The sequence below is a fragment of the Blautia sp. AM28-27 genome (genome assembly GCF_003480905.1).
Taxonomy (GTDB): domain Bacteria; phylum Bacillota; class Clostridia; order Lachnospirales; family Lachnospiraceae; genus Fusicatenibacter; species Fusicatenibacter saccharivorans.
This window is the reverse complement of sequence record NZ_QUJK01000008.1, coordinates 1-115,343: the sequence shown is the minus strand read 5'-3', so window position 1 is coordinate 115,343 and position 115,343 is coordinate 1. Positions and strand designations below refer to the sequence as shown.

Sequence of the window (115,343 nt, the reverse complement as noted above, 5' to 3'; positions counted from 1 at the left end):
CCTGACGGGTGCATTCGGTGGAAATTCCCTCGGTCAGCTGGGAGAAGAACGGTGTGTCGGCAGCGACTTTTCCATGCTTTTTATAATTGACCAGCTGGATAATGCGGGAAGATGCGCCGGAAGATTCGTTCTTTTTGGGCTCATAGCCATACTCGGCTGCAGTCTTTAAAACCAGTTCCCTGGTGGCATCGCTGATGCCGGGTTTATTATTGAAAACCATCGAAACGGTGGCAGGCGATACGTTAATCAACTTTGCCAGTTCTTTTGCAGAAATATTCATAAGATTTTACTCCTGTTCCATAAATTCGGGATGCCAGAAATCTGTAAAACAGCGGCCAGATTTCTGAAAAAGTATTAAACTCATGGTCTGATTTTAATATGAATTAAAAAGGAAGTCAACTTCTGAGCGGAAAAATTTAAAAATATGAAGGAATGCATAAAAAACGGGTGCTGTTTTTGTGTAAATTACTAAAAGATATTTAATATAACTAAAACAAGATTGACAAATTCAATTATATTTAGTAATATAAGGGCTATAGAAAAGAAGATGATTCAATCGTGAATTTAACAAAATTCAACGAAAAATTAAATGGAGGAAATGAATATGAAATCAGTCAAAATCGGATTTGCCCCTACGAGAAGAAGCATTTTCAGTGCGCCGGATGCCGTAAAATACGCCAACTTGACGAGAGAGCGTTTGAAAGAGCTTGGCGTTGAATTTGTGGACATCACCGATATCAACGAGGAAGGCCTGTTTTACGATGAAGCGGACCGTGAAAAGATCCAGGAAAAATTCAAAAGAGAAAATGTAAAAGGAATTTTCTTCCCGCACGGCAACTTCGGTACCGAGTATGTCTGTGCAAGACTGGCAAAAGAGATGGGACTGCCGGTACTCCTTTGGGGACCGCGCGATGAGCGCCCGGATGAAAATGGTGTTCGTCTCCGCGACAGCCAGTGTGGACTTTTCGCAACCGGAAAAGTGCTCAGAAGATTCCAGGTCCCCTTTACCTATATGACGAACTGCCGCCTGACCGATCCGGAATTTGAACGCGGCATCAAAGATTTCCTTGCCGTCTGCAACGTCGTCGATACGTTCCGCCATACCAGAATCCTGCAGATCGGACCGCGTCCGTTCGATTTCTGGTCCACGATGTGCAACGAAGGCGAACTGCTGGAGAAGTTTAATATTCAGCTTTCTCCGATTCCGTTGCCGGAACTGACCGAAGAGATGAAAAAAGTAAAAGCAGAAGGAACCGAGGTAGCAAACGTCGTTTCTTACTGCAATACCAATATGTGCGTAAAGATTAAACCGGAAGAACTGGAAAATGTAGCAGCTCTGAAGGTTGCGATGAAAAATCTGGCTGCAAAATATTCCTGCAATGCCATCGCGATCCAGTGCTGGAACGCGCTGCAGGGTGAGATCGGCATCATGCCGTGTGCGGCAAACTCCCTGCTGAACGAAGAGGGAATTCCGGTTGTCTGTGAGACCGATATCCATGGCGCCATCACCGCTCTGATGGTAGAGGCTGCCGGCAGAAACGATAAGAGAAGCTTCTTTGCCGACTGGACGGTACGCCACCCGGACAACGAGAACGGCGAGCTGCTGCAGCACTGCGGACCGTGGCCAATCTCGGTAGCACAGGAAAAACCGACCATCGGTTATCCTCTGGCATTCAGTCATCCGGGAGCTGTAGAGGCACAGGCAAAATTAGGCGAAATGACACTGGCGCGTTTCGACGGAGACAACGGAGAGTACTCCCTGCTGCTTGGAAATGCAAAAGGTGTCGAGGGACCTTACACGAAGGGAACCTACGTATGGGTTGAGGTACAGAACCTGAAACGCCTGGAGGCAAAAATCGTGGAAGGACCGTACATCCACCACTGTGTCGGTATCCACGAGAACGTTGTGCCGGTTCTGTATGAAGCATGCAAATACATCGGCATTGCCCCGGATTTATATGATCCGATCGAGGAAGATGTCAAAGCATATTTAAGAGGAGAATGAAAATCATGAGTGAATACAAGGAATTGAGTTGTCTGGCGTATGATCTGCGGAAGAAAGTAGTGGAAATGGTAGTTTCCGGCAAGGGCGGCCACATCGGCGGTGACATGAGTGTCATTGATGTGCTTGTAGCGCTGTATTTTAAAGAGATGAACATCAGCCCTAAGAACATGGACGACCCGGACCGCGACCGTTTTGTGATGAGTAAAGGTCATTCCGTTGAGGCATATTATGCAGTACTTGCGGCAAAGGGGTTCTTCCCGATGGAAGAGGTCATTGAAAAATTCTTCAAATTCGGCAGCCCGTACATCGGCCATCCGAATAATAAACTGCCGGGCATCGAGATGAATTCCGGTTCTCTCGGCCACGGACTTCCGGTCTGCGTGGGAATGGCGCTGGCAGGAAAAATGGATAAAAAAGATTACCGTGTCTACACCGTTATGGGTGACGGCGAGCTGGCAGAAGGCTCTGTCTGGGAGGGCGCAATGTCCGCAGGAAACTACAAGCTGGACAACCTCTGTGCGATCGTAGACCGCAACCGTCTGCAGATCTCCGGAAATACCGAGGATGTCATGAAACAGGACAGCCAGGAGGAGAGATGGGCAGCGTTCGGATGGAATGTTCTTTCCGTACCGGGCAACGATATGGACGCGCTCGTTCATGCGTTTGAGCTGGCGAAACACTGCAAGGGAAAACCGACGGTTATTATTGCAAACACAACGAAGGGCTGTGGTTCTTCCGTGATGGAAAATAAGGCGGAGTGGCATCATAAAGTGCCGACACCGGAGGAAGTAGAACAGATTATGAAGGATCTGGATGAGAGAAAGGAGGCACTGTCATGAATAAGATTCCAAACAGACAGGCCATTTGCGAGGTTTTAATGAAACATGCCGAAACGGATAAAGATATCGTAGTGCTCTGCAGCGATTCCAGGGGAAGTGCTTCCCTGACACCGTTTGCAAATGCGTATCCGGAGCAGTTTGTGGAGATGGGTATCGCGGAGCAGGATCTGGTCAGCGTTTCTGCCGGTCTTGCAAAATGCGGCAAGAAAGCATTTGCGGCATCTCCGGCGTGCTTCCTTTCTACAAGAAGCTATGAGCAGGCGAAAATTGACTGTGCATACTCCAACACCAATGTAAAGCTGATCGGCATCAGCGGCGGTGTGAGCTACGGCGCACTCGGCATGAGCCATCATTCTGCACAGGACATCGCAGCAATGGCAGCTATTCCGAACATGCGCGTTTATCTGCCAAGCGACCGCTTCCAGACAGCAAAACTGGTTGAGGCGCTTCTTACCGATGAAAAACCGGCTTATATCCGGGTGGGAAGAAATGCCGTTGCGGATATTTACAGCGAAGAAAATACTCCGTTTGAGATGGATAAGGCAACGGTTCTCTCGGAAGGCACCGATGTTTTACTGGTAGCCTGCGGTGAGATGGTCCGCCCGGCGTTCGATGCAGCTGCTATGCTGAAAGAAGAGGGAATCAGCGCAGGACTGCTCGATATGTACTGTGTGAAACCGTTGGACAAAGAGGGCCTGGTAGAGGCTGCAAAGAAGGCAAAAGTTGTCATTTCGATCGAAGAGCACGCTCCATTCGGCGGTCTTGGATCGATGGTGAGCCAGGTGGTCGGTGCGGAATGCCCGCGTAAAGTCGTTCCTATGTCTCTGCCGGATGCGCCGGTGATCACGGGAACTTCCCAAGAAGTCTTTGACTATTATGGATTGAATGCCGAGGGCATTGCAAAAAAAGCGAAAGAATTACTGGCTTAACCAGAAATGGAATCAGCGGTGAATGTGATAGCCCGCAGGGAACTGTAAACTGCCGCAGGTCTGCGTATGCCATGTTCCTGCGTGCCCGGGCGGAAGAAAATCCGGGAACGCAGGAACTTTTTCTATATAATTAGGAATAAATCGTTCTGCGGAAATAATCAGGAATAAATCGTTCTGCGGAAGATTTTGGAATGTGTGGTAATCGCCAAAGATCTTGCCTATAGGGGCAGGGTGAATGCCGCGACAATAGAAAATGACGCATGGTGTGTTGAAAAACAGGGTGTATTCAGCGTTATTCGAGATGGGGATCTGGATATTTATAAAATTTTAGGAATGGAGCTGGAAAAATGGAGAAAAGGTATATTATCGGAATTGATCAGAGCACGCAGGGAACGAAAGCGCTGCTCTTTGATGGGGAGGGACATTTACTCCGCCGTACCGACTTGCCGCACCGGCAGATTGTCAATGAAAAGGGATGGGTGTCCCATGATCTGAATGAGATTTACCGGAATACAGTACAGACGGTAAAAACGCTGGTGGCAGAGTCCGGTGTTGCACCGGAAGAAATCGCCGGAATCGGCATCAGCAATCAGCGTGAGACGACAGCGATCTGGGACAAGGCGACCGGGGAACCGCTGGAAGAGGCAATTGTATGGCAGTGCGGCCGCGCAAGCGGCATTGCGCAGGAGATTGCGGAGCAGGGGCACGCAGAGGAGATCCGCGAGGCGACGGGTCTGCAGCTTTCGGCTTATTTTCCTGCTGCAAAGATGGCGTGGCTGCTTCGAAACGGCGGAGAAGAAAGACAGAAACGTGCTGCAGACGGGAAACTCTGCCTGGGTACGATTGACAGCTGGCTGGTTTACAAGCTGACGGGGGATCATGCATTTAAAACAGATTTTTCAAATGCGTCGAGAACGCAGTTGTTTAATTTGAAAACACTGGCATGGGATGAGAAGATCTGTGAGATGTTCAGGATTCCGGTCTGTGCGCTGGCCAGGGTGTGCGATTCCGATGCGGTGTATGGAACCACGACGATGGAAGGATTGTTTTCCGAGCCGGTTCCGATCTGTGGTGTATTAGGCGACTCTCATGCGGCTCTGTTCGGACAGGGCTGCTTAAAACCGGGTATGATCAAGGCAACGTACGGAACGGGTTCTTCGCTGATGATGAACATTGGGGACAAGCCGATTCAGAGCAGCCACGGCGTTGTGACTTCGCTTGCGTGGGGAAGAGGCGGCAAGGTGGACTATGTGCTGGAAGGCAACCTGAACTACACCGGAGCTGTGATTACCTGGCTGAAGGATGATCTGAAGCTGATTTCTTCGGCAAAAGAGACGGAAGGACTGGCAAGGGAGGCAAATCCGGCAGACCGCACGTATCTGGTTCCGGCATTTACCGGGCTTGGCGCGCCGTACTGGGATGAGAAAGCAACGGCATCGATCAGCGGAATTACCCGCACCACAGGAAAAGCTGAGGTGGTAAAAGCGGCACTCGATTGCATTGCCTACCAGATCACGGATCTTGTCCGTGCGATGGAGCAGGATACCGGCATGCGGATTGAAGAGCTCCGCGTGGACGGCGGCCCGACACGAAACGGATATCTGATGCAGTTCCAGAGTGATATTACGAATAAACGCGTAAATATTCCGGACGCGGAGGAGCTTTCCGGCATCGGGGCGGCTTATATGGCCGGTATTTCAGCCGGGGTCTACGATCTGGAAAAACTCGCGGGAAATATGAAACGAAGTGTGTATGAACCGAAGATGGACGATGAAATCCGGGAGAAAAAATATGCCGGATGGAAAAAGGCTGTCGACGGGGTATTAAGTAAATAGGGGACGGACGGTGTAAAAGGCCTCCCGCCCCACAGAGCACAAATCCCCGGACAGGCACTGTTTCGGAAGGCAAGAGGCTCTAAGAAACTTGAATTTTGCTAAAAGCGTCGCAGAAAAAGGCAAACTCGCTGTCGCTCAAACAGTGCCTTTTTCTGTGACAACGCAAAATCCAACTTTCTAAGATCTTTAGCCCTCCTGCAAATGTGTCTGCCCGGGGACTTGTGCTCTGTGCGGCGGGAGGGTTTTTGCGCCTGATGATGAGGAATCTCTTAGAGAGAACCATTAAGAACCATTGCCAAAGCAAATAAAACCCGTTAAAATAGAGAGCAGATTATAAGCACAGCCGCTGGTGCCAAAAGCCGCAAATGTTGGAAAGGATGGCTTCAAGATGAGAAAATCAAAACTCCCGACAGGTACTTGGGAAAAAATAGAATCTAAACTGTGATTGAAAAGAATACAAAAGCGAACGGAAGATAGGGCTGTATGAAAGATACAAACAACAGAAATGAGAGAGGAGACTGCGGAATATGAAGGTTCTGAACTTTGAGGACAGTGTTTATAAGGCAAATGCAATTCAAAAAATATTAGGTAACCGCTGTAGTGTGGCATCGGTTGAGCAGGTGTCTAATGTAGAAGATGGTCTGAAGATGTTGAAAGATGCAGAAAACGCAGGAGAGCCGTTCAATCTGATCATAACAGATATGCATTTTCCAATGAGGTCAGGAGCTATCAGCGATACAGAAGCGGGAGAAAAGTTAGTTCAGATTCTGCAGGAGCAGGGAAATCAAACCAAGATTATCGTATGTTCCTCAAGAAATATGAAACTTCCAGGTGTGTATGGATGCATCTGGTATTCGGAAATCAGTGACTGGGAAGAAGAACTTTGTGATCTTGTAAGAGAGATGGAAAAAAGTAAATGATTTACGCGGTGCATGATCCGTACGAACCCTGCTACACTGAAGTTGCAAAGGATTCCGGCTTTCGTTGTGAGTGTCTTTGATTTTATACAGAAACGGTGCTGGGTAATGTAAGAGGAAACATGCGGATATTTTGTTTAGAAAAGAGGACACTATGGCATCAAGCATGATTCACTTGGCAATTGTACAGGAGATGAGAAAAAAAGTCTCGTTTCGAGATATCAACCGCCTGTTTCTTGGGGTGATTCTGCCGGATGGGGCGGTGGCGGGAAATAGCCATTTAAAGAAGAAAATCTGCGAAAATACCAGATACACATACGATCTCGAATTTTTCCGCGACAGATACGGGAAATACATGGAGAAGGATGATTTATATCTCGGCTATTATCTTCATCTGATCCAGGATATGCTATATCGGAGATTTATGTATGGGGAGCATGGCTGGAATTCGAGCGCTCCTGGAAATGTAGAAAAACTGCATCGGGACTACGAGATATTAAATGAATATGTTTCGAAAAAATATGGCCTTTCCCAGAAAATGCTCCAGGAGCTGGATCTTACAGAAGAGCCATTGGCACAGCTTGCTGAATTCGATGTGAAAGGTCTTATAAAAGAAGTCCGCGGGGAATTCGTCCAGAGAAAAGAAGAGAAATTGTCCATCCTTACCAGACAAATGGCCAACGAGTACATCGTACGCGCGACGGAATTCTGCGTGGAAGAGCTAAAGGCACTGTCCAAAGGGAAATCAGGTCTGGACAGTACTGTGTGGAGCTGGGAAAAACCAGAAAACATATCACATGAAAAATTAAACCAGAAGTTAAATGCAAAAATCGAAAATATGTAATATAGTATATACAGAACAAAGCACGGACATTCACAAAAAGAACAGAGACGTGCAGAAAGCAGGAATGCAGCAGACACATTTATGAGTGCAGACCGCAGGCATACAATGTGGGATGTATGAAGCCATGGATGAATTATGAACCAAGGTCTCTGAAGGAAATCCTGAGCTTTAGAGAGAAGGCTGAGGCAGGAAAATAGCATCTCCACCGATGATATAAAGCAAGTCAGAGTGGAACAGCATTTGATACACATCAGTATCCACAAAAAATGTGGCTGAAAATAAGGCGGTAGTTTAACCGAATCAAGTAAGTCCCCTGTTTCCAGTGCGAAAAGCAATAAGCAGTGGGTGGGGACTTGCTTGTATCAGGAGGAGTGTAAGCTCCTTCTGATAAACTGCGGAGCAGTTATTCGGTTATGAGCAAGTAGCGAAGCGGATTGCGAATATCCGCTTGACCGGGCAAAACCTGTGCAGAAAAATGTTTCATGTTTGTGGAACGTACAGCAAATTTTTCGTAGAGGATAAGGCACAGAATGCAGGTTCAAGTCCTGCCCGCCTTATGCGATTGAGATAGCTCAAAAGAAAGGAGCGGCAGCGATGGAACAGATCATCGAAAGCGAGCGGTATGCGTGTGTCAGAACAGGGATGTGGAAGAAAAGATGTAAAGTTGTGATTGGAAAACAGGATGTAGGAGAATAAAAGAAAAACGGACGCTGTGTTTCAAAGATGAAGCAGTGTCCGTTTTTTACTATATGTAAGATACCGGGGTCAAAGGGGTCAAAAAGCCTTTTGACCCCAACATCTATTTAAGAAAAGTTGACAGTTGAAAAATTATCCAAAATACTCTCCCGCCAGTTCCTTAAACGCCGGCAGTGCCCGCTCAATTTGTGCAGTGGTAACGCAGTACGCGATCCGTACGAATCCCGGTGCACCGAAGTCATCGCCGGGTACAAGAAGAAGTTCGTGTTTTTTCGCTTTCTCACAGAATGCATACGCGTCCGGTTCCGGAGTTTTCATGAAGAGATAGAAAGCGCCGTCCGGGTGAACGCAGGTGAAGCCGTAGGCGGTTAATGAATCATACAGCAGATCGCGGTTTTTCTTGTAGACCGAAAGATCCGAAACCTGTCCTGCGCATTTGGCGATGACGTGTTGGATCAGGCTTGGTGCGCAGACGAAGCCGAGGGCGCGTCCGGCACCGCAGACGGCTGCGTAGATGGTTCTTGCATCATCGACCTCATCCGGAACGAGAACGTAGCCGATACGCTCGCCCGGCAGGGAGAGGGATTTGCTGTAGGAGTAGCAGACCAGCGTGTTTTTGTAATATTTTGTCAGATACGGAACTTCCACGTCTCCGTAGACAAGCTCGCGGTACGGTTCATCAACGATCAGATAAATCGGATGGCCGTATTCGGCAGATTTTGCTTCCAGAAAAGCAGCGAGCTTCTGAATGCTTTCTTCTGTGTAGACAACGCCGGACGGATTGTTCGGGGAATTGACGAAAACACCTTTGGTGTGCGCTGTGACAGTGGCCGAGAGGCGGTCAAAGTCGATCTGGAACGTGGAAGAATCAGCCGGCGTTTCGATCATGGCTGCGCCTGCAGATTCGATGAAAACACGGTATTCCGGAAAGTACGGGGTAAATACGATATACTCGTCGCCCGGAACGGTTAAAGCGCCAAGGACGATGCGGAGCGAAGCGGCTGCACCGCAGGTCATATAGAAGTTGTCAGCGTGGAACGTGGTACCAAAGCGTTTGTTCAGGTCGGCTGCAACGGCGGCGCGGGTATCGGCATCGCCCTGCGCGGAGGTGTAGCCGAAGAGATAGTAATCGTCTTTGGAATCGAGCAGCTCCTTGATGGTCTCATGAACGGAGGCCGGAGCCGGCACGTTTGGGTTTCCGATACTGAAATCAAAGACGTTTTCTGTGCCGATCTCGGCAGCGCGTTTTTTACTGTATTCGAAAATCTCGCGGATTACCGATTTTTTTGTGCCGAGAGTTACCATTTTTTCTGAAATCATGTGTCAATCCTCCTGAAGTAAATTGTTTGCCGCTGTTTTAAATGAACTGTAAATATTATTCTTTTTTCTGCTTTTTCCTTATTTTAGCAGACAAAGACTGAATTGTAAATGCAGCATTTTCGGTCTCATGCTCCCGCAGGCTGAAAAGATGGCGGAAGCAGACCACGAGCGATACCAGCAGACTGCCGAGCCGCACGGACGGAAGAAATCGGGAAATTTGTGCGGCGACGGCAAACCCGGAGAACGAAACGATCGAGCGCAGATTGTGTGGCTGGATAATGAGAATCAACGAAAACGTCAGATAAAACGCCGCCAGAAGAAGCGCCGGCCGCAGATCCGGCAGGAGGCCGAGCAGCACGCCGAACGAGACAGAGATCGCCTTTCCGCCTTTCGCAGGCTGCAGAAACGGCCATGCGTGTCCGGCCACCGGGGCGAGCAGAATCAGGGCGAAAATCCAGGAACCCATCGAAACAGCGGAACTGTGCGCCGCCAGAAATACCGGCAGAAATCCCTTCCCGATATCGCACAGGACGCAGAGCAGTCCAATCCGCGGTCCGGCCACTGAAAAGGCGTTGAAGGCACCGGGATTCTGATCTTCATTCACAGTTCGGACATCCACGTGGCAGAAGTATTTTGGAATCAGGTACGAATACAGTACGCTGCCCGAGAGGTACCCGAAGAAACTATAAAACAAATAAGCAGTAAGCATCATAAGCAGTTACTCCGAAACTAATTTTTCCAAAAGGTGTGTAATTGACGTTCCCGCCTGCGGATGGCTGTTTTTTCGCTGGGCATCGCGCATCGCAATCTGACGTGCATCATCGCAGGCAAGCGAAATACCGGCCTCTGCCAGCTCTTTCTGATGTGCGCCGGTCACGGACATTCCGCGTGAGACAAAAAAAGCACGGTTTTTTGTTTCGCAACCCGGAATCGGATCAGTGTGGACGAGCGGAACGCGCCGCACAGCGGCCTCGGTACTGCTTAAGCCACCGGGCTTTGTAAACAGCACATCGGCAGCGGCCATATATTCCGCAACGTGGCGTGTAAAACCGATGATATGTACATTTGGGTTCTTATGGAACTGCAGCCGGAGCGAACGCATCCGTTTTTTATTATTTCCGCAGATGATCACAGCCTGTTCGCCGTTTTCCAGCCGGGAAACAAGTTCATGTGCGAGCAGATGCACTTTGCCGAATCCCATACTGCCGCTCATGACGAGAAACAGCGGAGCATTCTCGGGAAGACCGAGATGGCGGCGCACATCCTCTTTGGATGCAGGGCGCGCAAATGCGGGCCGCACCGGAATACCGAGAGGAAGCAGTTTTTCTTCCGGGATACCGCAGGATGCAAACTCCGGGATCAGATCCTTGTGCGGAACCACATAGTAATCGCAGTTCGTCTCTTCCCAGAACGGAATGCACGCGTAATCGGTGGCAACGGCAACGCAGGGAATCGTCAGCCGCCCTTTCTGTTTCATCCAGGTCAGTGTTTCCGCCGGATAAAGATGTGTGGTGACAACGGCATTAAAATGGTTTTGATCAATATAATCTGCAAGCACATTTCCAAGCCGCGCATTTGCATAGTAAACGGGGGATTTCCAGGGAAATTTCCGTACCAGCTCACCAAGCTGATAGAGTGCGCCGAAGCCGGCCGGAAAAACGGAGACGAGCTTCACATAAGCTCCGCCGACCAGTGCGGAGGTATGCTTTCGCCCGAGGCTCATCAGATCCAGAACCTCGGCTTCGTGGTGATAAAAATTCAGACTTTCTTTTAATGCAGAGGCCGCAGCATTGTGGCCACCGCCGGTATTGCAGGATAAAATCAGTACCTTCATAAGAAAAACTCCATTCTTTTGTTGTATCTCCGAAAGAAACAGGATCACGAGATTTTTCAGACACGCTCTAGTATAGAACTCTGTTATATTTCGGGCAATCCACAAAAGGAGAAAAGTGTCTGATATAACAGGAAGGCGACAGGCAGCAGAAATATCGGGGAGACGCAGACGGAGCATTCACCTGCGGATCAAGATTTTGAGAGAAAGGAAAACGACTGGTGCCTGAAAAAAAATTGGTAAAATAGAATAAAACTGAAAGAAAAAGAAACAAAAAACAGGATAAAATGCTGAAAAATCAATTGACATCCCATCCAAAACTTCGTATCATAGAGACAGAATGGGGCGCGTTCGGAAAGCGATCTGCGAACCAGAAAATACAGGAGGTAAGCTTAAAATGGGTAAATGGCAGAGAAGTCTTTACCAGCCGGTTCTGCCGCTGGGAAAAGACGGAAAAAGGGTAACAGGAAGCGCGGAACATATCGCACTTTCCAGAAAAGCAGCAGGCGAGGGTATGGTTCTGGTGAAAAACGAGAACGAGACATTGCCGCTCGCAAAAGGCACAAAAGTAGCTTTATTTGGAAAAGGAACGATTGATTACGTAAAAGGCGGCGGCGGAAGCGGTGACGTTACCGTTGCGTATATCCGCAACTTCTACGAAGGCATGAAGATCAAAGAGGCCGAGGGGGAGGTTTCTCTGTTCCATGAACTTCCGGAATTCTATGAGAAAAATGTAAAAGAACAGTATGCTGCAGGCGCTGTACCGGGCATGACAAGAGAGCCGGAAGTACCGGACGAGCTGGTACAGAAAGCAAAAGCATATACCGATACCGCAATCATTACCATCTGCCGCTTCTCCGGCGAGGGCTGGGACCGCAAATGCCAGATCACCGAGGAAGGCTATGAGCTGTTTGAGGATGAGAAAAAACAGATCGAGCTGAGCGCCAGCATCTTCGAAAACGGCGACTTCTGCCTGACAAACGGCGAAGCAGCCATGGTAGAAAAAGTAAAAGCAAACTTTAAAAATGTCATCGTTGTCATGAACGTCGGCGGTATGGTTGATACCAGCTGGTTCAAAGACTGCAAAGAGATTCCGGCGGTGCTGATGGCATGGCAGGGCGGCATGGAAGGCGGCCTCGCGGCAGCGGACGTTGTAACAGGCGACGTCAACCCATCCGGTAAACTGGTTGATACCTACGCAGCAACCCTCGAGGATTATCCATCCACCGAGAACTTCCATAAATCCGTTTATTACGTGGATTACAACGAGGATATCTACGTTGGCTACCGTTATTTCGAGACGATTCCTGGCGCAGCGGAGAAGGTCAATTATCCGTTCGGCTTCGGCCTTTCCTACACCAGCTTTGAGACAGAAGTTCTGGGTGCAGAAGAGAAGGATGGAAAGATTGTTGTAAAAGCATCTGTTACCAACACTGGAAAACGTGCCGGAAAAGAAGTTGTACAGCTCTACTACGGCGCACCGCAGGGCAAGCTTGGCAAACCGGCCAAAGAGCTCGGCGCTTACCGGAAAACAAGACTGCTGCAGCCAGGCGAGACACAGAGAGTCGTTCTTTCCTTTACAGTGGAAGATATGGCATCTTTTGATGACCTTGGAAAGGTTGCAAAATCTGCCTATGTTCTTGAGGCAGGAAGCTACGTCTTCTACGTTGGAAACAATGTAAGAGATGCGAAGAAACTGGACTTCACCTACGATCTGGCAGAGGCAAAAGTGACTGCACAGTACACCAGCCTTGCCGCTCCGCATAAGCTGGAAAAACGTCTCCTTGCGGATGGAACCTACGAAGCGCTTCCGACCGATAACGGCCCTGTCGAGGAAGAAGGACTGGAGCGTCAGGATAAGCTGACTCTGGAAGGCTTCCTCCCGGCAGTCAAAGCACAGGAGAGAAAGAGCTTTGGCGAGCTTATGGAAGCAGCAAAGACGAATCCGAACCTGATGAATGTGGTCGAAGGAAAAGAAACGCTCGACGAGTTTGTAGATAAGCTTCCGACAGAAGCACTTATTCATCTGCTCGGCGGTCAGCCGAACACAGGAGTTGCCAACACGTTTGGCATGGGAAATCTGCCTGAGTACGGCATCCCGAATATCATGACCGCAGACGGACCGGCAGGCCTTCGCATTCAGCCGCAGTGTGGCGTCAACACGACCGCATGGCCGTGTGCAACATTGCTTGCCTGCACCTGGGATCCGGAGCTGATCGAAGAGATCGGTAAAGCCGGCGGAGAGGAAGTCAAAGAAAACAATATCGGCATCTGGCTGACCCCGGCTGTCAACATTCACAGAAGCCCGCTCTGCGGAAGAAACTTCGAGTATTATTCCGAGGATCCGCTTGTGGCCGGAAAATCCGGTGCGGCAATGGTACGCGGTATGCAGTCCGAGCATATCGGGGCAAGTGTGAAACACTTCTGCTGCAACAACAAAGAAACAAACCGAAAAGACAGCGATTCCCGCGTTTCCGAGCGTGCGCTGCGTGAGATTTACCTGAAAGCCTTCGAGATCATTGTAAAAGAGGCAGATCCATACACAATCATGTCGTCCTACAACCTGATCAACGGCGTTCAGGCATCTGAGAACAAGGATCTTTTGACCGGTATTCTGCGCGGTGAGTGGGACTTTAAGGGAATGGTAACGACCGACTGGTGGACCCACGGCGAGCATTACCGCGAGACAAAAGCCGGAAATGATATCAAGATGGCAAACGGATACGAGGAGCGCGTACAGGAGGCATTTGAGAAGGGATACATCACCCGCGACGAAATCGCTCTTTGTGCAAAACGAATCCTGACCATGATTCTTCGCATGGACTGATGTGGATGCATGTGAATAAATAAAGAAAAGTGTGGATAACACATAAAAAAATCGTATGCTGTTGTGGAAAAAGCAACAGCATACGATTTTTTACTTTCCGGACAGGATTCTTTCCTGTTTACACGGCAATGATCTGTAGCAAGACTCTGGCGACCGCAGCTCACGAAAAGTCTTTTGCAGAAACGCTCCGGGAAAGAAACCTGTTTTCAGGCGGCAGCCTTCTGTAGCTCTGCCATAATCTTAAATTCCCGCACGACCATAACGATGCTGACTGATGCGGCTGCAAGGTCTGCAATCGGTGCAGTGTACATCACGCCGTCAATGCCGAAGAGATACGGAAAAATCAGCAGCAGCGGAAGCAGGAAAATAATCTGTCTCGTCAGCGAAAGAAAAATACCCTTCTTCGGTGCTCCGATTGAGGTAAAGAAGTTTGAGCTGACCGGCTGGATACCGTTCAGGAATGTGAAAAACAGGAAAATGCGGAAGTACCGCTCTGCAAAATGCAGGTACTCTTCTGAACCGGAACCAAAAATGCCGATAATCTGGCGCGGAAAGAGCTGGAAGCAGAGGAAGGCGACGATGGAAATGGCAGTCGCCGCAAAAACTGCTTTTTTATAGGCGTCCTTCACGCGGTCATATTTCTGTGCACCGAAGTTGAAGCTGACAATCGGCTGAAGTCCCTGGGAAATGCCGATGACAAAGGAGAAGAACAGCATATTCACCTTTGAAATAATACCGGCGCATGCAAGCGGAATGTCGCTTCCATAGACGGAATTGGAGCCGTAGTAGGTCAGTGTGTTGTTCATAACGATCTGAACAACCATCATTGCCACCTGGTTGAATGCCGGAGTTGCACCAAGCGCAGCGATCCGTGCCCAGCAGGCTATTTTCGGCTTCAGATCGGAAAGAGAAAGCGGCAGCGTTTTAAAACCGCGCAGATAGAAGACAACGAGCGCGAACGATAAAATCTGTCCGGTGATCGTGGCGAGCGCTGCACCTGCCATGCCCATGTGGAAAACGAAGATGAACAGCGGGTCGAGAATCGTGTTGACGATCGCGCCGATCAGGTTACACAGCATGGAAAATTTCGGGCTGCCATCCGCGCGGATCAGGTTGGAGCCGCCGATTGTGATGATCAGAAACGGGAATCCGATGGAGGTAATTCTGGTGTAAGTACAGGCATAATCAATGACATCCGGCGTTGCACCAAAGAGAAGCATCATCGGACGCAGAAAAAGCTGAACGGCAACGCAGAGGATCACACCGAGGATTGCCAGCATGGAGATGGCATTTCCAACATAGGATTTCGCGTGCTCCGGATCCTTTCTGCCCATGCAGAGATTGAAATTTGCAGCACCGCCGATGCCGCAGAGCAGACCGATGGATGTGCAGACCATGCTGAGTGGGAACGCTACGTTGGTCGCTGCGTTTCCGAGCACGCCGATGCTGTGACCGATAAAGAGCTGGTCTACCATGTTATAGAGGGCGCTGACGAGCATCGCGATGACGCTCGGAATCGCAAAACGCCGCAAAAGAGAGCTGACCGGTTCCGAGCCGAGAGGATTTTCGGAAGGTTTCATAGAGGGTATCTCCTTTCAAATGGAATAAAAATTCATCGTTTGTATCGGGTGAACATTCACGGAAAAACTCCGAGACTATACAGTATACCATAGAAAGAAAACAGAAAACAAGAGGGTGACCGTTATTTTCAGGAAGTGTAACAGAATCGTAGCAGAACACTCTGTGTTTTTAAAAAAAGGGATTGACAAAAATAAAATATTAACCTATATTGAAACAAGGTTAACAATTCAAAAGCAGAAAGAATTGGATACAAGAACCTGCGAGGAGGATTTACATTCATGAAAAAATCAAAACTTACCACAAAACAGATTGTACTGACCGGCATGATGACGGCAGTGCTTGCGGTACTGTCCATTGTGACGATTCCGCTTCCGACCGGCGTTCCGGTGACGCTGCAGACCTTTGCAATGGCATTTTGCGGCTACGTGCTTGGCTGGAAATTGGGAGGTGCATCGTCCGCTCTTTATCTGATCCTCGGCGCGATCGGCGTTCCGGTTTATGCCGGCATGAGCGGTGGATTCGGCGCTCTTCTCGGACCGGCCGGCGGCTTTATTTTCGGATTTATTCCGATGGCAATGCTCTGCGGTGCCGGAATTAAAAAAGGCTTCCCGGGCAAACCATTCGTTCTTGGAATCGCAGGTCTTGCGGTATGTCACGCATTCGGTGTGGTACAGTTTTCCATTGTAACAGGAAACACGATCCCGGCTTCGTTCCTGGCAGTTTCCGTTCCGTACATCGTAAAAGATGTGATTTCCGTTGTAGTAGCTGAAATTCTCGGTGTAGCCGTTCGAAAAGCACTGTCAGCAGCTCATGTAATGAACTACGGAACCGCAGCATAATCACAGAGCGTTTCTGAAAAACCAAAAGATAAAAACAAGAGACAGGCATCCTGACAATCTGCCAGGTGTCTGTCTTTTTCTGTTTTGTCAAGCGGATATTCGCAATCCGCTTCGCTACTTGCCTGATTCGGTTAAAGTATTCCGCAGCAGCAGCGGTTATTTGAAAAAACGTGCAAAATGCATTTCATACAGTTTCAAAATTTTAATGAATTCCTAAGAAAGAGGCAAGAAGGCGTTAAGGGAGATATGGTAGGATAGAAAGCAGGAAAGAACAACAAAGGGGTTTGAAACTATGAGAAAAAGAACACGAAAACACCGGGGAACAGCGGGAAAAATGGTTGGAGGTTTTCTGGCATTTTTCTGCCTGATCCTGCTGATGGCCGGAATGTTCTGGGCAATCCAGGGATATGTTTCCTATCAGAAGGCAGTGAAGGAAAAGCCGCTCGCGCAGGCGGTAGAGGAAATCAGAAGCGAAGCACAGTGGGTTCCCCTGAAACAGGTGCCGGAGCTGTACAAAAAAGCGGTGCTTGCTGTCGAGGATCACCGGTATTACACACATCACGGGATAGACTGGATCAGCATGGCGCGCGCGGTTGTACATGACATCCGCGTGATGAAACCGGAGCAGGGAGGCAGTACTATCACACAGCAGCTGGTAAAAAACATGTATTACGATCAGAATAAGACACTTGCCAGAAAAGCGGCAGAGGCGTGGACAGCACTCTATGTGGAACGACAGCTCTCCAAGGAAGAAATTCTGGAGCTGTACATCAACACTATTTATTTCGGGGATGGCTATTACGGACTCAAAGAAGCATCGCGTGGTTATTTCGGAAAAGAGCCGCAGGATCTGACCGACAGCGAAGCCGTTCTCCTCGCCGGAATCCCGAATGCACCGTCCGCCTACGCACCGTCGCGCCACGCGGATCTGGCGCTGCAGCGGGAAAAGCAGGTGCTGGCGGCAATGGTAAAATATGGATACCTGGAACAAAGTGAGACGGACAGCCTGCTGTGGGATGCGGCAGCCGATCCGGTTCTGGCACGATAGAAAGAAAAGTGAGGAAAAAAGAATGGGAAAACTGATCAGACTGGGGGCAACAGCGCTGTCCATGATTGGAATTTTGGTGATGATTCTCTGTGTGCAGGCGGCGATTTTATTTGTGAGGCTGTGCATCCGAAGAAAGCAGAAAAAAATTGAGCTGAAATAAGAGAAGGAAAAATGTGAGCAGAATTGCCGGAAGAAAAACGGTGATTCTGCTCGCGTTTTTTTCTGTGAGCAATCCGATTGCGTTTCCGCCGGGAAAAAGGTATAATGAAAAACAGGCAAAAAAATGGTAAAACAGACAGCTTTTGAGGAAAAATAAATGGAACAGAAAGACAGCGCAGAACGGATTTTAAAACAGATTCCCTATGAGATCGTGTATTCCGCCCGTAAAACGCTCGCCGTCCAGGTCAAAGCGGATGGAAGCGTGGTGGTGCGCGCACCGAAACGGATGGCAAAATACAAAATCGAAGCATTCTTAAAAGAAAAACAGGATTGGATTCACACACACCGGGAAAAAGCGTTGGCGGCCGCAGAGCAGAAAGCAGCGAACCGTCTGACGGAAGCAGAACGAAAAGCGGCGGTTAAACGTGCGGCGCAGATGCTGGCGGAAAAGACGGCACATTTTGCAAAAGAGATGGGCGTAACGTATGGCAGAATCACAATTCGTGAGCAGAAAACCCGCTGGGGCAGCTGCAGCAGCGCCGGAAACCTGAACTACAACTGGAAGCTGGTGCTGATGCCGGAGCACGTGATGGATTACGTCGTTATCCACGAGCTGGCGCACCGGAAAGAGATGGACCATTCCGCGCGGTTTTACGCGGTGGTGGCACAGCAGATGCCCGATTACAAAGTGTGGCAGAGCTGGCTGAAGGAGCATGGAAGAGAGTACTGAAAAAGAGAGGCAAAACAAATGATACTGACCGAAGAAAAAACATATATCATCAATGTGACGGAAGTCGATACCGACGCAGAGCTCGGTTTAAATAAGAAAGATATTATGATCAAATACACGAATCTGGAGCTGCTGCACGCGGTTCTTGCAAGCACGATGCCGTACGGCCGTCTGTCGGCGCGCTACCGCGGAAAACGGAAGGCGGAGCTGCAGTCACGGATTGCGATGGTGGAGAGTGTGCTCGAAACACGCGGCGACCAGCTGACAAAAGCGGAGCAGATTATGTATCTCGACACGGCGGAGCGCAGTGCAATCTGTCATTATCTCGGCATCATCTACACGCGGCTGATTGCGCAGAAGCTGTACGGAATTGACTGTATGGTACCGCTGAACCTGATCGAGCAGCCGGGGGAGAAAAAATTTGTAAAATACAACGGTGCATACCGCCAGGATCTGATCGGATACGGAAAGCAGAACGCATGGAGCGTCTGGGAGCCGGTCGGCAGGAGCGAGAACAGCCAGGCGGCCTTTGGAAACGGATGCCGGGCGGCGTCGGAGATCGAGAAGATCAATGAAAATCCGCTGGCGAAGAGCGCGGCGTGCATGACGTATTACGAGAGAGGCTATCTGAATGCCGTTGTAAAAGAGCCGGAGCGGACCGGGGACGGGACACTTTGGTTTCCAGAGGAGAATTATTTCAAAGCATATTATCAGCCGCTTTTCGAGCTGTTTGCGGACGAACAGCCGGGTGAGCTGTACGGAAGCAGCGGCGGCTTTGAACTGGAGCTGACTCTGCCGTGGACGGAGGAAGGAAAACGCGGCTTCCGCCATCTGCAGATCGGAACGGATCAGGTGACGATTGCATTGATGCGGGAAGGGAAGTACGATCAGATCTTAAAGCGGATGGAAAACGTTTTGGATTTATCAAAAGAGTGCAGATTCTGCGGGGAAGATGGCATCTGGGTAGGCGCAGAGTAAAGGTCATCGGAAGTGCCGAAGCTGCCGGGGATGATGGTACACAGATTCTGTGTGGGAAAAGCGAAAAAGAAAGGACAAGAGCAATGGCAAAAAAAATGGAAACTCCAAAGGACGAAGGGCTGCAGGGGAATGAAACGATAGAGGAAGCAATTCTGGGACTGCAAAAGGAGCCGACGCCGGAACTGCTGGCACATGTGCTGACGGTAATCCGCCGCAGAATGAAAGAGGGCGGACAGGCGATTCTTTCCGTGGAACCGCCATCCGGCGACGATCAGATCCGGATCGGAACGGTAAAGAGCGCAGACGGAAAAGTCTGGTGGGCCGCGTTTACGAGCTTTGATGAGGAATTAAAGGGGAGCAGCAGCGTGAAATCTACGTTTCTCGTGAGTCTGGAACAGCTGATCCACATGGCATCCGAAACAAAGGAGATCAGCGGTGTGATTTTCAATCCGTGGAACCGCACGATCATGCTGGATCATACGCTGCTTTCGATTATCATCGGAGAAGAGAATGCAGGACATTGATATCATATTTCACTTGGCCAGATTACGATGCTGCTCACAATCAACTTCGATTACGGATTGCGTGGGTGATGATGCTGAGAGAAAAAAAGAAAATAGCATAAAATAGCGGAAGGTGGATCTAAGGCACAAAGCACAGGAGGGAAAGATATGGGGTATCGAAAGGTGTATCGTACGGTAGATGAACAGACTACAAAAAAGATGGTAAAGATGCTGCAGCGTCATGGAATCATGGCTTATGGAAAAAGCGAAGGAGCCGGAGAAATTCTGCAGATTACAACTGGAATACCGTATCAGGGACGCGTTGTTTATGTGAAGGAAGAGCAGGCAGAGGAGGCAAAAAAACGGATTGCCGACTGGGAGAAAAAAGGGGAATTTCCTGAGCCGCTCCGAACACAGTCCCATACGCCAAAAGCAAGAATTGCAGCTCTGATCTGGGTTATTATTATTGTTATGGGGATTTTATTTAACATAGGGTTCAGTATGTTCCGGTGAACAAAAGGGAGGTTTTACAAAATGGAAGGTTTTCAGGTAACAGAAATCGGAGAAAAAATTTACTGTATTCTTGACGCGGGAAATTCGTCATTCTATGTGGTAGAAGGAGAAGAGAAAGCGGCTGTGATTGATACCGGCATCACAGCAGGCGCAAAGATTCTGCCGGTGATAAGGGAGTTGACAGATAAGCCTCTGCTGCTGGTTATCACGCATGCGCACCCGGATCACATGTATCATATCGATGAGTTCAACGAGGTTTACATGTGCCACGACGAAAAGAAGATGGACCCGGAGACGCTCAGCGTACTGACAGCGGGAAAATTAAAACCGTGGGAGGAGATTCATGACATCCGTACCGATTCCGTGATTCCGCTCGGCGGCACAGAGCTGGCCGTCTGTCAGACACCGGGCCATACGCCGGGCAGTGTTGTCGTGCTGGAGACGAAACAGAATTACCTGTTCACCGGAGATGCGATCGGAAGCGGCTGCGGTGTCTGGATGCAGGTGCCGGGCGGAACGAGCCTGGAAGAGTATTACGATGGTCTGGTTGGTCTGATGGCGTGGCTGGTGAAAAAGGGCGGCCGCATGAAATTCTTCGGCGGTCATCACACGCAGGTGTTTGAATCGACGGCGCATCCGGTTTACAATCCGCTCAGCCTCGGCGTTCTCGCAGATCTCATCGACCTTGTGGATCAGGTGATCCACGGCGAAAACCTAGGACGGCCAAGCAATGCGAAGCCGTTTTCGAAAGAACAGGTCCGCTACGCGTCGTACGGCCGCGCAGAAATGCAGTACTGTGCATCGCGGATTCACCGAAAATAAGCGCGTGAAATCTTAAAACTTCCATAAGAAGAAAGGTTTTTGCCCGCGGCGGCTTGACAAAATAAAAAAACGCGATTATGATAAATGCAGTTTCTATTCCAACAGAAAAAGAAAAGGTTATGAGGAAGAGGAGTACATGGCAGGCCCCAAAAGAGAGGACGGTTCACCGGCTGAAAGGCTGTCCGGGAAGGTGGTCATGGAAGGTAGCTTCTGAACCGGAGAGCTGAAAAGCACAGAAGATGTGATGATTAGGTTCTCACGCATGAGTCACGTTACAGACTCCGAAACGAGATACAAATTAAGGTGGTACCGCGGAATTTTCGCCCTTTGCATGCATGTTATGTGTATGTGAAGGGCGTTTTTGATTTAAGACAAGCCTCTGCGGGAATAAATACCACAATACACCAAACATAAAAGGAGGATCTCATGAGCAAAGAACTCGCAAAGACCTACGATCCGAAAGGACTCGAGGACAGACTGTATCAGAAATGGCTGGATAAAGGATATTTCCACGCCACTGTAAACCCGAACAAAAAACCGTTTACCATTATGATGCCGCCTCCGAACGTAACCGGACAGCTTCACATGGGCCATGCACTCGACAACACCATGCAGGATATTCTCTGCCGTTTCAAACGGATGGAGGGATATGAAGTCCTCTGGCAGCCGGGAACCGACCATGCGGCGATTGCAACCGAGGTAAAGGTTACCAATATGCTCAAAGAGCAGGGCATCGACAAAGATGAAATCGGACGCGAAAAATTCCTGGAGCATTGCTGGGAGTGGAAAAAAGAGTACGGCGGACGCATCAACAGCCAGTTAAGAAAGATCGGCTCCTCCGCAGACTGGGAGAGAGAACGCTTCACCATGGACGAGGGATGCTCCAAAGCCGTAGAAGAAGTATTCTGCCGTCTGTATGAAAAAGGATGGATCTACAAAGGAAGCCGCATCATCAACTGGTGCCCGGTATGCCAGACTTCCATCTCCGATGCAGAGGTTGAATATCAGGAGCAGGCAGGCCACTTCTGGCACATCAACTACCCGGTAGTTGGAGAAGAAGGCCGCTTCGTAGAAATCGCAACGACCCGTCCGGAGACTCTGCTCGGCGATACTGCCGTAGCTGTCAATCCGGAGGATGAAAGATATACAGATATTGTAGGAAAAATGCTGAAGCTTCCGCTGACCGACCGTGAGATCCCGGTTATCGCAGATGCTTACGTAGACAAAGAGTTCGGAACCGGATGCGTAAAAATCACACCGGCACACGACCCGAACGATTTTGAGGTAGGAAAACGCCACAACCTCGAAGAGATCAACATCTTAAACGATGACGGAACCATGAACAACAAGTGCGGCAAATACGCCGGCATGGACCGCTACGAGGCAAGAAAAGCCATGGTAGAGGATCTCGAGAAGCTTGGCCTTCTTGTAAAAGTAGTGGATCACGTTCACAACGTAGGAACCCACGACAGATGTAAGACAACCGTAGAGCCGATGATCAAACCACAGTGGTTTGTAAAAATGGCGGATATGGCTGCCGCTGCCAGCGAAGCAGAGAAGAACGGGGAAGTAAACTTCATCCCGGATCGTTTCAGCAAGATTTATCAGAACTGGCTGAACAATATCCACGACTGGTGTATTTCCCGTCAGCTCTGGTGGGGTCATCGTATCCCGGCCTATACCTGTGATGACTGTGGCGAGATCACGGTTGTAAGAGGCGGAATGCCGGAAAAATGCCCGAAATGCGGCAGCACCCATCTCACTCAGGACCCGGATACCCTGGACACCTGGTTCAGTTCTGCTCTGTGGCCGTTCTCCACGTTAGGATGGCCGGAGAAAACACCGGAATTTGATTACTTCTATCCGACGGATGTTCTCGTAACCGGATATGACATCATTTTCTTCTGGGTTATCCGTATGGTATTCTCCGCACTGGAGCAGACCAAACAGGTTCCGTTCCACCACGTACTGATTCACGGACTCGTTCGTGACTCCCAGGGACGCAAGATGAGTAAATCCCTCGGAAACGGTATCGATCCGCTCGAAGTCATTGACAAATACGGTGCAGATGCTCTCCGTCTGACTTTGATGACCGGTAATGCACCTGGAAACGATATGCGTTTCTACTGGGAGCGTGTAGAAGCCAGCCGTAACTTCGCAAACAAAGTATGGAACGCTTCCCGTTTCATCATGATGAACCTGGAAAAAGCAGAAGTTCCGTCTGAAATGCCAAAAGACAAACTGACACTGGCAGATAAATGGATTCTTTCTAAGGTAAACACGCTGGCAACGGAAGTAACGGACAACATGGACCGCTACGAGCTCGGCATCGCCGTACAGAAGGTTTACGACTTTATCTGGGAGGAGTTCTGCGACTGGTACATCGAGATGGTAAAACCGCGTCTGTACAGCGAGACCGACGAGACGAAGGGCGCTGCACTGTGGACCTTAAAAACCGTTCTCGGCAATGCACTGAAACTGCTGCATCCGTTCATGCCGTTCATCACAGAGGAAATCTACTGCACGCTGAATCCGGAAGAGGATTCCATCATGATCGCTGCATGGCCGAAAGAGACCGAAGACTTTGCATACGCAGAGGATGAGGCAGCTGTTGAGATGATGAAAGAGGCCGTAAGAAGCATCCGTGGTGTACGCACCAGCATGAATGTACCGCCGTCAAAGAAAGCAAGCGTATTCGTTGTAACCGAAGATGCTGCTGTACAGGAAACCTTCAAAAATGGTGCTGTATTCTTCGGAACTCTGGCAGGAGCAAGCGAAGTTCACGTACAGGCAGATAAAGCCGGCATTGCAGACGATGCGGTATCTGCAGTGATCCCGCAGGCAACGATTTATATTCCGTTTGCCGAGCTGGTTGACCTCGAAAAAGAGATCGCCCGTCTCGAAAAAGAGGAGGAGCGTCTGACAAAAGAAATCGCACGTTCCAACGGCATGCTTGGAAACCCGAACTTTATTAACAAAGCTCCGGAGGCAAAGGTTCAGGCAGAGAAAGAAAAACTGGCGAACTATCAGCAGATGATGGAGCAGGTTCAGACAAGATTGGAGCAGCTGAAAAAATAAATGAAAAAAGGAAAAAAACTGCATGGAAACAAGGAAACCGTAGTGAAAGTCTGCAACTGGCTCTCTTTACCACTGCAGGCCCTGGGATGCTGTATTCTGTATCTGGTGATTGAAGCATTTTCCCGCCATTCGCTGGCATCTGCATGGAGCTACATGGTGGAAAGCCCATGGGTCTTTTTGTACAATGCATTTTTGATCTTCACTACCTTTATGGTAGTTTATCTGTTCCGCAGACGTGTGCTGGTGCGGCTCATCATGAGCAGCTTCTGGCTGCTGCTCGGCATCATTAACGGTGTGATTCTGGCAAACCGCGTCACGCCGTTTACCGGACCGGACTTGCGGAATTTAAGCGACGGCGCAAAGGTCGTGACGAAGTATCTGTCGAAAGGTACCATGATCCTCGTCGTAGCAGCCCTTGTGGCATTATTGGCATTTTTTGTATGGGTCTGGATCAAAGGACCGAAATTTCAGGGGAAAATCCGCTGGTATCTGAATGTGCCGTTGATTGCTCTGGTAATTGTACTCTTTACGGGAGCAACAAATCTGGCGCTTGCAAAGCGTGTGCTTTCCAGCTATTTCGTCAACATCGCATTTGCCTACCAGGATTACGGCTATCCGTACTGTCTGGCAGTCACCCTGTTTGATACGGGAATTTCAGAGCCGAACGGCTATTCCGAACAGCTCGTGAAACAGATTGAGACGAGTGAAGGCGAACAAAAAGAGGATGATACGGTAAAACCGAATATTATCTTTTTGCAGCTGGAGTCCTTTTTCGATCCGGAGCTGGTTAATTTCCTCAACATTTCCGAGGATCCGATCCCGTATTACCGGCAGCTGATGAAGGATTATTCTTCCGGTTATCTCCGCGTGCCGGTGGTGGGAGCCGGAACAGCAAACACAGAGTTTGAAACTATTTCCGGCATGAGCCTCCGGTATTTCGGAGCGGGTGAGTATCCGTACAAATCGGTGCTTTCAGAGGAGACGTGTGAGAGTGCGCCGTATGTTTTAAAGAATCTTGGCTATGCGACCCATGCGATCCACAACAATGAAGCAAACTTCTATTCCAGAAGAAGTGTGTTCTCACGTCTTGGTTTTGATACCTTTACCTCGGAGGAATATATGCCGGATATCTCGGATGTGACGGCGACAGGATGGGTAAAAGACCATATTCTGACAAAAGAGATCATAAAAACGCTCGATGCGACAGACGAACCGGATTATATCTATACGATTTCGGTACAGGGCCACGGTGATTATCCGACAGAGCCGGTGCTTGACGATCCGGAGATTACAGTGACAGGCGCGGAAGACCGGGAAAAAAATAATTACTCCTGGGAATATTATGTAAATCAGATTCATGAGATGGACATATTTGTCAAAGAGCTGACGACAAAGCTTGCGGATTATCCGGAGCCGGTGGTACTTGTGATGTACGGGGACCATCTGCCAACGATGGGACTGAAAGTAGAAGATCTGGAGAACCGCTATCTGTATCAGACCGAATACGTAATCTGGGATAATATGGGACTGAAAAGAAAACAGGAAAACATTGCTTCCTACCAGATTGCAGCAGAGGTTATGAACCGTGTGGGAATTCATGACGGAACCATTTTCCGGTATCATCAGACGAGACGGAATACGAAGAATTATCAGGTGGATCTCGAGGTGCTGCAGTATGATATGCTGTATGGAAAACGGTACGTTTACGGAGAAGACGGAGAGACACCGTATGAGCGTGTGAAGCTGCAGATGGGTGCTTTGCCGGTAACACTGGAACGAATCGAAAAATCCGGAGAAGATACCTGGTATTTTTACGGAGAAAACTTTACGGCATCGAGCCGTGTGGAAGTCAACGAGGAGATACAGGATACCGTCTATGTCAGCCCGTCGATTCTGATGGTGCATAGTCTGACCCTGGAAGACGGTGATCAGATTACAATCGCGCAGCAGAGCAACAGCTCGACGAAGAAGGTGCTGACAAGGACAGAGCCGATGATGTATGAAGAGCCAAAAACGGTATCTACACCGACGTCGACGCCGAACCCGGACAGCACGAAAACAGATGTGACGCAGGAAAATGCCAATACGAGCACTGCGCCGCAGGATGAACTGACGGCAGCGCCGTCCGGTGCGCCGGAGGGCGAAGGCGACAAGATTGAGCCGTCAAAAACAGAAAACAGCGATAAACCGGCCGAAGACGGCGGTCTGCAGAATTAAAAAGAGTGTCCGAAAGATCATACAGTGGGGCGGATTTTGACGTCCCACTGTATCTTTTTACGGGGAAAGTCGAAAAGTCGGGACAAAATTTTGAAAATTGCTATGGACATATCCGGTCACTCGATTATAATGATACTAGTACATCGTTTTCGAAATAACTATACCACTCACTTGTCTGCAAATCCGATTGCACAGGCATAAAAGCCTCGGCGTAGCCCGCTACGCCTACATTTTTATACCTGCACACTCGAATCTGCATCCTGCGTGATTGGTATAGTTATTTACGAAACGATGTACTAGGGTCTGAAAGCAGCCCTAAAATACTGAAGAATGGTGAAATAAAGTGAATTATACAGAAGCAGTTGATTATATCGAAACAATACCGAAATTTACGGTGAAGCATCCGCCGGAACATACGAGGGAGCTTCTTTCGCGCCTTGGGAATCCGCAGGAAGGGATCAAAATTATCCATGTGGCGGGCACGAACGGAAAGGGAAGCGTCTGCGCGTACTTGAATGCGATGCTGCTTGCAGGCGGCAAAAAGACAGGACTTTTTACCTCCCCGCACCTTGTACGCATCAACGAGCGGTTTCAGATCAACGGGGAAGATGTGTCGGATGAGCAGTTTCTCGACGCATTTCTCAAAGTGGAAAAAGCAGCCAAAGAATACGAGGCGGAGGGCGAAGGCCATCCGAGCTATTTTGAGACGCTGTTCCTGATGGGAATGCTGATTTTCAAAGAAGCCGGCGTGGAATACCTGGTCATGGAGACCGGCCTTGGCGGACGGCTGGATGCGACAAATGTGGTCGAAAAGCCGCTGGCATGCATCATCACGTCCATCAGCCGCGACCACACCGAGTATCTCGGCGACACCCTCGAGGCGATTGCGGGAGAGAAAGCCGGCATCATCAAAGCCGGTGTCCCGGTAATCTACGACGCCAGCCAGCCAGGTCCGGCTTCTGTCATTGCCGCAAAGGCGAAAGAGATGGGAAGCCCGGCATGGCCGATGGAGCCGTCGTTCTATGAGATGAAAACACAGAGCCGCGAGGGTATCACCTTTACCTTTGCATATCCGGGCGGCGAAAAAGCAGAGCTTGCGATTCCGTACGTGGCAAAATACCAGATGATGAATGCAAGCCTTGCGTTCTACACGATGCATATTCTGCAGGACGTGCACGACATTCCTAAGAACGTGCTTGCGGAAGGCCTTTCGAAGATCAAATGGCCGTGCCGTATGGAAATGGCTGCGCCGGGCGTCATCATCGACGGCGCGCACAACGAGGACGGCATTGCACAGTTTGTCAGCACGGCAGGCTATTTTGCGAAAGAAAACGAGATCACGATTCTGTTCACGGCAGTTGCAGACAAGCACTATCATGAGATGATCGGTGAAATCTGCGAGGGCATCCATCCGTCCCATGTTGTTGCAACGCAGATCGACGGAAGCCGCGTCGTACCGGCGGAAGTGCTTGCAGAGGACTTCAGAAAAGCAGGATGCACGGATGTCTGCGCGGAACCGGAGATCGGGGCAGCGTATGAGAAGGCACTGGGCAAAAAGGGCAGCGGCATGCTGTTCTGCGTGGGTTCTCTGTATCTGGCGGGCGAACTGAAAGCATATCTTGCAAAGCGGAATGGTTAGCGAATACAGGAAGGAATTTTTTGTTTATGTTAAATTACGAAGAAGAACTGAAGAAGTTTAAACCATGTCTCGATGTGGACGAGGTGGAGGATGCGATTTACAGCCGTGATCTGACGGATGTGATCGACATTTTGAAAGAAATGATGAAAAACGACAAGCCGGAACAGGAAAACGAGACAGAAGCGGAAAAGGAAGAGTAAGGTGCCGGAATGAACTGTATGAATTGTAAATCGGTTGTGGATGTCGGAATGGAGATCTGTCCCAACTGTGGTTTTAACCTGAGAGTACAGAGAAAATGTTTTTCTCTTTCGAATATGTACTACAATCTGGGCCTCGACAAGGCAGAGATCCGGGATCTTTCCGGAGCGATCGATATGCTGCGGCGGAGTCTGAAGTTTAACAAATACAATATCCATGCGCGGAACTTGTTAGGCCTTGTCTATTTTGAGACGGGTGAAGCGGTTGCGGCGTTAAGTGAGTGGATCATCAGCAAGAATATTATGCCGGAGAATAATGTGGCGACGGAGTATATTGCGACGCTGCAGGCGGAGCAGGCGAAGCTGGATATGATCAATCAGACGATCAAGAAATACAACAGTGCGCTGAAATGCTGCCGCGAGAACAATGAGGATGTGGCTGCGATCCAGCTGCGCAAGATTCTGAACCAGAATCCGAAGCTGATCAAGGGATATCATCTGCTGGCGCTGATTTATATTCACAAGGGTGAGTATGAGAAAGCGCGGAAGATTCTGAAAAAGGCGGCGAAAATTGACAAGACGAACTCGACGACGCTTCGTTTCCTGAAGGAGGTTGATTTCCAGACGGGTACGCAGACGTCGCTGGAGCCGCGGCGGTTCGGCCGCAGGGAGCGTACGGAGGAGCAGCGCGAGGACGAGCGTGAGCGTGTGGTAAGCGGGGATACGGTGATTATTCCGCCGACGTTCCGCGAGACGTCTACAGCGGCAACGATGCTGAATATCGGTATTGGGCTGGTGCTTGGCGCACTGGTTGTGTGGTTCCTGATCGGGCCTGCGAATACGCAGCGAATTAACCGGCAGGCGGACGAGAAGGTTGTGGAATACAGCGGCAAGATGGCGAGCCAGGAGGCCCAGCTGAACCAGCTCCAGAGCCAGGTGGATTCTCTGAACGAAACGACGGCTTCTGCGCAGCAGCAGATCCAGACGGCACAGGATACGGCGGCTTCCTACGAGAACCTTTTAAAGGCTGTGGAAGCGCAGCAGCAGGGCAACACGAGCAACGCAACAAACGCACTGACCGAGGTCAACCCGGAGGTGCTTTCTGTGGACGCAAAGGCTGTGTATGACACTATTTACAAGAGCATGCAGTCGTCTATGTTCCAGGAGCTTTCGCAGTCGGGTGTGAATGCATTTGACGATGCGAATTACACTGAGGCGATTGATAAGCTTTCGAAGGCTAAGAATATCAACGACAGTGACTATACGGTGCTTAACTATCTGGCGCATGCGTATCGGCTGAGTGGGGATACCGATAATGCGATTTCGGTGTTCCAGGAGATCATCGATAAGTTCCCGGGAACCCAGAAGGCTACTAAGGCCGAGCAGCAGATTGAGGCGCTGGGGGGGACTGTGAAGACGGAGGAATAGTGAGGACGGATGCCCACGGGGCAGAATGCCGCAGGAGATGCGGCGCTGTTTCGTCGGGCTGATACCACTGACTACGCGGAGGTTGCGTGGGACGAAGGGCAAAAAAGTATAAAAGTGAGAAGATAAAACACAAAAGATGAAATTCGCTTTACGGCGAAAAATCTTTTGTGTTTTTTATTTTATGACAGGAAAGAGGGAGGATAGGAAATGGATAATCGTGTTTGGGTGAAGGATGCGGTGATGACGATTCGGCTTCCGGAAGAGGTGGATCATTTTGTGGCTGACCGGCTTCGGGAGGAGGCGGGGGAGATTTTGGTGGAGAGGAATGTGAGGGAGGTGGTGTTTGATTTTCGGAAGACGGTGTTTATGGACAGTTCGGGGATTGGACTGGTGATGGGGAGGTTTCGGGAGATGGAGCTGATTGGCGGGAAGGTGAGAGCGGTGCATGTGGGAGAGCGGATGCGGAGGATTCTGGTGATGTCGGGGGTGACGCGGGTGATTGAGGTGGAAGAGGAGAAGACGTGGAAGTAGGTTTTGGACGGGGAGTGGGCAGAAAGGGGAATGGGATGATGCGAGAAAGGATGAAAACAGAAGAGAAGATGCGGTGGAATACGATGACGCTGGAATTTGAGAGCCGTCCCTGCAATGAGAGTTTTGCGCGGGTGTCTGCGGCGGCGTTTCTGGCGCAGCTGAATCCGACGGTGGAGGAAGTGGCGGATGTCAAGACGGCGATTTCGGAGGCGGTTACGAATGCGATGATTCACGGATACCGGCAGGAAAAAGGGAAAATTCAGATGAAGTGTGTGCTGGATCTGGAGGAGAAGGTGTTTCAGGTGACGGTAAAAGATACCGGCGTCGGGATCGAAAATGTGGAGAAGGCGATGGAGCCGATGTTTACGACCTGCCCGGAGCTGGAGCGGTCGGGGATGGGGTTTTCGTTTATGGAGGCGTTTATGGATGAGCTGGAAGTAAGGTCGCATCCGGGATGGGGGACGGAAGTGGTGATGAAACGGAAAATCGGTGTGCATCCGGAAATGTAAGGGCCGGATCGGAAGTCATAGGAGTCAGAATGCATGGAACATACGCTTGCCCTGATCGAAAAGGCACACGAAGGGGATAAAGCGGCAAGGGATACACTGGCAGAGGAAAATATGGGACTGGTCTGGAGCATGGTGAGGCGGTTTGCAAACCGCGGGGTGGAGATGGAGGATCTGTGCCAGATCGGGAGCATTGGGCTGTTGAAGGCGATTGATAAATTTGATCCTTCGTTTGAAGTCTGTTTTTCGACGTATGCGGTTCCGATGATTGCGGGGGAGATCCGGCGGTTTCTGCGGTCGGAGGGGATGGTGAAGGTGAGCCGCCCGATCCGGGAACTGGCGTGGAAAGCGTATGCGGTGCGTGAGCGGCTGGAGCGGGAGAACGGGCGCGATCCGACGCTGGCGGAGATAGCGGGGGAGCTTGATGTTACCGTGGAAGAAATCGTGGAGGCGATGGAGTCCGGCGCGGAGGTGGAATCGCTGCAGAAGACCATCTATCAGGGGGAAAACCACGATATTTCTCTGATGGACCGCATTCCGGAAAAAGAGAACGGGCAGGAAAAGCTGCTGAACCGGATTTTCTTGGAAGAGCTGTTGGGACGACTGCCCGCGAAGGAGCGGCAGCTCATCTACATGCGCTATTTTCAGGACATGACGCAGGCGCAGATCGCCGGAAAACTGGGGATTTCGCAGGTGCAGGTGTCGCGGATGGAAAAGAAGATTCTGCGGCAGATGCGGATGGAAAAGATCTGACAAAAATACAAATCCGGCGGAAGGGCGCTTTTCCTGGGAAAGGCAGAGAAAAGCGCCTGAAACCCGGGCGGATAAAGGAAGAAAAGAAAGGCGAAGCGGGGAAAGGCGGCAGAAAGTTTAAAAATATTCACTGGAATATCGGAGGAAGGTGTGCTACAATGAGCGAAATACGAAGAAAGGCAGGTGGAAGAACATGGATTATCTGACAGAAAATGTGGCGGTCAATCTGAAACGGATCCGGCAGTCGAAAGGGATGAGTCTCGACCAGGCCTCAGAGCAGACCGGGGTCAGCAAGAGTATGCTCTCGCAGATCGAAAAGGGAACGGCGAACCCGTCGCTTGGCGTGCTCGGGAAGATTACGAGCGGCCTGCGGATTGAATTTCAAGAGCTGATTGCAACGCCGCTGGTGGATAGTTATCTTGTGACACCGGAGGATCTGGTTCCGACGAAAGAGCTGGAGGGGCAGTACACTGTGTGGACGTGCTTTCCGTATGAGGACACGCGGCTTGTGGAAATCTACCGCATCGACATCGAACCGGGCGGAACGTATGTGAGCGGCGGCCACGGAGAGAAAACAAGAGAGTACCTGGTGGTGACAGATGGCGTGATGACCGTGGAGTGCAATGGAAAAGAGCATGAGATCCACCTGAAGCAGGCATTCCGTTTCGAGACAGACCAGACCCACATCTACCGCAACAGAGGGACGGAGAAGACGAGCTGCATGTGTTTCTTTCTCGACTATCACTAAAAGCCGCAGAATAACAGGCTTTCTTTTTTTGAATGAACTGTTCAATATAATGGACAGAAATCCGCTGGAACATCAGAATAAAAAACAACGGATATGAAAAAAATACGGCGGAAGACGAAAAAACATCAAAAAAATAGAAAAAGCGGGTGTTAAAAAAAAAACAAAAATAAAAAACTTTTTAAAAAAAAGTAATTGACAAATATAGGGAGTGGTGCTATTGTATGGTTGTACAAAATAATAAACGAAAAACAAAGCAAAGACGCTTACCAACGAGTAGTCTTTGCTTTTTTGTTTTTTATTTAAAAAATCTTTTCAACGCTATGGGAGGATAACACTATGAGATTAAAAGACACAGGATTAACGGTTCAAGACATCAAAGACAAAGTAAACAAGTACATGATCGAGACCTACGAGCGTTTCGATTTCCTTGCAGAAACCGCAGAGGGGATGTACATGTACGACGAAAACGGAACGCCGTATCTTGACTTTTACGCAGGAATCGCCGTAAACAACGCCGGAAACAGAAACCCGAAAGTTGTTGCAGCAGCAAAAGAGCAGCTCGACGATATCATGCATACCTTCAACTATCCATACACCATCCCGCAGGCACTGCTTGCTGAGAAAGTCTGCGAGACCATCGGCATGGACAAGATTTTCTATCAGAACTCCGGTACCGAGGCGAACGAGGCCATGATCAAAATGGCAAGAAAGTACGGCATCGAGAAATACGGCCCGAACCGTTACCACATCGTAACCGCAAAGATGGGCTTCCATGGAAGAACCTTCGGTGCCATGTCTGCAACCGGTCAGCCGGGCAACGGATGCCAGGTTGGATTCGGACCGATGACCTACGGTTTCTCCTATGCACCGTACAATGATCTGCAGGCCTTCAAAGATGCATGTACCGAAAACACCATCGCCATCATGGTTGAGCCGGTACAGGGCGAAGGCGGTGTTCATCCGGCAACGAAAGAGTTCATGCAGGGACTCCGGAAGTTCTGTGATGAGAACGACATGCTGCTTCTGATTGATGAAGTACAGACCGGCTGGTGCAGAACCGGTGCGGTAATGTCTTACATGAACTACGGCATCAAACCGGATATCGTATCCATGGCAAAAGGTCTTGGCGGCGGAATGCCGATTGGCGCAATCTGCGCAACAGCTGAAGTAGCAAAAGCCTTTACCCCGGGATCTCACGGAACTACCTTCGGCGGCCATCCAGTCAGCTGTGCAGCAGCACTGGCAGAAGTCAACGAACTGATCGACCGCGACCTTGCCGGAAATGCAAAGAAAGTCGGTGATTACTTCGCAGAAAAATTAGCAAAACTGCCGCATGTCAAAGAAGTCAGACATCAGGGACTGCTGGTCGGCGTAGAGTTTGATGATACCATCAGCGGCGTAGAAGTCAAACATGGCTGCCTTGACCGCCATCTGCTGATCACAGCCATCGGAGCGCACATCATTCGTCTGATCCCTCCGCTTATCGTAACCGAGGAGGACTGCGACAAGGCAGTTGCTATCATCGAAGAAACCGTAAAAGCTCTGGAAAAATAAAGAATTCTTATAGAAACAAAGAAAATCTCATAGCGTGAAAAGAACAGGACAAGGACGTCAAAAAGCAAAGAACCATGCTTCGCCCCTGTCCTGTTTTTCTTTTCATTCTGTGAATCGGAAACAACAGGTAAAACAGAGAAATTAAATGTGAGAGGAAAACGGTATGGGACATCTGGTTATCACAATCGGCTGCGAGTACGGAGCCAAAGGAAATGCCATCGGCAGGAAAATTGCGGAGGATCTCGGAATTAAGTTCTACGACCGCGATCTGGTGGATCAGATTATTGAAGAAGTCGGAATTCCGAAAGACATCATGAACCGTGTAGAAGAGGGCGGTACGATTGCCGGAAAAGGAGCCGAGGGCGATGTCCGTGGATCCTTCTCAAAATATGCGGACCTGACCGAGCGTGCGATTCATGTACAGAAGCAGATCATCCGGAAACTGGCAGAAAAAGAGGCCTGCGTCATCATCGGACGATCCGCGGATTACATCTTAAAGGACAGCAAAGATATCAAGCTCCTCCGGGCTTTTATCTATGCACCGGATGAGATCCGCATTCAGAATATCATGAAGAGCCACAGCCTTTCCGAGAGCGATGCAAAAATTCTGCTGCTCGAGAAGGACAAACGGTATCACAAGCGTCATCTGGCGCTGACCGGCAGCAACCGCGGAGACCGGCACAACCGAGACATTCTGATCAACAGTGCATTCCTTGGTGTGGAGGGCACAGCGGAGTATCTCGAGGAACTGATTCAGAAGAAATACGGAAGCGGGGAGGAATAAGCCATGGAACAGAAAAAATCAGAATTTGACAAAGTATTAGGTGCATGGGATATTCTCGTCATCGCTTTCGGAGCCATGATCGGCTGGGGCTGGGTCGTATCCTCAGGAAGCTGGATTCAGAAGGGCGGCGTTGTCGGAGCTTCAATTGCGTTTGCGATCGGCGGTGTCATGATCTTCTTCATCGGACTGACTTACGCAGAACTGACTGCAGCGATGCCGCAGTGCGGCGGCGAGCACGTCTTCAGCTACAAGGCAATGGGCCAGAACGGTTCGTTCATCTGTACCTGGGCGATTATTTTAGGATACGTCAGTGTTACGTGTTTCGAGGCGTGCGCCTTCCCAACCATCATCACATATCTGTGGCCGGGATTCCTGAAAGGCTATATGTACAGCGTGGCAGGATTTGATATCTATGCTTCCTGGGTAGCCGTAGCCGTTATTGTAGCGTTCCTCATCACACTGATCAATGTGCTGGGCGCAAAAACAGCAGCCGTCCTGCAGACGGTCCTTACCTGTATCATCGGCGGCGCTGGTATCCTTCTGATTGTGGCATCCGTGATCAACGGAGATTCCAGCAATCTGCAGGGACAGATGTTCGTCGGCGAGAGCACCGGAACGATGTTCCAGAACATCATCAAAGTTGCTGTTGTTACCCCGTTCTTCTTCATCGGCTTTGACGTTATCCCGCAGGCCGCAGAGGAAATCAACGTTCCGTTAAAGAAAATCGGTAAAATGATGATTCTCTCCGTTGTACTCGCTGTTGTTTTCTATTCCTGTGTTATCCTGGCTGTCGGCTATGTGCTGAACCCGTCCGAAATCCTGAGCTCGGAAGCAGGAACTGGACTTGTCACAGCAGATGCGATGGCGAAAGCGTTCGGTACAGCGGTTATGGCAAAAGTCATCATCGTCGGCGGTATGTGCGGTATCATCACATCCTGGAACTCCTTTATGATCGGCGGTTCCCGTGCCCTGTACTCTATGGCTGAATCCTACATGATTCCGCCGATGTTCGCAAAGCTTCATCCGCAGCACAAAACTCCGATCAACGCCCTGTTCCTGATCGGCGCGCTGACTATGCTGGCTCCGTTTGCAGGACGAGGCATGATGGTGTGGATCTGTGATGCAGGTAACTTTGGATGCTGTCTTGCCTACTGTATGGTATCTCTTTCCTTCCTGATCCTGCGGAAGAAAGAGCCGGATATGCCGCGTCCGTACCGTGTTCCGGCGTACAAATTTGTTGGAACGATGGCAGTTCTGATGTCCGGATGCATGGTGCTTGTTTACTGCATTCCTGGTTCCGGCGGAACACTGGTATGGCAGGAGTGGCTGATGGTAGGCGGCTGGAGCCTCCTCGGTGTTGTATTCTTTGCAGTCTGCAAGTTCAAATATAAAGAGAAGTTCGGCAGTCTGATCGAGCTGATCTCCGACGAGGACGCAGCGTCCCTGATGCCGGAGGCAGACGATGCGGAACTCGACGTTGTCATCGATGCAGCAATCGACCGTGTCCTTGCCAAAATGGCTGGCTGAAGCTGAGATAGGATAAAACAAAGCGTGTCGGAAAGAAAAATTTTCGGCACGCTTTCTGAAAGAAAGGGGAAAAATAAGATGAATCCATTCGAATTTTCGATTCCACAGAATATTATTGTCGGAGCAGGAACGCTTGCCAAACTGCCGGAGTGTGCCAAGAAGATGGGCGGAACCCATGCGATGATTCTTTCCGGTCCTACCCTGAAAAAAATGGGCGTTGTGGACAAAGCAGCGGACAGCCTGAAATCGGCAGGCATCGCAGCCGATATTTTCACAGATATTGAGGCGAATCCGTCTGTGACGACAGTAGAAAAAGCAACCGAGAGCTATCTTGCTTCCGGCGCAGACTTTCTCGTAGCACTCGGCGGCGGTTCTCCGATGGATGTAGCAAAGGCCGTCGGTGTGACGGCAAAATACGGCGGAAGCATCACGGAATACGAAGGCGCACACAAAGTGCCGGGAAAAATTGTCCCGCTGATTGCCATTCCGACGACTGCGGGAACCGGCTCCGAGGTGACCGCATTTTCCGTGATCACCGACCACAGCAGAGATTACAAGCTGACCGTATTCAGCTATGAACTTCTTCCAGAGTACGCGATTCTCGATCCGGAACTTTTAACTTCCGCTCCGGCATCCGTTGCGGCAGCGTGCGGTATCGATGCCTTTATCCATGCGGAGGAGGCTTATATTTCCACAGCCGCATCTCCGTTCTCCGATGCCATGGCAGAAAAAGCGATGGAATTGATCGGTAAAAATATCCGCCGTTTCGTGGCGCGCAGAACCGATCTCGAAGCTGCAGAGGCGATGCTGACCGGTTCGCTGTTCGCGGGTATTGCATTTTCCTACGCAAGACTTGGAAATGTCCATGCAATGAGTCATCCTGTGAGCGCCTTCCTCGATGTGCCGCACGGCGTGGCAAATGCCGTTCTGCTTCCGGTCATCGCAGAGTACAATGCACTGGCAGACCATGGAAGATATTTGAAGATCTACAACTACATCAGCGAAATCCCGGCATACGCCGATGAATTTGAGCCGATGATGCTGGTCGGCGCGGTCCGCGAGCTGACCGCAGCCATCGGAATCCCGGCCAGCCTGACCGATGCGATCCGCCAGGCGGCAAAGGGAAAAGAAGTGACAGCAGAGGAGATCGAGAGCAAAATCGTGCCGATGGCGGTAGATGCGATGAAGAGCGGAAACATCGCCGTCAACCCGAGAGCGTCCCGTCAGCAGGACATCGAGGCGCTGTACCGGAAAGCACTGTAAGAGACAAGCTAATTTATAGAAGAAACCGTAAAGGGCGATGCTGTGAAAAGTATGTACAGCATCGTCCTTTTTCTGCTTGTCTTCCGAAAATATGTGCAGTAAAATAAATTTATCGTGCTGTTCTCATAAAACAGAACAGCGAGGGGTGGATTTTTTTATTAAATCTTACTATTGGAGGAAGCAAAACATGGAAAATAATGTATTGCAGCAATTAAAAGAAAATATCGCAAAGGTCATGATCGGAAACGAGCGCACGATCGAGCTTGTCCTGACCTGCCTTGTTGCCAAAGGTCATATCCTGCTCGAGGATGTCCCGGGAACAGGAAAAACGGTCATGGCGAAATCCCTTGCGAAATCCGTCGAGGCAGAGTTCGGCCGCATCCAGTTCACACCGGACTTACTGCCGTCCGATGTTACCGGTCTCAATTATTTTGATGCTAAAAGCGGAGAGTTCGTCTTTTCGAAAGGCCCTGCCTTCTGCAACATTCTGCTTGCCGATGAGATCAACCGTGCAACGCCGAAGACGCAGAGCAGCCTTCTCGAGTGCATGGCTGAGCGCCAGATCACCGTGGACGGTGTGACACGGCCGCTTGAGGAGCCGTTCCTCGTCATCGCCACGCAGAACCCGCTCGAGACGCTCGGAACCTTCCCGCTGCCGGAGGCGCAGATGGACCGTTTTTTAATGAAACTTTCGATGGAAGCATTAAGCCCGGCGGAAGAGACACAGATGATCGCCCGTTTTCTGACCGAGGAGCCGCTCGCCGAGCTGTCGTCCGTCTGCCAAAAAGAAGAAATCCGTGCCCTGCAGGAGGCGTGTAAAGAAGTCTACCTGCATCCGGAACTGGTACAGTATCTCGTCCACATCGTACAGGAGACGAGAGTCAACAGCAAATTTGCAAGCGGTGTGAGCCCGCGTGGAACACTCGCATTTTTACGTGCCGTACAGGGCCACGCGCTGGTGCAGGGACGAAACTACGTTGTGCCGGAGGACTTCAAGACCGTGGCTGTTCCGGTACTCGCACACCGTCTCACCATGCAGATCGGCGCAGACGACGGAAGAGCCGCAGAATCGGTGATCGAGGAAATTTTAAACCGCATCGGTCTGCCGACCGAAAACTGGTCAGGAAGGTAACGGACTATGCTTCTTTTATTACTATTTGGAATGGCGCTTGCCTGGTTTCTGCAGAAAAAGCTGTACCAGAAAAACTGGCAGAAAAATCTGAAAATCCAGGTCAGCTTCCAGGATTCTGCGATCTATGAGGGCGAGGAGAGTACGTTAAAAGAGGTCGTCGTAAACGACAAACTGCTGCCGATTCCGGCACTCGAGCTTGGCATTTCGATGAGCCGCAATCTGGAATTCGACCGCGAGGCAAAAGCAAACGCGAGCATCACCGACCAGAGCTACAAACGCGATGTCTTTTCGTTCCTGTTTCATCAGCAGGTCACGAGAACACTGCCGTTTCAGGCGAAAAAACGAGGATTCTACGAGATCACCGGTGCGCATGCCGTAGCGTACGATCTTTTTTTCCGGGAGGGTCTTTACAGCGATTACCCGCAGCAGACACAGATGTACGTTTACCCGCGCCAGGTCGATACTGCACGGATTCAGATGATCTGCCGTGCCGTGTCGGGCATGGTTCTGTCACGGAATCGCCTGTACGAGGACCCGTTTGAATTTTCCGGTATCCGCGATTACCGGAAAGAAGACCCGATGAACCGCATCAACTGGAAATCGTCGGCACGGATGGGAGATCTGATGGTCAATCAGTTTGACGCGACGACGAGCGTGGAAGTTACGGTGCTTCTCGATATCGAGGACGCCAACATTCTGCGCGAGGAAGCGCAGGTCGAGGAGAGCATCCGCATCACGTCTTCGCTTGCGGCGCGGATGGTGAAAAACAAGATGAATCTGTGGGTGAAGAGCAATGCGAAAGATGAGGAGACCGGCGAGGAGCTGCGTGTCCATCTGGCAGCGGGCGCCGGAAAAACAGCGGAGCTGAACCGGAAACTGGCGTGCGTGCAGCTTGGGGGCAATCTCACAGGCAGCGCGGAGTTTCTGCACAAAGAGGCGGAAAAAGAGCTCACCGGCCACACCTACGTTGTCGTATCCAAAAACAGAACCGATGAGGTCCGTGAGGCGCTTCATCTGCTCTCTGGTGCGCAGAACCAGGTTCTGTGGGTGATTCCGTATCTGCCGGGCGAAGAAGTTCCGTCGGAGCAGAACCGTGCGTACACCGCAATCGGCTGGGAGGTGAAACCATGGAAATAAAAAAGACACCGGTACAGATCCCGCTGACCTGGCTTCATGTCTGGCTTTTATTCGCCGGCATCTATGGCTTTGCCGCCGGTTTTCTGGAGCTGACGGGAAGGGAGGCGCTGTATTTCTGCGCCATATCCTTATTGCTGCTGATTCCGGCCGCTGCAAGCTGGATTCTGATCCGGAAAACGAAAGCACTCTGGCAGTTTCTGCTTGGCGGAATTGCGGTCTGCGCGGTGACGTATCTGGCAGCGAAATTTTTCTGTTCCCTGTTCAGTGTGCAGGCGGCAGCGGTAATTGAAGCGGCTGCGGCGGCAAACGATGGAAAAAACAAGTTTGAGAACGGTATTTCTCCTGCATTTCTGGAGAGCCTTTCCGGCGTGATGACGGGTCTTATGGCCGCTGTGATTTTCCTGATCCGCGGCTATGTCAGAATCCGCAAAGACCAGTTAAAGAAAGCAGCGCAGGAACTGCCGGCCGGCTCAATGCCGCTGGCGGATATGGAAGCGTGGGAGATCCCGACGCTCCTCGATGAGCCAAAGCCCCTTCATTTTCTCTGGTTTATGATACAGTATGTGATCGGTGTGCTGATGAAAATGCCGTTCTACTGGCATCTGATCTACTGGTTTTTCTTTGCAGATGTATTCCTGTGCTTCTTCTGCCAGTACCTCGACGGCATGCACGGGTTCATCCGTGACCATCAGAAAATCGCCAATCTCCCGGTGGAGACGATGCAGCGGACGGGAAAACTGATCCTGAAAATTGCAGTACTCCTTCTGGTACTGTTCGTGCTCCCATCGGCGCTCTACGGAAAGGATCCGATTGCGGAGGCGATCGCAGGTTATGAGCCGAAAGAGCTGGAAAGCGATCTTACGATCGAAACACCGGAGGCCGAGACGCCGCAGGGCATGGAGCAGGCCGATCTGTCCGATATGCTGGGGGACAAAGAGTACAAACCGATGCCGCAGTGGATCCAGAATCTTTTTACGGCGGTCATGTATCTTGTGATGGTTGCCGTCGGAATCGCGGTTCTGCGGGCGATTTACCAGAGCGTAAAAAATGCGGGAAAAGCCTTCTCAGAGGATGAGGAGGACGAAGTTCTCTTCCTGCATCAGGGAAACGACGAACGGGAAAATCTGCCGTGGCGGCGGGAAAAGAAAGAGGGCTATCTCTCCCCGAATATGCGTATCCGCCGGCAGTATAAAAAAACGATCAAAAAAGCCGGAAAATACCAGCCGACCGGAGCCGAAACCCCGGCGGAGCTGGAAGAGAGAAACGAGCTTTCCGGCGACGGTATGAGACGGCTGCACGACGGCTATGAAAAAGCCCGTTACAGCCGCGAGGGCTGCACAAAAGAAGAGGCGGAAGCGCTGCGGAACTGATTTAAAACCAGTTCCCGGCAGCGGTCCACAGCCAATAGAGAAAGCCGAGCAGCCAGCTTGCAAAGACACCGTACAGAATGACAGGTCCGGCGATGGTGAAAATTTTCGCACCGATGCCGAAGACCTGTCCTTCTTTTTTATATTCAATCGCAGGAGCTGCAACCGAGTTGGCAAAGCCGGTGATCGGGACGAGCGCACCGCAGCCGGCAAAGGTGACGATTTTCTGATAGATGTTGAGGCCGGTTAAAATCACACTGCTAAGGATCAGAATCAGCGAGCACCAGGAGCCGGCGTCATCTTTGCTGAGCGAGAACTGCGTTTTGCCGATATGGAGCAGAATCTGCCCCACGACACAGATCAGACCGCCGACGATAAAGGCTTTTGCCATATTGCAGAAGAGATTCTGCTTTGGCGTCACCTCTTTGACAAACTGTTCGTATTCTTTTTTTGCCCGTTCACTTTTTAAACTCTGCATCACATCTTACCTCCAGTTCTTATTGAAATCCACTTGCAAAATAATAGAGAGAGCCCGCGATTTTCCCTGCCGCCATGCAGAGAATTACAAACGGCAGTCCGCGCGTCAGTCCGATCCGGCGGCAGAGGATCGAAAACAGGTTGACGACTTCGCCGAGCGCGATGATCCAGCTTCCCAGATAAATGCCCGCAAAAAGCCAGAACACACCGGCCGTCCAGGAGGGCAGGGAAAACGAGAAGGTGCCAAGCGAGAAAAGATCGCCGAACAGCGCCCCGGCCATACAGCAGCATTCGTAAAAACGCAGGCTCCCTGCTGTCTTTGTGATGCCGGCGTACCGTGTCACGATGCCAAGGCCGATCACAAGCGCGACAAGGCCGCTCGCGATGAAAAAGCCAAGGCTAAGACCGGCTGTGATCAGCAGGATCTCTGGCAGGATTCGCATGAAAAGCCTCCTTTCCTTTACCGGAGCGGTCGTTCTGTTCGATAATGGTCGTATCGATATCATCCTCGTAGACCCGCATTTCCACCTCGAGCGGCGTCGGGTCCTGCGTGAATTTCCGCCGTCCGAAATGGTTGAAATAGAGCACGACGCCAAGGCCGATGCCGATGGAATATGAAATTTCCAGCACCGAAAATCCGGGCGTCATCTGCGGGAGAAAACGGGTGTAAACATCCAAAAACAGCTCGCGGACGCCGATGTCGGTGTGGAAGGTCATAATGGAAAACGCAGTTCCGATAAACGTAAGGATGCCGACCAGAATCGTTTTGCACCAGCTGATCCAGGTGTTTTTCTGACGCGGATCCTCGTACGTTAAAATAAAATTCGGCTCGCCGATGTGGGTGACATCGACGTGCTCCTCGGCCTCCGTGACGAGGCGGACGAGGGTGGAGGCGGAGCAGACGTAGCGCCCGTATCCGTCATCGGGAAGATGCGCCACGCGGCGGACCTGATTGCGGGCGAGGACAGCGCCGTCTGAACAGGAAAGCTGCGCCACATCGCCGAGCGTCACGACGGGACTGGTGATTTTGATATTCCGCTCCGTCTGAAGATACAGCATTTCACTCATGAAAAACATTCCTCTAAAAGTTTCTGAAACAGGATTTTTGTGCTACAGCGTACAGAGTTCCCTAAAACAGGAAAATCATGCGTAAGAATGGAAAAAACGGAAATACTGAAGGTCAGAAATGGTAAGACGCAAAATAAGAAAACGGAGGAATTTGCCGATGAGACAGATGACAGGAAAGCAGAGCATCTCGTTTGCCAAAGCCGTCTATATCGAGGGCAGCGCGGCGATTGTAGGAGAAAAGGAAAAGGATGGACCGCTGGGCGAATACTTTTCGCACACGCTTTCGGACCCGATGTGCGGGCAGGAGAGCTGGGAGGAGGGCGAGAGTGAACTGCAGCTTGCCACCGCGAAGCTGGCAATGCAGAAAGCCAATGTGAGGCCGGAGCAGATCCGCATGATTTTTGCGGGCGATCTTCTGGCACAGTCAATCGCATCATCGTTCGGTCTGGTGGATCTGAACTGCCCGCTCTACGGCCTGTTCGGTGCCTGCTCGACGATGGGAGAGGCGCTTTCGCTTGGCGCGATGGCAGTCGCGGGAGGATACGGTGACCGGGTGCTGGCGGTGACATCGAGCCACTTTGGAACGGCGGAGAAGGAGTTCCGTTTTCCGCTCGCCTACGGAAACCAGCGCCCGCCGTCCGCGAGCTGGACGGTGACGGGAAGCGGCGCGTGTGTGCTTGGAAAAACGAAGAGCAGAGTGAAAATCACGGGCGCTACGACGGGAAAAATCATTGATTACGGGCTGAAAGACAACCAGAACATGGGCGCCTGCATGGCCCCCGCTGCGTGCGATACGATTGCACAGAATCTCGTCGATTTCAACCGGGAACCGGCCGATTACGACCGCATTGTGACGGGAGATCTCGGCGTTGTGGGGCGGGAAATTCTGCTGGAGCTGCTGAAGAAAAAAGGATACGATATCTCGGAACAGCACAGTGACTGCGGCATGCTGATCTTCGATCCGGCAAAACAGGACACCGGCGCGGGCGGAAGCGGCTGCGGCTGTGCGGCATCGGTGCTGGCGGAGTATCTGCTGCCGAAGCTGGAAAACGGAGAGTGGAAGAGGATTCTGTTTGTACCGACTGGTGCGCTGATGTCGAAGGTCAGCTTTCAGGAGGGCAGCAGCGTGCCTGGTATTGCACAGGCGGTTGTAATCGAGCGGGAGGAGGATGTGTAAAATGGGAACGTTTATGGAATATTTCAATGCCTTCTGGGTCGGCGGCCTCATTTGTGCCCTGTGCCAGATTCTGCTCGACCGCACGAAAATGCTGCCGGGAAGAATTATGGTAACGCTTGTGTGCACGGGCGCGGTGTTGAGCTTTATGGGACTCTACGATCCATTTGCAGAATACGCCGGGGCAGGCGCGTCGGTGCCGCTGCTCGGATTCGGGCATCTTTTGTTTCAGGGAGTAAAAGATGCCGTAAAAGAAAGCGGATTTTTAGGATTGTTCCAGGGCGGATTAAAGGCGGGGGCTGTCGGAACATCAGCGGCGTTGATTTTCGCGTATCTTGCAAGCTGGATTTTCCAGCCGAAGATGAAAAAATAGCAGGTGAAAAATTGCGCAGAAGCAGGCGGACTGATATAATAAAGAAAAATGCCGCAGAAAAAAGCAGAATCGCAGCGGCAGGACGAATACAGAAAAAAGCGGGTGTTTTGCGGAAAAAACATCAAAACACCCGCGACAGGAAGAAAGGAAGTCTGCAATGAAGACAAGAGAAGAAGCGCTATCCTATGGCCTTTCCTTCCCGGACACATATCAGGAAGCACCGTTCCACGATGACAACTGGCAGCTCATCCGCGTGAAAGGAAGCAAAAAGGCATTTCTGTGGGTCTATGAAAAGGACGGAATCATTCAGCTGAATGTAAAAGCAAACCCGGAATGGCGGGACTACTGGCGCGATGCATTCGCGTCAGTTATCCCGGGATATCATCAGAACAAAGAACATTGGAACACGATTCTCCTCGACGGAACCGTACCCGATGACGCTGTGCGTACCATGATCGCCGAGAGCTACGACATCATCACGGACAGCCCGACCAAAAGAATCTATGAGGCGGTAAAGCAGATTCCGCGCGGAAAAGTGGCGACATACGGCCAGATAGCAGCGCTTGCAGGCGAGCCGAAGATGGCGCGTGCCGTGGGAAACGCCTTACATAAAAACACAGATCCGGAGCACATTCCATGCTACCGTGTGGTAAACTCCAAAGGCGAACTGGCCGCGGAATTTGTCTTCGGCGGCGCCGGGAAACAGGCGGATATGCTGGAGGCAGACGGCATTGTGCTGGAAAACGGCCGCGTCAATTTAAAGAAGTACGGCATCAACGTGGAAGAGATGCTGGCACAGCGGGAGCTGGAGCAAAACTGAAAAAACAGGATGCACAAAACAGCGAAAGACCGGAACGGCAGAGGAAAATGTCCGTTTCGGTCTTTCATTATGTTTGGCTTATAAAATTAGAAAATACAATTATTTCGCATTGAATACATACTTATCCATACGGTCAAATGCCTCTTTCACAAGCACATGCGGCAGTGCCAGATTCAGGCGGATCGCATACGGTCTGTGGAACGGCCGTCCGTCCTGCCAGATCACGCCGACAGCAACACCGGCTTTCAGCAGTGTATCCATATCGGTATCATGCTCCTTGCACCACTCCTCGCAGTCGAGGTACAGCATGTACGTTCCTTCTGGTTTGGAAAGCTTCACGCCCTTGAAATGCTCGAGAATGTAGTTGTACGCATAATCCGCATTCGATTTCAGCACTTCGCGCAGTTCATCCACCCACTGGTATCCCTCCGGACGGTAAGCGCCGATCAGCGCATGAACAGAGAGTACGTTCGGAGAATTGTAGTGAGAAAGGGACGAAGCCTTCTCCACACGGTCGCGCAGCATGCGGTTGTAGATGATGTGGTAGGAGCCTACAAGGCCAGCCAGGTTAAAGGTCTTGGACGGTGCATAAAGTGCGATGGTGCGCTCGCGTGCATCCTTCGAAACGGACTGCGTTGGGATATGTTTGAAGCCCGGCAGTGTCAGGTCAGACCAGATCTCATCGGAGATGACAACGCATTCATTTGCTTTGTAAATTTCCATCGCCTTTTCAATTTCCTCGCGCTCCCAGACACGGCCTGTCGGGTTGTGCGGAGAGCAGAAAATCGCGAAATGAATGTTGTGTTCTTTTAACTTGCGGTCCATATCGGCGTAGTCCATACGCCATACGCCGTTCTCATCCTGAACAAGATCGGAGAGAACGATATTGCGTCCGCAGTTCTCAAGAACACCGGTAAAACCGATGTATGTCGGGGAATGCAGAAGAATGGATTCGCCCGGGGATGTAAAAGCGGCAGCAGCCGAAGCAACACAGCCGAGCACGCCGTTCTCATAGCCGATCGCCTCACGCGGCAGATCTTCCACACCGTTGCGCTCTTTCTGCCAGCGGATGATGCTGTCAAAATATGCATCCGGCAGATTAAAGTAGCCAAAATGCGGTTCGTTGACTCTCGCGTGAATTGCTTCCTGAATGGTCGGAAGAGACGGGAAGTTCATGTCGGCCACCCACATCGGGATGCGGGAGAAGCCCTCTTTGACTTCCGCACCCGGAATCGGGATCTGATCGACAGCGATCGAATCGTGGCCGCTGCGGTTCATCAGAGATGTAAAATCGTATTTCATTGGTAAAAACCCTCCTTTGTGTTTGCTGTGCTCTCGAAGTAAAACCAAAAGCACATGGAAAACCGGATGCAGCTTCCTTTCCTCGCTGAAAGAAAAACCTGCAGCCGGCTGAATACAAATATTATAACACGGAGGGGAATTTTCGTAAACAAAAGAATGCTTTATTCGGCACCATTTATTCCGCGCCGATCCAGTTATCGCGGTTGATTGCTTCCGTGTGGCTGGTGCTTTCGTTCATGATTTTCTGCAGATCCGGCCGGTCATAGTTGACAATGCCCTTTCCGAGATATTCATGGCTGCCGCGCCGGAAGACGCTGACGACATCGCCTTTCTTAAAATCGCCTTCGACTGCCACGATGCCTTTGGGAAGCAGGCTCTTTGCCTGAACAGCAAGTGCTTCTGCGGCACCCTCATCGACGTAGAGGTTGCCCGCACTCGGCGCATAGAATGCCATCCACTGCAGACGCGTTTTCATGTTGTGGCCGCTGGCGGTAAAGTACGTTCCTTTTGCGGTTCCTTTCACCGCACGCACAATGTTGTTTTCCTCCGCCGAGGAGCAGATCAGAACCGGCACACCGGCTCTTGTGGCAAGCGAAGCGGCGGAGAGCTTCGTTGTCATGCCTCCCGTTCCGTTGCCCGATCCCGCACCGCCTGCCGCAGCAGTGAGCTCCGGCGTGATCTCATTTACCACGTCGATATGGCGCGCATTCGGGTCACTCTTTGGATTGGCAGTGTAGAGCCCGTCGATATCGGTCAGCAGAATCAGAAGCGATGCATGCAGCATCGCAGCCACCTGGGCGGAGAGCGTGTCGTTGTCGCCGACCTTCAGCTCCTCAATCGCGATCGTATCGTTCTCATTGATGATCGGAATCGCACCGCGCCCGAGCAGGACGGAGAGGGAGCCGAAGATGTTTTTATAGCGGCGGCGGTCCTCAAAGTCACTGCGGTTCAAAAGAATCTGCGCACACGGAATCTGGTACGCCATCAGATTTTTCGTGTATTCCTCCATCAGAAGGCCCTGGCCGACAGCAGCGGCAGCCTGTTTATCGGCAATTTTCGTCGGCCGTTTTTTAAAGCCGAGACGGGAAAAGCCTGCGGCGATCGCACCGGAGGAAACGAGAATCACATGGTGGCCTGCCGTCTGCAGCGCGGCAAGCTGGGTCGTAATGTTCCGTATTTTTTCAGCATCCATGGTTCCGTCTGAGAGTGTCAGGGAGCTGGTGCCGACTTTCACAACTATCGTCTGTTTTTCCATCATGAAAACCTCAAATGTAAGAAATGATAAGAAACGTTGTTTACGGGTGACAAAACATCAATTACAGACACTTTAACACAGTACTGTGTGAGAGTCAAGAAGATGCGGAATGGTCGTTACATTTTTCGTGAAAGATCTGCAAAAAGATAGAAATTTGTTGCTGGAATTCTGAAAAAGTATGGTAGAATAGAAAACGAGAAAAAGGTGTGTGCAGAAATACATTTTTCCTGAAAAACAAAAGAAGCGGAAAGAAGTCCGGCACACGACGGAGGGAGTCAAAGATGGAGGAAAAAACAGAAGAAAGAGGCAGAGGCTGCATGACAACGCTGTGCTACATCGAAAAGGATGACAGCTATCTGATGATGCACCGCACGGTGAAAAAGAACGATGTCAACAAGGACAAGTGGATCGGCGTCGGCGGCCATGCGGAACTTGGCGAAAGCCCGGAGGAATGCCTGCTGCGTGAAGTAAAAGAGGAAACCGGCTACACGCTGACGAGCTGGCGTTTCCGCGGTCTCGTTACCTTTGTGACAGAGGCAGAAAACAGCAAAACGGTGGAGTACATGGAGTATATGTGTCTCTACACGGCAGACGGATTTACGGGAGAACCGATTGCATGTGATGAGGGCGAACTCGCCTGGGTGAAAAAAGAGGACGTCCTGCACCTGAATCTGTGGGAGGGAGACAAAATCTTTTTCCGCCTTCTGAATGAAGACGAGCCGTTTTTCTCCCTGAAGCTGCGGTATGTGGGCGACACGCTCGCAGAAGCGGTGCTGAACGGAAAACAGATGGAACTTTTTGAGGAGCGCTCAGGCGACGGCACGCCGACCGGAACCATCGTAGAACGCGGCGTGGCGCACAGTGAGGGACGGTGTCACGGAACGGCACATATCTGGATTGCACGGGCGAATGAGAAGAGCGGCTGTGAGGTACTGCTGCAGAAAAGGAGTGCCTGGAAAGATTCGAATCCGGGCTGCTACGATATTTCAAGCGCCGGCCATCTTTCGGCGGGCGATACGTATTTGGAAGGGGCTCTGCGGGAAATCGGCGAGGAGCTCGGCATCCACGCAGAGGCAGAGGAGCTGAGGGATCTTGGCCTGCTGGAAAAAGTATCACACGGTGTTTTTTACGGAAAACCGTTCCACGATCATGAGGTCAGCGCCGTGTATCTTTACACGAAGCCGGTCGAGGCGGAAAAACTGCATCTACAGGAGTCGGAAGTAGAAGCAGTCCGCTGGATGGATCTCAAAGAGTGCCAGAAGGCGGTAAGAGAAGGAAGCATTCCCAACTGTATTGATATCCGGGAACTGGAAATGATTGAAAAAGCGTGGTTCGCCGGAGAAAAAACAAAAGATGAGGAGTAAGAGAAGATGAAAGAAAATGGATTCATCAACGAGAAGCTGACCCCGAAGCACGAGGAAGAAGAGGCAGCAGCCACCGCTGAAAAATAAAAAGAAATGCATGAAAAAAGTCACCGGTTCGAAATAGAACATGGTGACTTTTTTGGATATCGCGTAAATGAAATTTATTTTTTTATTTCGCTGCTGCCTTTACCTGGCTAAACAGTCCGGATTTCTGAAGAGCCGGACGCAGTGCCATGTAGATGACAACGGAAGCGATGGTGGAAAGTACGGCGTTGATGGAAGTTGCCGCTACGTTCCAGCTTAAGGTAACCTCTGCTGCCGGTTTTCCAAGAAGAACCAGTTTGTAGAAGTAACCGATGAGCGGATCGAAGATCACATTGAACAGAAGTCCGCCGATGGCTGCAAGCAGTGCCCATTTGAAGATCTGTTTCTGATCGGTCTGCTCGTTGATTTTACCGATTTTGTGTGCGATCAGTCCTGCGATGAGGCCGATGCAGAATTTTAAGATGAAGGTCTTTGGTGCGTATACCACATAGACCGGATCGAGAAGATCTCCGATGGTCATGCCGATCGCACCGCCGATTCCGCCGTAAACACCGCCGAGAATTAGCGCACCGAGCACACAGACAGCGTTTCCGAAATGGATTGAGGTGGCATCTCCGCCTGGCAGCCAGATTTTGAACTGCAGGAAGGTGAAGACAACGTAGGAAAGGGCTGCAAAGACACCTGTCATTGCGATTTTCCAGACTTTTTCATTTTTCATAACAACGCACTCCTTTGGTATCTGGAACTTTCGTTCCTTGATTGCACCCTATTATAGGGAGTGGTGGCATGAAGAAAAAGTTCCAATTCCGGATTTTTTGACCAGACCAGTTATTTCCGGTACGATTTCATTTTTTCGTGTTCTTCTTTTAATTCTCTGTAGAGCTGCAGCGAATTCCACGCCTGGTTCTGCGTTGTGACGATGGCTTTGAGGGCGATCGGCGGCACTTTTTTCCGGCGCATTTCGGTGAGAAAAAGATCAAGTTTCCGCTCGGAAAAGCCGGCCATGACCATCATTGGTTCATCAAATCCGGCGCCGTCATAGGCTTCGGGGGATTCTGCAAATGCTTTATTTCCGGCAAGAAATCCGATCGACTGGAGATACTGTTCCGGTTCCACAATGCGCACGCGGATACCGAGCTTTAAGAGAACCGGCTTTAAAAGCACAGCTGTTTTCGTTCCTTTGATCTGATATAAGAGTACGGTTTCCATGAGAAAAATCCTTTCCACGGGCAGATTTCCGGATCAAATGCGCGGATGCCCAGAACTATGATATAAGAAATGTTTTGGAAAAACAATACTTTTATGGTATCATAGGAACGTACAATTCAGAACACGATAAATTTTGAGATAAAAGAGAAAGGAAACCAATAAAATGTGGATAGCAGATGGATGGAAAGATTATGAAGTGCTGGATACGTCCGGCGGAGAAAAACTGGAGCGGTGGGGAGATTACCTTCTGGTAAGACCAGACCCGCAGGTCATCTGGAACACGAAAAAAGAAAATCCGGGCTGGAAAAAGAAAAACGGTCATTATCACAGAAGCAGCAAGGGCGGCGGAGAATGGGAGTTTTTCCATCTGCCGGAGCAGTGGGAGATCAACTATAAAGACCTGACCTTCCGCCTGAAACCGTTCAGCTTCAAACACACCGGCCTTTTCCCGGAGCAGGCAACGAACTGGGACTGGTTCGGCGATCTGATCCGCCGTGCCAACCGCCCGATTAAAGTGCTGAACCTGTTCGCCTACACGGGAGGCGCAACGCTCGCAGCGGCCGCAGCAGGCGCAAGCGTCACACATGTCGATGCATCCAAAGGCATGGTCAACTGGGCAAAAGAGAACGCTGCCGTGTCCGGCCTTTCGGACAAGCCGATCCGCTGGCTTGTGGATGACTGCACCAAATTTGTCGAGCGCGAGATCCGCAGAGGCAACCACTACGACGCGATCATCATGGACCCGCCGTCCTACGGAAGAGGACCAAAGGGCGAGATCTGGAAAATCGAGGAGTCGATTCATCCGTTCATCAAGCTCTGCACGCAGCTCTTAAGCGATGACCCGCTGTTCTTCCTTGTGAATTCTTACACGACAGGACTTGCACCGGCTGTCCTGACGTACATGATTTCCCTGGAATTAAAACAGTACAAAGGCCACGTAGAAGCACAGGAAATCGGCCTTCCGGTCAAGTCGACCGGCCTTGTTCTGCCGTGCGGTGCATCGGGAAGATGGCAGTCTGACAACGTTTAAAACATCTTTTGGCAGCGGACGTATGTCCGTCATACGAAAAACATTTGGCTGAAATTGCAGGAAATGAAGTATAAAACTGCAAAAAGTGGGATAAAATGCTGAAAAGTGTATAAAACATGCAAGTTCTCCTTGACAGAAACTCATGATCTGGTAAAATGGTCTTTAGTTGAGCAAGAAACCTGAAAAACGGGTAAGGAAAGTACAAGGGAGGACGTTTCATGAAACCGTATATCGAATGGACCAAAGAAGAATTAGTTGCCGAGAAAGCCAGACTGGAGCAGGAATTTGCAGAGGTAAAAGCAAAAGGCCTCAATCTGAATATTTCCAGAGGAAAACCTGCAGCAGCCCAGTTAGATCTCACGGAAGGAATGCTTACCGTTCTCTCGAAAAATGAAGACACCTTCGCAGAAGATGGAACCGACTGCCGGAACTACGGCGTGCTGACCGGTATTCCGGAAGCAAGAAAACTGATCGGAGATATCTGTGAGGTTCCGGCGGAAAACGTCATCGTTTACGGAAACGCCAGCCTTACCATTATGTTTGATACCGTAGCACGTTCGTTCCTGAAGGGCGTTGCAGGCTGCACTCCGTGGAACAAGCTGGACAAAGTAAAATTCCTCTGTCCGGTACCGGGCTATGACCGTCACTTCGGTGTAACCGAGTACTTCGGCGTTGAGATGATCAATGTTCCGATGACGCCGGAAGGACCGGACATGGACATGGTAGAAAAACTCGTTGCAGAAGATGACGCCATCAAGGGAATCTGGTGTGTACCGAAATACTCCAACCCGCAGGGCTACACCTACTCCGATGAGACCGTCAGAAGATTTGCAAACCTGAAACCGGCAGCCAAAGACTTCCGTATTTTCTGGGATAATGCATACATTATCCATCACCTGTATGATGACAGACAGGATCACCTGCTGAACATCATCGAGGAGTGCGAGAAAGCCGGAAATCCGGATATGGTCTATGAGTTCGTATCCACTTCGAAAGTAAGCTATCCGGGAGCCGGAATTGCAGCTCTCATTTCTTCTGAGGCAAACCTCAAAGAGGCACAGGAGTACATGAACTTCCAGATCATCGGTCATGATAAACTGAATCAGCTGCGCCATGTAAAATTCTTCCAGAACCTGGACGGCGTGATGAATCAGATGAAAAAGCATGCTGAGATCTTAAGACCGAAATTCGAGGCAATTCTGCAGGTAATGGATCAGGAGCTGAGCGGCCTTGGCATCGCTTCCTGGACAAAACCGAACGGTGGATACTTCATCTCCTTCGATGCGATGGAGGGATGCGCAAAGAAGATCGTTGCAAAGGCAAAAGAGGCCGGTCTTACCATGACAGGCGCGGGCGCAACGTATCCATATCACAACGATCCGCAGGATTCCAACATCCGTATTGCACCGTCCTTCCCGACACCGGAAGAGCTGGAAATCGCAGGTCAGGTATTCGTGCTGAGTGTCAAACTGGTCAGCGTGGATAAGATTCTGGAAAGCAAATAACAGATAAGTAAAAATACAAAAGCCGGATTCTCCCGGGGGACACAGTTTTTGTGAACTCTGGTGTGGGAGTTCCGGCTTTTTTCTATTAGAAAGTTAAAAAGAAATTTTCTATGGGACAGAAAGGAAAAACATGAAAAAGAAAGTAATAGGAATTGCCGCAGGACTCATACTCCTTGCGGCCGCAGGCGGTTACGCGGGCGTGGGGCATTACTATGCATCCCACTTTTTCCCGAAAACCGCGATCAACGGACTGAACTGCGCAGGGCTGACCGCAGAGCAGGTCAAAGAGGAAATTCAGAAGCACATTGTGGATTATACACTCAGCATTACTGAGCGCGGTGGAAAAACAGAGACATTAAGCGGCACGGAGATCGGCCTCACGTATGTGGACGACCACGCGGTGGAAAAACTGCTGGAGTCCCAGAATACTCTTGCATGGCCTGCATTCTATTGGAAAGAGAAAGAAAACCAGGTGGCGGCGGACTCTGTCTATGACAAAGAAATGGTGCAGGAAAAACTGCAGACGATGGAAGGGTTTCAGGAAGAACAGCAGGAAGCGCCGACGGATGCGTATCTGACGGATGACGGAACCTCGTACGTTATTGTGCCGGAAACAGAGGGCGAGCAGGTGGACTATGAGAAGGCGGAGCAGGCTGTCATCGAGGCGCTGGATGCCGGAGCGGCGAGCGTGGATCTGGAAGAAAAAGATGTTTACCGGAAACCGGGCATTACGCAGGATGATGAAGCACTGAATGGGGAAATGGCGGAACTGAACCACCTGACAGCGGCGCGGATCACGTATGTAATCGGTGAAAACAGCTATGCCATAGACCGGGCGACCTTACAGAGCTGGCTCGTACAGGGGGAGGATGGAACCTACACGATTTCGCAGGACGAAGCGGCAGCTTTTGTGCGCCATATGGCGTATGAGACGGACACCTTCGGGCTGGCGCATACCTTCAAAACGAGTCTTGGCGCGACCATTAACCTGAATGCGGGCGGCGATTATGGCTGGTGCATCGACAAGGAGGAGACGACGCAGGCACTTCTGCAGGCGATCGAGGACGAAACACAGGGAAATCTCGACCCGGTTTACCTCTATACGGCCAATGACCGCTCGGCCAATGATATCGGAAATACATACGTCGAGGTGTGCATTTCCCAGCAGAAAATGTGGTGCTACAAGGATGGCGTTCTGGTGACGGAAACACCGGTCACAACGGGCAATCATGCGACGGGCTATGACACTCCGGCAGGCAGTGTCTGGGCGGTGGATGCGAAAAAAAGTGACTGTGATTTCAAGCTCTATCCGAGCCATGTCATGTTCTGGCTTCCGTTTAACGGCGACGTCGGAATCCACGATGCGAGCTGGCGTACCGAGTACGGCGGGGACATCTATCTGACGAACGGATCCCACGGATGTGTGAATACCCCATACACAGAAGCAGAAAAAGTGTTCAATGCTATTGAAATTGGTGACCCGGTTATCGTATACTATAGCCTGGATGATGTAACCGGGCCGCAGCCTACACAGAAAAACAGCCTGTAGGAAAAACGCTTAAGCATCACAGCAGAAGCACATCAAATAAAGGAGATTTTGATAGATGAAAATAGTAGTATTAGCTGGAGGAACCAGCACGGAACGTTCGGTATCCATTACATCGGGAACTATGGTCTGCAAGGCACTCCGCGAGAAAAACCATCAGGCAGTTCTGGTAGACGTTTTCTGCGGTATCGATGTGAAGGGGAACCTGGAAGATGTATTTGCAGAGGAGGCGTACGATATAGACAAAGCAGCAGAATATATGCACAGCTTTGATGCAGGATTAAACGAAATGATCGAATCCCGCCGCAGATTTTTCGGACCGAACGTACTGGAACTCTGCGAGGCAGCGGATGTTGTTTTCCTTGCCCTGCATGGCGCAAACGGAGAGGACGGAAAGGTACAGGCTACGTTCGATCTGCTCGGCATTCCGTATACCGGAACGGGCTATTTAAGCAGCGCCCTCGCAATGGACAAATCCATCACAAAACAGTTCTTCCGTGCACACCATGTGCCGACCCCGAACGGCGTGACCCTGAAAAAAGGCCAGGAGAGCGAGCCTTTGTCCGGCTTTGGCCTGGAGCTTCCGGTTGTCGTAAAACCGTGCTGCGGCGGTTCCAGTGTCGGTGTCTATATTGCACACACGAACGAAGAATACTGGCAGGCTATGAAGGATGCTTTCTCCTACGAACCGGAGGTTGTCGTTGAGGAGTATATCGAGGGAAGAGAGTTCTCCGTTGGCGTGGTAGACGGAAAGGCTTACCCGATCATCGAGATTGCACCGATCGAAGGCTTCTATGATTACACGAACAAATACAAAGTCGGAGCTACTGTTGATACCTGCCCGGCCGTACTGACGGAGGAGCAGACGAAAGAAATGCAGAAGCACGCAGAGGACGGCGCTGCCGCTCTCGGTATCGAAAACTACTGCCGTCTCGACTTTATGATGCGCAAGGACGGAAGAATGTACTGCCTCGAGGCAAACACCCTTCCGGGCATGACCCCGACCAGCCTTCTGCCGCAGGAGGCACAGGTACTCGGCATTTCCTATCCGGAACTCTGCGAGCTGCTGATCCAGCTTTCTCTCAGAAAAAGAGGTAACAACGCATGAAAAATATGACACTTGCGCACATCACAGAGGTGTGCGGCGGAATCTACTTCGGATCGGAAGAAAAGAAAACAGCGGAAGTCACGGATATCGTGACGGACAGCCGGAAAGCGGGAGAGGGAAGCCTCTTCGTTGCAATTCCGGGTGAGCGTGTGGACGGCCATAAATTTATCCCGAACGTGGCTTCCCAGGGCGCACTTGCTGTCATTTCCGAGCAGAAACTTGAAACACCGCCATGCCCGTATATCCTCGTGAAGGATTCCATGGAGGCCATTAAAGCAATGGCAGAATACTATATGCAGCAGCTCAATATTCCGGTTGTCGGCATTACGGGAAGCGTTGGAAAGACCAGTACGAAAGAGACGATCGCGTCGGTGCTGGCGCAGAAATACCGTGTGCTGAAAACGGATGCGAACTTCAACAATGAGCTGGGCTTGTCGCTCACTGTTTTCCGTCTGCGTGAGGAAGATGAGATGGCGGTTCTCGAGATGGGAATCGACGATTTCGGCCAGATGCACCGTCTGGCGAAGATCGCACGCCCGGAGACCGCAGTCATTACGAATATCGGCTGGTGCCATCTGGAAAATCTGAAGACGCGAGACGGTATTTTACAGGCAAAAACCGAGATCTTTGATCATCTGCGTGAGAACGGGCACATTATCATCAATGGGGACGATGATAAGCTGTCTACTGTTGGAACGGTTCACGGCATCAAGCCGGTTCATTTCGGATTGGATGAAAAAAACGAATATTATGCCGATGAGATCGAGAGCCAGGGCTTCCGCGGCATTTCCTGCCGGATTCATACCCCGCATGGGAGCTTTTCTGCACTGATTCCGATTCCGGGACGCCATATGGTTTACAATGCGCTGGCCGGAACCGCAGTCGGATGCATGTACGGGCTGACGCTGGAGCAGATCAAACAGGGAATCGAGACACTGCAGTCGGTGAGCGGAAGATTCCACATCATCGAGACAGGAAAATACACCGTTGTCGATGACTGCTACAACGCAAACCCGGTTTCGATGAAGGCATCTCTCGATGTTCTGAAAGAGGCGAAGGGAAGAAAAGTGGCTGTACTCGGCGATATGGGCGAGCTTGGAACCGATGAGGCAGCACTTCACGCCGAAGTCGGCACACACGCCGGAACCTGCGGCATTGACGCCCTCTACTGTGCGGGACCGCTCTGCGAGCATCTTGCAAAAGCGGCAAAAGAGGCTGATTCGAAGCTTGAGGTACGCCACTTTGCAGACCGCGAGAGCCTGATGGCAGAACTGCCGAAGCTCTTACAGGACGGCGATCAGATTCTGGTAAAGGCATCGCATTTTATGGAATATGGAAAGATTGTGGAGATGCTTGAAACAGCACAGAAATTATGATAAAATTTTAAACTGGAAAGTACCCATGACAGGGTGGTAGCCTCCCGAGCTAATGAATACATAGGAAGGGAGGTGGCGTAAATGACAGCATACGAAATTATTATGGTTTTTCTGGGAATCTTAGCTTTACTGATTTCCTTCGGAGGCTTCATCATTGCGTTGCTTACCTTTCTCGATAAGAGAAATAAGCGAAAATAAAAATGCCTACCCCGTCGGCAAACGGGATAGGCGGTGTTCGTAAGAACATTTAACCCTTTTCTCGAGAGCATCCACTTTGGAGTGGGTGCTTTCTTTTTATATATTTATTATATCGCAGGGGTCTGGCATTTTCAAGCATTTTCTTTCAATTGTTCTAATAGAATGTTTTTCGTATAATTTCCAATCTCTTTTTTCTCTTCCTTCGTAAGCTCGCCCGGAATGATCGGCTTGCCGTACGTTACGGTAACGTGGGTACCGCGGATCTTCGGGAAATGTGCTTCCAGAATTTCTCTGGATCCGGAAATCGAAAGCGGAATGATCGGGCAGCCGGTTTTCGTTGCCATCTTGAATGAACCGTTGTGGAACTCGCCGAGCTCCAGCTCGCTCTCCGTCTTGCCGCGGGTACCCTCCGGGAAGATACAGATGGAAGTGCCGCTCTTGATCTCCTCACATCCGGAGAGAATCATCTGCAGACCCTGCTTGATGTCGGAACGGTCGAGAAACAGGCAGTGGATGAGTTCCATCCAGTTCTTTAACAGCGGAATGCGTGAAAGTTCTTTTTTGGCGACAAATCCGCAGGAACCCGGAACCGTTGTATAGGTTACAAGGATATCGAAATAGCTGCGGTGATTGCCGATGTATAGAACAGCCCGGTCCTTCGGAATATTTTCCTGACCTTTTACGGTGATCTTCGTGCCGGAAAAAAACAGAATTACGCGAAAAATCCAGCGGATCAGGGAGCGGCTTACCTTGTCACAGACCTCCGGCTTTTTCTTCCGGATCAGAAGCAGAACAAGAAGCACCGGGATCGACAGAATCAGATACAGAAAAGCGGTCAGAATGACCAGAATAAAACGAATCATGAATCTTTTTCTCCTCTTGGTAAAAATAGTGATATTCAATTATTGCGTACTTTTCAGTATACGTCATATATGGGGCGGGTTGCAATAACTTTCGTCTTTTTCGGAAAAAGATTTTGCGTCATAGAAGACTGTGGCCCGTCATACAATGGATAGAAAGAGCGGGAAGCGGCGTTTGGAATGATGAAGAAAAAGAGACGGGGAAGAGTTCTTCTGGCGGCGGTGATCCTGATGCTCCTAGCATCGTGCCGGATCACAGATGTGAGCGAGGGCGAGCGGAAAGAACTGTCGTATGCGATTGTAAAGCCGGGCGATTTTCCGCCGGAAATCGATCAGATTTTGCGTAAGAAAAAAGAATCCGCGTTCCAGATGGCGTACGAGAGCGGGGACGATCTCTACATACTGCGCGGCTACGGAAAGCAGAAAAGCGGAGGCTTTTCCATACAGATCGAAGAAGTATCGAAATCGGAAAACGCCGTTTTCGTGCGGACAAAACTCGTCGGACCTGCCGCAAAGGAGGAGCAGAAAGGCGCCGCCTCCTGCCCTTACGTCGTGCTGAAAACGAAAGCGGCGGCGGGAATCTCAGTCGTATTTGAGGATTAGAGTGGGAGGAGCCTTATGGATTTTGTAAAAAAGATTCTGCATCAGATCAGCAGAAAAAGCGAAGCGGTGTCACAGATTACGTTTGACGAGGACTACAATGTGCCGGACGCAAGGCCCGATGTGGGGCGGATGATTCAGAAAAAAGGCGAGGTGACGATCGGGGATGTGCAGATTTCGGAAGGAAAAGCGCGTGTATTCGGCGGCCTCACCTTTCATCTGCTGTACGTCTCCGACGGCGAACGGCGCCGGATCTGCCAGCTCTCCGGCGAGCTTCCGATCGACGAGACGATCCATCTCGATGGTCTGACAGGGGGCGACAAGGTCTGCATCACCTGGGAAGTGGAAGATCTGAACCTGCATCTCATCAACTCGCGGAAGCTGGGCGTGCGCGCGATCGTCACGCTGCACGCGTGGATCGAGGAACTGTGCGACCTTGCCGTGCCGATGGAAATCCGCGGGGAGAGCGACGTCGCGGTAAAAAGGCAGGAATACCGCGTGGTTGAGCTTGCAGTGCAGAAAAAAGATGTGCTGCGTGTCAAAAAGGAGCTTACGATTCCGTCCGGCAAGCCGGAATTGCACGAGATTCTCTGGCAGGATCTGGAAGTGCGCGGTCTCGATCTCCGCTCTGAGGAGGGGCGGGTCAGTGCGCAGGGAGAACTCTTTGTCTTCTGTCTGTACAGCGACGGCGAGGAGGATCACCCGCTGCAGTGGGTGGAGCAGGCGCTCCCGTTCCAGGCAGAAGTGGAATGCCAGGGCTGCATCTCCGAGATGATCCCGCGGATCGAAAGCACACTCGGCCAGACCACACTCGAAATCCAGCCCGATTCCGACGGCGAGGAGCGGGTCCTGCAGGCGGAGGCCGTACTCGAACTTGACATCTGTCTGTATCAGGAAGAAACCGTATCACTTCTGCAGGACGTTTACCATCCGCACCGAGAATGCATTCCAAAAGTGCAGGAGGAGACTTTGGAGAGCCTTCTGATCCGCAATTCCTCCAAATGCCGCCTGACCGACAAACTGCAGATGCGCGTGCCGAAAAATAAAATTCTGCAGATCTGCCACAGCGACGGCAAAATCAAGATCGACGAGGAAAGAATCGTAGAAAACGGCATCGAAGTAACCGGCGTGGTGGAACTCAGGGCGCTCTATGTCGTGAGCGACGATGAAATGCCGTTCTACGCCGCCGAAACCGCCATACCCTTCCGCCACACCATCGAAGTCCCGGGAATCGGACCGGACTGCCGCTACGAACTCCAGTCCTCCATTGACCAGCTCTCCACAACCATGCCGGACAGCAGCGACATCGAAGCCAAAGTCGTACTGAACCTGAACGCCCTCGTCTTCCGCCGCAGAAAAGAGATGGTAATGCAGTACGTCGAAGAAAAAGACCGAGATCCGGAAGAACTGCAGAGCCTCCCGGGCATCACCTGCTACTTCGTCAAGCCGGGGGATACACTGTGGGATATCGCAAAGAAATTTTATACGACAACGGATAAGATCAGGGAATTAAATGAACTGAAAACCGAAACACTCACACCGATGCAGCAGTTATTAGTGGAGCGGGTATAGCGGAAAAGACAGCCTACTGCCTTAAGAATGGAGTCAATCCATCAGGCAGCAGGCTGTCTTTTTGCGAGTTCCATGCCGATCTGCATTGCAGAAAGAACAGGTACACTTTTGTGCCGGGAAGAAAAGCAGGAATTACAACCTTGCTTCTCAAAGAAATCAACAATAACGGAAAGAAACTGTCCTTTGTTTATGATGCTGTGGGAAATATTGTTACGATTTCCGAGAATGGTGTTCAGAAAGTAAAATATACGTATAATGCTTTGAGTGAACTGACCCGTGTGGATTCTGCATGGGAAAATAAGAGTATTACGTATACCTACGATGCCGGAATGAATATGACGTCCAGAAAAGAGTATTCCTATACAACGGGAACACTGGGCAATGCGGTAAAGACAGATCTGTTTACCTACCGTGCTTCAGGATGGAAAGATCAGCTTATTTCCTATAATGGCAGCAGCATTTCCTATGATGCGGTCGGCAACATTACAGCTTATCAGGGAAGAACACTGACCTGGTACAGAGGAAGCCTGCTGCAGAGTCTGACCTTAAACGGAAAGAAAGCAGTTTACCATTACGACAGCGAAGGACACAGAGTCCAGTTGAAAGACCTGAACGGAATCAGCCATAAGAACTACTGGTGCGGAAACAAACTGATGGGAACGAAGTATGGAGATGTACTGGTTCAGTTTGTTTACGGTGCGGATAAATCCCCGCTGATGCTGAAAAAGGGAGAAAAAGAGTATTATTACTTGTACAACAGCCAGAATGATGTCATAGGACTGATTGACAGCGATGGAAAACAGGTAGTAAACTATTCTTACGATGCATGGGGAAAACAGACTGGTCTGACCGATATCAGCGGAGAAAATATCGGAAAGCTCAACCCGTTCCGCTATCGTGCTTACTGCTATGATGACGATACCAAGCTCTATGTCACCGCCAGCCGCTATTACGATCCGGAACTGTGCAGATTCCTTTGTGCAGACAACTTTGATGTTGTAAAAGCGGAAATGTTCAGCATAAACGGCAAGAATCTGTATGTGTATTGTTGCAACAATCCGGTGAATGCGGTGGATGAGGACGGCAGCTTTGGGATTTGGATTCTGAAGTTTGAACCAACCACTCCATGGAAGTTAGTGCGGGAAGTAGCCATAGGGATGCTTGTATATGCAGTACAGTGCGGACTGGAAAATGAGAAAGTAACTTTAGAAGGACTTGTAGAAGCGGCCATAGAAAGTGCAGTTGGTTGTGTTTTGGGAGGAGGCGGAGCAATTATTTTTTCAATTGTGACGAATGGTGCGAAAGGGTTTTATTCAGAGTATCAGGAATCGGGAAATATAACAAGAGCGATGGGTGCAGGCGTTTACGATGCTATAATGACAGTGTTCGAACTTAAAACATATAATGTGTGTGTGAAAAATGACGCTATTGAGGATGCATTGAGTGCTTTTACAGATCTTTTTCAGTCTCCATTATTGAGCTATCCAAAAAGCGATGTTTTGGATGGAATGTTTGGAAAACCCAAGAAACAGGCAAATAAAAATGGATCAACACTTAAGAAAAACAGCAACATCAACTTTAGTACAAAAAAAGTTGGGGGGAAAAAGAAGAACTGGCAGAGTAATAAGCCTGCAATTTCCAGAAAAATGCAAAATATAGGACTTCCAGCGCTTAGATAGAAAAGTTTTAAGATGCCTTTGCGCGAAGAAAAATAGTTTTGTACAAAGGCAAAGCGTAAGAAATAACGAGGAGAAGATTGTATGAAAGTAGTATGGGGAAAATTTGGTACCGGCGTAGACCTGATTGTGTGTGCTATTAGTAGTTATTGGTGGGTGAGCCTGTGGGTAAATGAAAAAGATGCGTTCCACGCCTATTCATTAAAAACAAGTATCATAGTGTTTCTAGGAATAATGTTCTTTTTAAGCATAGCAGCTTATGGAACTGTGACATTTCTACTAAAACGAATTTATATTTATGAATGGGGAATAATGTTATCTTTTTGGGGCTATGAAAAAAAGATAGAATGGGAAGATTTTACTGTGATACAAAGATACAATGATCATTTTTTCTTCAACATATCGAAACAGAAAGATGACAGTTTGTTCTGGTGTACCTATCACCCATTTACCAGTATCATGATATTCGACAAGTTCCGCGGACCGGGCTGGGGAATCATACCGCTCAGCGCCGACGAATTTTGTGAACTCCTCACTTCATACGGTGTCAAGTATACGGAAAGTAAATAACATACAAAAAGAGTGGAAGTGGCCGTAAGATCCACGAATTACCAGCCACTTCCCTTTTTATATGCAAATTTAGAAAAAGAAAGAAGGAAATGCCAATGAAATCAATTTATCGCACGATCATTGCCGCAGCAGGCAGCTTCCTTGCGGCGCAGTTTGGAGGCTGGGATGCGGCGCTGGAAACGCTGGTCTGCTTCATGGCAATTGACTGGATCACAGGAGGTGTTCTGCTTCCTGTTGTTTTTAAAAAGAGTCCGAAATCTGAAAACGGAACGTTGGAGAGCCGTGCGGGATGGAAAGGGCTTTGCAGAAAAGGGATGATGCTGTTCTTTGTGCTGGTCGCGGAAAAACTGGATCAGCTCACACAGACGAATTACCTGCGGGATGCCGTCTGCATTGGATTTATTTTAAATGAAGCGGTTTCCATCCTGGAAAATGCAGGGCTGATGGGTGTGAAAATCCCTGAGGTTCTGCGGTCAAGGATTGATGTGCTGAGAAAGGAGGAGCAGAGTAAATGAGGGTTGACAGAAGCTATTGTAGCAACCAGAATACATGGTCGGAAAATCATCCGCAGTGTATTGTGGTACACAATACAGACAATTTTGCCGCCGGAGCCGATGCCCGCGCGCATGCAAGAGCGCAGTACCAGGGAAATTTTCAGATTATGTCGGCGCATTATTACGTAGATGACGGGGAGATCGCTTATCAGGCTGCGCCGCACAGCAGAGGATGCTGGCATGTCGGGAGAAATTATGGAAGTAAAAATCTATTCGGCAGATATGGAAACCGGAACAGCATCGCGGTTGAGATGTGCGTGCAGAAAGGATATGATTACGAAACCGCATTTTTACATACGGTGGAGCTGGTGAAAAACCTGATGAACGAGACGGGGATTCCATCAGATGCAGTTTACCGGCATTACGACATCTGCAGCAAAAACTGCCCGTCCCAGATTCAGAAGCGGGGAGACTGGGAGCGGTTCCAGCGTCTGATTCGGGAAACAGAAGACGGCAGTGAGAAAAGTGAATACAATCCCGGCATCTACCGTGTAACAGACCCGGCGCTCAACATCCGCACAGGTCCCGGAGTAGAATACCCGGTGGTGGGAGTCATCAAAGACCAGGGAAGCTATACGATCACAGAAATCAGAAACAAAAGCTGGGGCAGACTGCTGTCGGGAGCGGGATGGATCAACTGCCATAAAGCATATTGTTTTTACGGGGGAAGAGTATAAAATCCCATCTTTGCAAAACGATGTCATCGGACGGATTGACAGCGATGGAAAGCAGGGAGTAAACTATTCTTACGATGCAGGGGGAGAACTGGTAAATACCATGGATACAAGTGGTGCGAATATTGCACAGTCGAAAGAAATAACGAGGAGAAAATTGTATGAAAGTAATATGGGGAAAATTTGGTACAGGTGTAGATTTGATTCTGTGTGTTATTATTAATTACTATGTGGTGAGTATATGGGTAAATGGAAAAGATGAGTTCCATGCATATTCATTAAAAACAAGTATTATATTTCTAATAGAGGTAATGCTCGTTTTAAATATGGGGAAAACAGACCGGTCTGACCGATACCAGCGGAGAAAATATCGGAAAGCTCAATCCATTCCGCTATCGTGCTTACTGCTACGATGACGACACCAAGCTCTATGTCACCGCCAGCCGCTATTACGATCTGGAATTGTGCAGATTCCTTTGCGCAGACAACTTTGATGTTGTAAAAGCGGAAATGTTCAAAAAGTTAAATTAGTAGGTGGCAAATATGAAGGCAGGATATCGTAAATTTTATAAATATTTTAGTATATTGGTATTTATGGGCTGCGGATACCTTATGCTGAATTTTTGGGAAGAGGGAAAAGGTCAAATTAGTTCTTATAACATGCAAGATAAAGCACTTATGATATTGTGGTTTATGATTTATACTTTTGGTACGGCTGCTGGAATTATAAATACTTTAACCAGTATTTACATTTATGAATGGGGAATGCAGATCTCATTTTTGAAATATAAGAAAAAAATCGAATGGGAAGAATTTTCTGTTATACGAAGATATCATAATCATTTTTTCTTCAATATGTCAAAACAAAAAGATGCAGGTCCGTATTGGGCAATGTTTCATCCCTTTACCAGTTTTGTAATATTCGATAATTCGCGAAATCGTTCTGTTCATACCATGCCGCTTAACGCCGACGAATTTTGTGAACTGCTCACTTCATATGGTGTTCAGTACACGGAAAGAAAATAAAGATCGAAGGAATTAAAGAGAAAATATGAGAGCAGGATATCGTAAGTTTTTTATGTTTGCACAAGTTGCTACATTAATAGGCATCGGGTATCTTATGACAAGATTTTGGGAAGATGCAAAAAATCAATGTGAATTATATAATTTGCCTCAAAAGCTTTGGGTAATATTTGGAATAATGTTTATTTGTGGGATAGTGTCATGGGGAAGTGTAGATGCTTTAACACGTATTTACATCCATAAGTGGGGAATGGAACTTGCCTTTTTGGGATATAAGAAAAAAATTGTATGGGAGGATTTTTCCGTTATACAAAGATATAAAAATCATTTTTTCTTTAACGTATCAAAACAAAAAGATAGTGGTCTGTTTTTTTCAACATATCATCCATTTACTAGCTTTGTGATATTTGATAAGTCACAATTTAGTTGTGTCCGTACTATGCCAATCAGTGCCGACGAATTTTGTGATCTCCTCACTTCATACGGTGTCAAGTATAAGGAAAATAAAGCATGAGAAGAGTGGAAGTGATCGGATTTCTGTTGTTTTTACGGGGAAAAGAGAGTAGTATAATACATGTATAATTACAGCTTTGGAGGAAAAACAGTTGCTTGACTGGATCAATGTTTTTAAAGTAAACCGGAAAATTAAATCCCGTCTCTGGCCGTGGATTAAGATTATTTTGAGTATTGTTCTTTTCTTTGCGGTATTTTACGGAGATATCTATGTTCACATTTTGGATAAAACAAAGACGGGGCGAATCGTGGAAGCACTGATTCTGGTTGTGTTTTCGTTTCTGGACTATCTGATCTGCTTTATTTCTGTAGCCGAAATGGACTGCCTGAAGGACAGGCGGTATGCGGCGGCGAAAGAGAGCGGTGAATTTTATACGGTTTCTGAAATAGAAAGTTCCCTGTTCAACTATGTGCCGCGTACCTATACAATTTATTACCGGAGAGGAAGCAGAAGACTTACTTTCGGTGTGCGCACAAGAACGACAGGAAATCTGCTGGAAATGGGCGGCAGGGAATATTTCATAGGACAGACAGGGAAGCGGGAGCAGATGGTGAAAGACCTTGATGCGCTGATGAAAGAAGTAAAAAAATATGCAAGATTTGACAAAGTCCTGGTACAGGCAGTAAACGGAGAACCGGTAAAGTGCTGATGTTGGTTCTCCGTTTACTTTTTCGCATGAATTGACAGGGAGAACATAATGGAGATAAAAGTATCCAGGGCAATAAGGATATTTTATAGCATTTCATCAGCAATAAGTTTTTGGTTTTTGATATATTTGTATGTATCACAAAAACAAGAAGCTGTGAAATCTTTGATTAATATAATCTTGATTTATTGCGGGATTCAAATTTTTTTAACAGCATTAATGGCAATTTTTCGAAAGGTTCAAGTTGAGGAAAAAGGCTGTACTTTTTTCAGCCCATGTTATAAAAAATTTGTAGAATGGGAAGAAATGGAACAGAAAAGTGTTGGCGTAAGTGAAAATGCAGAGATAGATTCGCTGTTGCTTGGAATCTACGCAAATGAATATGGAGACATAATGACAAGACTTCATCAATTTACCTTTTGGTTTATTGCCGTAAGTGATTTTGAGGTTAAGCACTATAATGGCGGAGATTATTGGGGAGAGCTTGCCGCCAGAAGAGATGAACTTTTAGAGGTATTAGAAAGGAATCAGATTGAACTGAAAAAAATGAAGTGATGTCTGAAAAAGTGTAAAAATTTAGATGTCCTTTCCGTCTCCGAAAAGGAACAACCACCAGACTAGACTATCCCTATCACGTTCTAATCTGATCCATCTATGCATAACATGCTTTTTTCGATTCTCAAATAATCAATTTTAAGTTTTCACACAGAAATCCGTATTGTCAAAGCGGATATTCGCAATCCGCTTCGCTACTTGCTTGATTTGGTTAAATTTATGTTTTTACGATCCCAAATCCAAGGTGTTGGATCTCGGAGTAAGTTCTGTATTTTTCACACGTCATCGGACTGTTTGACAGCGATGGAAAGCAGGGAGTAAATTATTCTTATGATATATGATGAATACCATGGATACCAGTGGTGCGAATATTGCACAGTCGAAAGAAATAGCGAGGAGAAAATTGTATGAAAGTAGTAGGGGGAAAATTTGCTACCGGCGTAGATCTGATAGTGTGTGCTATTAGTGATTATTACGTGGCGAGTTTGTGGGTAAATGGAAAAGATGAAATTCAATCGAACTCATTAAAAACAAATATTATATTACTAATAGAGATAATGTTGCTATTAAGCATAGCAGCTTATGAAACCGTGACATTTTTACTAAAACAAATTTACATTTATGAAGGGGAAATAAAGCTATCTTTTTTTTGATATGAAAAAAAGATAGAATGGGAAGATTTCACTGTGATACAAAGATACGGTGATCGTTTTTTCTTCAATATATCGAAACAGAAAGATGGGAGTTTATTCTGGTGTACGTATCATCCATTTACCAGTATCATGCTATTTGATAAGTTTCGCGGACCGGGCAGCAGAATCATTCCGCTCAGTGCCGACGAATTTTGTGACCTCCTCACTTCATACGGTGTCAAGTATACGGAAAGTAAATAAAGCATGAGAAGAGTGGACGTGACCGTAAGATCCCACGAATTACCAGCTACTTCCCTTTTTATACGCAAATTTGGAAAAAGAAAGAAGGAAATGTTTTAGAATTACAGTTCGTTGATACCAGTGAACTATAACAGAAAGTGTTCTGCTTTCCTTGGTGTTTTTACGGAGAAAAGAGTGTAAAATAAATACAGACATCATTACATTGGTGGAGGATAAACAGTTGCTTGAATGGATTAATGTCTTTAAAGTAAACCGGAAAATTAAATCCCGTCTCTGGCCGTGGATTAAGATTATTTTAAGTATTGTTCTTTTCTTTGTGGTATTTTACAGTGACATCTATGTTCATATTCTGGATGGAACAAATCTGGGACGAATTGTGGAAGCAATGATTCTGGTTGTGTTTTCGTTTCTGGACTATCTGATCTGCTTTATTTCCGTAGCCGAAATGGACTGCCTGAAAGACCGGCGGTATGCGGCGGCAAAAGAGAGCGGTGAATTTTACACGCTTTCCCAAATCGAAAGCTCCCTGTTCAACTACGTGCCGCGTACCTATACGATTTATTACCGACGGGGAAGCAGAAGACTTACCTTCGGCGTACGGACAAGAACGACAGGAAATCTGCTGGAAATGGGCAGCAGAGAATATTTCATAGGACCGACAGGAAAGCGCGAGCAGATTGTGAAAGACCTCGATACGCTGATGAAAGAAGTAAAAAAATACGCAAGATTTGACAAAGTCCTGGTACAGGCAATCAATGGAGAACCGGTAAAGAAATGATGCCGGTTCTTCTTGCTTTTACGTAAAAATGCAGGTAAGATAAAAACAGCATGAGTGTAATACACATGCGTGAAAAATCATCAACAGAGAAGGTATGAAAATGGAGGAAACAAAAGATGAATTATCTGAAGGAACGGGATGGTGACCTGTTCTCCAATGCGGATCTGAAACGGCTGATTGTGCCGCTTCTGATTGAACAGCTTCTTGCCATCGCAGTCGGCATGGCGGATTCAATTATGGTATCCAGTGTCGGCGAGGCGGCGGTGTCGAGTGTGTCGCTGATTGATACAATCTTTATTCTGCTGATCAACATGTTCACCGCGATTGCAACCGGCGGAGCCGTCGTGTGCGGCCAGTATATCGGAAAGAAGCGGCCACACAAAGCATGTGAGGCAGCTGACCAGCTTCTGCTGGTGACAACGGCGCTGTCAGTTGTGATCATGGCGGCGGTCTATCTTTTAAAGCCGTTTATTCTGCATGTTGTGTTTGGAAACATTACGGCAGAGGTAGAAAGAAACTGCAATATTTATCTGATGATCGTAGCGGCCTCCATTCCGTTTCTGGCGGTTTACAACGGCTGTGCGGCCATTTTCCGTGCGCAGGGTGATTCGAAAACGCCGATGAAAATATCCATCGTCATGAACCTGATCAATATTTCGGGAAATGCGCTTCTGGTCTATGCGCTGAAATTCGGCGTGGACGGCGTTGCGATTCCGACGCTGCTTTCACGTATGTACGCGGCTGCGGCAGCATTTGTTCTCGTACATAATAAGCGGTATCCAGTGCGGTGCTCTTATCCGGTGAAATTAAAACCGGATTTCCATATGCTGAAAAAAATCCTTGGCATCGGCATTCCGAACGGCCTCGAGAACAGTATGTTCCAGCTCGGCAAAATTATGGTCTTAAGTATGATCACACAGTTCGGAACAGCGTCGATCGCGGCAAATGCCGTGTCCAACACGATTGCTGTCTTCCAGACACTGCCCGGTATGGCGATCGGAAATGCAGTGCTGACCGTAAGCGCACAGTGCGCGGGAGCGGGAGACTATGAGCAGGTAAAATACTATGCGAAAAAGCTGCACATCATCATTTATGGCATGATGATCGTCTGCTGTCTCGGTGTCATCGCGGCACTTCCGGCGGTGCTTCACGTTTACAGTCTGTCTGCGGAGGCAACAGCCATGACGGAAGATATCATCGTTTACCACGGCATCTGCTGTATGATAATCTGGCCAATTGCCTTCAATCTGCCGAATGTACTCCGCGCGTCCAATGATGTGGCATTTTGCATGATTCTCTCGATTCTTTCCATGTGGATCTGCAGAATCGGCATGAGCTATGTGCTCGGTGTGCGTATGGGATTCGGCGTCTTCGGTGTCTGGGTCGCCATGACGATGGACTGGGTTGTTCGTGCCATTTTCTTTGTCCTTCGCTATCGAAGCGGGAAGTGGCAGCATCAGACGTGATGAAAAATACGGAATGTTTTGGGGAGAGAGAAAGAAAAAACGATACATCTGGAGGAAGTTATTATTATGAAAAACGCAAAGAAACTGATTCCCGGAGCGGCGATTGCGCTGGTGATTGCCGTTGCGGCGAAATTCCTGGAAAGCCTGGAGGAGAGCGCCGGCCTGCACTTTATCGGAGCGTCGGTCATCGCCATGTTTATCGGTATGATTGTGAATGCCTTTTACAAGCCGAACAGCGTGACAGCGCCGGGAATTAAATTTACATCGAAGAAGATCCTGAAATTTGCGATTATTCTGCTCGGTGCGAGCCTGAATATCCGCACGGTGCTGACGGTCGGAAGATTTTCCCTGACGGTTATGGTATTTACCCTGGCAACGTGCTTTGGCCTCGGCGCACTGATCGGAAAAGCACTTGGACTGAACTGGAAGACGAGCAGCCTCATCAACGCCGGCACGGGTATCTGCGGCGGTTCCGCGATCGCGGCAATCGCGCCGGTCATCGAGGCAACCGATATGGACATTGCCTATGGCCTCTCCGCAACGTTTTTATTTGATACGGTCATGATTGTCGTATTCCCGATCCTCGGTCACTGGATGGGCCTTTCAGATGCCGCGTTTGGCCTCTGGGCCGGAACTGCGGTCAACGATACCTCAAGCGTCGTTGCCACCGGTTACGCATTCAGCGAGGCTGCCGGTGATTTCGCAACCATGGTAAAACTGACACGGACCCTCGCCATCATTCCGGCTGTTCTGGCATTCGCCGCCATCAACGTACATCTGAAACGGAAGGCGCAGGCAGCAGAAGGAACCGCCGTAAAGGTAAGCATCAAATCCATTTTTCCATGGTTTATCTTAGGTTTTCTCGCCATGTCAGCACTGACCTCCTTAGGTCTTATCCCGGCAGGCACAGCAGCCGCATTAAAAACCATCAGCAAATTTCTGATGGTGGCCGCCCTTGCGGCCATCGGCCTGAACACCGATTTCAAATCCCTCTGCCGCTCCGGCGCAAAGCCGATGCTGCACGGATTTATTATTTCGCTGCTGGTAGTCATTGTGGCGATCGCTGTTGAATTTGCTATCGGCATTGCGCCGCATGGGGTACTGTAAAGGAACAGAGAATTAAAAATCCAGACATCCGTATAGGATGCCTGGATTTTTTAAATCAAAACGGGTTTGTCGTTTCCTTCAAAAACGTTTTCAGAACCTGCAGCACCCCGTTCTCCCAGTACGGCGGGCAGGTGTGTTTTGCTGAGGCGATGACTTCCACTCGGGCGTTGGAGACGGCGTAGCTTTCGCCGGCGTTCTGAAGCATCTCGATGTCGTTCAGGTTGTCGCCGAAGCAGCAGACTTCGTCTGGGGTAAGGCCAAAGTAGTTCATCAGAAATGAGAGACCGGTCCATTTGCTGACGCCGCGGGCGTTGCAGTCCAACCATTCCTTACCGGCGACAGCGAGTTTTGCCTGATGATTCCACGCCGGGATGAAATTTGGGGAGCAAAGCTCTTCACAGGAGGTTGGATGGTAGATTGTGAATTTGATAATGTCCTCGTTTTCTACCTTCGATAGATCCGGTACTTCGCGGACATCGAAGCCGTAGGAGTCGCGGAGCCAGTGAAACATGCGGCTTCCGGCATCTTCGGCGAGGCAGTAGTCCGGGGTGGCGGCAAAGCAGTCGCAGGACGGAAGTTCGTCGTGTACCATGCGGCACATGGATTTCCAGAGTGCCGTTTCCATCGGATATGTTTTCAGAATCTTTTCCGGTGTGCGCACGACAGTTCCGCCATCGGAGATGTAGAGCAGGCGGTCCTTGATCGGAGCGAAAAGCTTCTGTTCACTGGAAAACTGGCGGCCGGAACAGACAACAAAATGGATGCCCTGGTCGACAAGCCTGGAAACAACAGTCATATATTCCGGGTCGATCAGAAGTGTGCCGTCTTTGACGAGCGTTCCATCGACATCGGTTGCAATCAACTTTATCATAATAGAAAATCTCCTTATCTTGTCACAGAAAAAATTCAAACTATAGCAAGACCAGAAAATAACGCAAAAAAGGCAGTGCTGCAGGGCGCGAATTACAAGGAACGGATTTGAAGGCGTACCGGGGTACGACGAAAATCCGTGACGCAGTAATTCACGTTCTGCAGTGCTGAATTTTTTGCATTATTTTCTGGGATTGCTATAAACATGATTATATCGTGAATTGCTTCGGGGTGCAAGCCGGAACCGGAGGAACGCAAAACTCCACGTTGACGAAACGCAGAAATAAGGCGTAAAATAAAGAAAAATATATATCCACAGGGGGATTTTTATTATGGCATTTATTCAGGTAAGCTTCATGTCAAAAACTTTAATGCGCACCGTACCGCTGCAGGTTATTCTGCCGGTCGACAAATTTACCTTTGGGCAGCCGGAGCGCGAGGAAAAACCGTTTAAAACGCTGTATTTGCTGCATGGCATTTTTGGGAATGAGACAGACTGGGTTCATGGAACCAGAATCCAAAGATGGGCAGAGGAGAAAAACCTTGCCGTTGTCATGCCGGCCGGCGAGAATGCGTTTTATGTGGATCAGCCGTCCATCGGTGCCATGCACGGACAGTTTATCGGAGAAGAACTGGTTGAGATTACAAGAAAAATGTTTCCGCTGTCCAGAAAAAGAGAAGACACCTTTATCGGAGGCCTTTCCATGGGTGGTTTTGGCGCACTCAGAAATGGCCTGAAATATCACGATACCTTCGGGGCTGTGATCTGCCTGTCCGGTGCACTTCATGTGCTGGAAAATCCGGAAGAGAGCAGAGCGGACAGCTTTGCACATGAAGAAGGTTATTTCGGAAATCTGGTCGAAGCAGCAAAGAGTGACAAAAACCCGGCTGTTCTTATCGAGCAGTTAAAGGAAGCACGGAAAAAAGAACCGTCTGTCAATGTGCCGACCGTATTCCAGGCGTGCGGAACAGAGGACGGACTTCTGGAAGTAAACCGTCTCTACCATAAACGGATGGAAGAGAGCGGCATGGACATTGTCTACTATGAGAGCAAGGGTGGCCATGAATGGGATTTCTGGGATGAGTGGATCAAAAAGGCACTGGACTGGCTGCCACTTGAGGAAAAGACGGAAGGTCTGAACAGCGGAAACGTAAATGTTTAAAGGAAAAAGGGAGACAGGCAATGCCAGAAACGAGAAATGACGAATTGTACCGTGCGTTAAAACACAACGGTTACCCGGACGACTTCTGCCGGGAAATTGCATACCGCCAGATGAACACCGATTTTACCGCCACGCGGATGCTCGGCTATCTCTACCGCGTCACAAGCCCGCGCGCCGAGGACGTTGTCGATGAGATGCTGGCTATCCTGAGTGACCGCAAAGCATGGATTGAGAAAAAACAGTCTGAGGAAGCCCAGGCGGCAATCAGCAGAATGTATCGGGAAGGCCTGTAACCTGGGCGGGCGTTTATGCAGAAAAAGCAGAAGGAACGGGCTTGCATTCTTTTCTGGTTTCTGCTACAATCAGTGCAGTGAAAAAGCGACGAAAAGAAACAGTAGCGACAGAGCGCATTCAGAGAGAAAGCGGCAGGTGAAAGCTTTTTGCAGAATCTATCGTGAACCGGTCTTGGAGCTGTGCACCGAAGAGAAGAAAATCCATCAGGGAAAATTTATTTCGTAGGCTGCACCGGGATCTCCCGTTACAGAGAAGGTACAGAGAGCAGAGATCACGCGTATTACAAAATACAAAAATCGTGGGGTACAAATGCTTTGTGTCAGAGTGCAGGAGTTTTCCTGAATTTAGGTGGTACCGCGGATAAAAAATTCGCCCTAAACTGCAGCTTGCGGTTTAGGGCTTTTTTCTGTTTGAAAACGAAGCATCTAACTCGTTACTTCAGTGATGAGTTAGATGCGTAAAATGTTGACTAAAAGCTTAAAATCGGACAGGCTGGAATGTTCTCGCGTCTGGAAGATTTCAGATGTTGAAAACCAAAAAAACAAGGAGGAAATCAGAAAATGAAACTTGAAAAATTAGTAGGAGAACGCTTCAAAGAAAGACCTGCTGACTGTGTCATCGACAGCCATGCTATTATGGTAAAAGGCGGATACATCAAATATATGGCAAACGGAATCTATTCTTCCTATCTGCCGCTGCGCCGCATTGTGCGCAAAATCGAGCAGATCCTGCGCGAGGAGATGGACAAAATCGACGGCCAGGAAGTGCAGTTCCCGGTTGTCATGCCGGCTTCTCTGTGGGATGAGTCCGGCCGTTACGATAGCATCGGCGATGAGCTGCTGCGCTTCACCGACCGCAACAATGCCAAAATGGTACTCGGCATGACCCACGAGGAGGCAGCCGTACACCTTGTACGCGAGTATGCACAGAGCTACACCAAATATCCGTTTATGATCTATCAGATCCAGACAAAATTCCGTGATGAGGCCCGTCCGAGAGCCGGACTGATCCGTGTGCGTGAGTTTACGATGAAGGATGCTTACTCCTTCCATACCAGCCAGGAAGATCTGGAGCAGTATTACGAGAAATGCCACGCAGCATACGAGCGTATCTTCGAGCGTGTCGGCGTGCCGGAGGTGGTATCTGTCAAATCCGATTCCGGTATGATGGGCGGCAACATCTCCCATGAGTTCATGCTTCTGACTCCGGTCGGAGAGGATTCCATCGTTCTGTGTGATTCCTGCGATTACAGAGCCAACATGGAGGCAGCTGAGAATATTTCCGACATCGCAAGAGACGCAGAATCCGCTGCACTCGAAAAGGTTTATACACCGAACGTCCACACCATTGAAGACGTCTGCAATTTCTTCGGAGACGAGACAAAGAACTCCTGCAAAGCCGTTGTTTATCAGCAGAATGTCGATGATAAATACGTTGTCCTTTTCATCCGCGGCGATCTCGAAGTCAACGAGACGAAGCTGGTCAACTTCCTCGGCGAGCAGGTTCACGCAGCCGTGATCACCGAAGAATGCGGACTGAACGCAGGCTATATCGGACCGGTGAACCTGAAGGTGAACGGAGATGCCGTTGTTCTCTATGATAAATCCCTCGAGGGAAGAAACAACCTTTCCTGCGGAGCCAACGAGGCAGAGCATCATTACAAAGGACTCGACATGGAGCGCGACGTTCCGAATGCCGAGTATCACGATTTTGCAAAAATCCAGGAGGGCGGCATCTGCCCGAAATGCGGCAAAAAGACCGTGAAGATCTCCAGAGGTATCGAGGTCGGAAATATCTTCCAGCTTGGAACCAAATATACAAAATCCATGAATATGACCTATGTCGATGCAAACGGCGAGAGCAAGACCCCGATCATGGGATGCTACGGTATCGGTGTCGGCCGTCTGGCAGCATCGGTCTGCGAGGCACATCACGATGAGTACGGCCCGATCTGGCCGAAAGCTATCGCTCCGTGGCAGGTACACCTCTGTGCAGTCCGCGTCGATGACGAGGAAGTCAGAGCATATGCGGACAAGTTGTACGAGGATCTGCAGAACGCAGGCATCGAAGTGATCTACGACGACAGAAGCGTCAGAGCCGGCGTAATGTTTGCCGATGCCGACCTGCTCGGCATTCCGCTGCGCATCATCGTAAGCCCGAAAAACATGAAACAGGGCGTTGTCGAGGTTGCATCCCGCGATAAGACTCTGAAAACACAAATTCCGCTGGAAAATGTAATGGAAGAGATTAAACAGTATCTGTAATGATTCAGAACCATGCGACAGGGAAGAAAAATCGCGATGGGGCTCGGAAGAAGTTCGACAGGAGAAAACACGATATGGAACTCTGGGATATCTATGATGAAAATAAACAGCCGACCGGCCGTACGATGAGACGGAATGACTGGCATATGAAGCCGGGCGAGTTTCACCTGACCGTACTCGGCGTAATCGCAAGACCGGATGGGACCTTTCTTATCACAAAACGTGTCATGACGAAAGCCTGGGCACCGGGCTGGTGGGAGGTTTCCGGCGGCGCGGCACAGGCAGGAGAGAGCTCCTGGGAGGCCGTGCGCCGTGAGGTCAGAGAGGAAACCGGACTCGATGTGAGCAAGGCTGACGGCGGTTATCTCTTTACCTACCGGCGCATCAACCCGGATGAGGGAGACAATTACTTTGTCGATGTTTATCGCTTCGTGATGGATATCAAAGACGAAGATCTTCATCTTCAGGAGGAAGAAACAGACGGCTACCGTTTTGCTACATTGGACGAAATCAAAGGGTACGCCGCAGAAGGTAAATTCCTGCATTACGACAGCATCCGCCAGGCATTTGAACTGTAACAGAAAAATAAGATAAGAAAAACGCGTTCCCGCCGGAAACCACAGGGGTTTCCGAAAACGGGAACGCGTTTTCTTAGCCTTAGAGCGTGTCTGAAAAAGGCTTTTCGCAAGCAGTTTATTGCAGTTAATCGCGATTGAATACTTCGCGGTTGAGCGCCTTTTCCTGATGGCTGACAATCGTTGTGCAGACAGCATCGCCTGTGATGTTGACGGCGGTACGCAGCATATCGAGAATACGGTCGATACCCATGATAAGAGCGATACCCTCCGTTGGCAGTCCGACGGAATTCAGTACCATAGCCAGGGTAACAAGGCCGACACTTGGGATACCGGCGGTACCGATGGAAGCCAGTGTTGCGGTAACAACAACCGTTGCGAGGTTTGCCGGGGTCAGATGAATACCGTACGCCTCTGCGATGAAGATGACAGCGACACCCTGCATAATGGAGGTACCATCCATGTTGATGGTTGCGCCGAGCGGAATGGTGAACGAAGAAATCTGCTTCGAGACACCCATCTTTTTGTTCAGTGTATCAATCGACATCGGGATTGTCGCGTTGGAGGTTGCGGTGGAAAATGCAAATCCCATAACCGGAAGGAATTTTTTCACGAATTTAATCGGATTCAGCCGTGTGAATACGAACAGAAGAACCTGATAAATGACGAAGCACTGCAGTGCCAGCGCCAGTGTTACATTTCCCATGTATTTCAGCATCGGTGCGAACGCAGAAAAGCCGACCGTTGCAAAGGTACGTGCAATCAGACAGAAAACGCCGACCGGAGCCACCTTCATGACCGTCATGGTCATTTCCATCATGACATCGTTAAACTGGCTGATAAAGTTGGAAACGACCGAAGCGCGGTTTCCGAGCTTTGCCAGCATTACGCCGACAAACAGGGCGAATACGATGATGGGAAGCATATCGCCGTTTGCCATGGAACCAATCGGGTTCTTCGGGATGATGTTGAGCAGTGTATCCACCAGGCTGACGCTGGAATCTGCTGCTGTCGAGGACAGGTCGGCTTTCTGAACCGCACTCATGTTAAGTCCGAGCCCCGGGTGAATGAGCAAGGCGGTTCCAAGTGCGATGCAGACGGCAAGTGCTGTGGTAACAAGGTAAAAGCCGATCGTTTTTACGCCGACCTTTCCGAGGGTTTTGCTGTCTCCGATGGACATACTTCCGCAGACGAGGGAGCAGAAGACAAGCGGTACGACAAGCATCTGCATCAGGCGGATAAAGCCCTGTCCGATGACATACAGCACACCTTCTACGATGACGGTGTCCTTGATATAGCTGGACGGGATCCAATAGTGAATCACCACGCCGAGCAGCGCACCGGCCAGCAGGGCAATAAAAATCTGGGTGGAAAGCCCGGGCTTCTTTTTTGACTTTTCCGTTGTTTCTTTTCTGTTTCGGACCATTATTCGATTCCTCCGGTTTCTTCGAGATATTCTTTCAGTGCCGTTTTCCAGTCGGGCGGCTCAGGAATACCGGTCAGGCGGAGCATCATGTTGTCCAGAACAGAATAGGTCGGGCGGACATCATCGCGTGCGACAACCGGGTAGAGATCAAGGTCACCGGTTTTTCCAGTATACTCGAGGATGGTTCTTGCAAACTCATAGCGGCTGCAGCTTCCGGGGCAGACAACGTGGTACAGACCATACTCCTCGCTGTCGATAAAGTGGCAGATCACGCGTGCAAGCTCAAAAGCACTGGTCGGAGCCGCATACTGGTTGTTTGGAACCTCCATCGTGCCGCCTTTTGCCGCATTGCGGAGTACTTCATCCACAAAATCGCGGCCGATCCCGTAAATCCAGGAGCTTCGGATGATGACAAAGCGGTTCAAAAGCTGTGTCAGGATTTTCTCTCCGGCCTCTTTTGATTTTCCGTAGATCGTACGCGGATGCACGGTATCAAACTCGTTGTACGGGATGCGGGATTCCTTGTCGAAAACGTCATCCGTTGAGATCTGAATAACCTTTGCGTCGATATCATTGGCGGCAAGCGCTACGTTGCGCACACCGATGGCATTGACACGATAGGCTTCGTCGATGTTTTTTTCACACTCGGCAACGTCGGTCATACCGGCGCAGTTGATGATAACGTCGGGACGGTTGACATAAACAAACTGTGTGACTTCATCGATTTTGGTAATATCAACCTCGTGAATATCCGTCGGAAGAAGCTGATATTCCACACCCTCCAGCAGTTCCAGAAGGGCAGTACCGATGTGGCCTTCGGCACCTGTAATCCATATTTTTTTCATAGGTTTTCTCCTGTCCTTGATTTATATACAGAAAAACTGTAATTGTATTTATTTTACCTGTGGACTTTACAGAAGTCAATAAATTATGGAAAGTCTCTGTGCAGAACCGGAAAAAAGTGGTATCATTTCTGTATATGTCTGCGGTGTAAGACTGCATATCTGCTACAAAAGAAGGAGGAGTATTTTTGAAAAAGAACAAATATGAAATCGACATGTGCAACGGCACGATTATGGACAAGCTGATTTCCTTTTCGCTGCCGCTGATGGTGTCCGGCATTCTGCAGCTGATGTTCAACGCGGTGGATATCATCGTCGTCGGACGGTTCAGCGGAAGCCAGGCGCTTGCGGCTGTCGGATCGACAACGGCACTCATCAACGTGTTCATCAACCTGTTTATGGGAATCTCGCTCGGTGCGAATGTGCTTGCGGCGCGGTATTATGCAGCGGGGCGCGACCGGGAGATGTCGGAAACGGTACATACATCGATCATGCTGGCGCTGATCAGCGGCGTTGTGATGGCGTTTGTGGGCGTATTTTTTGCAAAAGGCGCGCTGGAGCTGATGGATACACCGGCGGATGTCATTGATCAGTCGGCATTGTATATGAGAATTTACTTTATGGGAATGCCGTTTTTCATGCTGTACAACTACGGTGCGGCGATTCTGCGTGCCGTCGGCGACACGAAGCGGCCGCTGTATTTCCTGATTGTATCGGGTGTGATCAACGCTGGTCTGAATATGTTCCTCGTGATCGTGTTCAGTCTCGACGTGGCAGGTGTGGCGATTGCAACGGTGGTTTCGCAGGCGATCTCCTGCGTGCTGGTTCTGCGGTGCCTCTATAAGAGCGAGGGAAGTTATCAGCTCCGGTTTTCGAAGCTGTGCCTGAAAAAGGATTACATCATCCCGATTTTCCAGGTCGGCATCCCGGCGGGTATTCAGAGTACCGTCATCAACTTCTCGAACGTGCTGCTGCAGTCATCCGTCAATTCCTTCGGTTCGATTGCAATGGCAGGCTACACGGCGGCCAACAATGTGCTGGGATTTTTATACACCTCAGTCAACTCCGTCACCCAGGCGTGCATGAGCTTCACAAGCCAGAACTATGGTGTCGGAAAATACAAACGAATGGATAAGGTGCTGATCGACTGCCTGATTCTCTCCAGCGGCATCGCACTGGTGATGGGTGGCGGCGCGTATCTGTTCGGTACGGAAATCCTGAAGATTTACACCGGGGACCCGGAGGTTATCCGCTGCGGTATGGAAATTCTGTCGATCACGACGGTTCCGTATTTCCTCTGCGGCATCATGGACCTCTTCCCGGGAGCCCTGCGCGGTATGGGATGCTCGGCGGTGCCGATGATTCTGTCCGTCATCGGAACGGTCGGAACGCGAATCGTGTGGATCTTCGGCATTTTCCCGCAGCACCGCTCGCTGTATGTGCTGTTCATTTCGTATCCGGGATCGTGGATCATCACGATTATCATGCAGGTGATCTGCTATCTGATTATGCGGAAGAAAGTCCACAGCCGGGCAGCAGCCGTATAAAAAAGAAAAAAAAGACCAAAAGCCAGAAAAACCGCGGATAAATCCATTTTTAAGTGGAATTATCCGCGGTTGTGTGATAAGATGGCTGTATGCGAAGAGGCAGGTAGAAGATACAGGGACACCTGCCTCTTACTCTGTGAAAAAGGAGAGAAGAGAGAACATATGAAAAAGTTTTATGCATGGTATCAGAAGCATATTACAGGTGCGATCTTTACCGGACTGATTCTCGGTATCTTAACCGGACTTCTTCTGGCGGACCGCTTTACGCCGATTCTGACCGTAACCGGCGTCATCGGCGGCATCTACATGAACGCCTTGAATATGATGATTTTCCCGATGGTATTCTGCTCAATTGTCATGGGCATCTGCAGCATCGGAAATGCAAAAACGACAGGTAAGATCACCGGCTACTCGATGATTTTCTTCCTGTGCACCACCGCGATTGCAAGTGCAGTCGGCATTATCATTCCAAGACTGATCCGCCTCGGAAAGGGAGTCCATTTTGAGATGGCAACTTCCGATATCCAGGCGACCGAGATGACCAGCATCCTCGACACGATCAAAAACCTGATCCCGTCCAACCCGGTGAAGGCGTTTGCGGAGGGCAACATGCTCCAGGTACTCGTGTTCGCTGTCGTTGTCGGCTTTACGCTGATTGCGGTCGGAGAGAAGGGACAGCCGCTCTTAAACGTGATCGACTCCCTGAATGAGGTCTGTTTAAAAGTCATCAGCACCGTTATGTACTTCACCCCGATCGGTGTCTTCTGTACGATCGTGCCGGTTGTCGAGGCAAACGGAACCAAAACCATCGTTTCCTTGGCAACCCAGCTCATCATTCTGTATGTGGCATTCTATGGATTTGCGATCGTCGTCTACGGCGGCGCTGTAAAACTCATCGGAAAGACGAGTCCGGTCAAGTTCTTTAAGGCGATCATGCCGGCAGCCCTGAATGCATTCGGAACATGTTCCAGTTCCGCGACGATCCCAATCAGCAAGCGCTGTGTCGAGAAAGAACTCGGCGTTTCGAACCAGATCAGCAGTATCGCAATCCCGCTCGGTGCCACCGTCAATATGGATGCGGTATCGATCCTGATGTCGTTTATGATCATGTTCTTCGCAAATGCCTGCGGCATCAACGTCAGCATTTCGATGATGGTGATCATTCTGCTTGCCAACGTCCTGCTTTCTGTCGGAACACCGGGTATCCCGGGCGGCGCGATCGCATCATTCGCAGCACTCGCCACGATGGCAGGTCTTCCGGCCGGCGTCATGGGCGTTTACATCAGCATCAACACACTGTGTGACATGGGTGCCACCTGCGTCAACGTCATCGGCGATATGGCAGGCTGCGTTGTGCTGCAGGAGAAAATCAAACTGGAAGAAAACTAAAAAATGTTACATAGAAAAAGAGGGATTCCTTTCACGGGAGTCCCTCTTTTGCAATGCGTAAAATAAATTAAATATAGTCCGAAACATATGGAATATGGTGGAAGAGCAGGTCATCCAGGCATTCCACAGTCTGCGGCGTCGTTTCGATGCGCGCCATCTCATACAGCTTGGAAGCCGTCTTGTAGCCGAGCAGCAGTGTCGTGAGCGATGCGATCGTCATTTTCATCACATGGTCCGGCTCGCGGTCGGTCGGCACACAGTGTCCTTTTTCAAAGAAGAATGTGAAGCTGTCATTGTTCCACGGAAGCAGCTCATCCTCGATCTCAAAACGGATACACACATCCGGCTCGTCCGGGTCGCAGGCGTAATGTTCCATAAACTGCACGACATCGATGATACGCCCCATCGAGTACGGGCGAATCGTTTCTTTGATATCGCTGTCCTCAAGCTCGAACGCGATGGGTTCACTGTAGTAGTTATTTCCTTTGACCTCATCGATCATGGAATCGTGCGCATGAATATACTCCCAGAGTCCCAGCTGCGCTTCGCGGTTCAGATAGATCATCTCTTTGATATGCATGATATCGGAGCTGATCAGATAGACCATGTAGCCGTACGGCACATCATCAGCGGAATAGTAGATCGCAACGACGGTATCATCCTCATCCCAGCGGAAATATTCTTCCCACGCCAGATTGTTGCGGTAGAGGCAGCCGTGCGTCTTCGAAGCAAATTTGGTATGTAGTTCCTTAAAATCCTTGTCATCCCATGCTACGCGGCGCACATAGCCAGGGGCTTTGAGTTTCCGCGGCACCTGCGTGTCCTTGATGGTGTACGTCATCTTATTGGAAATGATTTCCCATCCGAGATTCCGGTAGAGCGGAATAGAGTAGGGATAGAGAAGCGCAAAGGAACGGTGGTTTTCCCGCATGCGCGTGAGACTCCGGATCATCAGCTTTTTCATGATGCCCTGGCCGGTGTATTCCGGGTAGGTGCAGACGCTGGTGACAAAACCGACGGGATAGCGGACACCGTAGATATTCATGTCCAGCGGATAAACCGCGAACTGTGATACCAGATCCTCCTCGCAGAAACAGCCGAGCACATCGGCACGGACGAGAACCGGGAATTTGGACTGCTTGATTTCATCGTCTTTCCATCCGCTTTCGGAAAGCTCCTGCTCTGTAACCTGAAAGGCGTAGCGCAGAAGTGCATTGTACTGCTCTGCGTCGTCGATGGTCAGCGGGCGGAAGGTTAAGTTCGAATCTTTCGTTTGAATCATGGATTACTCCCTCATTTTATTGTGAATCAAAGTATAGTGAATCAGATACTTTATTTTTTCGTAAATATTCTATCATAAGAAATGGAATTTGTGCAGTTAAAAATAAAGCCCATTCCGCAAATTTGGTAAAAAGATCAAAATAGTGTTAGAAATCGGATAAAAACTTCAAGAAACAGACAAAAAAATCTAATAAAATGAAAAACATACAGGGATAGTCTGCGCGAAAAAGTAGACATACGATTTCCAGGGTGACTGCGTTGAGATCGACGTGTTCAATCCGGAGACAAGAAAATATGTCTGGGACGTATGCAAGAAGAACTACTACGATTACGGCATCAATGCTTTCTGGCTGGATAACTCCGAGCCGGATTACGGTGTTTACGATTTCGATCATTACCGCTATATTGAAGGACCGGCGCTCTCCTGCAGCAACATCTATCCGCAGTTATACAGCCGTGTCTTCCATGATAAGAAGAAAAAACCGACCGCGTAAAACCGGTCGGTTTTTTTGAATAAATTTCCATTACAGGACGGTTTTTGTACACTTTTTTCTTGACGAAACGGGAAACAATCGTTACACTATTATGTATAACTGTAATTAGAATGGGAAAATGTAGCAAAACGCGGAAGCACACAAAGGGGTAATGAAGTTTTGTGTGTACCGGGGAGAAGAGAGGGAAACAGATGAATCAGACCGAATTGCCGGAATGTGAAAAAATAAATAAGAAAGAGCCTTCTAAGGATGTTCAGATGACACAGGAACAGGCAGAACGTCTGGTGGAACATCTGAAGAATATTTTCATGTATGTGCGGGTTCTCCGTCCGGATGAGATCGGAGATTTTATTATCGATGAAGAGAATGGCAAGCTGTGTGAATGCTACGCAGTATGGAACAAAGCGATGCCGTGCCTTAACTGTATTTCCGAAAAAGCCCTGCGGGAGAAATCGCAGAAATCAAAACTGGAATGCATTGCGTCGAATGTGTATCAGGTCATTGCAAGATACGTGGAGATCGAAGGAGAACCATGCGTGATCGAGATGATCAACCGTCTCGACGATGAAACACTGATGGACTCCGAAGGACGCCAGAATCTGGTAAGCAAGCTGAACAGCTACAGCGAAGAGCTGTATCGTGACGCGCTGACCGGAGTATTCAACCGCCGCTACTTCGAAGACCAGATCCGGGACGCCAGCTTTTGCTGCGGCGTAGCCATGATCGATCTCGATGATTTCAAATTATACAACGATACATACGGCCACAATGCCGGAGATATGGCGCTTGACACCATTGTAAAGACCGTCAACCGCTGCACCCGACGTACCGACCGTCTGATCCGCTTAGGAGGGGACGAATTTCTGCTGGTTCTGCCGGAGATGGATGAGGAAAACTTTGTACAGAAATTAAAACAGATTCAGTCACAGATCCATGAGGCACAGGTGCCGGGCTACTCGAAGATGCGTCTTTCCGTCAGCGTAGGAGGTGTTCTGACAAGAGATGAGACGATCGGCGAAGCTGCGATGCGTGCCGACCAGCTGATGTATCTTGCAAAACAACGGAAAAACATGGTTGTCACCGAGAAAGACCAGATCCTGGGTTGTCAGGACGATGTTGTCCGTCAGGAAAACCGCAGAGAAAAACAGCGCATCCTGATCGTGGATGATTCCGAGATGAACCGTATCATCCTCTCGGAGATTCTGCAGGATGAATACGATATCATCGAGGCTTCCACCGGCGAAGAGTGCCTGCGTCTGCTGGAAGAATACGGAACAGGCCTTGCGCTGATCCTTCTGGATATCGTCATGCCGGGCATGGACGGTTTCGGAGTGCTTGACTACATGAACCGCAACCACTGGATCGAAGAGGTTCCGGTCATCATGATATCGAGCGAGGATTCCACCGCATTTGTGCGCCGTGCGTATGAGCAGGGCGTATCCGATTATATCAGTCGTCCGTTTGATGCAAAAGTTGTTTACCAGCGTGTCTTCAACACGATCAAATTATATGCAAAACAGCGCCGTCTCGTGACGCTCGTCACCGAGCAGATTTACGAAAAAGAGAAAAACAATCAGATGATGATCAGTATCCTGAGCCATATCATGGAATTCCGGAATGGCGAGAGCGGACTTCATGTCCACCACATCAACGTTCTGACCAGTATGCTCCTCGAGCGTCTGGTACAGAAGACAGACCGCTACCACTTAAGCTGGTCCGATCAGCTGATGATCACAACGGCATCCGCGCTGCACGATATCGGAAAGATGTGCATTGACGAGAACATTTTAAATAAGCCGGGAAGGCTGACGAAAGAAGAGTTCGAGGAGATGAAGAAACATACCCTGATCGGAGCGTCCATGCTGAAGAGCCTGGAACTGTATCAGGACGAGAAGCTGGTACAGATTGCGTACCAGATCTGTCGCTGGCATCATGAGCGGTACGACGGAAAGGGTTACCCGGACGGCTTAAAAGGTGAGGAGATCCCGATTGCAGCCCAGGTTGTATCGATTGCCGATGTTTACGATGCGCTGACAAGCGAGCGTGTCTACAAATCGGCATACACGCACGAGAAAGCCATCGAGATGATCCTGAACGGCGAGTGCGGTACCTTCAGCCCGCTGATGCTCGAGTGTCTGCTCGATATCAAAGATGCCATCTGCGAGGAGCTGAACAACATATCCGAAGAAAAACAGACTTCGATTCAGATTGAAAAGCTGAAAAAGAATCTGAAATCGGGGGGGGGCAGAGCTGAGTTTTCTGAACTCTGATGAGAAGTTATCCACAGAAGATGCCTGGGAGAACAGGTATCATGCGGATTCGAAAGACGATCTTAAATAAAAATATACCAAAACCCATGGATTTCTGAAAAGATTCCATGGGCTTTTCGCACCTTTGTGCAAATTTTTGTTGTGATTCCGGAGGACAACTGCTATAATAACAGAAAATGTCAAAAAATACGACAAAAATACCGGAAGAGGGCTGTGCGAACAAGTACACACAAGTCTGGAAAGGATAAAAACATGAATCAGTTGGAAGTATTACGAGAGAGCCTCGGACAGTGCGATGAGATTATTCTGGATGCGCTGCTGATGAGAAACCGTATTGTCGAGGACATTATGGTATATAAAGAAGCAAATAACGTGCCGATTCTCCAGCCGGAGCAGGAAGCAAAACAGAAGGAATGGCTGGAACGCCGGATGCAGGAAAAACGCCATAAAAACGAAGTGGCGGATGTTTTCGAGAGCATCACAAGAAACAGTAAAAAGATTCAGGCAAGAAAGCTGTTCAATTATAATATTGTACTGATTGGCTTCATGGGAGCCGGAAAGAGCACCATTTCCGATTATCTCAAAACCGTGTTTGCCATGGATATCATCGAGATGGATCAGATCATCGCAGAGCGTGCCGGTATGAGCATCTCCGATATTTTTGAGACTTACGGCGAACAGTATTTCCGTGACTGCGAGACGAATCTTCTGATTGAAATGCAGTCGAGAACAAACGTTGTCATTTCGTGCGGCGGCGGAACTCCGATGCGTGAGTGCAACGTTGCGGAGATGAAAAAGAACGGCCGCGTTGTTCTTCTGACTGCAAAGCCGGAGACGATTTTAGACCGTGTCAAAGACAGCCACGACAGACCGCTGATCGAGAACAACAAAACCGTTCCGTTTATCGCAGATCTGATGAGCAAGCGCCGTGAGAAATATGAGGCCGCAGCCGACATTATCATCGAGACGGACGGAAAGAGCGAGCTGGAGATCTGTGAGGAGCTGATCCACAGCCTGCGGCAGATGGATGCAAAAGCGGAATAAAAGAGAAAAAGCAAAGAAAAAGAAGAAGCAAGAAAAAGCAAGAAAAAGAAAGAAAAAGAAAGAAAAAGAAAGGAAAAGAAGAAGGAGAATGCTGTGTGCGACGGCAGCCTCCTTCTTTTCCTTTTGATACCGAATTGTTGCGCACTTAAAAAATACAAAATGTGTAGGAAAAAAGATTGACAAAAAAGATATTTTTCGATATTCTGATAAAAGTTGGGCTAAAATCACGTGAAAAGATTGAAAAAACAAGGTATTATTTCGTGCTATTGTCCGAATAAGAGAAAAAATTCAGGATAATTATATGAAAAACAATGGCCCGTGTGCAGACATAGCCGGATCAGCCGGGGAGGGTCTGCGGAAAACAAAGGAGGAACACCAATGAGAAAAAGAAACAAAGTCGTTTCTCTGCTTTTGGCAGGATGCATGGCAGCCGGTCTTCTGGCCGGATGCGGAAGCAGCGGAGAGGCACAGGTAGCAACTGCTGACAATGCTACAGCGGCATCAACCAGTACTGGAGCAGCGGATTCAGCAGCACCGGAGACTGCAGGTGAAGTGGACGGACAGATCAATCTTCGCGCGGTATCCTTTGGAAACAATTTCGATGTGCAGGATATGGGATGGCGCTGGATGATGGCGGAGTGCTATGAAGGACTGATGCGTGACGTGGCAGATGAAAACGGAGACCGTTTCGAGTATGCCGGTGCAGAATCCATGGACGTATCCGATGACGGACTGGTTTATACCTTCCATCTGAGAAAGGATGCAAAATGGTCCGACGGACAGCCGGTTACCGCAGCAGATTATGAGTACGGCTGGAAACGTCTGTTAAATCCGGAATACGGATATTCCTATTCTTTCTTCCTGTTCAACGTAGTAGGAGCAGAGGAGTATTATAACGGACAGGGTTCTGCCGATGAGATCGGAATCAAAGCAGTTGACGATTACACCTTCGAGGTTACCTTAAAGGTAGCGGATCCGACCTTCCAGTCCAAGCTGGTAGCAACTCCGCTTTACCCGACCCGTCAGGATGTCGCAGAGGCAGCCGGAGACCAGTGGGGAAAAGACTGGACAAAATGTGTCTACAACGGACCGTTTGCCATGACAAACCTGGTAGAAAATAACTCCATGACATGGGTGAAGAATGACCAGTACTGGGATAAGGACAACGTAAAACTGAATCAGGTAAACTGGTACTGTGTAGCAGAGAACGCAACAGCAGCAACCATGTTCGATAACGGACAGCTGGACGTTTTCGATGCAGCAGGCGATTACATTGCAAAATATGACAAAGAAGTAGAAGCAGGCAATATGCAGACCATGACCACCGAGTACCCGGGAACTATGGTTCTGTGCTACGAGCAGTCTGAGGGCGGAAAATCCGGTCTGATGAAAAACGTAAACATCCGCAAGGCAATTTCCTACTCCATCAACCGTGAGGAGATGGTATCAGCTGTTTACGGAAGATACACCGCAGCTTACGGCTTCGTTTCCCCGGCGATCACGCTCGACGGAACTTCCTACCGCAAGCAGGCGTCGGAGACCATGAAAGAGGAATATGAGCAGTATGCAGGAGATGCAGACAAGTTAAAAGCACTGTTCCAGAAAGGCCTTGATGAGCTTGGTATCACCGACAAACCGGAAGACATCACCATTACACTGCTGTCCCAGGGTTCTGCTACCGAGAATCAGCTCGAGAGAGAGTACCTGCAGCAGTCCATTTCCCAGAATCTGGGCGTAAAGGTAGAGCTGAACACCGTTGGCGATTACCAGATGTTTGCAAACGAGCGCGATAACAAGAACTACGATATCTTTGTAGGCGGATGGTTCAGCGATTACAACGATCCGCTGGATTTCCTGAACGTCATGAAGACAGGCGTTTATGATTCCTACGGCCTCTATAGCAACAGCGAGTACGACAGCCTGATCGATTCTCTGACCGGAGAGAACGACAACGCAAAACGCCTTGAGATTTACCAGAAGCTGGAAGATCTGCTGGTTGCACAGGATTGTGGTGTTGCACCGCTGTACTACTCTGATAAACATTACTATTATCAGAACTGGGTAAAAGATTTCTACACATCCTCCTTCGGCGCAAGCCAGGAGCTTTACAGAGCATCTGTACAGAAATAAAAAAGCAGCAAAACAGAAGAAATGAGGGAAGAAGGGCTTATGAAACAATAGGCTCTTCTTTCGCTATCATAATAAAAATTCCGGTCGGAAAAGACCGGACAGGGAGAGGATTTTTATGCCAAAATATTTACTGCGCCGTTTTGCAGAAATGCTGATCACACTGTTTCTGATTGCAACGGCCACGTTTTTCCTTCTGGAAGCGGTTCCGGGAGATCCGCTGACGGAGCGTGCGAGCAAGCTCTCGCCGACCGTAAAGGAAAACCTCTATAAGCGCTACGGCCTCGACAAGCCGATGATGGAGCGCTATGTGATCACAATGAAGGGAATCTGCAAGGGAGAGTTCGGGGAATCTGTTGTCTATGCGGGACAGACGGTACAGAAGCTGATTCATGACCGTCTTCCGGTATCCGCCCGCCTTGGTATCCAGCAGGTGCTGGTCGGTATCACGATCGGTCTGCTGCTTGGAATTCTTGCGGCAATGAGGAGGGGAAGCTTCTGGGACTATATGGTGATCGCCCTGTCGGTCCTCTTGATTTCCATTCCGAACCTGATCTTTGGTCTGATGCTTCAGAAAATTTTCGCAGGTAACCTGAAGGTTCTGCCGACGATCGGCTGGCCTGCGGGAAAGGATCTGTGGTTCGGAGGATGGGAATACACGATTCTTCCGACCCTGACAGGATGCTTTTCTTATATTGCAACGTATGCGCGTCTGCTGAAAACCTCGATGCTCGATGTGATCAATCAGGATTACGTGCTGACTGCTGAATCGAAGGGCTTAAGCCGCGGACAGATTATCCGCCGCCATATCCTTCGGAACTCGTTTATCCCGGTTATCACACAGCTTCCGATGTCGGTTGCCATGTGTATCACAGGCTCCTTCTTCATCGAGAGCATCTTTTCCATCCCGGGAATCGGACAGTATTATGTGACGGCGGTCAATAACCAGGATCTTTCCATTATCATGGGAGAGACGGTTATTATCGCAGCACTTTACATCGGTGTTCTCTTTATCACGGACCTGCTGTACGTGGTCGTTGACCCGAGAATCAGTCTGACAGGAAAGAGCAGATAAGGAGGATATTATGGCAGCATTAACACCGGAAAAATTTAAAGTAATAGGATACACCGAGGAAGATGCGAACCGGATTGACCGCCCGACCATTTCCTACTGGCAGGACGCCTGGAGACGGCTCCGCAAAAATCCGATCGCAATGGGATCTCTTGTTGTGCTCGGCATTCTGCTTGTCATGGTCATCATCGGACCGCATATCAAAGGATATGATTATGTATCCATGAATATCGCCGAGAAAAACCAGGGCGTATCGTCAAAATACTGGTTTGGAACCGACAACCTGGGACGTGACCTCTTCTCAAGAGTCTGGGTCGGCGCGCGGGCATCACTGATCATCGCGATCGTTGCAACGGCAATCAAACTCATCATCGGAACGGTATATGGCGCGCTGATGGCACATTTCGGCGGCTGGGTCGATGAGGTTCTGATGCGGATCATCGAGGTTATCAACTCGATTCCGTCTCTGCTTCTTACGATTCTGATCATGATGATTCTTGGAAATAACCTGTTTGCACTTCTGGTCGCGCTTAGTGTCACCGCATGGTGTAACACGGCACGTCAGGTGCGCGGTATGATCAAACAGCTCCGTGAGACGGAATACGTTTACGCGGCGGAGGTGCTCGGTGCAAAACCGCTCCGCATCATCTTAAAACACTATGTACCGAATATGCTGGGTATCCTGATTCTGGATACGGCGACGGCAATCCCGATGTTTATTTTTACGGAGGCAGGTCTTAGCTTCCTCGGCATCGGCCTCAAGGCACCATCGATCAGCCTTGGTGTCCTGATTTCGATGGGACAGCAGAACATGGATTTCTATCCGTCACAGCTTCTGTTCCCATGTCTCGTGCTCTGTATCATCGTTATGGCATTCAACCTTCTGGGAGACGGCCTTCGCGATGCCCTTGATCCGAGACTTCGCCAGTAATAAGTGGGAGATAACGATATGAACGAACAAAACAATCCGATTCTGGAAGTAAAAAACTTAAGAGTCTCTTATCACACCTATGCCGGTGAAGTAAAGGCAGTCCGCGGTGTACAGTTTTCTCTCGAGAAAGGTCAGGCGCTCGCAATTGTGGGCGAATCCGGCTGCGGAAAATCTGTAACGGCGAAATCCATCATGGGCCTCATCAAGGCCCCGCAGGGTGAGATTAAAGAGAACAGTGAAATTCTCTATCATGGAGAGAATATTCTGAAATACAACAAAAAACAGTGGCAGCATTACAAAGGCGGCGAGTGTGCAATCGTTTTCCAGGATGCGCTGGCTTCCTTAAATCCGACGATGCGTGTCGGAAAACAGATTATGGAAAATCTGATGGGCCACAAAAACATGACAAAACAGGAAGCGGCAAAGGAGGCTGTCGAGATGCTGCGCATGGTCGGCATCCCGGAGCCGGAAAAACGTGTCAGACAGTATCCGCACGAATTTTCCGGCGGTATGCGTCAGCGTGTTATGATCGCGATTGCATTTGCCTGTGATCCGAAAATTCTGATCTGTGACGAGCCGACGACCGCGCTCGATGTGACAATTCAGGGACAGATTCTCGATATTATCAAGAATCTGCAGAAGAAAAATCAGACATCCGTCATCATGATCACACATGATCTCGGTGTTGTGGCAAATATCGCACAGAAGATTGCTGTCATGTATTCCGGCATCATCGTGGAGAGCGGAACGTGTGAGGACATTTTCTATCGTCCGCGTCACCCGTATACCTGGGCGCTGATCCGTTCCGTACCGCGTCTGGATCTGAAAAACAAGCAGGAACTCGCGACAATTCCGGGAACTCCGCCGGATCTTTTAAACCCGCCGGTCGGATGTCCGTTCTGCACGCGGTGCAGCTACTGTATGCCGATCTGTAAGGAAGAGATGCCGGAGGTAACGGAATTCGGCGGCGAGCATAAGGCTGCCTGCTGGCTCCATCACCCGATGGCACCAAAAGTAGAAATGCCAAATCTGGAAGGAGGAGAACTGTAATGGAAAATAACGAAAAAGAAGTGCTTTTTTCCGTTTCCCATCTGAAAAAATATTTTCAGGTCGGAAACCATGCGACCTTAAAGGCCGTGGATGATGTCTCCTTCGAAATTTACAAGGGTGAGACACTTGGAATGGTTGGCGAGTCCGGATGTGGAAAGACGACGTGCGGCCGTACCTGCATCGGCCTGTATGACAAGACCGACGGACAGGTGCTCTACAAGGGAACCGATGTCCATGCATTAAACGGAAAAGAGCGGTTTGCCTTCAAAAAACAGGTGCAGATGGTGTTCCAGGATCCGTATGGATCGCTCGACCCGCGTATGACCGTTGCCGATATCATCGGTGAGGGAATCGATATCCATCATCTTGCGAAGAATAAAAAAGAGCGCCAGGAGATGATCTACAAATATCTGGAGCTGGTCGGACTGAACCGCGAGCATGCGAACCGTTTCGTGCACGAGTTTTCCGGCGGACAGCGCCAGCGAATCGGTATCGCGCGTGCGCTTGCCGTGCAGCCGGAGTTCATCGTTCTCGATGAGCCGATCTCCGCACTCGACGTTTCGATTCAGGCGCAGATCGTCAACCTGCTTGTGGACTTACAGAAGAAGATGGGTCTGACCTATCTTTTCGTTGCGCATGATCTGTCGATGGTCAAACATATTTCCGACCGTGTGGCGGTTCTGTATCTGGGAACGCTCGTCGAGCTGACGACATCCGAGGAGCTGTACGCCAACCCGCGCCACCCGTACACACAGGCACTGCTCTCCGCGATTCCGATTCCGGACCCGAAAGTAGAGGCAGAGCGCGACCGCAAAAAAATCCGCCTCGAAGGCGAGGTGCCGAGCCCGATCAACACGAAGCCGGGCTGCAAATTCCAGGGAAGATGCAAGTACGCAAAGGACATCTGCCGACAGCAGATGCCGGAATTAAAAGACGTGGGCAACAATCACTTTGTGGCATGTCATTTCTGCGATGCGTTAGAAGAAAATAAGGAATTATAAAACATGGAAAAGATAAAGAACATCTGCCGTGATCTCGGCAAAGCATTTACAATCGGCCTGCTCTCCGGCGGCGCTGCGGCAGCTGTGCTGCTGCTGGGAGGATTCCTCTTTGGGGGATTCACGTTCCGCGCTGCCCTTGAGGCGGCGAAAGACGGCCTGCTGCTGATCGCGGCCCTCGGCATGTTCGTGATCGCTGGAATGCTGATGGTAAAAGGCAAAAACCCGGAGAAATTCACGCAGAAGGAAAAATGGCGCGTCCACTTTGCCGTGCTCGGATATAAGAGTGTGTTCGCAGTTCTCTGCGTTTCCTGGGTGCTGTGGGCGGCAGCGGCGGATTATCTTTTGTATCGGATGTGAAAATAGTTTCTATAAATAAAAAGAGAATTTTGCAGACTGTAAAAATGAGGTCCGGCAAAATTCTCTTTTTTCGTTTAGTCGTTATTCGTCTTCGAGACGGGAGATAACCATCTCCATGGATTTCTGATATTCTTCATCCGAAGAATTGTAGAACAGCATCAGATCGAGGCAGCTGCTCATTTTCTTCAGTGCTTCCGGGATGGAGTAGTCGATCGTTTTCACATATTCATCCCAGTGCTCCAGCTTCCACGTATCGCGCACGGAGTTGCGGTCGATCATGCGCTGGTGGCAGATCTCCGGTTTTGTGACAACCCAGATCACAACAAGCTTTGCCCCATGGTCAGCGAGCTTTTTGGAGAAGTCTTTCAGGAACTTCTCATCATGCACTTCGCGTGTGAATGGTGCGTTGATCAGCACAATATTGTCATACTCGAGTGCTTCCAGTCCGAAATTGACCGTTACTTCATATTCATAATCGCGGATATTCTCCTCGAAGAAATCAGAACTGCGGTTGATTTCCTGTCCGCCCGCTTTGAAAACGCGGTTCGACAGCGGAATGACCGTATCCTTGTCGAGATAAACAACGTGTTTCAGCTCCTTGGCGAGCTGTTTTGAAATGTATGTCTTTCCGCACGCCGGCGGCGAGGTTACGAGGATCATCTTTTTCATCGTTTGTATGTCTTCCTTTCCAGTTGAATAAAAAAAATCACTCCTAGCATTATAGAAAATTTGGGAAAAAATTGCAAGAGAAAAGATGGTTGTGCCGGAGAAAAAATTGTCTTATAATAAAATAAGATTTTTATGCCATCACGGAGAAAATAAATGGAGGAAAGACAATGAGCAGAGCAAATACACGAGTTGTGAAAATCGGCGACCGGGTCATCGGAGGCGGAAATCCGATTCTGATCCAGTCTATGACGAATACCAAAACAGAAGATGTGGAGGCAACCGTAAAGCAGATCCAGGCGCTCACGGAAGCCGGATGTGACATTATCCGATGCGCCGTCCCGACCATGGAGGCAGCCAAGGCGCTGTCCGAGATCAAAAAGCAGATCTCGATTCCGCTTGTAGCAGATATTCATTTTGACTATCGATTGGCGATCGCCGCGATCGAAAACGGAGCCGATAAAATCCGCATCAACCCGGGCAACATCGGCAGCCGCGACCGGATCCAGGCGGTTGTAGATGCAGCAAAAGAACGCCAGATTCCGATCCGCGTCGGCGTCAACAGCGGTTCACTCGAAAAAGAGCTGGTGGAAAAATACAACGGCGTAACGGCAGAGGGCCTGGTGGAGAGCGCGCTCGACAAAGTGCGGATCATTGAGGAGATGGACTATGACAATCTCGTCATCAGTATCAAATCGTCTGATGTGATGATGTGTGCAAAAGCGCATGAGCTGATCACGAACCAGACGGATCATCCGCTTCATGTCGGCATTACGGAGGCAGGAACGCTGTATTCCGGCAACATCAAATCGGCAGTGGGGCTCGGTATTATTTTATATCAGGGCATCGGAGATACGATCCGTGTTTCCCTGACCGGCGATCCGCTCGAGGAAATCAAATCCGCAAAACGGATCTTAAAGACCCTGGGACTTCGAAAAGGCGGCATTGAGGTCGTATCGTGTCCGACCTGCGGACGGACCCAGATTGACCTGATCGGACTGGCAAACCAGGTGGAAACACTGGTGCAGGGCTACGATCTTGATATCAAGGTTGCCGTCATGGGCTGCGTGGTCAACGGACCGGGCGAGGCAAAAGAGGCGGATCTTGGTGTTGCAGGCGGAAAAGGCGTCGGCATTTTAATTAAAAAAGGTGAAATCGTGAAAAAAGTACCGGAGAGCGAGCTGCTGTCCGTCTTAAAGGACGAGCTGGATCACTGGGGCAAGTAAAAAAGAAAGCAGGAATAGGAATGGAAAAACAGTTTCAGGAAGTATTTCCGGATTTGAGAATCGAAGGGGGCATGGCAGAGCTTCTCGATACCGTGGAGGTTTCGCGGGTATCGATCAATAAGAAAAAAGATCTGCTGCGGATCTATGTGGTCAGCCATCAGTGGATTCACAAAAAATATATTTATCAGCTGGAGCGCCAGATCGAGGAGCAGCTCTTTTCCAACGTGCCGCTGCGCGTGAAGATTATTGAGCGGTTCTATCTGTCGCGCCAGTATACGCCGGAAAACTTTCTGGAGGTGTACCGTCCGAGTATCCTGCTCGAGCTGAAAAACCACAGTGTCTTTCTGAATCATCTGTTTTCGACTGCCGAGATTACCTTCCCGGAGACGAACAAAATGCACCTGGTGCTCGTGGATTCCGTTGTGGCAAAGGAGCGCGAGGAGGAGCTGGTCCACATTCTCGAGAAAATCTTCTGTGAGCGGTGCGGCTTCGACCTGATCGTGGAAACCGAGATGAGAAAGCCGGAGGGCGAGAGCCGCGCCATGAGAAATTCCGAGCTCCGCATCCGGGAGGAAGTGCGCCACGTTCTGGCGCATACCCATTACGGTGAGATGCTCGGCGAAAAAGAGCAGAACCGGATGGAAGAGCAGGCGGAAGCAGCAGGCGAACAGCCAAAAGCAGCCGCAGCAGCCAAGGGCGGCGAGGCGAAAAAAGAAAAAGCAGCAGACGGCGGAAGGGGAAAAGGTTTTTCCGGCGGCGGACGCGGTTCCTTCAAGAAAGGCAAGGGCAGTTTCAGCCGGAATGCGGACAATCAGCCGCGCAAATCCTCCAATCCGGATGTGCTGTACGGAAGAGATTTCGAGGATGAGAGCGTGGAGATTCTGAAAATCGGCGATGAGATCGGTGATGTTGTCATCCGAGGAAGAGTCCAGAGTGTGGATATGCGCGAGATCCGGAATGAGCGTACGATTTTCATGTTCACGATCACCGACTTTACGGATACCATCGGCGTCAAGATTTTCGTCCAGAACGCGGAAGTGCCGGAATTAAAGGATGCGATCAAAAAAGGCGCGTTCATTAAAGTAAAAGGAAAAACGACGGTTGATGCATTTGACCACGATCTGACGGTTATGTCTGTCTGGGGCATCAAGAAGATCACCGATTTCCGTACCGGCCGTCAGGATACGAGTCCGGTGAAGCGTGTGGAGCTGCACTGTCATACAAAGATGAGCGATATGGACGGTGTCACCGATGCTGCCCGTCTGGTACAGCGTGCCTACGAGTGGGGCCATCCGGCGATCGCGATCACTGACCACGGCGTGGTGCAGTCATTCCCGGAGGCAAACCATGCGATCGAGGCGATCGACGGCGCTTACCGGAAAAAATACCAGGCAGAGCACCCGGATGCGACAAAAGATGAGCTGAAAAAAGTTTCGGCTCCGTTCAAGGTCATCTACGGCATGGAGGCTTATCTCGTCGACGACTTGAAAGATATCGTTGTCAACAGCAAAGGACAGGACATCCACGGAAGCTACGTTGTGTTTGATATCGAGACGACGGGATTTTCCCCGGTTGTCAACAAAATCATTGAGATCGGTGCCGTCCGTGTGGAAAACGGAGCGATTGTCGATAAGTTTTCCACCTTCGTCAACCCGAAAGTCCCGATCCCGTTCCGGATTGAGAACCTGACCGGCATCAACGACAACATGGTTCTTGACGCGCCGGACATCGAAACGGTGCTGCCGAAATTCCTGGAGTTCAGTGAGGGAGCCGTTATGGTTGCCCACAATGCTTCGTTTGATATGAGCTTTATCGAGCACAACTGCGTCCTGCAGGGGATCGAGCGGGAATTTACAACGGCGGACACCGTCGCCATGGCGCGTTTCCTGCTGCCGGGCCTCAACCGTTTCAAGCTGGATACCGTTGCGAAGGCGGTCGGCGTATCGTTGGAAAACCATCACCGTGCGGTGGACGATGCCGGCTGTACGGCGGAAATTTTCGTGAAATTCGTAAAAATGCTGGAGGAGCGCAATATTCTGACTCTGGATGACCTGAATGCGCAGGGAAAAGTATCGGAGGAGGCTGTGCGCAAGCTTCCATCGTACCATGCGATCATTCTGGCAAAGAACGAGACGGGACGTGTCAATCTGTACCGCCTCGTGTCAGAATCCCACCTGAAATACTACAACCGCCGGCCGAAGCTGCCAAAGAGCGTCTACCTGAAATACCAGGACGGTCTGATGATCGGATCTGCCTGCGAGGCGGGCGAACTCTACCAGGCAATCCTGCGCGGTGAACCGGATGCGGCGATTGCGCGTCTTGTGGACTTCTACGATTATCTGGAAATCCAGCCGATCGGCAACAACGCGTTCATGATCAAAAAAGAGGACGTTTCTGCCGTAGAGAGCGAGGAGGATTTAAAGGAGATCAACAGGCGCATTGTTAAACTCGGCGAGCAGTTCCATAAGCCTGTTGTGGCAACGTGCGACGTCCACTTCATGGATCCGCAGGACGAGATCTACCGCCGCATCATCATGACCGGAAAAGGTTTTGACGACGCGGATGAGCAGGCACCGCTGTTCCTGCGCACCACCGAGGAGATGCTTGAAGAGTTTTCGTATCTCGGAAGTGAGAAAGCGGAGGAGGTCGTCATCACCAATCCGCGCAAAATCTCCGACCTTGTCGAGAAAATCTCCCCGATCCGTGCCGGAAAATTCCCGCCGGTCATCGAAGATTCCGACAAGACACTGCGTAGAATCTGCTACGACCGCGCGCATGAAATCTACGGCGAGGAGCTGCCGGAGATCGTTTCCGCGCGCCTCGAACGGGAGCTGAACTCCATTATTTCCAACGGATATGCCGTTATGTACATCATCGCACAGAAACTAGTGTGGAAGTCGAACGAGGACGGCTACCTCGTAGGATCGCGTGGTTCCGTCGGTTCCTCGTTCGTTGCGACGATGGCGGGAATCACGGAGGTAAACCCGTTGAGCCCGCATTACTACTGTGAGTCGTGCCATTACAGCGAGTTCGATTCGCCGCGCGTCAAAGAGTACGTCGGCCGTGCCGGATGCGATATGCCGGACGCCGTCTGCCCGAACTGCGGCAAGCCGCTGAAAAAAGCCGGATTTGACATTCCGTTCGAGACGTTCCTTGGATTCAAGGGAAACAAAGAGCCGGATATCGACCTGAACTTCTCCGGTGATTACCAGAGTAAGGCGCACAAATACACAGAGGTTATTTTCGGCGCCGGTCAGACGTTCCGTGCGGGAACCATCGGTACGCTGGCGGATAAAACAGCGTTTGGTTACGTGAAGAACTATTACGAAGAGCGCGGCCAGCACAAACGGAACTGCGAGATCGACCGGATCGTGGAAGGATGCACCGGCATCCGCCGTACCACCGGCCAGCACCCGGGCGGTATCATCGTTCTGCCGTTCGGTGAGGACATCAACTCCTTCACCCCGGTGCAGCATCCGGCGAACGATATGACAACCGACATTATTACGACCCATTTCGATTACCACTCCATTGATGCCAACCTCTTAAAGCTCGACATTCTCGGACACGATGATCCGACCATGATCCGTATGCTCGAGGATATCACGCACCTTGATGCGCAGACGATTCCGCTCGATAACCCGGAGGTCATGTCGCTGTTCAAGAGCACCGAGGCGCTCGGCATCAAGCCGGAGGACATCGGCGGCTGCCCGCTTGGATGTCTTGGCGTGCCGGAGTTCGGTACCGATTTCGTTATCCAGATGCTTCTGGACACGAAGCCGCAGTCGTTCTCTGACCTGATCCGTATCTCTGGTCTGTCGCACGGAACCGACGTATGGCTCGGCAATGCGCAGACATTGATCGAGGAGGGCAAGGCGACGATTTCCACCGCCATCTGTACCCGGGACGATATCATGATCTACCTGATCGACAAGGGACTCGAAAGTGAGCTTTCCTTTACGATCATGGAGAGTGTGCGAAAAGGAAAGGGCTTAAAACCGGAGTGGGAAGAGGAGATGAAGGCACATGACGTGCCGGACTGGTACATCTGGTCATGTAAAAAGATCAAGTACATGTTCCCGAAAGCCCACGCGGCGGCGTACGTCATGATGGCGTACCGCATCGCTTACTATAAAATTTTCTATCCGCTGGCGTACTATGCGGCGTACTTCTCCATTCGTGCGTCCGCATTCTCCTACGAGCTCATGTGCATGGGACGCGACCGGCTGGAATATTATATGAAAGATTACGAAAAACGGAAAGACACGCTGACTCAGAAGGAGCAGGCAACCGTCAAGGATATGAAGATTGTCCAGGAAATGTACGCCCGCGGCTTCGATTTCGTGCCGGTGGACCTCTATAAGGCACAGGCGCACCGCTTCCAGGTCTACGATGACAAACATCTGATGCCGGCGCTCGACTCGATCGAGGGTCTGGGCGACAAGGCGGCCGACGCCGTTGTCCTTGCGGCACGAAACGGAAAATTCCTCTCGAAAGATGATTTCCGCGACCGCACCAAGGTCAGCAAGACGATTATCGACTTTATGGCGGACCTCGGTGTCTTCGGAGATCTGCCCGAAAGCAACCAGTTTTCGCTGTTCGACTATTAAAAGGAGCGTCCCCTTTCCGTTGCAATCCCGTGCGTCTTGGGGTATAATCAGACGTTGTGGAAAAGAACGAAAATGATTTAGATAAAATAAGGTGAAAAACATTGAGAAGAAGATTGGAACAACTGCTGAACGGCAGATTTGAATATGAGGTTCCCCATCTGCTGCTGTCCGAGACGGAGGTGGCCCTGACGCTGGACGAGGGGCAGAATTTCCGCGGAGAGCTGAATATCGGAGCGGAAGACGGGAGAAGAGTAAAAGGAATTGTGACCACAGATCATCAGAGAATCGTTCTGGCGAAAAATCAGTTCCAGGGAACGGCGAGTACGATTGAGTACGGCGTGGATACCAGCGGATTAAAAGCAGGCGATGAAATCTGTGGAAACATCACCGTCAGCAGCAATCTGGAGGAACGCTGCGTGCGGGTACACGTCTCGATTGCGGGAAAGACAATGAACATTTCCGGGCAGGAGATTCATTCCCTGGCAGATTTTGTGCATCTGGCAAGCCATGATTTCGGCGCAGCGTACCGCTTCTTTGTAAAAAAAGAGTTTGCACGTCTTCTTCAGAAAGAGGCACCGGAGCAGATGGCACTTTATCAGGGATTGTCCCACAAGCCGGTGACATTTCAGCATCTGGAGGAATTTCTGGTTGCCCTCGGTCAGAAAGAGCCGGTGATGCTTTCGGCGGAACAGCCGGAGAAAACTGTGCTTACCGTGGACCAGCCGCGCAAGGAAACACTGTATCTGTATAAAAATACCTGGGGCTACGTCCGCATGGAAATCGAGGTGCAGGGAGACTTTCTGGAAGTGGAAAAGAAAGTCGTCACTTCAGAAGATTTCATCGGAAGCGTCTACGGTGTGGAATACATTATCCATCAGGAGAAAATCGGAAACGGCCGCCATTACGGCAGAATTACGGTGCGTCAGGGAAAACAGGAGCTTCGCTTTGAACTGGAAGTGACAAACAGCGAAAAGCATGTGACCAGCAGGAAAAATACGGAGCGCGACCGTCAGATAACTGCCATCGCGCGCGGCTATCTCGATCTGGCAGTCCATAAACGCGACTACCGTACCTGGTATCAGGACACCTGGGAGGCCATCGAGCAGTTCGAAAAAGCCGGCGGAGACATTGCGTGGGTGACGCTGGGAAAAGCATGGCTGTACGAGAGCCATGAGGAAACCGGAAAAGCAAGAGAAACGCTTTCTTACGTAAAAGAGCATCAGGAACTGCTGGACACCGCGGAGAAAAAAGGAGCGTACCTGTATCTGGCATGGAAGCTGAAAATGGAAGTGGGCCATACCGGGCTGGTATCACGCCTTGGAACACTGATGCGGCAGGAGAGTGCAAGCTATTTTCTGTTAAAGCTTGCCATTGATGCCGACGATTCCTGGCAGCAGTCGCTGACCCGTCAGCTCTACGCGATGGAACTTTGCTATGAGTGCGGGTGCAAGAGCCCGCTTCTGTATCTGGATGCGGCACAGCTCTATCTCCGCCAGGAGGGACAGCTCCGCCGGATTTCGCCGTTCACCGTTCAGGTGCTGAAATTTGCGCAGAAAGAAGGCGTTTTAAGCGGGGAACTGTTAAAACGGGCCGCTTATCTTACAGAGACGATGAAAACGTTCGATGAGAATGTCTATCAGATTCTGACTGCGGGCTATGAGCGTTTTCCATCCGATGAAGTGCTCGAAGCCATCTGCAAACTGGTGATGAAGGGCCGCCCGGTGCGGAAGGAATATTTCCCGTGGTATGCAAAAGCCGTGGAGCGGAACATCCGCATCACGCGCCTGTACGAGTACTATATCGAAACGATGGATGCGTCGTTCGACGAGGTCCTTCCGCAGGTCATCCGGATGTATTTCTCCTACAGCAACACACTGGCAGGCCAGAAGAAAGCGCTGATCTACGCCAACGTGATTAAAAACCGCGAAAAAGACCGCCATACATTCCAGAGCTACCGCCCGGCGATGGAGGTTTTCACGGCAAGACAGATCCAGAAAGGCCGCATGAACCGCGAATACGCCGCACTGTACCGGACTTTTCTGAAAAAACCGGAAGATCCCGACAGCGCAAAAGCGATCGCAAATGTGCTGTTTACCCATCATGTAACGTGTGAAAATCCGAAAATCACGCGTGTGATCGTCTGCCATCCGGCGATGGGGGGCGAAACGTCCTATCCGATGACGGAACGGGGTGCTTATATCCGTCTGTACGGCAAAAAAGCGCGGATTCTTCTCGAAGATGAGCAGCGCAGAAGATATGCGGTGACAGAAACCTGCCGCATAGAGCCATTGTTTACGGATGAAGAGCTTGCCCGTGCCTGCGGCGGTTTTGCCATTGAAAATCCGGGTCTGCTGCTGCACCTGTGCGGGGAGCAGGAAGAGGAGATGCAGCTTACCGCAGAAAATCTTGCCTGGTATCAGCAGGCAGCGCGCACGAGCGCATTTTCCAGTGCTTACCGGAAAACAGTGCGTCAGAAACTGCTGGAATACTATCTTGCCCATCCGGATGAGCGTGAGACCGAGGCAGCTGTTGCAGAGCTGGAGGACAGCGCTTACGCAAAGGTGGACCGTATTTCTACGATCGAGCTTCTGGTACGCTACGGCTGTTACAGCCGCGCCTTTGCCCTGACGGATCGGTACGGCTACGAAAAGATCCCGGTGTCGTGTCTCTTCCGTCTGGCGCATGCGATGATTCTGGAAAAAGAGTTTACAGAGGACGAGGAGCTTCTCTATCTGGCATCCTACGTGGTAAAACAGGGCATTTACGATGAAATTGTATTGTGCTATCTGAGAGATTATTTCACCGGTTCTATTGAGGATATGTGCAGTTTATGGGATAAAATCCGCGGCTTTCAGATGGAGAGCGACAAGCTGGAGGAGCGCATTCTGACCTGGTCCGTCTTTGTGCGCAGCCACCCGAAGTGGGAGCAGGAAATGCTGGAGAGCTACATCCGCCAGAGCGGAAAAGAGCATGTCATTCTGGCATACCTGACGTATCTTGCGATCGGCTATTTTATGGACGGAAAACCGCTTTCGGATCAGATGTTTGACTACTTGGACCGCGCCTGGAAACAGGGCTGGGAGCTGGACGAGATCTGCCGTTTTGCGATGCTGAAACATCTTTCCACGAAGCCGCAGCTTTCTGAGGAGGAAGAAAAAGAGGCGCATACCCTGCTTCTGGCGTTTACGAAACAGGGACTCCGCTTTGCCTTCTACAAGGATCTGCCGGAGCACCTGACCGAAGGCTTCCAGATCGGCGACCGCATGTTCATCGAGGAGCGCCAGAGAGCGGAGGCAAAGGTGACGATTCATTACCGGACAAACGCCGAAGAAACATGGAAGAGCGAACCGATGCGCAATATGTATCAGGGCATTTTTGTGAAAGAGTTTCTGCTGTTCTACGGCGAGAAAATGGAGTATTACCTGACCTTTACGAACCGTCAGGGCGAGGGAAAAACAGAGGTGAAAACCGTCTCCATGACCGGCGAACCAAAAGCAGGAAAGACGCGGTACCAGCTTCTGAATCAGATGAAAGCAGCGCGCGCGGCAGGAGATTCGGAAAAAGCAGAAGAAGCATTCCAAAAGTATCTGCAGCAGGAGGCTCTGGTTCGGAACTGTTTTGCACTTGTGGATGAAAAGAAGCAGCAGGAGGATACGACATGGAACAGAAAAATTTAATTTTAGGATTTGATTTTGGAGAGAAATATTCCCAGTTCTGCTGCTATGACAGGGGAACCCATACGGCCGTCTCCATCCCGGTAAAAGAAGGAGAAGAGGCGGTGGAATTTCCGACCGCCATTGCCAAAAAACGGAATGAGGAAACGTGGAAAACAGGACCGGATGCAGAAAAATCTGCTCACACGGAAAACGGCATCTGGCTGGACAATCTGTACGAGATCTGCATGGGATCCCGCATCTGCCAGATCGAAAACCGGGATTACACGCCGGGAGAAGTCCTTGGCACGTTCCTTCGCGAAGCACTGAAGATGATCGGCATCGAGCGCCCGGACCAGCAGATCCAGGCGATGATGATCACCACGGGCCATCTGACCCGTCCATTTGTGGAAAATGTGCGTGAAGCATACAAGATAATCGGACTTCCGCGCGGCAGAGCCTACCTGCAGGAGCATGACGAGAGCTTTTACTGCCATGTGCTGAACCAGAAGCCGGAGCTCTGGAGCCGTAAAGTCGGTCTGTTTTTCCTGAAAGATGAGGAAGCATCGTTTTCTGAACTTTCCATCAGCCGTAAAACGAAGCCGGCAACTGTGACCGTAAAACGGGGGCCAAAAGCCGCACTTTCGATCGAGCCGATGGAGCGCGACCGCGATTTCTGCCATCTGATGGGAGAAGCGATGGGGAATGAAATTTATTCCAGCGTATTTCTGGTGAGCGAGGAGTTCGACCTTGCCTGGGCCGACAACTCTCTGCGTCAGTTAAAGAAAAACCAGAGAAGAATCTTCGGCGGAACGAACCTGTTTGCACAGGGCGCCTGCTTTTCCGCGCGCGAAAAAGTGGAGGAGCGCCGCTTAAAGGGCTATCTCTTCCTCGGAAATGACCTCGTGCGCTACAACATCGGCATGGAGATGACGATCAATGGTTCTCCGGCATACTATGCGCTGATTGCAGCCGGTGTGAACTGGTATGAAGCAGAAAAAGAATGTGAGCTGATCCTCGACGGAACGGAGGAGCTGGAATTTGTTGTAAGCTCCATGGAAAGCGGAAAACGAAACCGCTATACCATGAAGCTGGACGGGCTGCCCAAACGGCCGACGAAGACAACACGGATCCGTCTGCGTCTGGAGTATGATTCTCCGGTTACGTGTCAGATCACCGCAGAGGATTTAGGTTTTGGCGATATGTTCCCGGCAAGCCACAAAATCTGGCACGAGACGATGGGGGAGGTGTAAACGATGAGCGGTTATATTTTATGTCAGGTCAAACGGGCGAAAAATCCGTATTATATTTCCAACATCAGCACAAATATTTATTCCATCGAGGAACTGTGCTATTATCTGTACCACAACATCTATCTGCTGGACGAGACCATCATTAACGAGCAGCTGCTGGTGTGGATGAAAGAAGAACTCCACTTAAGAAGACTGTACCAGCGTCTCTACGTCCTTCTGGAGGAGAAAAAGAACATCGGTGAGTTTATCCTGCCGATCTTCAAGGAGATCAATTATCTTTCCCACGATCAGTTCCGTGAGATGAATGAGCGCCTGAAACGGTTCGAGGAGCAGCCGGAGATTGTGCGGAAAAAAATCAAGGGAGACTACCTTGTTGACCACGAAAAATATATCAATGCGATCCAGGTTTACCAGGAAACGCTGAAAGATACCGAGGAAAACGAAACCAACATGGGAAGCCAGTTCACCGGAAGTATTTACAACAACATGGGCTGTGCCTACGCAAGTCTGTTCCAGATGAATGAAGCACTTACGTGCTTTCAGAAAGCAAATGAAGAGCTGCACACGAAAGCATCGTTAAAGAGCTGGCTGTTTGCGGTCTACATGAGCAAAGGACAGGATGCCTATGAGCAGATGTGCACCGAACGGAAAGTGGATGCCGAGACGAAACGGGAGATGGACCGCCAGATCACCGAGGCAATGCAGGTCGAGCTCCCGCGCGATCTGGACGAAGCTCTTGCGGCGTGGACACGGGAATATCATAAAAATACCGGACTTTGAATAAAAAGAGCAAAAAAATTACTTGACAGCAAAAAAGAATGGGACTATAATACAGCCCATAAGAAAAAAATAAATACTTTGAAACCGATGAAGTGGAGATAACGTTGGAAGCGCACTCACAGAGAGCCCGGGCAGGTGGAAGCCGGACAGAAAGCGGATCAGCAAATGGACCACGGAGGGTACAGGGAAAAGCGGGAAACCGTCTGAGTATTCTGTAACGTGCAGGCATACGTTAGTTGCCAGGAATATGATAGTATTCTGCAGAGCGTGTGAGCAATCGCAAAACAAGGTGGCACCACGAGTATAAAAATATACCCGCCCTTGGCAAAGAACAAAGTGATTCTTTGCCGGGGGCGGTTTTTTGTATATCAGAAATTGGTTCTGAGGACCAGTGTTGATGACAGCCTTTGCAGACACAAGGAAAGGAGATAACAAGATGAAACAGATGACGTTAGAAGAAATTTCAAAAGCAGCCGCATCGGGAGCTTTTCAGAAAATCCCGGTAAGCAGAGAAATTTATTCGGATATCCGTACACCGGTAGAAACACTGAAAGTCCTGCAGGGCGTCAGCAGCCACTGCTACATGCTCGAAAGCGTGGAGGATAAAAAACAGTGGGGAAGATACACCTTTCTCGGCTACGATCCGTCGCTGGAACTCACCTGTGTCAACGGAAACCTGACAATCACCGCCGCTGCGGCAGAGATGAAAAAAGTAGAAGATATTCCGGAAAGTCACAAAGAACAGCTTCCGACCGGACCGATCCGGCTGACCGCAAAGACAGCCCATCCGGGAGCCGTCATCAAAACCCTGATTGAAAAAAATAAAAGTCCGAAGATCGCGACACTGCCGACCTTCACCGGCGGCCTCGTCGGATACTTCTCTTATGATTACATCAAGTACAGCGAGCCGACCTTAAAGCTGGACGCAGAAGATCAGGAACATTTCAAAGATGTCGACCTGATGCTGTTCGATAAGGTCATCGCCTATGATAATTACCGTCAGAAAATCGTACTGATGATTAATATCGAAACCGAAAATCTCGAAGAAAATTACGAAAAAGCCGTACAGGAACTCGAAAAAATGGAAGAGCTGATCCGCTTCGGAAAACCGGCCGAGACGAAAGCCGGCCACCTGAAATCCGAGTTCCGCCCGCTCTTCGATGAGAAAGCGTACTGTGAGAAAGTCGAGCAGGTCAAACATTATATCCACGAGGGAGACCTCTTCCAGCTCGTTCTCTCCAACCGGCTCGAAGCTGATTTTGAGGGAAGCCTCCTCGATACGTACCGCGTCCTCCGCACGACGAACCCGTCGCCGTACATGTTCTACTTCTCGAGTGATGATGTCGAGATCGCCGGTGCATCCCCGGAAACTCTTGTAAAAGTCGAGGACGGAGAGGTCCGGACCTTCCCGCTTGCCGGAACGCGGCCGAGAGGAAAGAGCTATGAAGAAGACCAGCGGCTGGAAAAAGAACTCCTCGCCGATGAAAAAGAGCGTGCCGAGCACAACATGCTGGTTGATCTGGGAAGAAACGATCTCGGAAAGATCTGTGATTTCGGAACCGTGGAAGTAGAAAAATACATGTCAATCGAGCGTTACTCCCACGTCATGCACATCGGTTCCACTGTAAAAGGACAGCTTCGGAAAGACAAGACCGCAGTCGATGCCATCGATTCCGTTCTCCCGGCCGGAACCCTCTCCGGTGCACCAAAGCTCCGTGCCTGTCAGATCATCAACGAGCTGGAAAACAACAAGCGCGGCATTTACGGCGGTGCGATCGGCTATCTGGATTTCACCGGAAATATGGACACCTGCATCGCAATCCGGCTTGCGTTTAAGAAAAACGGAAAAGTGTTCGTCCGCTCCGGCGCCGGCATTGTAGCCGACAGCGTACCGGAAAAAGAGCATCAGGAATGCATCAACAAAGCAAAGGCCGTGATGGTCGCACTTGCAGAGGCAGAAGGAGGAAGTAACTTATGATACTGCTGGTAGATAATTATGACAGTTTTTCCTATAACCTGTATCAGCTCGCCGGTTCGATCAATCCGGACATGAAGGTCATCCGGAACGACGAGATGACGATCGACGAAATCCGTGCACTGGCACCGGCATCCATCATTTTATCTCCCGGACCGGGCCGTCCGGAGCAGGCAGGCCGATGCATGGAGATTGTAGAAAAATTAGGCGGCGAGATCCCGATCCTCGGTGTCTGCCTCGGCCATCAGGCAATCTGTGCCGCGTACGGCGCGACCGTCACCTATGCGAAACAGCTGATGCACGGCAAACAGTCCGAGACAACGCTGGATCTTACCTCGGAATTATTCCAGGGGCTGCCGGAAACCGTTCCGGTTGCAAGATACCATTCCCTCGCAGCTGATGAAGCGACACTGCCGGAAACCTTAAAGGTAACGGCAAGAACCGCAGACGGCGAGGTCATGGCAGTCGAGGACAGTGAGAAAAAGATCTACGGAGTCCAGTTCCATCCGGAATCCATTCTGACCCCGCAGGGCAGACAGATGGTAGAAAACTTCTTAAAAATTACAAGATAGATCACAGGACAGCAAAGAAAGAGAGGAACAGAATATGATTCGGGAAGCGATTGTAAAACTGGTAAATAAAGAGAACTTAACCTACGAGATGGCAGAGGGCGCCATGGATGAAATCATGGGAGGAAAAGCCGATCCGATCCAGATCAGCGCATTTTTAACTGCCATGACGATGAAAGGCGAGACAATCGAAGAGATCACCGCATGTGCCAACGGCATGAGAAAGCACGGTGTTCCCATGGAACATGACAAGGATGTTCTGGAAATCGTCGGAACCGGCGGAGATAAATCCAATTCCTTCAACATCTCCACAACAGCATCCCTTGTGATCTCTGCAGGCGGCGTCGCAGTTGCAAAACACGGAAACCGCGCCGCATCGAGCAGATCCGGCGCAGCCGACTGTCTCGAAGCGCTCGGCGTCAAAATCGACCTGGAGCCGGAGAAAAACAAAGAAGTTCTGGAAAAACTTGGAATCTGTTTCCTGTTCGCACAGAAATACCACATGTCCATGAAATACGTGGCACCGGTCCGCAAGGTGCTCGGCATCCGAACCATTTTCAACATCCTCGGACCGCTGACCAACCCGGCAGCAGCCACGATGCAGGTGATGGGTGTCTACGAGGAAGCACTTGTCCGCCCGATGGCAGAAGTTCTCTCCAATCTTGGTGTCAAACGCGGCATGGTTGTCTACGGCCAGGACTGCCTCGATGAAATTTCCTTAAGCGCACCGACAAGCGTCTGCGAGATCAAGGACGGAACGTTTGAGGAATACGTCATCACACCGGAAGAGTTCGGCATGACCCGCTGTACCAAAGAAGAGCTGGTCGGCGGAACCCCGCAGGAGAATGCTGAAATTACGAAAGAAATTCTTGCAGGAAAGAAAGGCCCGGCAAGAGACGCTGTTGTCCTGAATGCCGCCGCAGCCCTTCATGTAGCAAAAGAAATCCCGATGCAGGACGCTGTAAAACTGGCAGAGGAGCTGATCGACAGCGGAAAAGCACAGAAAAAACTCGAAGAGTTTGTGTCACTCGCCAACAGATTGGCAGAAGAGGAATAAACATATGATACTGGAAACGATTGCAGAAGCCACAAGAAAACGTGTCGCTGCAGAAAAAGAGAAGTGTTCTCTTGCAGAAATGAAAGAAAAAGCAACGGCGATGAACCCGGATACTGGATTCCCGTTTGAACAGACGCTGAAAAAGCCGGGCATGTCCTTTATCTGCGAGGTAAAAAAAGCCTCCCCATCGAAGGGCATCATCGCAGAAGATTTCCCCTATCTGGAGATCGCAAAGGAATATGAAGCGGCCGGTGCCTCCGCCATTTCCTGCCTGACCGAGCCGGAATACTTCAAAGGCGACAAGCGTTACTTAAAAAAAATTGCAGAAACCGTATCCATCCCGGTTCTGCGGAAAGATTTTACCGTGGATCCCTATATGATCTACGAGGCAAAGGTGCTCGGAGCCACCGCTGTCCTTCTGATCTGTGCGCTGCTGCCGGAGGAAACCTTAAAAGAATATCTGGAAACAGCGCATTCCCTCGGCCTTTCCGCTCTTGTGGAAGCCCACGATGAGGCGGAGGTTGCACAGGCCATGCGCGCCGGAGCAAGGATCATCGGCGTCAACAACCGCAACTTAAAAGATTTCACGGTCGATATCCACAACAGTGAGCGGCTGCGGGAGCTTGTCCCGGAAAACATTGTTTTCGTATCCGAGAGCGGCATCAAAACGCCGGAGGATGTCGGAAGACTGTATCAGAATAAAACCGATGCCGTTCTGATCGGCGAAACGCTGATGCGGAGCAGCAACAAAAGAGCAGAACTTGAAAAACTCTCTTCAATATGTTAAAGTGGTAACGTAAGTGCGCAAAACAAAACAGAGCGCACGGGGAGTCAAACGTTATGGAAGAACAGACCAGAATCAAAATCTGCGGGCTCACACGGCTGGAAGACATCGATGCGGTGAATGAACTGAAGCCCGAATATGTCGGCTTTGTCTTTGCAAAAAGCCGCAGACAGATTACAAAAGAACATGCCGTGACGCTGCGGCGCTATCTGGATCCCGAAATCCAGGCGGTCGGCGTCTTTGTGAACGAGCTTCCGGCGATTGTCGCAGGATACCTCGAAGAGGGCGTCATCGATCTGGCACAGCTCCACGGAAATGAGAGTGAAGAATATATCCATTCGCTCCGGTTCCGCACCGGCGGGGAACTGATCAAGGCATTTTCCATCAAAACCAGGGAGGACGTCGAAAAGGCGAAAAAAAGCAGCGCCGATTACATCCTTCTCGACCACGGAAAAGGCGGTACCGGCGAATCGTTCGACTGGTCACTGATCAGAAACATGGACCGCCCGTATTTCCTTGCGGGAGGCCTGAACGCCGAAAATGTGGAACAGGCGATTTTACAGACACATCCCTTCGCCGTCGACATCAGCAGCGGTGTCGAGACAGACGGCGTAAAGGATCCGAAAAAAATCACAGAATGCATAAGGAGGATAAGACATGTCTGACGGAAGATTTGGTATTCACGGAGGCCAGTACATACCGGAAACTCTGATGAATGAAATTATCAATTTGGAAAAACAGTACAATTATTATAAAAACGATCCGGAGTTCTGCCAGGAGCTCGATGACCTGCTGAAAAATTACGCGGGCCGCCCGTCCCTTCTCTACTACGCAGAGAAAATGACAAAGGATCTCGGCGGAGCAAAAATTTACCTCAAACGAGAGGATCTGAACCACACCGGAGCCCACAAAATCAACAACGTGCTCGGACAGTGCCTCCTCGCAAAAAGAATGGGAAAAACCCGTGTCATCGCAGAGACCGGAGCCGGCCAGCACGGTGTGGCAACCGCAACGGCAGCAGCGCTGATGGGACTTGAGTGTGAGATCTTCATGGGAAAAGAAGACACCGACCGTCAGGCCCTCAATGTATACCGGATGGAGCTTCTCGGTGCAAAAGTAAATGCCGTTACTACCGGAACTATGACCTTAAAAGATGCCGTCAATGAGGCGATGCGCGAGTGGGTATCACGTGTCGATGACACCCACTACGTTCTCGGTTCCGTTATGGGCCCGCATCCGTTCCCGACCATCGTCCGCGATTTCCAGGCTGTCATCAGCAAAGAGGCAAGAGAGCAGATCCTCGAAAAAGAAGGAAAACTCCCGAAAGCCGTCATGGCATGCGTCGGCGGCGGAAGCAATGCGATGGGTATGTTCTATAACTTCATCAATGACAAAAATGTCCGCCTGATTGGATGCGAGGCAGCAGGACGCGGCGTCAACACCGCAGAGACTGCAGCAACCATTGCAACCGGAACACTCGGCGTCTTCCACGGTATGAAATCCTACTTCTGCCAGGATAAATATGGTCAGATCGCACCGGTTTACTCGATTTCCGCAGGCCTTGACTACCCGGGCATTGGACCGGAGCATGCATATCTGCATGACATCGGCCGCGCCGAATACGTTCCGGTAACGGACGATGAGGCAGTAGAAGCTTTTGAATACCTCGCAAGAACCGAGGGTATCATCTGTGCGATCGAGAGTGCCCATGCAGTAGCCCATGCGATGAAGATCGCAAAAGAATTTGATCCGGAAGACTCCATCATCATCTGCCTGTCCGGACGCGGAGACAAAGACGTAGCAGCCATTGCAAGATACAGAGGGAGGGATCTTCATGAGTAAAGTAACAGAAGCATTTTCAAACAGCAAAGCATTCATTCCGTTTCTGACAGCCGGAGACCCGAACATTGAAAAAACAGAGAATTATATTCTGGAGCTCGAAAAAGCAGGCGCAGACCTGATCGAGATCGGAATCCCGTTCTCGGATCCGATTGCCGAGGGCGTTGTCATCCAGGAGGCAGACCTCCGTTCCTTAAAAGCCGGAACTACCACCGATAAAATTTTCGATATGGTAGCCTCCGTGCGCAAAAAAACAGACATTCCGCTGGTGTTTATGACCTACTTAAACCCGGTGTTCCATTACGGATACGAGCCGTTCTTTACAAAATGCGAGGAAGTCGGCATCAATGGCATCATCATCCCGGATATGCCGTATGAGGAAAAAGGCGAATTAAACGATATTGCGCGCAGCCATCAGGTAGATGTCATTTCCCTGATTGCGCCGACGTCTGAGCAGCGCATCCAGAAAATTGCCGCAGACGCCGAAGGTTTTATCTACCTCGTATCGTCTCTGGGCGTTACCGGTGTCAGAAGCGAGATCAAGACAGACCTCGATTCCATGATCGCCGCAATCCGCAAAGTAACCGATATTCCGGTAGCCGTAGGCTTCGGCATCAACACGACCGATCAGGCGGCCAACATTGCAAAAATTGCGGACGGTGTCATCGTCGGAAGCGCTATCGTCAAAATGATTGCGAAGTACGGCACTCATGCGGAGCAGCACATCTATACGTATGTCCGCATGATGAAGGAAGCTGTCATGACAGCAAATAAATAAAACCCGCGTCATTGCGTGTTTGAAAAAACTGTGTTAAGATGAGAGCGTGTCTGAAACAAACCGTTTTGGACACGCTTTTTCAACGTAAAATACCTGACCGGCTTTCGAAAAAGCCGGATAGAATATGGAGGAAAAACGTGTTAGATGTATGTTTACTGGGAACAGGCGGTATGATGCCTCTGCCAGGCAGACGCCTGACCGCCCTGATGACCCGATACAACGGAAGCAGCCTTCTGATCGACTGCGGCGAGGGAACCCAGGTTGCCATCAAGGAAAAAGGCTGGACCTTTAAGCCGATTGATGCCATCTGCTTCACCCATTACCACGCAGACCACATCAGCGGCCTTCCAGGACTTCTCCTGACGATGGGAAACACTGACCGGAGAGAACCGCTGACCATGATCGGCCCAAAAGGCCTGGAGCGCGTCGTCAATTCGCTGCGCGTCATCTGCCCGGAGCTGCCGTTCCCGATTGTATTTCACGAGGTGACAGCGCCGGAGGAAGTGATCGAGATGAACGGCTACAAAATCACAGCCTTCCGCGTGCAGCACAATATCACCTGCTACGGCTATTCGCTGGAAATCTCCCGCAAGGGAAAATTCGATGTGGAGCGCGCTAAAGCACAGGAAATTCCGATTAAATGCTGGAATCCGCTGCAGAAAGGCGAGACTGTCACCCTGGATGGAAAGACGTATACGCCGGACATGGTCCTCGGCCCTGCCAGAAAGGGACTGAAGGTGACCTACTGCACCGATACCCGCCCGATTCCGTCGATCTCCGAACATGCGAAAGGCTCCGACCTTTTCATCTGCGAGGGAATGTACGGCGAGCCGGAAAAACAGGCAAAAGCAAAAGAATTTAAGCATATGACCTTCTACGAGGCGGCAAAACTGGCAAAAGATGCCGAGGTTGCCGAAATGTGGCTGACCCACTTTTCCCCGTCGCTCGTCGGCCCGCAGCGGTACATGGATGAGGTACAGAAGATTTTCCCGGCCGCAGAGCTTGGAAAAGACGGAAGATCAGTAGAACTGTTATTTGAAGAGGAAACGAAAAATGAGTGAAAAAGATACCCTGATTCTTGCAATTGAGAGCTCCTGCGATGAAACCGCAGCCTCCGTCGTGAAAAACGGAAGATGTGTGCTGTCTAACATTATTTCATCCCAGATCGCCATCCATACCCTGTATGGCGGTGTTGTGCCGGAAATTGCATCCAGAAAACATATCGAAAAAATCAACCAGGTTGTAGAAGCGGCCTTAAAAGAAGCCGATGTCACTCTGGATGATATCGATGCGATCGGTGTTACGTACGGCCCTGGTCTTGTCGGCGCACTTCTCGTCGGCGTGGCAGAGGCAAAAGCGATCGCCTATGCAAAAAAGAAACCGCTGGTCGGCGTTCACCATATTGAAGGCCACGTCTCGGCGAACTATATCGAACACCCGGATCTGGAGCCGCCGTTCCTGTGTGAAATCATCTCCGGAGGCCATACCCATCTTGTCATTGTAAAAGATTACGGTTCTTTCGAAATCCTCGGAAGAACGAGAGACGACGCAGCCGGAGAAGCCTTCGACAAGGTAGCCCGTGCCATCGGACTCGGCTATCCGGGCGGACCGAAGATCGACAAGCTGGCAAAAGAAGGAAACCCGCACGCCATCGACTTCCCGCGTGCCCACATGGAGGATGCGCCGTATGACTTCAGCTTCAGCGGCGTAAAATCTGCCGTTTTAAACCATCTGAACAAATGCCGGATGACAGGCGAACCAATTGTCGAAGCAGACATCGCTGCGTCCTTCCAGCAGGCCGTTGTGGACGTTCTGGTGGATAATGCCATCCGTGCGGCCAAAGATTACCATATGGACCGTCTGGCGATCGCCGGCGGCGTTGCATCGAACGGGGCACTCCGCGCGGCGATGGAAGCAGCATGTGAAAAAGAGGGCATCCGCTTTTACCGTCCGTCCCCGATCTTCTGTACCGACAATGCGGCCATGATCGGTGTGGCAGCTTACTACGAGTACCAGAAGGGAACCCGCCACGGCTGGGACCTGAATGCCGTACCGAACCTGAAGCTTGGAGAACGATAAGAAAAAGAAACTTCCGCAGCAGAACGGAGAAGAGAGATCTGCTGCGGAGTTTTTGCATTTGTAGAAAACGGAGGAAAAGATGAGCGAGAAGAAAGAAAAATACACTGTGGTTGTCCTGGCAGCCGGAAAGGGAACCCGGATGGGCGGAAGCGTAGCAAAACAGTTTCTGGAAATCGGAGGAAAACCAGTCGTGGTTTACGCGCTGGAGGTTTTTGAACATTCGCCGGAGATTGACCAGATCATTCTTGTGACAGGTGCGGATAAAATAGAATACTGTCAGAAAGAGATTATCGAAAAATATGGAATTAAGAAAACTGTTTCCGTATGCGCAGGCGGAAGGGAACGGTATGAATCTGTCTGGAAAGCATTGCAGACGCTGAAAAGCCTGGAAAGCGAACAGGAGCAGAAGACCGATTACGTTCTGATTCACGATGGTGCCCGCCCGTTTTTAAACCAGGAAATGCTGGAACGTCTCTGCGCATGTGTAAAAGAAGAAAAAGCCTGTGTCCTTGGCATGCCGGTCAAGGATACCATCAAGCTTACCGATGAAAACGGAAAAATCAGGGAAAGCCCGCGAAGAGATCTCGTATGGCAGGCACAGACCCCGCAGGCCTTTGCAGCAGAGCTTCTGTTTCCGGCATTCGAAAAACTGATGCAGCATTCCACAGAAGGAATCACCGACGATGCCATGGTTGTGGAGCAGGAGATGGGAATCGCATCAGTGATGGTAAAAGGCGGCTATGAAAATATAAAAATCACAACACCGGAGGATCTGCTCGTTGCAGAGAGCTTTCTGGCAGAAAAATAGAAAAAAGCAAAATACAGAAAGCAAACTATAAATAGATAAAAATAAATGTGTGAATTGCAAAACGGGGAAAAACAGCGAAAACGAAAAAGAAATTGAAAAAAATGTAAAAAAAATTCAAAAAAGTGGTTGACATTCTGAAACACTGCTGATATAATAACGAATGTCGCTGAGCGAGAGAGATAAAAACGCAAAGCTGACAAGCCAAAAACTGAGATGATTTCGGGAGTTACCGAGATTTGAATTCACACACGGAGAGGTATCGAAGCGGTCATAACGAGGCGGTCTTGAAAACCGTTTGTCCGAAAGGGCGCGTGGGTTCGAATCCCACCCTCTCCGCTCAAAACTCAGTTAATTGAATATCTGATTATGAATCAGGCAAACTATGGAGAAGTACCCAAGCTGGCTGAAGGGGCTCCCCTGGAAAGGGAGTAGGTCGTTAATAGCGGCGCGAGGGTTCAAATCCCTCCTTCTCCGCTCGACTTTGAAAAAAGTTGAAAAAAGTTCTTGACAAATGCAAATGAGTTTGATAAAATAAACGAGTTGCTGACCGAGAGAACAGTGAAGAACCTTGATAATTAAACAATGAAACACATCCTCGAAAGTTCTGAATAAGTAATTCAAAACGATCGAAAGATCCTTTAAAACAGTAAAAGGGATAAATTAGCTAGTATGTTGATTTTGAACTTGGAACAAACATTTTATCAGAGAGTTTGATCCTGGCTCAGGATGAACGCTGGCGGCGTGCTTAACACATGCAAGTCGAGCGAAGCGGCTGAATTGATTCTTCGGATGATTTTCGGTTGACTGAGCGGCGGACGGGTGAGTAACGCGTGGGTGACCTGCCCCATACCGGG

102 protein-coding genes, 2 tRNA genes, 1 rRNA gene, 1 pseudogene and 2 other annotated features (1 of these 108 running past the window's edge) are annotated in these 115,343 nt (G+C 49.9%); of the genes and pseudogenes, 88 read left to right on the top strand and 18 right to left on the bottom strand.

Annotated elements, in window-relative coordinates:
- Nucleotides 1–280: the 5' end (the start) of a LacI family DNA-binding transcriptional regulator gene (locus tag DW743_RS11850; RefSeq protein WP_055266225.1), read on the bottom strand. 734 nt of this gene lie to the left of the window's left edge; the window shows 280 of its 1,014 coding nt (coding positions 1–280); it begins with the start codon at nt 278–280; its stop codon lies off the left edge, out of view.
- A gap of 324 nt (nt 281–604) precedes the next feature.
- On the opposite strand from DW743_RS11850, the gene DW743_RS11845 reads away from it, so the two are divergent.
- The 6 genes from DW743_RS11845 (at nt 605) to DW743_RS11820 (ending at nt 7,369) form a co-directional block, all read left to right on the top strand.
- Nucleotides 605–2,005 (top strand): L-fucose/L-arabinose isomerase family protein, encoded by a 1,401-nt coding sequence (locus DW743_RS11845; protein ID WP_117761602.1) that lies wholly within the window; start codon nt 605–607, stop codon nt 2,003–2,005.
- Between the two features lie 5 nt (nt 2,006–2,010).
- On the top strand, nt 2,011–2,844 hold the full coding sequence (locus DW743_RS11840; RefSeq protein ID WP_117761603.1) for a transketolase: 834 nt from the start codon (nt 2,011–2,013) through the stop codon (nt 2,842–2,844).
- Nucleotides 2,841–3,773, top strand: a complete 933-nt coding sequence (locus tag DW743_RS11835) for a transketolase family protein (RefSeq protein WP_117761604.1) — start codon at nt 2,841–2,843, stop codon at nt 3,771–3,773. Before DW743_RS11840 ends, DW743_RS11835 begins: the two co-directional genes overlap by 4 nt.
- Before the next feature lie 347 nt (nt 3,774–4,120).
- The gene (locus DW743_RS11830) at nt 4,121–5,608 is read left to right on the top strand and encodes an FGGY-family carbohydrate kinase (protein ID WP_117761605.1); all 1,488 of its coding nucleotides are present in this window, start codon (nt 4,121–4,123) and stop codon (nt 5,606–5,608) included.
- A 527-nt stretch (nt 5,609–6,135) separates the two neighbouring features.
- Nucleotides 6,136–6,528 carry a response regulator gene (locus DW743_RS11825; protein WP_117761606.1) on the top strand — a complete coding sequence of 131 codons (393 nt, stop codon included), beginning with the start codon at nt 6,136–6,138 and terminating at the stop codon, nt 6,526–6,528.
- A gap of 151 nt (nt 6,529–6,679) precedes the next feature.
- Nucleotides 6,680–7,369: a hypothetical protein gene (locus DW743_RS11820; protein WP_117761607.1), complete on the top strand. Its 690-nt coding sequence runs from the start codon at nt 6,680–6,682 to the stop codon at nt 7,367–7,369.
- A gap of 828 nt (nt 7,370–8,197) precedes the next feature.
- Here the strand turns inward: DW743_RS11820 and DW743_RS11815 are convergent.
- The 3 genes from DW743_RS11815 to DW743_RS11805 are packed head-to-tail and all read right to left on the bottom strand — an operon-like array spanning nt 8,198 to nt 11,219.
- Nucleotides 8,198–9,385, bottom strand: coding sequence for a pyridoxal phosphate-dependent aminotransferase (locus tag DW743_RS11815; RefSeq protein WP_117761608.1), 1,188 nt, complete (start codon nt 9,383–9,385; stop codon nt 8,198–8,200).
- Between the two features lie 55 nt (nt 9,386–9,440).
- Nucleotides 9,441–10,094 (bottom strand): glycerol-3-phosphate acyltransferase, encoded by a 654-nt coding sequence (locus DW743_RS11810; RefSeq protein ID WP_117761649.1) that lies wholly within the window; start codon nt 10,092–10,094, stop codon nt 9,441–9,443.
- A gap of 9 nt (nt 10,095–10,103) precedes the next feature.
- Nucleotides 10,104–11,219 (bottom strand): MGDG synthase family glycosyltransferase, encoded by a 1,116-nt coding sequence (locus tag DW743_RS11805; RefSeq protein ID WP_117761609.1) that lies wholly within the window; start codon nt 11,217–11,219, stop codon nt 10,104–10,106.
- Nucleotides 11,220–11,613: 394 nt separating this feature from the next.
- Between DW743_RS11805 and DW743_RS11800 the strand changes: the two genes are divergently transcribed.
- Nucleotides 11,614–14,043: a glycoside hydrolase family 3 protein gene (locus DW743_RS11800; RefSeq protein ID WP_117761610.1), complete on the top strand. Its 2,430-nt coding sequence runs from the start codon at nt 11,614–11,616 to the stop codon at nt 14,041–14,043.
- Nucleotides 14,044–14,249: 206 nt separating this feature from the next.
- Here the strand turns inward: DW743_RS11800 and DW743_RS11795 are convergent, their stop codons facing one another.
- A complete protein-coding gene (locus tag DW743_RS11795) occupies nt 14,250–15,623 on the bottom strand; it encodes an MATE family efflux transporter (RefSeq protein ID WP_117761611.1) in 1,374 nt (457 codons plus the stop codon).
- Nucleotides 15,624–15,902: 279 nt separating this feature from the next.
- Here DW743_RS11795 and DW743_RS11790 point away from each other — a divergent pair, with 279 nt between their 5' ends.
- From DW743_RS11790 to DW743_RS11685, 24 genes are all read left to right on the top strand, one after another.
- Nucleotides 15,903–16,463 carry a biotin transporter BioY gene (locus DW743_RS11790; RefSeq protein WP_022461328.1) on the top strand — a complete coding sequence of 187 codons (561 nt, stop codon included), beginning with the start codon at nt 15,903–15,905 and terminating at the stop codon, nt 16,461–16,463.
- Nucleotides 16,464–16,755: 292 nt separating this feature from the next.
- The gene (locus tag DW743_RS11785) at nt 16,756–17,511 is read left to right on the top strand and encodes a transglycosylase domain-containing protein (protein ID WP_330411459.1); all 756 of its coding nucleotides are present in this window, start codon (nt 16,756–16,758) and stop codon (nt 17,509–17,511) included.
- A gap of 22 nt (nt 17,512–17,533) precedes the next feature.
- Entirely contained in the window at nt 17,534–17,671 is a 138-nt protein-coding gene (locus DW743_RS17980; protein WP_156327580.1) for a hypothetical protein, read from the top strand.
- A gap of 156 nt (nt 17,672–17,827) precedes the next feature.
- Nucleotides 17,828–18,400, top strand: coding sequence for a M48 family metallopeptidase (locus DW743_RS11780; RefSeq protein WP_117761612.1), 573 nt, complete (start codon nt 17,828–17,830; stop codon nt 18,398–18,400).
- Nucleotides 18,401–18,418: 18 nt separating this feature from the next.
- A complete protein-coding gene (locus DW743_RS11775; RefSeq protein ID WP_117761613.1) occupies nt 18,419–19,378 on the top strand; it encodes a hypothetical protein in 960 nt (319 codons plus the stop codon).
- Between the two features lie 83 nt (nt 19,379–19,461).
- The gene (locus tag DW743_RS11770) at nt 19,462–19,902 is read left to right on the top strand and encodes an SseB family protein (protein WP_243002073.1); all 441 of its coding nucleotides are present in this window, start codon (nt 19,462–19,464) and stop codon (nt 19,900–19,902) included.
- A gap of 147 nt (nt 19,903–20,049) precedes the next feature.
- Entirely contained in the window at nt 20,050–20,394 is a 345-nt protein-coding gene (locus DW743_RS11765) for a putative signal transducing protein (RefSeq protein WP_117509828.1), read from the top strand.
- A 21-nt stretch (nt 20,395–20,415) separates the two neighbouring features.
- The gene (locus tag DW743_RS11760) at nt 20,416–21,216 is read left to right on the top strand and encodes an MBL fold metallo-hydrolase (RefSeq protein ID WP_117761614.1); all 801 of its coding nucleotides are present in this window, start codon (nt 20,416–20,418) and stop codon (nt 21,214–21,216) included.
- A gap of 110 nt (nt 21,217–21,326) precedes the next feature.
- Nucleotides 21,327–21,547, top strand: a binding site (T-box leader).
- 95 nt (nt 21,548–21,642) lie between these two features.
- Nucleotides 21,643–24,294: a valine--tRNA ligase gene (locus DW743_RS11755; RefSeq protein ID WP_117761615.1), complete on the top strand. Its 2,652-nt coding sequence runs from the start codon at nt 21,643–21,645 to the stop codon at nt 24,292–24,294.
- Nucleotides 24,295–26,511 (top strand): LTA synthase family protein, encoded by a 2,217-nt coding sequence (locus tag DW743_RS11750; RefSeq protein ID WP_117761616.1) that lies wholly within the window; start codon nt 24,295–24,297, stop codon nt 26,509–26,511.
- 343 nt (nt 26,512–26,854) lie between these two features.
- On the top strand, nt 26,855–28,150 hold the full coding sequence (locus DW743_RS11745; RefSeq protein ID WP_055228045.1) for a bifunctional folylpolyglutamate synthase/dihydrofolate synthase: 1,296 nt from the start codon (nt 26,855–26,857) through the stop codon (nt 28,148–28,150).
- A 26-nt stretch (nt 28,151–28,176) separates the two neighbouring features.
- On the top strand, nt 28,177–28,350 hold the full coding sequence (locus tag DW743_RS18160; protein ID WP_022461761.1) for a hypothetical protein: 174 nt from the start codon (nt 28,177–28,179) through the stop codon (nt 28,348–28,350).
- Nucleotides 28,351–28,359: 9 nt separating this feature from the next.
- Complete coding sequence (locus tag DW743_RS11740) at nt 28,360–29,775, top strand: tetratricopeptide repeat protein (protein WP_022461762.1); 1,416 nt, start codon at nt 28,360–28,362, stop codon at nt 29,773–29,775.
- A 207-nt stretch (nt 29,776–29,982) separates the two neighbouring features.
- Entirely contained in the window at nt 29,983–30,306 is a 324-nt protein-coding gene (locus DW743_RS11735) for an anti-sigma factor antagonist (RefSeq protein WP_022461763.1), read from the top strand.
- 38 nt (nt 30,307–30,344) lie between these two features.
- The gene (gene spoIIAB, locus DW743_RS11730) at nt 30,345–30,815 is read left to right on the top strand and encodes an anti-sigma F factor (RefSeq protein WP_270423031.1); all 471 of its coding nucleotides are present in this window, start codon (nt 30,345–30,347) and stop codon (nt 30,813–30,815) included.
- Between the two features lie 33 nt (nt 30,816–30,848).
- Nucleotides 30,849–31,565, top strand: coding sequence for a SigB/SigF/SigG family RNA polymerase sigma factor (locus DW743_RS11725; RefSeq protein ID WP_117761617.1), 717 nt, complete (start codon nt 30,849–30,851; stop codon nt 31,563–31,565).
- 193 nt (nt 31,566–31,758) lie between these two features.
- A complete protein-coding gene (locus DW743_RS11720) occupies nt 31,759–32,313 on the top strand; it encodes a helix-turn-helix domain-containing protein (RefSeq protein WP_055228043.1) in 555 nt (184 codons plus the stop codon).
- Nucleotides 32,314–32,649: 336 nt separating this feature from the next.
- Entirely contained in the window at nt 32,650–33,867 is a 1,218-nt protein-coding gene (locus DW743_RS11715; protein ID WP_117509834.1) for an aspartate aminotransferase family protein, read from the top strand.
- Nucleotides 33,868–34,030: 163 nt separating this feature from the next.
- Nucleotides 34,031–34,651 (top strand): cytidylate kinase-like family protein, encoded by a 621-nt coding sequence (locus DW743_RS11710; RefSeq protein WP_117509835.1) that lies wholly within the window; start codon nt 34,031–34,033, stop codon nt 34,649–34,651.
- A 3-nt stretch (nt 34,652–34,654) separates the two neighbouring features.
- Nucleotides 34,655–36,178 (top strand): APC family permease, encoded by a 1,524-nt coding sequence (locus DW743_RS11705; RefSeq protein ID WP_117761618.1) that lies wholly within the window; start codon nt 34,655–34,657, stop codon nt 36,176–36,178.
- A 78-nt stretch (nt 36,179–36,256) separates the two neighbouring features.
- Entirely contained in the window at nt 36,257–37,441 is a 1,185-nt protein-coding gene (locus DW743_RS11700; protein ID WP_117761651.1) for an iron-containing alcohol dehydrogenase family protein, read from the top strand.
- Nucleotides 37,442–37,628: 187 nt separating this feature from the next.
- The gene (locus tag DW743_RS11695) at nt 37,629–38,573 is read left to right on the top strand and encodes an AAA family ATPase (RefSeq protein ID WP_117761619.1); all 945 of its coding nucleotides are present in this window, start codon (nt 37,629–37,631) and stop codon (nt 38,571–38,573) included.
- A gap of 6 nt (nt 38,574–38,579) precedes the next feature.
- Complete coding sequence (locus DW743_RS11690; RefSeq protein ID WP_022461768.1) at nt 38,580–39,710, top strand: DUF58 domain-containing protein; 1,131 nt, start codon at nt 38,580–38,582, stop codon at nt 39,708–39,710.
- Nucleotides 39,701–41,080 (top strand): DUF4129 domain-containing protein, encoded by a 1,380-nt coding sequence (locus tag DW743_RS11685; protein WP_117761620.1) that lies wholly within the window; start codon nt 39,701–39,703, stop codon nt 41,078–41,080. Before DW743_RS11690 ends, DW743_RS11685 begins: the two co-directional genes overlap by 10 nt.
- Nucleotide 41,081: 1 nt before the next feature.
- On the opposite strand, the gene spoVAC is transcribed toward DW743_RS11685, so the two are convergent.
- Genes spoVAC through DW743_RS11670 form a run of 3 tightly spaced genes read right to left on the bottom strand, consistent with a single transcriptional unit; the run spans nt 41,082 to nt 42,622 of the window.
- Nucleotides 41,082–41,555: a stage V sporulation protein AC gene (gene spoVAC, locus DW743_RS11680; protein ID WP_022461770.1), complete on the bottom strand. Its 474-nt coding sequence runs from the start codon at nt 41,553–41,555 to the stop codon at nt 41,082–41,084.
- A 19-nt stretch (nt 41,556–41,574) separates the two neighbouring features.
- Complete coding sequence (locus DW743_RS11675; protein WP_191901198.1) at nt 41,575–41,997, bottom strand: stage V sporulation protein AB; 423 nt, start codon at nt 41,995–41,997, stop codon at nt 41,575–41,577.
- Nucleotides 41,954–42,622 (bottom strand): stage V sporulation protein AA, encoded by a 669-nt coding sequence (locus DW743_RS11670; RefSeq protein WP_055219984.1) that lies wholly within the window; start codon nt 42,620–42,622, stop codon nt 41,954–41,956. The genes DW743_RS11675 and DW743_RS11670 overlap by 44 nt, the downstream gene beginning before the upstream one ends.
- A 157-nt stretch (nt 42,623–42,779) precedes the next feature.
- Between DW743_RS11670 and spoVAD the strand changes: the two genes are divergently transcribed.
- From spoVAD to DW743_RS11655, 3 genes are all read left to right on the top strand, one after another.
- Nucleotides 42,780–43,799, top strand: coding sequence for a stage V sporulation protein AD (gene spoVAD, locus DW743_RS11665; RefSeq protein ID WP_055219982.1), 1,020 nt, complete (start codon nt 42,780–42,782; stop codon nt 43,797–43,799).
- Between the two features lie 13 nt (nt 43,800–43,812).
- A complete protein-coding gene (locus DW743_RS11660) occupies nt 43,813–44,169 on the top strand; it encodes a SpoVA/SpoVAEb family sporulation membrane protein (RefSeq protein ID WP_117761653.1) in 357 nt (118 codons plus the stop codon).
- Between the two features lie 157 nt (nt 44,170–44,326).
- Nucleotides 44,327–44,989 (top strand): methylated-DNA--[protein]-cysteine S-methyltransferase, encoded by a 663-nt coding sequence (locus DW743_RS11655; protein WP_055220159.1) that lies wholly within the window; start codon nt 44,327–44,329, stop codon nt 44,987–44,989.
- A gap of 99 nt (nt 44,990–45,088) precedes the next feature.
- Here DW743_RS11655 and DW743_RS11650 read toward each other — a convergent pair whose 3' ends face one another.
- Together DW743_RS11650 and proB are read right to left on the bottom strand one after the other, a co-directional pair.
- Nucleotides 45,089–46,291: a MalY/PatB family protein gene (locus DW743_RS11650; RefSeq protein ID WP_055219980.1), complete on the bottom strand. Its 1,203-nt coding sequence runs from the start codon at nt 46,289–46,291 to the stop codon at nt 45,089–45,091.
- Between the two features lie 175 nt (nt 46,292–46,466).
- Nucleotides 46,467–47,549, bottom strand: a complete 1,083-nt coding sequence (gene proB / locus DW743_RS11645) for a glutamate 5-kinase (RefSeq protein ID WP_226906324.1) — start codon at nt 47,547–47,549, stop codon at nt 46,467–46,469.
- A 278-nt stretch (nt 47,550–47,827) separates the two neighbouring features.
- Between proB and DW743_RS11640 the strand changes: the two genes are divergently transcribed.
- Entirely contained in the window at nt 47,828–48,910 is a 1,083-nt protein-coding gene (locus DW743_RS11640) for an NUDIX domain-containing protein (RefSeq protein WP_117761621.1), read from the top strand.
- Between the two features lie 169 nt (nt 48,911–49,079).
- Here DW743_RS11640 and DW743_RS11635 read toward each other — a convergent pair whose 3' ends face one another.
- On the bottom strand, nt 49,080–49,673 hold the full coding sequence (locus tag DW743_RS11635; RefSeq protein ID WP_022461779.1) for an ECF transporter S component: 594 nt from the start codon (nt 49,671–49,673) through the stop codon (nt 49,080–49,082).
- Nucleotides 49,674–49,783: 110 nt separating this feature from the next.
- A complete protein-coding gene (locus tag DW743_RS11630; protein ID WP_226911627.1) occupies nt 49,784–50,182 on the bottom strand; it encodes a DUF3783 domain-containing protein in 399 nt (132 codons plus the stop codon).
- A 145-nt stretch (nt 50,183–50,327) separates the two neighbouring features.
- Between DW743_RS11630 and DW743_RS11625 the strand changes: the two genes are divergently transcribed.
- The 6 genes from DW743_RS11625 to DW743_RS18480 all read left to right on the top strand — a co-directional run bounded on the left by DW743_RS11625 (nt 50,328) and on the right by DW743_RS18480 (nt 56,927).
- Nucleotides 50,328–51,194: a class I SAM-dependent methyltransferase gene (locus tag DW743_RS11625; protein WP_022461781.1), complete on the top strand. Its 867-nt coding sequence runs from the start codon at nt 50,328–50,330 to the stop codon at nt 51,192–51,194.
- Nucleotides 51,195–51,412: 218 nt separating this feature from the next.
- Nucleotides 51,413–52,699 (top strand): hypothetical protein, encoded by a 1,287-nt coding sequence (locus DW743_RS11620; protein ID WP_022461783.1) that lies wholly within the window; start codon nt 51,413–51,415, stop codon nt 52,697–52,699.
- 130 nt (nt 52,700–52,829) lie between these two features.
- On the top strand, nt 52,830–54,248 hold the full coding sequence (locus tag DW743_RS11615; protein WP_117761622.1) for a L,D-transpeptidase family protein: 1,419 nt from the start codon (nt 52,830–52,832) through the stop codon (nt 54,246–54,248).
- Nucleotides 54,249–54,303: 55 nt separating this feature from the next.
- Nucleotides 54,304–55,353: a D-alanine--D-alanine ligase family protein gene (locus tag DW743_RS11610; RefSeq protein WP_117761623.1), complete on the top strand. Its 1,050-nt coding sequence runs from the start codon at nt 54,304–54,306 to the stop codon at nt 55,351–55,353.
- Entirely contained in the window at nt 55,350–56,729 is a 1,380-nt protein-coding gene (locus tag DW743_RS11605) for a UDP-N-acetylmuramoyl-tripeptide--D-alanyl-D-alanine ligase (protein ID WP_117761624.1), read from the top strand. The genes DW743_RS11610 and DW743_RS11605 overlap by 4 nt, the downstream gene beginning before the upstream one ends.
- A gap of 81 nt (nt 56,730–56,810) precedes the next feature.
- The gene (locus tag DW743_RS18480; protein ID WP_226906323.1) at nt 56,811–56,927 is read left to right on the top strand and encodes a putative holin-like toxin; all 117 of its coding nucleotides are present in this window, start codon (nt 56,811–56,813) and stop codon (nt 56,925–56,927) included.
- Nucleotides 56,928–57,058: 131 nt separating this feature from the next.
- Here DW743_RS18480 and DW743_RS11600 read toward each other — a convergent pair whose 3' ends face one another.
- Nucleotides 57,059–57,790 carry a lysophospholipid acyltransferase family protein gene (locus DW743_RS11600; protein ID WP_055228029.1) on the bottom strand — a complete coding sequence of 244 codons (732 nt, stop codon included), beginning with the start codon at nt 57,788–57,790 and terminating at the stop codon, nt 57,059–57,061.
- Between the two features lie 177 nt (nt 57,791–57,967).
- Here DW743_RS11600 and DW743_RS11595 point away from each other — a divergent pair, with 177 nt between their 5' ends.
- From DW743_RS11595 to DW743_RS11525, 14 genes are all read left to right on the top strand, one after another.
- Nucleotides 57,968–58,390 (top strand): protease complex subunit PrcB family protein, encoded by a 423-nt coding sequence (locus tag DW743_RS11595; protein WP_117509843.1) that lies wholly within the window; start codon nt 57,968–57,970, stop codon nt 58,388–58,390.
- Nucleotides 58,391–58,405: 15 nt separating this feature from the next.
- Complete coding sequence (locus tag DW743_RS11590; RefSeq protein WP_117761625.1) at nt 58,406–59,959, top strand: DUF3794 and LysM peptidoglycan-binding domain-containing protein; 1,554 nt, start codon at nt 58,406–58,408, stop codon at nt 59,957–59,959.
- Between the two features lie 110 nt (nt 59,960–60,069).
- A complete protein-coding gene (locus DW743_RS11585) occupies nt 60,070–61,638 on the top strand; it encodes an RHS repeat domain-containing protein (protein WP_117761626.1) in 1,569 nt (522 codons plus the stop codon).
- A gap of 81 nt (nt 61,639–61,719) precedes the next feature.
- The gene (locus tag DW743_RS11580; protein WP_055219954.1) at nt 61,720–62,205 is read left to right on the top strand and encodes a hypothetical protein; all 486 of its coding nucleotides are present in this window, start codon (nt 61,720–61,722) and stop codon (nt 62,203–62,205) included.
- Between the two features lie 95 nt (nt 62,206–62,300).
- Nucleotides 62,301–62,720: a phage holin family protein gene (locus DW743_RS11575; protein WP_117509847.1), complete on the top strand. Its 420-nt coding sequence runs from the start codon at nt 62,301–62,303 to the stop codon at nt 62,718–62,720.
- Nucleotides 62,717–63,436 (top strand): N-acetylmuramoyl-L-alanine amidase, encoded by a 720-nt coding sequence (locus DW743_RS11570; protein ID WP_055219951.1) that lies wholly within the window; start codon nt 62,717–62,719, stop codon nt 63,434–63,436. The genes DW743_RS11575 and DW743_RS11570 overlap by 4 nt, the downstream gene beginning before the upstream one ends.
- 540 nt (nt 63,437–63,976) lie before the next feature.
- Nucleotides 63,977–64,459 carry a hypothetical protein gene (locus DW743_RS11560; RefSeq protein WP_117761627.1) on the top strand — a complete coding sequence of 161 codons (483 nt, stop codon included), beginning with the start codon at nt 63,977–63,979 and terminating at the stop codon, nt 64,457–64,459.
- A gap of 25 nt (nt 64,460–64,484) precedes the next feature.
- Complete coding sequence (locus DW743_RS11555; RefSeq protein ID WP_117761628.1) at nt 64,485–64,970, top strand: hypothetical protein; 486 nt, start codon at nt 64,485–64,487, stop codon at nt 64,968–64,970.
- A gap of 91 nt (nt 64,971–65,061) precedes the next feature.
- A complete protein-coding gene (locus tag DW743_RS11550; protein WP_117761629.1) occupies nt 65,062–65,619 on the top strand; it encodes a hypothetical protein in 558 nt (185 codons plus the stop codon).
- Nucleotides 65,620–65,667: 48 nt separating this feature from the next.
- On the top strand, nt 65,668–66,171 hold the full coding sequence (locus tag DW743_RS11545) for a hypothetical protein (RefSeq protein ID WP_117761630.1): 504 nt from the start codon (nt 65,668–65,670) through the stop codon (nt 66,169–66,171).
- Between the two features lie 407 nt (nt 66,172–66,578).
- Nucleotides 66,579–66,824: a hypothetical protein gene (locus tag DW743_RS11540; protein WP_117761631.1), complete on the top strand. Its 246-nt coding sequence runs from the start codon at nt 66,579–66,581 to the stop codon at nt 66,822–66,824.
- A 460-nt stretch (nt 66,825–67,284) separates the two neighbouring features.
- Nucleotides 67,285–67,842, top strand: coding sequence for a hypothetical protein (locus tag DW743_RS11535; protein ID WP_117761632.1), 558 nt, complete (start codon nt 67,285–67,287; stop codon nt 67,840–67,842).
- A 116-nt stretch (nt 67,843–67,958) separates the two neighbouring features.
- Nucleotides 67,959–69,308 (top strand): MATE family efflux transporter, encoded by a 1,350-nt coding sequence (locus DW743_RS11530; RefSeq protein ID WP_117509858.1) that lies wholly within the window; start codon nt 67,959–67,961, stop codon nt 69,306–69,308.
- Between the two features lie 66 nt (nt 69,309–69,374).
- Nucleotides 69,375–70,415 (top strand): YeiH family protein, encoded by a 1,041-nt coding sequence (locus DW743_RS11525; protein WP_117761633.1) that lies wholly within the window; start codon nt 69,375–69,377, stop codon nt 70,413–70,415.
- Nucleotides 70,416–70,470: 55 nt separating this feature from the next.
- On the opposite strand, the gene DW743_RS11520 is transcribed toward DW743_RS11525, so the two are convergent.
- Nucleotides 70,471–71,286, bottom strand: a complete 816-nt coding sequence (locus DW743_RS11520; protein WP_117761634.1) for a Cof-type HAD-IIB family hydrolase — start codon at nt 71,284–71,286, stop codon at nt 70,471–70,473.
- A gap of 331 nt (nt 71,287–71,617) precedes the next feature.
- On the opposite strand from DW743_RS11520, the gene DW743_RS11515 reads away from it, so the two are divergent.
- The 4 genes from DW743_RS11515 to DW743_RS11500 all read left to right on the top strand — a co-directional run bounded on the left by DW743_RS11515 (nt 71,618) and on the right by DW743_RS11500 (nt 75,584).
- Nucleotides 71,618–72,448 (top strand): alpha/beta hydrolase, encoded by an 831-nt coding sequence (locus tag DW743_RS11515; protein ID WP_117761635.1) that lies wholly within the window; start codon nt 71,618–71,620, stop codon nt 72,446–72,448.
- 20 nt (nt 72,449–72,468) lie between these two features.
- Complete coding sequence (locus DW743_RS11510; protein WP_022461797.1) at nt 72,469–72,741, top strand: hypothetical protein; 273 nt, start codon at nt 72,469–72,471, stop codon at nt 72,739–72,741.
- A gap of 79 nt (nt 72,742–72,820) precedes the next feature.
- Nucleotides 72,821–73,122: a binding site (T-box leader), on the top strand.
- Between the two features lie 180 nt (nt 73,123–73,302).
- Nucleotides 73,303–75,006, top strand: a complete 1,704-nt coding sequence (locus tag DW743_RS11505) for a proline--tRNA ligase (RefSeq protein WP_022462387.1) — start codon at nt 73,303–73,305, stop codon at nt 75,004–75,006.
- Nucleotides 75,007–75,080: 74 nt separating this feature from the next.
- On the top strand, nt 75,081–75,584 hold the full coding sequence (locus tag DW743_RS11500; RefSeq protein ID WP_022462386.1) for an NUDIX hydrolase: 504 nt from the start codon (nt 75,081–75,083) through the stop codon (nt 75,582–75,584).
- Nucleotides 75,585–75,708: 124 nt separating this feature from the next.
- On the opposite strand, the gene DW743_RS11495 is transcribed toward DW743_RS11500, so the two are convergent.
- Both DW743_RS11495 and rfbD read right to left on the bottom strand, forming a co-directional pair.
- Complete coding sequence (locus tag DW743_RS11495; RefSeq protein WP_022462385.1) at nt 75,709–77,007, bottom strand: dicarboxylate/amino acid:cation symporter; 1,299 nt, start codon at nt 77,005–77,007, stop codon at nt 75,709–75,711.
- The gene (gene rfbD / locus DW743_RS11490; RefSeq protein ID WP_055228643.1) at nt 77,007–77,852 is read right to left on the bottom strand and encodes a dTDP-4-dehydrorhamnose reductase; all 846 of its coding nucleotides are present in this window, start codon (nt 77,850–77,852) and stop codon (nt 77,007–77,009) included. The genes DW743_RS11495 and rfbD overlap by 1 nt, the downstream gene beginning before the upstream one ends.
- A 212-nt stretch (nt 77,853–78,064) precedes the next feature.
- Between rfbD and DW743_RS11485 the strand changes: the two genes are divergently transcribed.
- The gene (locus tag DW743_RS11485; protein WP_117761654.1) at nt 78,065–79,396 is read left to right on the top strand and encodes an MATE family efflux transporter; all 1,332 of its coding nucleotides are present in this window, start codon (nt 78,065–78,067) and stop codon (nt 79,394–79,396) included.
- A 162-nt stretch (nt 79,397–79,558) separates the two neighbouring features.
- Nucleotides 79,559–80,785: a dicarboxylate/amino acid:cation symporter gene (locus DW743_RS11480; protein WP_055219933.1), complete on the top strand. Its 1,227-nt coding sequence runs from the start codon at nt 79,559–79,561 to the stop codon at nt 80,783–80,785.
- A 67-nt stretch (nt 80,786–80,852) separates the two neighbouring features.
- Here DW743_RS11480 and DW743_RS11475 read toward each other — a convergent pair whose 3' ends face one another.
- Complete coding sequence (locus tag DW743_RS11475; RefSeq protein WP_022462381.1) at nt 80,853–82,067, bottom strand: GNAT family N-acetyltransferase; 1,215 nt, start codon at nt 82,065–82,067, stop codon at nt 80,853–80,855.
- 256 nt (nt 82,068–82,323) lie between these two features.
- Between DW743_RS11475 and DW743_RS11470 the strand changes: the two are divergent.
- The 9 genes and pseudogenes from DW743_RS11470 to DW743_RS11430 all read left to right on the top strand — a co-directional run.
- Nucleotides 82,324–82,560, top strand: a pseudogene (locus DW743_RS11470) (TIM-barrel domain-containing protein); the annotation flags it as partial.
- A 191-nt stretch (nt 82,561–82,751) separates the two neighbouring features.
- Nucleotides 82,752–84,830 (top strand): diguanylate cyclase, encoded by a 2,079-nt coding sequence (locus DW743_RS11465; RefSeq protein WP_330423522.1) that lies wholly within the window; start codon nt 82,752–82,754, stop codon nt 84,828–84,830.
- A 252-nt stretch (nt 84,831–85,082) separates the two neighbouring features.
- Nucleotides 85,083–85,874 (top strand): shikimate kinase, encoded by a 792-nt coding sequence (locus tag DW743_RS11460; protein WP_117761637.1) that lies wholly within the window; start codon nt 85,083–85,085, stop codon nt 85,872–85,874.
- Nucleotides 85,875–86,252: 378 nt separating this feature from the next.
- Nucleotides 86,253–88,004 carry a peptide ABC transporter substrate-binding protein gene (locus tag DW743_RS11455; protein WP_117761638.1) on the top strand — a complete coding sequence of 584 codons (1,752 nt, stop codon included), beginning with the start codon at nt 86,253–86,255 and terminating at the stop codon, nt 88,002–88,004.
- A 115-nt stretch (nt 88,005–88,119) separates the two neighbouring features.
- Nucleotides 88,120–89,076, top strand: coding sequence for an ABC transporter permease (locus DW743_RS11450; RefSeq protein ID WP_022462669.1), 957 nt, complete (start codon nt 88,120–88,122; stop codon nt 89,074–89,076).
- Between the two features lie 10 nt (nt 89,077–89,086).
- Nucleotides 89,087–90,004, top strand: coding sequence for an ABC transporter permease (locus DW743_RS11445; RefSeq protein ID WP_022462668.1), 918 nt, complete (start codon nt 89,087–89,089; stop codon nt 90,002–90,004).
- Nucleotides 90,005–90,022: 18 nt separating this feature from the next.
- On the top strand, nt 90,023–91,054 hold the full coding sequence (locus DW743_RS11440; RefSeq protein WP_117761639.1) for an ABC transporter ATP-binding protein: 1,032 nt from the start codon (nt 90,023–90,025) through the stop codon (nt 91,052–91,054).
- Nucleotides 91,054–92,055 carry an ABC transporter ATP-binding protein gene (locus DW743_RS11435; protein ID WP_022462666.1) on the top strand — a complete coding sequence of 334 codons (1,002 nt, stop codon included), beginning with the start codon at nt 91,054–91,056 and terminating at the stop codon, nt 92,053–92,055. The genes DW743_RS11440 and DW743_RS11435 overlap by 1 nt, the downstream gene beginning before the upstream one ends.
- Before the next feature lie 3 nt (nt 92,056–92,058).
- On the top strand, nt 92,059–92,412 hold the full coding sequence (locus DW743_RS11430) for a hypothetical protein (protein ID WP_055219923.1): 354 nt from the start codon (nt 92,059–92,061) through the stop codon (nt 92,410–92,412).
- An 81-nt stretch (nt 92,413–92,493) separates the two neighbouring features.
- Here the strand turns inward: DW743_RS11430 and DW743_RS11425 are convergent, their stop codons facing one another.
- Nucleotides 92,494–93,081 (bottom strand): AAA family ATPase, encoded by a 588-nt coding sequence (locus tag DW743_RS11425; protein ID WP_022462664.1) that lies wholly within the window; start codon nt 93,079–93,081, stop codon nt 92,494–92,496.
- A gap of 167 nt (nt 93,082–93,248) precedes the next feature.
- Between DW743_RS11425 and ispG the strand changes: the two genes are divergently transcribed.
- The 18 genes from ispG to DW743_RS11335 all read left to right on the top strand — a co-directional run.
- On the top strand, nt 93,249–94,304 hold the full coding sequence (ispG, locus tag DW743_RS11420; RefSeq protein ID WP_117761640.1) for a flavodoxin-dependent (E)-4-hydroxy-3-methylbut-2-enyl-diphosphate synthase: 1,056 nt from the start codon (nt 93,249–93,251) through the stop codon (nt 94,302–94,304).
- 20 nt (nt 94,305–94,324) lie between these two features.
- Nucleotides 94,325–98,914, top strand: a complete 4,590-nt coding sequence (locus tag DW743_RS11415) for a PolC-type DNA polymerase III (protein WP_022462662.1) — start codon at nt 94,325–94,327, stop codon at nt 98,912–98,914.
- Nucleotides 98,915–99,015: 101 nt separating this feature from the next.
- Nucleotides 99,016–102,591 (top strand): DUF5717 family protein, encoded by a 3,576-nt coding sequence (locus DW743_RS11410; RefSeq protein ID WP_147345105.1) that lies wholly within the window; start codon nt 99,016–99,018, stop codon nt 102,589–102,591.
- Nucleotides 102,573–103,820, top strand: a complete 1,248-nt coding sequence (locus tag DW743_RS11405; RefSeq protein WP_117761642.1) for a DUF5716 family protein — start codon at nt 102,573–102,575, stop codon at nt 103,818–103,820. Before DW743_RS11410 ends, DW743_RS11405 begins: the two co-directional genes overlap by 19 nt.
- A 3-nt stretch (nt 103,821–103,823) precedes the next feature.
- Nucleotides 103,824–104,600, top strand: a complete 777-nt coding sequence (locus DW743_RS11400) for a hypothetical protein (RefSeq protein ID WP_022462659.1) — start codon at nt 103,824–103,826, stop codon at nt 104,598–104,600.
- Between the two features lie 436 nt (nt 104,601–105,036).
- Nucleotides 105,037–106,578: an anthranilate synthase component I gene (gene trpE / locus DW743_RS11395; RefSeq protein WP_117761643.1), complete on the top strand. Its 1,542-nt coding sequence runs from the start codon at nt 105,037–105,039 to the stop codon at nt 106,576–106,578.
- A complete protein-coding gene (locus tag DW743_RS11390; RefSeq protein ID WP_117761644.1) occupies nt 106,575–107,147 on the top strand; it encodes an anthranilate synthase component II in 573 nt (190 codons plus the stop codon). The genes trpE and DW743_RS11390 overlap by 4 nt, the downstream gene beginning before the upstream one ends.
- Nucleotides 107,148–107,181: 34 nt before the next feature.
- Complete coding sequence (gene trpD / locus DW743_RS11385) at nt 107,182–108,201, top strand: anthranilate phosphoribosyltransferase (protein ID WP_117761645.1); 1,020 nt, start codon at nt 107,182–107,184, stop codon at nt 108,199–108,201.
- Between the two features lie 4 nt (nt 108,202–108,205).
- Nucleotides 108,206–108,988 carry an indole-3-glycerol phosphate synthase TrpC gene (trpC, locus tag DW743_RS11380; protein ID WP_117761646.1) on the top strand — a complete coding sequence of 261 codons (783 nt, stop codon included), beginning with the start codon at nt 108,206–108,208 and terminating at the stop codon, nt 108,986–108,988.
- 53 nt (nt 108,989–109,041) lie between these two features.
- On the top strand, nt 109,042–109,650 hold the full coding sequence (locus DW743_RS11375) for a phosphoribosylanthranilate isomerase (RefSeq protein ID WP_055228636.1): 609 nt from the start codon (nt 109,042–109,044) through the stop codon (nt 109,648–109,650).
- The gene (trpB, locus tag DW743_RS11370; protein WP_022462653.1) at nt 109,643–110,827 is read left to right on the top strand and encodes a tryptophan synthase subunit beta; all 1,185 of its coding nucleotides are present in this window, start codon (nt 109,643–109,645) and stop codon (nt 110,825–110,827) included. The genes DW743_RS11375 and trpB overlap by 8 nt, the downstream gene beginning before the upstream one ends.
- A complete protein-coding gene (gene trpA / locus DW743_RS11365) occupies nt 110,820–111,602 on the top strand; it encodes a tryptophan synthase subunit alpha (protein ID WP_055219903.1) in 783 nt (260 codons plus the stop codon). The genes trpB and trpA overlap by 8 nt, the downstream gene beginning before the upstream one ends.
- 137 nt (nt 111,603–111,739) lie before the next feature.
- Entirely contained in the window at nt 111,740–112,663 is a 924-nt protein-coding gene (locus tag DW743_RS11360) for a ribonuclease Z (RefSeq protein WP_117761647.1), read from the top strand.
- Complete coding sequence (gene tsaD, locus DW743_RS11355; protein ID WP_022462650.1) at nt 112,656–113,681, top strand: tRNA (adenosine(37)-N6)-threonylcarbamoyltransferase complex transferase subunit TsaD; 1,026 nt, start codon at nt 112,656–112,658, stop codon at nt 113,679–113,681. The genes DW743_RS11360 and tsaD overlap by 8 nt, the downstream gene beginning before the upstream one ends.
- Nucleotides 113,682–113,760: 79 nt before the next feature.
- Entirely contained in the window at nt 113,761–114,489 is a 729-nt protein-coding gene (ispD, locus tag DW743_RS11350) for a 2-C-methyl-D-erythritol 4-phosphate cytidylyltransferase (RefSeq protein ID WP_117761648.1), read from the top strand.
- 250 nt (nt 114,490–114,739) lie between these two features.
- Nucleotides 114,740–114,825: transfer RNA gene (locus DW743_RS11345), tRNA-Ser, on the top strand.
- 48 nt (nt 114,826–114,873) lie between these two features.
- Nucleotides 114,874–114,963 (top strand) — tRNA-Ser (locus tag DW743_RS11340).
- A 224-nt stretch (nt 114,964–115,187) separates the two neighbouring features.
- Nucleotides 115,188–115,343, top strand: a 16S ribosomal RNA gene (locus DW743_RS11335); the annotation flags it as partial.

What these genes read in the sequence shown, in the direction of transcription:
- DW743_RS11845 (WP_117761602.1), top strand. Translation starts at nt 605, where the DNA reads ATGAAATCAGTCAAAATCGGATTTGCCCCTACGAGAAGAAGCATTTTC.
- DW743_RS11840 (WP_117761603.1), top strand. Translation starts at nt 2,011, where the DNA reads ATGAGTGAATACAAGGAATTGAGTTGTCTGGCGTATGATCTGCGGAAG.
- DW743_RS11835 (WP_117761604.1), top strand. Translation starts at nt 2,841, where the DNA reads ATGAATAAGATTCCAAACAGACAGGCCATTTGCGAGGTTTTAATGAAA.
- DW743_RS11830 (WP_117761605.1), top strand. Translation starts at nt 4,121, where the DNA reads ATGGAGAAAAGGTATATTATCGGAATTGATCAGAGCACGCAGGGAACG.
- DW743_RS11825 (WP_117761606.1), top strand. Translation starts at nt 6,136, where the DNA reads ATGAAGGTTCTGAACTTTGAGGACAGTGTTTATAAGGCAAATGCAATT.
- DW743_RS11820 (WP_117761607.1), top strand. Translation starts at nt 6,680, where the DNA reads ATGGCATCAAGCATGATTCACTTGGCAATTGTACAGGAGATGAGAAAA.
- DW743_RS11815 (WP_117761608.1), bottom strand. Translation starts at nt 9,385, where the DNA reads ATGATTTCAGAAAAAATGGTAACTCTCGGCACAAAAAAATCGGTAATC.
- DW743_RS11810 (WP_117761649.1), bottom strand. Translation starts at nt 10,094, where the DNA reads ATGCTTACTGCTTATTTGTTTTATAGTTTCTTCGGGTACCTCTCGGGC.
- DW743_RS11805 (WP_117761609.1), bottom strand. Translation starts at nt 11,219, where the DNA reads ATGAAGGTACTGATTTTATCCTGCAATACCGGCGGTGGCCACAATGCT.
- DW743_RS11800 (WP_117761610.1), top strand. Translation starts at nt 11,614, where the DNA reads ATGGGTAAATGGCAGAGAAGTCTTTACCAGCCGGTTCTGCCGCTGGGA.
- DW743_RS11795 (WP_117761611.1), bottom strand. Translation starts at nt 15,623, where the DNA reads ATGAAACCTTCCGAAAATCCTCTCGGCTCGGAACCGGTCAGCTCTCTT.
- DW743_RS11790 (WP_022461328.1), top strand. Translation starts at nt 15,903, where the DNA reads ATGAAAAAATCAAAACTTACCACAAAACAGATTGTACTGACCGGCATG.
- DW743_RS11785 (WP_330411459.1), top strand. Translation starts at nt 16,756, where the DNA reads ATGAGAAAAAGAACACGAAAACACCGGGGAACAGCGGGAAAAATGGTT.
- DW743_RS17980 (WP_156327580.1), top strand. Translation starts at nt 17,534, where the DNA reads ATGGGAAAACTGATCAGACTGGGGGCAACAGCGCTGTCCATGATTGGA.
- DW743_RS11780 (WP_117761612.1), top strand. Translation starts at nt 17,828, where the DNA reads ATGGAACAGAAAGACAGCGCAGAACGGATTTTAAAACAGATTCCCTAT.
- DW743_RS11775 (WP_117761613.1), top strand. Translation starts at nt 18,419, where the DNA reads ATGATACTGACCGAAGAAAAAACATATATCATCAATGTGACGGAAGTC.
- DW743_RS11770 (WP_243002073.1), top strand. Translation starts at nt 19,462, where the DNA reads ATGGCAAAAAAAATGGAAACTCCAAAGGACGAAGGGCTGCAGGGGAAT.
- DW743_RS11765 (WP_117509828.1), top strand. Translation starts at nt 20,050, where the DNA reads ATGGGGTATCGAAAGGTGTATCGTACGGTAGATGAACAGACTACAAAA.
- DW743_RS11760 (WP_117761614.1), top strand. Translation starts at nt 20,416, where the DNA reads ATGGAAGGTTTTCAGGTAACAGAAATCGGAGAAAAAATTTACTGTATT.
- DW743_RS11755 (WP_117761615.1), top strand. Translation starts at nt 21,643, where the DNA reads ATGAGCAAAGAACTCGCAAAGACCTACGATCCGAAAGGACTCGAGGAC.
- DW743_RS11750 (WP_117761616.1), top strand. Translation starts at nt 24,295, where the DNA reads ATGAAAAAAGGAAAAAAACTGCATGGAAACAAGGAAACCGTAGTGAAA.
- DW743_RS18160 (WP_022461761.1), top strand. Translation starts at nt 28,177, where the DNA reads ATGTTAAATTACGAAGAAGAACTGAAGAAGTTTAAACCATGTCTCGAT.
- DW743_RS11740 (WP_022461762.1), top strand. Translation starts at nt 28,360, where the DNA reads ATGAACTGTATGAATTGTAAATCGGTTGTGGATGTCGGAATGGAGATC.
- DW743_RS11735 (WP_022461763.1), top strand. Translation starts at nt 29,983, where the DNA reads ATGGATAATCGTGTTTGGGTGAAGGATGCGGTGATGACGATTCGGCTT.
- spoIIAB (WP_270423031.1), top strand. Translation starts at nt 30,345, where the DNA reads ATGCGAGAAAGGATGAAAACAGAAGAGAAGATGCGGTGGAATACGATG.
- DW743_RS11725 (WP_117761617.1), top strand. Translation starts at nt 30,849, where the DNA reads ATGGAACATACGCTTGCCCTGATCGAAAAGGCACACGAAGGGGATAAA.
- DW743_RS11720 (WP_055228043.1), top strand. Translation starts at nt 31,759, where the DNA reads ATGGATTATCTGACAGAAAATGTGGCGGTCAATCTGAAACGGATCCGG.
- DW743_RS11715 (WP_117509834.1), top strand. Translation starts at nt 32,650, where the DNA reads ATGAGATTAAAAGACACAGGATTAACGGTTCAAGACATCAAAGACAAA.
- DW743_RS11710 (WP_117509835.1), top strand. Translation starts at nt 34,031, where the DNA reads ATGGGACATCTGGTTATCACAATCGGCTGCGAGTACGGAGCCAAAGGA.
- DW743_RS11705 (WP_117761618.1), top strand. Translation starts at nt 34,655, where the DNA reads ATGGAACAGAAAAAATCAGAATTTGACAAAGTATTAGGTGCATGGGAT.
- DW743_RS11700 (WP_117761651.1), top strand. Translation starts at nt 36,257, where the DNA reads ATGAATCCATTCGAATTTTCGATTCCACAGAATATTATTGTCGGAGCA.
- DW743_RS11695 (WP_117761619.1), top strand. Translation starts at nt 37,629, where the DNA reads ATGGAAAATAATGTATTGCAGCAATTAAAAGAAAATATCGCAAAGGTC.
- DW743_RS11690 (WP_022461768.1), top strand. Translation starts at nt 38,580, where the DNA reads ATGCTTCTTTTATTACTATTTGGAATGGCGCTTGCCTGGTTTCTGCAG.
- DW743_RS11685 (WP_117761620.1), top strand. Translation starts at nt 39,701, where the DNA reads ATGGAAATAAAAAAGACACCGGTACAGATCCCGCTGACCTGGCTTCAT.
- spoVAC (WP_022461770.1), bottom strand. Translation starts at nt 41,555, where the DNA reads ATGCAGAGTTTAAAAAGTGAACGGGCAAAAAAAGAATACGAACAGTTT.
- DW743_RS11675 (WP_191901198.1), bottom strand. Translation starts at nt 41,997, where the DNA reads ATGCGAATCCTGCCAGAGATCCTGCTGATCACAGCCGGTCTTAGCCTT.
- DW743_RS11670 (WP_055219984.1), bottom strand. Translation starts at nt 42,622, where the DNA reads ATGAGTGAAATGCTGTATCTTCAGACGGAGCGGAATATCAAAATCACC.
- spoVAD (WP_055219982.1), top strand. Translation starts at nt 42,780, where the DNA reads ATGAGACAGATGACAGGAAAGCAGAGCATCTCGTTTGCCAAAGCCGTC.
- DW743_RS11660 (WP_117761653.1), top strand. Translation starts at nt 43,813, where the DNA reads ATGGAATATTTCAATGCCTTCTGGGTCGGCGGCCTCATTTGTGCCCTG.
- DW743_RS11655 (WP_055220159.1), top strand. Translation starts at nt 44,327, where the DNA reads ATGAAGACAAGAGAAGAAGCGCTATCCTATGGCCTTTCCTTCCCGGAC.
- DW743_RS11650 (WP_055219980.1), bottom strand. Translation starts at nt 46,291, where the DNA reads ATGAAATACGATTTTACATCTCTGATGAACCGCAGCGGCCACGATTCG.
- proB (WP_226906324.1), bottom strand. Translation starts at nt 47,549, where the DNA reads ATGATGGAAAAACAGACGATAGTTGTGAAAGTCGGCACCAGCTCCCTG.
- DW743_RS11640 (WP_117761621.1), top strand. Translation starts at nt 47,828, where the DNA reads ATGGAGGAAAAAACAGAAGAAAGAGGCAGAGGCTGCATGACAACGCTG.
- DW743_RS11635 (WP_022461779.1), bottom strand. Translation starts at nt 49,673, where the DNA reads ATGAAAAATGAAAAAGTCTGGAAAATCGCAATGACAGGTGTCTTTGCA.
- DW743_RS11625 (WP_022461781.1), top strand. Translation starts at nt 50,328, where the DNA reads ATGTGGATAGCAGATGGATGGAAAGATTATGAAGTGCTGGATACGTCC.
- DW743_RS11620 (WP_022461783.1), top strand. Translation starts at nt 51,413, where the DNA reads ATGAAACCGTATATCGAATGGACCAAAGAAGAATTAGTTGCCGAGAAA.
- DW743_RS11615 (WP_117761622.1), top strand. Translation starts at nt 52,830, where the DNA reads ATGAAAAAGAAAGTAATAGGAATTGCCGCAGGACTCATACTCCTTGCG.
- DW743_RS11610 (WP_117761623.1), top strand. Translation starts at nt 54,304, where the DNA reads ATGAAAATAGTAGTATTAGCTGGAGGAACCAGCACGGAACGTTCGGTA.
- DW743_RS11605 (WP_117761624.1), top strand. Translation starts at nt 55,350, where the DNA reads ATGAAAAATATGACACTTGCGCACATCACAGAGGTGTGCGGCGGAATC.
- DW743_RS18480 (WP_226906323.1), top strand. Translation starts at nt 56,811, where the DNA reads ATGACAGCATACGAAATTATTATGGTTTTTCTGGGAATCTTAGCTTTA.
- DW743_RS11600 (WP_055228029.1), bottom strand. Translation starts at nt 57,790, where the DNA reads ATGATTCGTTTTATTCTGGTCATTCTGACCGCTTTTCTGTATCTGATT.
- DW743_RS11595 (WP_117509843.1), top strand. Translation starts at nt 57,968, where the DNA reads ATGATGAAGAAAAAGAGACGGGGAAGAGTTCTTCTGGCGGCGGTGATC.
- DW743_RS11590 (WP_117761625.1), top strand. Translation starts at nt 58,406, where the DNA reads ATGGATTTTGTAAAAAAGATTCTGCATCAGATCAGCAGAAAAAGCGAA.
- DW743_RS11580 (WP_055219954.1), top strand. Translation starts at nt 61,720, where the DNA reads ATGAAAGTAGTATGGGGAAAATTTGGTACCGGCGTAGACCTGATTGTG.
- DW743_RS11575 (WP_117509847.1), top strand. Translation starts at nt 62,301, where the DNA reads ATGAAATCAATTTATCGCACGATCATTGCCGCAGCAGGCAGCTTCCTT.
- DW743_RS11570 (WP_055219951.1), top strand. Translation starts at nt 62,717, where the DNA reads ATGAGGGTTGACAGAAGCTATTGTAGCAACCAGAATACATGGTCGGAA.
- DW743_RS11560 (WP_117761627.1), top strand. Translation starts at nt 63,977, where the DNA reads ATGAAGGCAGGATATCGTAAATTTTATAAATATTTTAGTATATTGGTA.
- DW743_RS11555 (WP_117761628.1), top strand. Translation starts at nt 64,485, where the DNA reads ATGAGAGCAGGATATCGTAAGTTTTTTATGTTTGCACAAGTTGCTACA.
- DW743_RS11545 (WP_117761630.1), top strand. Translation starts at nt 65,668, where the DNA reads ATGGAGATAAAAGTATCCAGGGCAATAAGGATATTTTATAGCATTTCA.
- DW743_RS11540 (WP_117761631.1), top strand. Translation starts at nt 66,579, where the DNA reads ATGAAAGTAGTAGGGGGAAAATTTGCTACCGGCGTAGATCTGATAGTG.
- DW743_RS11530 (WP_117509858.1), top strand. Translation starts at nt 67,959, where the DNA reads ATGAATTATCTGAAGGAACGGGATGGTGACCTGTTCTCCAATGCGGAT.
- DW743_RS11525 (WP_117761633.1), top strand. Translation starts at nt 69,375, where the DNA reads ATGAAAAACGCAAAGAAACTGATTCCCGGAGCGGCGATTGCGCTGGTG.
- DW743_RS11520 (WP_117761634.1), bottom strand. Translation starts at nt 71,286, where the DNA reads ATGATAAAGTTGATTGCAACCGATGTCGATGGAACGCTCGTCAAAGAC.
- DW743_RS11515 (WP_117761635.1), top strand. Translation starts at nt 71,618, where the DNA reads ATGGCATTTATTCAGGTAAGCTTCATGTCAAAAACTTTAATGCGCACC.
- DW743_RS11510 (WP_022461797.1), top strand. Translation starts at nt 72,469, where the DNA reads ATGCCAGAAACGAGAAATGACGAATTGTACCGTGCGTTAAAACACAAC.
- DW743_RS11505 (WP_022462387.1), top strand. Translation starts at nt 73,303, where the DNA reads ATGAAACTTGAAAAATTAGTAGGAGAACGCTTCAAAGAAAGACCTGCT.
- DW743_RS11500 (WP_022462386.1), top strand. Translation starts at nt 75,081, where the DNA reads ATGGAACTCTGGGATATCTATGATGAAAATAAACAGCCGACCGGCCGT.
- DW743_RS11495 (WP_022462385.1), bottom strand. Translation starts at nt 77,007, where the DNA reads ATGGTCCGAAACAGAAAAGAAACAACGGAAAAGTCAAAAAAGAAGCCC.
- rfbD (WP_055228643.1), bottom strand. Translation starts at nt 77,852, where the DNA reads ATGAAAAAAATATGGATTACAGGTGCCGAAGGCCACATCGGTACTGCC.
- DW743_RS11485 (WP_117761654.1), top strand. Translation starts at nt 78,065, where the DNA reads ATGTGCAACGGCACGATTATGGACAAGCTGATTTCCTTTTCGCTGCCG.
- DW743_RS11480 (WP_055219933.1), top strand. Translation starts at nt 79,559, where the DNA reads ATGAAAAAGTTTTATGCATGGTATCAGAAGCATATTACAGGTGCGATC.
- DW743_RS11475 (WP_022462381.1), bottom strand. Translation starts at nt 82,067, where the DNA reads ATGATTCAAACGAAAGATTCGAACTTAACCTTCCGCCCGCTGACCATC.
- DW743_RS11465 (WP_330423522.1), top strand. Translation starts at nt 82,752, where the DNA reads ATGAATCAGACCGAATTGCCGGAATGTGAAAAAATAAATAAGAAAGAG.
- DW743_RS11460 (WP_117761637.1), top strand. Translation starts at nt 85,083, where the DNA reads ATGAATCAGTTGGAAGTATTACGAGAGAGCCTCGGACAGTGCGATGAG.
- DW743_RS11455 (WP_117761638.1), top strand. Translation starts at nt 86,253, where the DNA reads ATGAGAAAAAGAAACAAAGTCGTTTCTCTGCTTTTGGCAGGATGCATG.
- DW743_RS11450 (WP_022462669.1), top strand. Translation starts at nt 88,120, where the DNA reads ATGCCAAAATATTTACTGCGCCGTTTTGCAGAAATGCTGATCACACTG.
- DW743_RS11445 (WP_022462668.1), top strand. Translation starts at nt 89,087, where the DNA reads ATGGCAGCATTAACACCGGAAAAATTTAAAGTAATAGGATACACCGAG.
- DW743_RS11440 (WP_117761639.1), top strand. Translation starts at nt 90,023, where the DNA reads ATGAACGAACAAAACAATCCGATTCTGGAAGTAAAAAACTTAAGAGTC.
- DW743_RS11435 (WP_022462666.1), top strand. Translation starts at nt 91,054, where the DNA reads ATGGAAAATAACGAAAAAGAAGTGCTTTTTTCCGTTTCCCATCTGAAA.
- DW743_RS11430 (WP_055219923.1), top strand. Translation starts at nt 92,059, where the DNA reads ATGGAAAAGATAAAGAACATCTGCCGTGATCTCGGCAAAGCATTTACA.
- DW743_RS11425 (WP_022462664.1), bottom strand. Translation starts at nt 93,081, where the DNA reads ATGAAAAAGATGATCCTCGTAACCTCGCCGCCGGCGTGCGGAAAGACA.
- ispG (WP_117761640.1), top strand. Translation starts at nt 93,249, where the DNA reads ATGAGCAGAGCAAATACACGAGTTGTGAAAATCGGCGACCGGGTCATC.
- DW743_RS11415 (WP_022462662.1), top strand. Translation starts at nt 94,325, where the DNA reads ATGGAAAAACAGTTTCAGGAAGTATTTCCGGATTTGAGAATCGAAGGG.
- DW743_RS11405 (WP_117761642.1), top strand. Translation starts at nt 102,573, where the DNA reads ATGGAACAGAAAAATTTAATTTTAGGATTTGATTTTGGAGAGAAATAT.
- DW743_RS11400 (WP_022462659.1), top strand. Translation starts at nt 103,824, where the DNA reads ATGAGCGGTTATATTTTATGTCAGGTCAAACGGGCGAAAAATCCGTAT.
- trpE (WP_117761643.1), top strand. Translation starts at nt 105,037, where the DNA reads ATGAAACAGATGACGTTAGAAGAAATTTCAAAAGCAGCCGCATCGGGA.
- DW743_RS11390 (WP_117761644.1), top strand. Translation starts at nt 106,575, where the DNA reads ATGATACTGCTGGTAGATAATTATGACAGTTTTTCCTATAACCTGTAT.
- trpD (WP_117761645.1), top strand. Translation starts at nt 107,182, where the DNA reads ATGATTCGGGAAGCGATTGTAAAACTGGTAAATAAAGAGAACTTAACC.
- trpC (WP_117761646.1), top strand. Translation starts at nt 108,206, where the DNA reads ATGATACTGGAAACGATTGCAGAAGCCACAAGAAAACGTGTCGCTGCA.
- DW743_RS11375 (WP_055228636.1), top strand. Translation starts at nt 109,042, where the DNA reads ATGGAAGAACAGACCAGAATCAAAATCTGCGGGCTCACACGGCTGGAA.
- trpB (WP_022462653.1), top strand. Translation starts at nt 109,643, where the DNA reads ATGTCTGACGGAAGATTTGGTATTCACGGAGGCCAGTACATACCGGAA.
- trpA (WP_055219903.1), top strand. Translation starts at nt 110,820, where the DNA reads ATGAGTAAAGTAACAGAAGCATTTTCAAACAGCAAAGCATTCATTCCG.
- tsaD (WP_022462650.1), top strand. Translation starts at nt 112,656, where the DNA reads ATGAGTGAAAAAGATACCCTGATTCTTGCAATTGAGAGCTCCTGCGAT.
- ispD (WP_117761648.1), top strand. Translation starts at nt 113,761, where the DNA reads ATGAGCGAGAAGAAAGAAAAATACACTGTGGTTGTCCTGGCAGCCGGA.